This window comes from Micromonospora sp. WMMA1949 (assembly GCF_027460145.1).
Lineage (GTDB): Bacteria > Actinomycetota > Actinomycetes > Mycobacteriales > Micromonosporaceae > Micromonospora.
Map to the genome: position 1 here is coordinate 4223664 of NZ_JAPZBG010000001.1, position 112034 is coordinate 4335697.

Below are 112034 nucleotides of genomic sequence, written 5' to 3' on the forward strand. Positions count from 1 at the left end.
TCGGCTCCGCCGAGGACCTCACCATCATCACGTTCGGTAACGGCGTGCGTATGTCGCTGCGCGCGGCGGCCACGCTGGCCGAGGAGGGCGTGGGCAGCCGGGTGGTGGACCTGCGCTGGCTGGCCCCGCTGCCGGTGGCCGACATCATCAGGGAGGCGTCGGCGACCGGCCGGGTGCTGGTGGTGGACGAGACGCGGCGGTCCGGCGGGGTGGGCGAGGGCGTGCTGTCCGCGCTCGTCGACACCGGGTACGTGGGGGCCGCACGCCGCGTTGCCGGACTTGACTCGTTTGTACCATTAGGTCCGGCTGCCCGTCAGGTTCTGGTCTCCGCGGAAGCCATCACCCAGGGTGCCCGTACGCTGCTGGCACGGTAAATTCCGTTCCACCCGGTGCGCCACTTGCGCGGCGAGCCGCAACTGTGTGGACTGGGCCCGACGGTGTCACCCGACGCCACGAGCAGGGATAGATGAGGAGGCACGCGACAGTGAGCGCGACCGCTGGCCAGGCCGACGGGGTACGCAGCCTGGCGGACCGGTTCGGTATCGAGCCGGGCATGGTCGTCATGGAGATGGGCTACGACGACGACGTCGACACCGATCTCCGGGACGCCCTGACCGACCGCTGTGGGGAACTCGTCGACGAGGACACCGACGAGGTTGTCGACGCGGTTCTGGTCTGGCACCGCGACGGCGACGGTGACCTGTTCGAGCTCCTCGTCGACGCCCTCGGGCCGCTCGCGGACAACGGCGTGGTGTGGCTCCTGACCCCCAAGGCCGGCCGGGACGGCCACGTCGAGCCGAGCGAGGTCGCGGAGAGCGCACAGACCGCAGGGCTGCAGCAGACCTCGACCGTCAACGCCGGCCGCGACTGGAGCGGCGCCCGCCTCGTCATGCGGCGCGGGTCGAAGAGCAAGAAGTAGGGCGGCGCCGCACACCCGGCGACCGCGGTCGCCGGGTGTGGCAGGCTGATCATCTCCAGACCCGATCCCCGAGGGAGCACGCATGCCCATCGAGGTTGGCGCCGAGGCGCCCGACTTCCTGCTCAAGGACCAGAACAACCAGGAGGTCCGGCTCTCCGACTTCCGCGGTCGCAAGACCGTGCTGCTGGTCTTCTACCCGCTCGCCTTCACCGGCATCTGCCAGGGCGAGCTGTGCGAGGTGCGGGACAACCTCAACGAGTACGTCAACGACGACGTCCAGGTGCTGACCGTCAGCGTCGACTCCGTGTACGCCCACAAGATCTGGGCCGACCGGGAGGGCTACCAGTTCCCGCTGCTGGCCGACTTCTGGCCGCACGGCGCGGTGGCGCAGGCGTACGGCGTCTTCAACGACGTCGCGGGCATCGCCAACCGGGGCACCTTCGTCATCGACAAGGCCGGCGTGGTCCGGTTCGCCGAGATGAACATGCCCGGTGAGGCGCGCGACCAGCAGGGCTGGCGCAAGGCGCTGGCCGAGGCCGTCGCCGCCTGAGTCCCACACCCCAGGCACGTCGTTGCGCGGGGCCGGAGGCGGACAGGTAAGCTGGCCGCTCCGGCCCGCCGTACGGGCGTTCCGGGCGCGTAGCTCAGTGGGAGAGCACTCGCCTTACAAGCGAGGGGTCGCAGGTTCGAAACCTGCCGCGCCCACCACCTTTCAGAAATCCGTAGCATGCGCCTGTGTCGGATGATCCCGTCTTCACGGCAGTGCTCGACAGCCTGCTCGACTGCCTGGCGTTCTTCGAGCTGTGCGATGACGAAACGCTTCACCCCGACACCGCCGTACGGCAGTTGGAGGACGCGGCGTCCCGCCTCAGCGGCCTGGCGCCCGCCGATCGGGCTCGCCTGGCCGCGGCCATCACCGCCAGAGCGCAGAGCTTCGAGCCGCCGTACCGTCGGTTCGTCGAGGAGGCGCCGGGAGCGTTCGGGCTTCTGGACGAAGACGACTGAGCCGAGCCGTCACGCCTGGGCGTTGCCCGGCCGGCGTTCGGCGTGCTGGTCGGCGTCGGCGTACGCGGTGGCTTCGAGCTGCCGGCGTTCTTCCGGGTCGAGTTGGCTGTAGTAGGTCCAGAAGGTGCCGAACGCGTCGCTGATCGCAGGTCCGTACGTGCTGGTGGTGGCCGCGTTCCTGAGCGTCATGTGGCCGTCGAGGACGGCGCGGGCCATCTCGCGGAGTTCGGGTTGTGGGCTGTCGGCGAGCCGGTCGAGGCTGTCGCGCAGCGCCTTCACGCGTCGGGGGTCGCCGCCGGCGATGTCGGCGATCTCGCTCATCGGGTGGCTCCGGAGGTGACGAGCGGGTGGTCGTACCCGTTGCTGCCGGGTAGCGCGGGGAGCTTGACGGATTCCAGGTCGCCGAGCCGATGGGTCAACGCGGACCGGAACGCGAGGACGGCGGCGTTGGCGTGCTGGTAGAGCTGTGTGGCCTGGCCCCACAGCCGGAGCATGTTGGCGACCTCGACGGCGGCCACGCCGTAGCCGATGACGGCGCCGACACCGGTCGCCGCGGTGACGGTGCCGGCGGCGGCGGAGATGCCGGCGATGATGGCCGCGTCGACGAGGCCCTTGATGATGCCGCCGATCGATTCGCCGATGGACCAGACCGAGTCGGCCATGATCTTGTATTCGTTGCCGATGTCGTTGAGCGGCCCGCGCAGGGCGGCGGTGGCGCCGGAGAGCTGCGTGAAGTAGCTGTGGGCGGCGTCTCCCGCCTGCCCGTTCCACATCTGGTGCAGCGTCGCGGCGCCGGTCTGGACGTTGAGGGCCAGGTCGTGCAGCGCGTTGCCGGCGTTGCTCAGCACGGGCTGCATGACGGCAAGGGCCTCCCAGTTGCCGAACAGGCGTTCCTGCATCCAGGAGATCGGGTCGAAGCCGAAGACCGCGTCGAAGCCCTTCATGGCCCACGACGTGGGGCTCACGTAGTCCATCCAGCCGAGAGCGTTCGGTGGTGAGTCCGGCTCCGGCGGCGGGGTGAGGCTGCCGGACACGTCGCGCAGGTCGACGAAGGGCGGCGGGGGACAGACGAGGGTCTTGAGTTCTTCCTCCAGCGCTGTCGGAGGCTGGCAGGGGACGGCACCCGGGAGCGTGCGGTCCATGTCGGCTGCTGACCGCAGATCCGTCTTGCGGTAGTAGGCGGCGGCAGCGGTCAACTCCGGCCCGGACGCGTCGAGCAGCGTGGTCAGCCGCTTCATCGTGTCCGCGATGACTGTGGAGGCGTGTCGATGACCGTCGGCGGCGATGGCGATGAGCTCGCCGCCGCTGGCCTCCTTGGTGTGGTTGCCGATGTAGCCCGCGATCGCGCTCGCGTCGCCGCTGGCGCGGTCCACCTGCCGGGCGTAGTTGACCAGCGCCGCGGGTTCGACGTCGAAGCTCACGGTTCGAGCACCGTGGCGAAGAGGACCAGCCCGGCCAGGCCGACCACCACGAGCGCACTCGACACGATCAGCAGCCTGACCGCCAGCCGGTGCTGGTGACGAACCGGGTAGTAGGCGGCCCCGACCAGCCCGGCGAGCACGAGGACGAGCATCGGGATCAGCCGCCGTCCGTCCGCCGCGCCGACGACCGTGGCGAACACCCCGACGAAGCCGAAGAAGATCGCCACGTTGGCGATCGCGTTCCGCAGATTGGCGTACGCGGTGACCTGCAGGTCGGCGACCGCGCCGCGGACGTCCCGCTCGGCCTGCGCCCGCTCCTCCGGAGACATCGGTTTACGCGGCTTGCGCCGGCTCTTGTTACCCCCCGCAACCATGCGGGCGACGATAGCAATCATCGCCCTGCTCAGGCTGTCCCTCCCGTCCCACCCACCGTGCCCGGACGGTCGAGAGCGGACGGTCAGCGATCTGCCGGAGAGGTCAGGAACTCCAGCCGCCCACGCCGCCGCTTCCGGTGTTGCTGCCGTCCGTGCGATTCCGGTGGTCGTCGAGCCTGCGGCGGGCCTCGGCGGATGCCCGGAGGTCACGTACCTGGCGGCCGTCCACTCGTGTCTGCCGACGACGACGTAACAGGCCGGCGGCAAGCACGGCTGCCGCGACGACGAGTACGAGAATGATCCAGCGCATGTCGACCTCCCGGGTCATGCCTGCCCCCAGTGTGCGCCGCCGGTCAAGGGTTCCAGGGTCGGCATCCGGCCACGACAGCGGTGCTGCGGGCGGAGCCGCTCAGGCGGGATGCTCGCGCAGGAACGACCGTGCCGCCGCCTTCGCGGCCGCTGTCGCCTCCTCCGTCTGGTCGAAGGACGGGCCCCAACCGGTGTAGACCTCGAGGAAGCGGTCGGCGACTGCTCGCAGCTCCGGAGCCTGGGATTCGGCCGCCTGGCAGTAGATCTCGTACGCCAGGTCCTCGGCGTCGCCCTCTCCCGCGACGATGGCCGCCGCTGCCTGGCGCATCAGGTGCAGCCGAGCGCCGCCCTCGTCCGGGACCGGCTAGCCGAGCTCGTCCATCGCCTGCCGGAACAGGTCGACGGCCTCCCGGGACTGGCCCCTGGACAGGCCGGCGAGTTCACGCAGGCTGGGCGAGTCGATGCCACGGGCCAGCGCGTGAGCGGCCGCCATCGGCAGGTCGTCGCCGAACGGTTCGTCCATGGCCAGCCGGACGGCGACGTCGCGCAGTTGCTGCATCCCGCAGACATTAGGCGGTGCCGGGAAGCGGCACCGGCCGTCGCACCGCCGTGCGGCGACCGAGGAGGAACTCGATATGACTGAGAGGCATATTTATGCCTCTCAGTCATATCGGTTCGAGGCCTCAGTCCTCCGGCAGGCGTGACTCCGTGTGACCGGACGGTCAGGCGTCGCGGGAAGGGCGCTCGCCGTCGTCTTCCGGGTCGGCGGTGAGGGGCAGCGTGGGCCAGGACGCGAGGTCGTGGAGCATCTGCCGGTCGTGGGTGGCGACGACCACCGTGGCCCTGGTCGTCAGCAGGGCTGCAGTGAGGTCGTCGACCAGCGGCGCCGACAGGTGGTTCGTGGGTTCGTCGAGGATCAGCAGGTCGGGACGTTCGGCCAGCCGCAGCGCCAGGTTCAGCCGCCGTTGCTGTCCGTGCGACATCCGGTCGACCGGGGTACGCCGGGCCTCGGCGTCGAGCAGGCTCGTCGCGCTCAGCGGCAGCGCCGTGCCGCCCCGGAGGCGCCCGGTGGAGCGCAGCCGCCCCACGTGCTGCTCGTACAGGTCGTGCGCGAGCATCCCGGGCGGCCAGTCGGGCACCTCCTGACCGAGGTACGCGACGCGTGCCCCGGACAGGTGGCGGACCTCCCCGGTCGACGGCGTGAGGTCGCCGGCCAGCACGGAGAGCAGCGTCGACTTGCCCGCGCCGTTGGGCCCGGTCACCAGCAGGCGGTCCCCGCCGTCGAGCGTGAGCGTGACCGGGGTACGCAGACGCCCGGCCACCGTGACGTCGTGGCACCGCAGGATCGGCAGTCCGGCCCGGGTGTCCAGCGGCGGCCAGCGCAGCGGCTGCGGCGGCTCCGGCACGGTGACCCGGTGCGCGTCGAGTGCCTCCTGCCGGCGTCGTAGTGCCTGGACCAGGCCGGGCGCGCGGGACTGGCGCTGGTGCTTGCCGTGGCCCTTGGCCGGACGCCAGCCGGTGCTGAGCCGATCCTGCGCCTCCCGTACCCCGTCGGCCAGCCGCTGGTGCTCGGCCTGCTGTGCCTCGTGGTCGCGTACCCAGTTCGCGAAGTCGCGACTGCGTCCGTCCTGCCAGGCGGCGTAGTCCCCGGCGTAGCGGCGCGGGCGCCCGTCCGCGCTGGGGTCGAGGTCGAGGAACTCCGTGGCCACGTCCCGCAGCAGGGCGCGGTCGTGGGTCACCAGCACCACGCCTCCGGGGTGCTCGCGCAGCCGGGCGGTGAGGAAGGCGAGGCCGGTCGTGTCGAGGTGGTTCGTCGGCTCGTCCAGCATCAGCAGGTCGACCCGGGCCCCCAGCAGGCACGCCAGCCGTACCCGGTAGCGCTGGCCGACGGACAGCGTGGCCAGCGGGCGGTCCCGGTCCGGGCAGGCGTCGAGACCGGCCAGCGCCACGTCGACGCGACGCTGCGCGTCCCAGGCGTCCAGCCGGGTGGCGGCGTCGAGCGCGGCGGCGTACGCGTCGTCCGCGCCGGCCCGGCCCTCGGCCAGCGCGTCGGCGGCGTCGTCCAGTGCCCGCAGCGCGCGTGCGGACTCCCGGATCGACCCGTGGACGAGCGTGCCCACTGTCTCGCCGTGGCGCGCCTCCAGGTTCTGCCGGGCGACGCCGATCGTGCCCAGCCGTTCCACGGTGCCCTGGTCGGGCACGAGAATGCCGGCCAGCACGTGCAGCAGGGTGGTCTTGCCGCGGCCGTTCTCGCCGACGACCGCCAGGCGGGAGCCGGCGGAGACGGTCACGTCGACGTCGGACAGGACGACCCGGCCGCCGCGTACGACACGGACGCCGTCGGCCCGGACGTGCGCCCGGTGCCCGGCGGGCAGCAGGCCGTCCGCGGCGAACGGGGATGAAGGAATGTTGTCGAGGTTGTTCACAGTCCGCTCTCGGCTCGTCGTGGAGCCGGGCAGCGCGAGGACACCGCCCGGCGGGAACGCCAGGACGGCGGAGCAGAGCTGGTACGTCAGAAGAAGCCGGTCACCCTGCCGCCGTCAGCGGAGGGACCAGGGCTTCATGACGGCGGCGTGGAACCTCATGCGGCCAACACTACCGGAGCGGAACCGGGGATCATCGGGATTATCGGCGCAGGCGGGCGTGGGCCTCGGCGTCGAGCAGGTCGTTCACCGCGAGCGCCGAGTTGATCAGGGCGAGGTGGCTGAACGCCTGCGGGTAGTTGCCGATCTGCTCACCGGTGGAGGCGATCTCCTCGGCGTAGAGGCCGAGGTGGTTGCTGAAGGTGAGCATCTTCTCCAGGGTGAGCCGGGCGTCGTCCAGCCGGCCGGAGCGGGCCAGTGCCTCCACGTACCAGAACGTGCACATGTTGAACGTGCCCTCGTGGCCGGGCAGCCCGTCGGGGGAGTGCAGCGGGTCGTACCGGTGGACCAGGCTGTCCGAAACCAGATCGCGCTCGATCGACTCCAGCGTGGACAGCCAGAGCGGGTCGGTGGGCGTGACGAACCCGACCGCCGGCATGTAGAGCAGGGCGGCGTCGAGCACGTTCTCGTCGTACGCCTGCACGAAGCTGCCGCGTTCCCGATGGAAACCGCGGGCCATGACCTGGTTGTAGATCCGGTTGCGCTGTTCGGTCCAGCAGCTCATGTCCCCGGGACGGCCGGTCCGGGTGGCCAGGCGGATGGCCCGGTCCAGCGCCACCCAGGACATCACCCGGCCGAACGTGTAGTTGCGGGGGTGGTGGCGGCTCTCCCAGATCCCGGCGTCGCGCTGGTCCCAGTTGTGGCAGAGCCAGTCGATCAGGCGCACGGTGCTCTTCCACACCTGGTGCGACACCCGGATGCCCTGCTCGTCGGCGAGGTGCATGGCGTAGAGCGCCTCGCCGTGGATGTCGAGCTGGATCTGGTCGGCCGCGCCGTTGCCGATCCGCACCGGCCGGGAGCCCCGGTACCCCTCCAGGTGGTCGAGCACCTCCTCGTGCAGGTCCGAGGAGCCGTCCACGCGGTACATGATCTTCAGCGGGTCCTGGTGGTCGCCGGCTTCGCGGATGCGCTCGTCGAGCCAGTCCATGTACCGGCTGACCTCCTCGGTGAACCCGAGGCCGAGCAGCGCGTGCACCGAGAACGAGGTGTCGCGTACCCAGGTGTAGCGGTAGTCCCAGTTGCGGGAGCCGCCGACCAGCTCGGGCAGCGCGGCGGTCGGCGCGGCGATCATCGCGCCGGTCGGCGCGTACGTCATGAGTTTGAGCGTGATGGCGGAGCGCTCGACCATCTCCCGCCAGCGGCCGGTGTAGCGGGAGCGTTCGACCCAGCGCCGCCAGTAGTCCCGGGTCCACTCGAACATGCCCTGGACCTCTTCCGGCGGGATGATCCGGGGTTCCTCACTGCCGGTCTCCAGGATCACCCCGCCGGTGTCGCCCTCGTTGAGGGTGCCGTACGCGATGAGGTCGCCGTCCTCCATGCGGATCTCGCCGGTCTGGGCCCACAGTTGCCGCACCGGGTCGATCGGGTTGAAGGTGAGCGTCTCCGACGGGCCGCGGAACAGGTAGCCGTTGCGGTGCCGCTCCAGCTTGTGGCTCTGGCGTGCGTAGTCGAACCGGGGCCGGCACTCCACCCGGAACCGCATGCTGCCGCGCACCATGTTGACCATGCGCACGATGCGGTGCGAGTCGGTGACGCGTTCGCCGGTGACCGGCATGAAGTCGATCACCTCGGCGACGCCGTCCGCGCTGATGAACCGGGTGATCAGGATCGGCGTGCCGGGCAGGTAGAGCTGCTTGGTGACGTACCGGACCTCGTGCGGGGCGATCTGGAAGAAGCCGCCCTTGTCCTTGTCCAGCAGCGCGGCGAAGATGCTCGGCGAGTCGAAGCGCGGCGCGCAGAACCAGTCGATCGTCCCGTCACAGGTCACCAGCGCCGCGGTCTGGAGGTCGCCGATCAGCCCGTGATCCTCGATCGCCGGATAGCCCCTCACGTCGCCCCCCAGGTTCCGACTGCCCTCTCCGACTCAACCTAGGGGAAGAATTGTCAGGTTAGGGACGATTCGTGGTCACCCACCCTCCCGCGCGCCCCGCCGCGCCTCGACCGCTCGGCGGGTCTCCTCCTGCACCAGATCCGCGTTGATCATCGCTGCGGTCCGGGCGCCCGCCGCCGCGGCGGACCCGACCTGCGCCGACAGGTCGGTCACGTTGCCCGCGACCCACACCCCCGGCACATCGGTACGCCCCGACTCGTCGGCCGCCAGATACTCGCCCATCCCGCTCGGGTGCGGTTGCGGGCGCAGGCCCAGCCCGGCCAGGAACCCGGCGCGCGCCACCATCCGGGGCGCGACGGTCAGCACCTCGCGGTCGACAGTGCGGCCGTCGCGCAGGCGTACCCCGGTCAGCCGGTCCCCGTCCGTCTCGACGGCCGCGACCTCGCCCTCGACCACCGGCACGCCGCGCGCGGCGAGCTGCTCGGCCTGCTCGTCGGTGAGCGGCGGCGCGGTGTGCCGCAGGTAGACCACGTCGTCGCTCCACTGCCGGAACAGCAGCGTCTGGTGCACCGACATCGGGCCGGTGCCGATGACGCCGATCGGCCGCTCGCGCACCTCCCAGCCGTGGCAGTACGGGCAGTGCACCACGTCCCGCCCCCAGCGCTCGCGCAGGCCGGGCACCTCGGGCAGCTCGTCGACCAGACCGGTGGCGACCAGCACGTGCCCGGCGCGGATCCGGCGGCCGTCGGCGAGCGCCACCTCGAACCCGGCGTCGTCGCGGGCCACCGTCTCGACCTGGCCCTCGGTCAGGTGCCCGCCGTAGCGGCGGACCTCGTCCCGGCCGCGCGCCAGCAGCTCGGCCGGCGGCACGCCGTCGTGGCCCAGCAGCGCGTGCACGCCGTCGGCGGGCGCGTTGCGGGGTTCGCCCCCGTCCACCACCAGCACCGACCGGCGGGCCCGGGCCAGCATGAGCGCGCCGTTGAGCCCGGCCGCGCCGCCGCCGATCACCAGTACCTCGTAGTTCTCGGTCATCGTGACCACCTCCGCGACCAGACTGCGTCCGGGGCCGGCAGAACCGCAAACTCTATTGCTGATGTGGCAAACTGGCAGGCATGGACGACGACCTCGACCAGGCCCTCGACGCGGTCGGCCCTCGCCTGCGCGCGCTGCGCCGCGAACGGGAGACCACCCTCACCGACCTCTCCGCCGCCACCGGCATCTCGGTGAGCACGCTGTCCCGGCTGGAGTCCGGCGGTCGTAAGCCGACGCTGGAACTGCTGCTCCCGCTGGCCCGCGCGCACGGCGTCACGCTCGACGAACTGGTCGGCGCCCCGCCCACCGGCGACCCGCGCGTCCACCTGCGGCCGGTCGCCGCGCACGGGATGACCATGCTGCCGCTCACCCGCCGGGCCGGCGGCATCCAGGCGTACAAGCTGATCATCCCGGCCGGCGGGCGGTCCGAGCCCGAGCCGAAGACCCACGAGGGGTACGAGTGGGTCTACGTGCTCAACGGGCGGCTGCGGCTCGTGCTCGGCGAGCACGACCTGGTGCTCGAACCCGGTGAGGCGGCCGAGTTCGACACCCGCGTACCGCACTGGTTCGGCCGCGCCGACAGCGAGGGGGTGGAGTTCCTCAGCCTCTTCGGCAGCCAGGGCGAACGTGCCCACCTGCGCGCCCGCCCTCGCACGTCCCGCTGAGGGGCGTCCGCGAACGCGCCCGCGGCGGCGCCGGCGGCGCGACGATCGGCAGGTGACCTATGCGGACGTCGGCGGGCTGTGGATCTGGTACGAGGAGCACGGCGCCGGCCGGCCGCTGGTCCTGCTGCACGGCGGCTACGGGTCGACGGAGACGTTCGCGCCGGTCCGGCCGGCGCTGGCCGCCCGCCGCCGGCTGATCGCCGTCGACCTGCGCGGCCACGGCCGCACCGGCGGTCTGGACCGGCCACTGCGGTACGAGTCGATGGCCGACGACGTGGCCGGGCTGCTGCGCCACCTCGGTCTGCCGCACGCCGACGTGCTCGGCTACTCGCTCGGCGGCGCGGTGGCCCTGCGTACCGCGATCCAGCACCCCGCCCTGGTCCGCCGCCTGGTGCTCGTCTCCACGCCTGTGCGGCGGCGCGGCTGGTACCCGGAGACGCTGGCCGCGATGTCCGCACACGACGAGCGCGCCGCCGAGCGCATGCGCGGCACCCCGCCGTACGAGCGGTACGCGCGGGTCGCGCCCCGCCCGCAGGACTGGCCCCTGCTCTGGGCCCGCAGCGGGGAACTGCTGCGCCGGGAGTACGACTGGTCCGCCGAGGTTGCCGCGCTGCCGATGCCGGTGCTGCTGGTCTTCGCCGACGCGGACGAGATCCCGGTGAGCCACGCGGCGGAGTTCTTCGGCCTGCTCGGCGGCGGCCACCGGGACGCGGGCGGCGACGGCGCCGGCCGTCCCGCGTCCCGGCTCGCCGTGCTGCCCGGGCTCACCCACTACGACGTGGTGGCCTCGCCCGCGCTGCCGGCGGCGGTGCTGCCGTTCCTCACCCACCCGGCGCGCGCACCCGGCTGACTCACCCCACGAGCGCCGGGGCGTCGGCGCGCGCCGTCGCCTGCGGGCGCAGCAGCGCGTACGCGAGCACGACGGCGACCACCACGAGCCCCGCGCCGACCGCGAATGCCGCGTGGAAGCCACTGGTCAGCGCGGCGGCCCGGTCGTCGCCGAGCGCGACCCGGTCCGCCGTCCGGGCGGCGGCCAACGTGGACAGCACCGCGACGCCGAACGCCATGCCGAGCTGCTGGGTGGTGTTGAACAGCCCGGAGGCGAGACCGGCGTCCTCGACGCGGGCGGCGGACATGCCGAGCGCGGTGAGCGCCGGCAGCACCAGCCCGAACCCGCCGGCGAGCAGCATCACCGGGAGCACGTCGCGCAGGTAGCGGCCGTCCACCGGCACCCGGGCCAGCAGCGCGAACATGGCGGCGAGCAGCACGAGCCCGGCGATCAGCACGACCCGCTCGCCGAAGCGGGCGTTGAGCCGGGCCGAGACGCCGAGCGACACCGCGCCGATGACGGCTGCCGCCGGGAGCAGCGCCAGCCCGGTGCGCGTGGCGTCGTAGCCGAGCACCTGCTGGAGGTAGAGCGTGACGAGGACCTGGAACGCGAACGTCGCGGCCACGGTGAGGATCTGGACCACGTTCGCCACGGCGACGCCGCGCGAGCGCAGCAGCCGCAGCGGCATGAGCGGGCGGCGCGCGGTGGCCTGCCGGACCACGAACCCGGCGACCAGCGCGGCGGCGAGCGCGCCGAGACCGAGCGTGTGCGCCGACGTCGCGCCGTACCGCTCGATCGTGACCACCGTGTAGATGCCGAGCACGAGCCCGGCGGTGACCAGCAGCGCGCCCGCCACGTCGGCCCCGGCGGCCAGGCCCAGGCCCCGGTCGGCGGGCAGCGTGCGGACCGCGAGCGCGATCGTGGCCAGGCCGATCGGCAGGTTGATCAGGAAGATCCAGTGCCAGCCCAGCGCGTCGGTGAGCAGGCCGCCGGCGACCTGGCCGATGGCCGCCCCGGCGGCGCCGGTGAACGCGAACACGGCGAACGCCCGCGCCCGCTCGGCCGCGTCGGGAAAGAGCGTGACCAGGATGCCGAGGCTCACCGCGGTGGCCGCCGCGCTGCCGACGCCCTGGAGGAAGCGGGCCGCGACGAGCGTGGCGCTGTTCCCGGCGAGCCCGGCCAGCACCGACGCGGCGGTGAACAGCGCGGTGCCGCCGAGGAACATCGCCCGGCGCCCGATCAGGTCGCCGAGCCGTCCGGCGAGCAGGAGCAGGCTGCCGAACGCGATCAGGTACGCGTTGACCACCCAGCTCAGGCCGGTCGGGGAGAAGCGCAGGTCGCGCTGGATGGCCGGCATCGCCACGGTGACGATGCTGCCGTCGAGGATGGTCATCAGGGCGCCGGTGGCGAGCACGCCGAGGGCGAGCCGTCGCGAGCGGGGAGCGGACATGGAGTCCTCCTGTCGAGAGGTGCGACAGGAGAGACCGTAACGGATAGTTCCGTTACAGACAATCTATTCTGAGACTATTGGCGGGCTCGGCGTGCCGGCTTCGGACTCTGCACCGGCGTGGCCAGGTGTCCGCCGGCCAGGCGCCGCAGCGCGCGCAGGAAGACTTCCCGCTCGTCGTCCGGCAGGCTCGCGAGCGTCTCGGCGTGCACCCGGTCGACGATCTCCTGGCTGCGCGCGGCGACCCGGGCACCCTCCTCGGTCACCGCGATGATCCGCGCCCGCCGGTCCGTACGGGCCGGACGCCGCTCGGCCAGCCCGGCCCGCTCCAGCGCGTCCACCGTGACGACCATCGTCGTCTTGTCCATGTCGCCCATCTCGGCGAGCTGGATCTGCGTACGCTCCTCGGGCAGCGCGTGCGCGAGCACGCAGTGCATCCGTGCGGTCAGCCCGATCTCGGCGAGCGCCGCCGCCACCCGGGTACGCAACACGTGGCTGGTGTGGTCGAGGAGGTACGACAGGTCCGGGGTGCTCATTCGCCCAGCGTACCGATGATTCCGTGGCGGATGATCCGGCTCGGACCCGGACTGGACCCGGATACGATCTTGTGAGATGTCGTCGGTGAGAGAGGTTGGGTGCGGTGAGCGACGAGCACAGCAGGCAAGTGGTGGTGGGTTACGACGGATCTCCGGCCGCTAGCGCCGCCATCGAGGTGGGCGCGCTGCTGTTCCCCGGCGCGCACGCGTGGATCGGGCATCTGTGGACGCCTCCCTTCGCCAGCGAGGAACTCCGCAAGCGGCTCTGGACCGGCACCCGCAACATCAACGTGTTCGTCGAGGCGATCGAGCGCGAGGGCAGCCGGGAGGCCGACCGGATGACGGCCGTCGGCGTGATGCTGGGCCGCGCCGCCGGCTGGGACGCCGAGCCGCTCGTGTGCCGCAGCTACGGCGGCGAAGGACTCCGGCTCGCCGAGCTGGCCGACGAGAAGCAGGCCGACGTGCTGCTGCTCGGGTCGCGGGGCCTCGGCGGCGCCCGCGCCGTGCTCGGCTCCGTCTCCGACATGGCCGTGCACTACAGCCCGCGTCCCGTACTGGTCGTGCCGCACCCGCTGCTGACCGACGAGTACGACGCGCTCGCCGCCGGGCCGGTCGTGGTCGGCTGGGACGCCTCCGCCGGATCCGAGGCCGCGCTCGCCGCCGCCCGTCGCCTCTTCCCGGAGCGCGAGATCGTCCTGGCCGCCGTCGACGGCGACGAGGGGGACGCGCCGGAGACGGTCGACGGGGTGACGACAGTGCGCGTACGCGCCGGCGGCGGCGCGCCCGGCCGCGCGGTGGCCGACGCGCTCTCCGCCGTCGCCACCGAGCGCAAGGCGAGCCTGGTCGTGGTCGGCTCGCGCGGCCGCACGGCGGTGCGCAAGATCCTGCTCGGCAGCGTCGCCATGGCCACGCTGCACCGCGCCCACCGGCCGGTCATGGTGGTGCCGCAGAGCCCGGTCCGCGAAACCGAGTAGCGGTCACCGGACCAGCACGGGTGTCTCCCGGGCCGGGAGACACCCGTGGCGTTCCACTCGTGCGTCGGCAGTCCGGTGGGCGCCTCAGCGCTGGCTGCTGTCGATGTGTGCCAACTATCCTCGGTATCGGAGAGCCAGTCGCCATCCGACGGAGTGGTCGATGCTGAAAGGTCTGGCAGCGGACCGGCACGCGCAGGGGGACAGCCGCCGGCTCAACCTCGGCGCGGTGCTGCGGCGCGTCCACCTGACCGGTCCGGTCACGCGCGTCGAGCTGGCCGAGTGGATGGGCGTCAACCGCAGCACCGTCATGGCGCTCACCGCGGAACTGGCGGCGGCCGGCCTGGTCCGGGAGGTGGCGGCCGGTGGCAGCGGGCGGGCCGGGCGTCCGTCGCGTGTGGTGCGTCCCTCCTCCGACACCGTCTACGTCCTCGCGTTCGACATCGCCGTGGACCGGCTCGTGGCCGCCCGTGTCGGGCTCGGCGGGGTGATCTCGGCGCGGCTGGAGGCGGAACGGCCGCGGGCCGGTGCCGACCTCGACTCGGTGGTCTCGGTGCTCGCCGACTTCGGGCGGGCGCTGCACCACGCCGCGCCACCCGGGTCGGTGTGCGTGGGCGTCGGCGCCTCCTACTGCGGCATGATCCGGCCGGGGGACGGGATGGTCCGGTTCGGACCGGACATGGGGTGGGTGGACCAGGCGTTCGGCGCCGAGCTGGCCGGGCGGCTGGACCTGGGCCTCCCTGTCCTGGTCGGCAACGAGGCGCACCTGGGCGCGCTGGCCGAGCATCAGCGCGGGGCCGGTGTCGGCGTGCAGAACCTCGTCTACCTGCACGGTGACGTGGGTGTCGGCGGCGGGATCATCGTGGGCGGGGAACTGCTCGACGGCGACGGCGGGTACGCCTCCGAGGTCGGGCACATGCTCGTGAACCCGTACCAGGGGCGGGCCTGCGGCTGCGGCTCGCGCGGGTGTCTGGAGGCCGAGGTCGGTGAGCGGGCGCTGCTCGACGTCGCGGGCCGCCCGGCGCAGGAGAAGGGGCGCGAGGCGGTACGCGCGGTGGTCGCCGCCGCCGCTCAGGGGGAACCGGCAGCGCAGGAGGCGCTGCGGCACATCGGTGACTGGCTGGGCATCGGCGTGGCGAACGTGATCAACCTGTTCAACCCGGGCGTGGTGATCTTCGGGGGCACGCTCAGCGAGGTCTTCCCGGTCTGCGCCGGTCACGTCCGCAGCCGGATCGCCGCGAACGTGCTGCCCATCTCCCGCGACAAGGCCCAACTGCGGGTGTCCGCGCTCGGCTACGACGCGACCCTGATCGGCGCCGCCGAACTGGGCTTCTCACCCTTGTTCGCCGACCCCCTCGGAGTCCCCACTGCCGGGTGAGCCCGCGCGCCGCGCACCGCCGCGCGTTCAGCCTCCCTTGAGCGCGTTGATCTTGCGCTTCCGGCCCTGACAAAGCGCGCCAAAGGTGCATCCCAGGGGCCGAAACTGCAAGATCTGTGAAGGTGTTTGTCAAGCGTTGGTTTCGAGGGTGCGCCAGATTTGGCGGGCTATGTAGCGTTTGAGGCTGCGGGTGATTTCGGCTGGGGTGCGGCCTTCGGTGGTGCGGCGTTCGACGTAGTCCTTGGTGGGTTGGTGGCATCGTTGGCGGGTTTTCGCGATGGTGTGTAGGGCGGCGTTGAGGGTGCGGTCGCCGCCTCGGTTGAGGCGGTGGCGGATGGTGCGTCCGGAGTTGGCGGGGACGGGGCTGGCGCCGGCGAGTGAGGCGAAGGCGGCTTCGTTGCGGAACCGGCCGGGGTGTGACCAGGCGGTCAGTGCGATCGCGGCGGTGACGGGGCCGATCCCGGGTTGGTCGAGCAGGGTGGGGCAGAGCTTGTCGACCAGGGTGCGGATCTCGGCGAGGTTGGCTTTCAGGAGCTTCTCGAGGGTCAGGATCTGCTCGGCCAGGGCTGCCAGTTGAGTGCGGCGCAGTCGGTCAAGTCCGCTGCCGCTGCCGGTGCCGGTGGTGAGGGTGGTGGCGTGTTGGACCTGCCGCAGGGTGTTCAGTCCGCGCATCTGTGTGCGTAGATCGTCGTCGGCGGTGAGGATCAGCGATTTGAACAGGTTGATGGTGGCGGTGCGGGTGTCGCTGTAGTGGCGGCGGCAGACGTGCAGCAGGCGCAGGGCTTCCCGGTCGCCGTCGGCGCGGGGCGTGGCGACGTGGTCGGCGGCCAGCACCGCGCGAGCGGCGTGCACGGCGTCCAACGCGTCGGACTTGCCGCCTCGCCGACGGCGTCCGGCAGCGGGTTTGGGTGCTTCCAGGACGTCCTCACCCGCGGCGCGCAGGACACGCAGCAGGCCGACCCCGTGACACCGGGCGCCGTCCAGGGCCCAGGCCCGCCGGCCCGTTCCCAGCCCGGTCGTCTGCCGCCCGGCCCAGGCCAGCAGAACAGCGGCGCCGTCGGCGGTGGCCGGCACGGTGATCTCGGCCAGCACTGTCCCGACCGGGGTGGTCACCGCGGCGGTGTGCGTATCGGTATGGGTATCCACACCGATGACCGCGTCAACACGGCCGGCCAGACGATCTGCCAGGATGGAAGGCACGGACGGTTCTCCCTTGCACGGGACGACGTTCGGACGGCGTCGGCCCGGGAGACGATCACCCGGCGGCACATCTGTGATGAGTCACGCGACACCAATCGCGGACAGGCTTCTGATCAGGCCAGCAAGGTGGGCCGGGCCGACGCCGGCAACCCACGAGGACAGGTCGCGCTTCACGGCACACCCTTCTGCGGTGGCCAGATCTTGCATGAGTCACTCGTCGATCACCGACGTCGAACCCTACCGATACCAACCCCTCCCGGAACCGGCCCACCTATAGAAGCGTCGCCGGGCCGGGCCGGGCCGGGGCGGGGCCGGACCGGGCCAGGGCGGGGCGTTCAGGGCTTCAGGCGGTGGGTCAGCCACGGGAGCAGGGACTCGCCCTGTAGGCGCTGGAAGGCCCGCACCGTGGGGATGCCGGGTGGCGGGGGCTGGCGGGCGCCGTCGAGGAAGAACCCGGTGAGTCCGGCCAGCACCCCGGTCAGGTCGGCCGGGTCGACGTCGGCGGTCAGTCGCCGGGCGGCCAGCAGCGCGTCGGGGTCGTGTCCGCCGTACACCTGCACGTTGACGACGGTGAGCAGGGTGTCCAACCAGGCCGGTCCCCGGCAGGCCCAGGGCCAGTCGACAACGGTGACCGACCCGTCCGGGCCGAGCAGCAGGTTGTCGGCGCGCACGTCGACGTGACAGAGCGTGTCGCCGTCGAGCGCGGCCAGCCCTCGCTCGGCGGCGGCGCACAGCTCGGGCAGGTGGGACCGGGCCCACGGGTCGAGGTCGGTCGGCGGGTCGGCGGCGAGGCGCCGCCAGCCGCCGAAGTCGTGTGCGAGCCGTTCGGCGGCGGTGGGGGTGGGCGCGACGGCGGGCGCCGGGGTGAGCGCGGCGGCCATCGTCTCCAGCGTGGACAGCACGGCGGCCAGTTCGTCGGCCCGCCACGGGGTGACCGGGTGCCGGCCCTCCACGTCGGCGAAGACCAGCGCGATCCACTCGCCGTCGTCGTAGCTGCCGAGCAGCCGGGGTGCGGGCGCGTCCGGCGGCAGGGCGTCGGCGATCCGGGCCTCGGCGCGGTGCAGGGTGGGGCTGCGGTCGTTCTGCGCCGGGCTGACCGCCTTGACGAAGGCCCGGCCACCGCCTGCGGTACGGACGCGGTCGGCGGTGCCGGGGGAGAAGCCGCCCGGCTGGGACTGCGCCGCCACCACCCGGTCGCCGAGGACTGCTTCGACGCCGTCGCGGACGTGCGGGGGCAGCTCGTGCCAGTGCAGCCGGGTCTTCGTCACCGCTCCACGGTGCGTGCCGCCCGCCGCCGGGGCAACCGGGTTAACCGTTGCGCGTGTAGTGCAGGACGACCACGCCGGCGTCGAACGGGCGCGCCGAGGTGAGCGTGAGGCGCCGCGGATCGAAGCCGCTGTCGACGAGCTTGATGCCGCTGCCGACGACCACCGGGTTGAGCTTGACCACCATCTCGTCGATCTCGTCGAGGAGCTGACCGGCGAGCCGGCCGCCGCCGCAGAGCCAGATGTCGCGCCCGGGGCGGGTCTTCAGCTCGCGGACGAGGGCCACCGGGTCGCCGTCGACGACGTGCACGTCCGGGTAGTCGGCAGGGGGCAGCGAGCGGCTGAACACGTACTGCTCGAGGTGGGCGTAGGGGCTGGTGACGCCGAGCTGCAGGCCCGGCTCGTAGCTGCCGCGGCCCATCAGCACGGTGTCGAAGCGGCCGGCGGGCGGGGAGTCGATGCCGAGCTGGGCGTGGACGAACGTGGGCAGCGTCTGGGGCCACTCGGCCGCCAGGTGGGGCGCCAGGTCGGGCGTCAGGGGGAGGAAGTCGAACGACCCGTCGGGCGCGGCGATGAAGCCGTCGAGGGTGCTGGCGACGAAGTAGACGAGCTTGCGCAAACCGGCTCCGATGTCCGAGGTGATCCACGACGGCTGTCGTGGTTCGATGGCGAATCTACAACACCTGTCGTGGTTGTTGCTAGTGTGTTCGCGTGGCCAGGAATCCGGAACGCCGTACCCTGCTCGCCGACGCCGGCCTGCGGATCCTCGCCGACGCGGGCGCGCGCGGGCTGACCCACCGGGCGGTCGACGCCGAGGCGGGTGTGCCCACCGGCACCACCTCGAACTACTTCCCGTCCCGCGCGGCCCTGCTCGCCGGCCTGGCCGAACGCATCTTCGACCGGATCGCCCCCGACCCGGCCGTCCTGGCCGACCTCGGCCGCCGCGAGCCGTCGCTCGCGCTGATGACCGACTACCTGCGCGAAATCGTCGCGCGCACCACCCGCGAGCCGGGCCTCACCCGGGCGCTGTTCGAGCTTCGGCTGGAGGCCGCGCGCCGCCCGGAGCTGCGGGCCGCGCTCGGCGGCGTGCTGCGCCAGGGGTACGCCGACGACGTCGCCCACCACACCGCCGCCGGACTGCCAGGCGGGGCGTACGAGGTGGCGCTGCTGCACTACGCGGTCGACGGGCTCCTGCTCGACCTGCTCACCACCTCGATCGACGCCGGATTCGACACCGATCAGGTGGTCTCGGACCTCGTCTCCCGTCTGGTCGGCGGCACCACCGCTTGAGCCTCCTCGCCGTGCGTTAACCCGGGGCGGCCAGCGGGAACGCTGGCGCGGACGCCCCTGGGAAGGAGCAACGGATGAGGGAACGCACCGGACTGACCATCGGCGTGCTCGGCTCCTACGGCGGTCGCAACCTCGGCGACGAGGCGATCCTCACGGGTCTCCTGGACGACCTGCGCCGCCACGAGCCGAACGCCCGGATCATCGTCTTCTCCCGCAACCCGGCGCACACCGCGCTGGCCCACCCCGAGGTCGAGGCGGTGCCGTGGGAGGGCGTCAGCCGCGTCGACTCGTCCCCGGTGCTCAACCAGCTCGACCTGCTCATCCTCGGCGGCGGCGGGATCCTCTACGACAAGGAGGCCCGGCGCTACCTGCGGGTGGTCCGGGTCGCCCAGGAGCGCGGGCTGCCGCTGATCACGTACGCGGTCGGGGTCGGCCCGCTCACCGACACGCTGGACAGCGGCATGGTGCGTGAAACCCTGGCGCAGGCCGTCGAGGTGACAGTCCGCGACCAGGAGTCCCGGATGGTGCTGGAGGAGGCGGGCCTGGTGAACCCGATCACCGTCACCGCCGACCCGGCGTTCCTGCTCGAACCGGAGGAGTTCCCCCAGCAGTGGCTGCGCGAGGAGGGCGTACCGGCCGGCTCCCGGCTGGTCGGGCTCAGCGTGCGCGAGCCGGGCCGGGCCGCCGAACGGCTCGACGTGGACGGCTACCACCGCCTGCTCGCCCAGATCGGTGATTTCCTGGTGCACCGGATCGACGCGCACGTGCTGTTCGTGCCGATGGAACGCGACGACATCCGGCACTCCCACGGCGTGCTGTCGCACATGACCGCCGCCGACCGGGGCCGCATCCTGCACGGCGACTACCGCCCGGCGCAGATCCTCGGGCTGATGCGCCACTTCGACCTCGCGGTCGGCATGCGCCTGCACTTCCTGATCTTCGCGGCCATGATGGGCACGCCGTTCCTGCCGCTGCCGTACGCCGGAAAGGTCTTCGACCTGGCCCAGCGGCTCGGTGTGCCGGCGCTGCGCGGCGTGGAACGGGAGGTGGAGGGCCCGTTGCTGGCCGAGGTGGACCGGCTGTGGGACGAGCGGGCGGCCCGGGCCGACGCGACCGCACGCCGGGTCGCGGAGGTCTGCGAGCAGGCGCGCGGCACCTCCCAGGTGACCCGCAGCGTGCTGGACAGCATTCGGGCCCGCACGCTGACGCCCGCGGTGTGAGCCGGGCCGTCAGACCGCCGGGCCGCGCCAGGAGTAGACCCACTCCCGGCCCGGCTGGTCGTCCGACTCCAGCTCGTAGATCTGCGCCTCCGCGAGTCCCTGCGACCCGAGGTGGTGGTGGGTCAGCGGCGGGCGGCCGTTGACGTCCAGCTCGACGGTGACGGTCTCGCCGTCGGCCGTACCGCCCACCAGAGGGATCTGCACCGTGGAAGCCATGCGCCCATCCTGCCCCGGCCGGCCCGCCCGCGCAGGGGATCACGCGGGGCAGCGGACCGGGCACACCGCGTACTAGGGTCCGGAAATGGCGCACCCGACGATCGATCCGACACTCGGTCCGGTCCTCGCCCGCACGGGCGGCGAACGGGCAATCCTCGACGCGTTCCTCGACCTGCATCGCGCCAACGTGCTGCGCAAGGTGCGCGGCCTGACCGACGCCGACGCCGGCCGGCGGCTGGTGCCCTCACTGACCACCCTGGCCGGGCTGCTCAAGCACCTGGCCCTGGTCGAGGGCAACTGGTTCCGCCGCCTGTTCGCCCCCGAGCCGGGCGACGTCTACCTCACCTCCCAGGCCGACGCCGACGCCAGCTTCACGCTGCGCGCCGGCGAGACGGTCGAGACGCTCGCCGCCGCGTACGAGGCGGCCTGCGACGAATCCCGCCGGGTCGCCGCCCGGTTCGACCTCGACCACGTGGTGCCGCACCCGCAACTCGGTGAGGTGTCGCTGCGGTGGGTGCTGGTGCACCTGATCGAGGAGACCGCCCGGCACGCCGGGCACGCCGACATCCTGCGTGAGCTGACCGACGGCGAGACCGGCGCGATCTGACGCCTCAGTCACGGGGCAGCAGCCCGTCCGGGTACTCCATCCCGTCGTACGTGCAGGCGGCGGCGGCGACCCGGGCGGCGTACCGGGCCGCGTCGAGGACGTCCGCGCCGCGCAGCCGGGCGACGATCACCCCGGCGGCGAAGGCGTCCCCGGCACCGTTGGTGTCCACCACCGGGCCCGGCGGGGTGGCGGCGGGCACGTGCGTCGGCGGCGCGCCGGGCGTGTGCAGCGTCGCGCCCGCCGCCCCGCCGGTGACCAGCACCGTGCGCGGCGCCAGCTCGGCCGCCTCCTTCGCGGCCCGCTCGCCGAGCCGCGTGTCGCTGACGAAGACCAGGTCGGCGATCCGGGCGAACGGGCGGTGGTAGTCGTTCTCGCCGTCCCAGTCGTGCAGGTCGGTGGAGACCGACGTGGCGGCGCGCAGCACCCCCAGCGAGTCCCGGGCCCAATCCATGATCGACAGGTGGACGTGGGTCGCCTCGGCCACGAGCGCGGCCAGCTCCGCCTCGCCGAAGGGCGCCAGCCCCGACCAGGGACGCGGGTCGTGCAGCGACATCCGCCGCCCCGCCGGGTCGACCATGTTCACCGAGCGGCGGGTACCGGCCGGCGCGTCGGCGAGCGTCGTCCGGATCGAGGTACGCGCCAGCGCCGCCCGCACCACGTCACCGGCCGCGTCGGCACCGAGCACGTCGACGAGCGCCACCCGCAGGCCGAGCGCGTGCGCGGCCAGCGCCACCCCGGCCCCGGTGTTGCCGATCCGCATGTCGATCGGCGGCACCAGCAGCGAGTCGGCGACGGGCGGCGGCAGCGCGGGCACCTGGACCCGGACGTCCACGCCGAGCCCGCCGATCACGAGAAGGTCGACCATGGCGCCGACGATAGCGGCGCCCGGCGGCCTATCCTGGCTCCCCGGGTGCCGTCTTCCGGCCCCGGGCGTCGGCGAGGGGGAGCAGTGCTGGTCATCCACGGGTTGTGGCTGCCCGGCGCCGGGCTCGCCCTGTGGGCCGAGGACAGCACGCTCCCGGCCCGCGCGCCCCGCCGTCCCGGCCGCGTCCCGCGCGAGCGCCCGCACCCGTTCGCCGCCGACCACACCACGCTCGCCGCCGCGCTCGACGGCCTCCCCGGTGAGCCGATCTCCGTGCTGCTGAGCCTGCCGACCCGCGCCGGCTCGCCGCTGGACTCGCCGGCACTGGTCCGGGCCACCGTCGGGGAACCGGTCCGCGGCCCGGTCACCCGCGCCGGGTGGCGGGCGCCCGCCCTGGGGTACGCCCCGGACGACGCGTACGCGCTGCTGCGCGCGCCGATGCCGGGCCCGGTCGGGGCGAGCCTGCGGCACCTGTGCGAGCTGGCCGACTTCGCCGCCGACCTGGTCGTACGCGGCCGGTTGCTGCCCGGCGTGCTCGAGGCGTACCCCGGTGGTGTGCCCGGCGCAGGGTCGGCCGCGACCGGCGGGCGGACCTCGGCGCGGCGCTCACCGGTGGTTTCGGGGGCCGGGCGGCCGTTGCGGGCTGTGCGGGCGGACGACGTGGCGACCGGGTGGGCGCTCTGGCGGCCGCTGCTCACCGGCACCGACGCGGGCTGGGCGCGCGACCTGGCGACGGCGTTGCCCCCGGCGGCCCGCGCCGGCCGGGAATGGCGGCCCGAGGTTTCGGCCGCGGCCATCGGCGGCGCGGCGATCGTCTCGGGGCCGGCTGATGCCCGGACGGGCGGCGGCGCCGGGCGCTCGCCGGGAGGGAGTGCACCGCGAAGCGGGCCGAGCGGTCCGGCGGACGACGCGTGGGCCGGGCGGGCCGACGACATCGGGGCCGGTGAGCTGGTCGCGGAGGCGCTCGACGGGCTCGTCGACGCCGCCGCCCGGGTGGCGCTGGGCGACACCCGGCTGCACCGGGGGATGCGCCCCGTCGGCGCGGTGCCGCGCTGGCTGGCCGCGCTCACCGGACCGGAGCGCGCCTTCCCGGCCGAGCCGGACGCGCTGGCGACGCTGCGCGACGAACTGGACGCCTGGCAGCGCGACGCGGCGGGCGGCGCGGTACGGGCCACGTTCCGCCTGGTCGAGCCGGCCGTCGACCCGGTCGCCGAACTGGTCGAGGACGCCGTCTGGCGGGTCGAGTTCGGCCTGCACCCGGCCGACGAGCCGGGACTCGTGGTCGACGCCGCGCACATCTGGCAGCGGCCCGCACCGGCGCTCGCCGCCCGGGGCGTGGAGCCGCAGGAGACGCTCCTGGCCGAGCTGGGCCGGGCCAGCCGGCTGTGGCCCGAGGTGGACGCCGCGCTGCGCACCGCCGCGCCCGAGGGCATGGAGCTGGACGCCGAGGGCGCACACCGGTTCCTGCGCGAGGGCGCGCCCGTGCTGCACGCGGCCGGGTTCGGGGTGCTGCTGCCGTCCTGGTGGCGGCGCTCCTCGTCCCGGCTCGGCGCGCGGCTGCGGGCGCGCAGCCGTACCGCGCCCGGTGCGGTGGCCACCACCGCCGGGAAGCTGGGTCTGGACGCGCTCGTCGACTACCGCTGGGAGCTGGCGCTCGGCGACCAGCCGCTGACCGCGGAGGAACTGGCGTCGCTGGCCGACCTGAAGTCGCCCCTGGTCCGGCTGCGCGGCCGGTGGGTCGAGCTGGACCCGCAGCGGCTGGAGGCCGGGCTGAAGCTGCTGCGCTCCTCCGGCGAGCTGACCGTGGCCGACCTGCTCCGGATGGGACTGTCCGGTGACGACGGCGCCGGTGAACTGCCGGTCCTGGACGTGGTCGCCGACGGGGCACTGGGCGAACTGCTCGCCGGTGAGGCGGAGCGGCGGCTCACCCCGGCCGACCCGCCGCCGGGCTTCACCGGGACGCTGCGGCCGTACCAGCGTCGCGGGCTGGCCTGGCTGGCGTTCCTCCAGTCGCTCGGGCTCGGCGGGATCCTCGCCGACGACATGGGCCTGGGCAAGACCGTGCAACTGCTCGCGCTGCTCGCCGGCGACCCGCCGGAAGCCGGGCCCACGCTGCTGGTCTGCCCGATGTCCCTCGTCGGCAACTGGCAGCGCGAGGCGGCGAAGTTCGCGCCCGGGCTGCGGGTGCACGTGCACCACGGCGCCGAGCGCGCCCGGGGCGAGGGCTTCGCCACCGCGGTGGGGGAGGCGGACCTGGTGCTCACCACGTACTCGGTGGCGGCCCGGGACGCGTTCGAGCTGGCCGGCGTCGACTGGCACCGGGTGGTGGTGGACGAGGCGCAGGCGATCAAGAACGCCGCCACCCGGCAGGCCGAGGCGGTCCGGTCGCTGCCCGCGCGGCACCGGGTCGCGGTCACCGGTACGCCGGTGGAGAACCGGCTCGCCGACCTCTGGTCGATCATGCAGTTCGCGAATCCGGGGCTGCTCGGACCGGCCGCGACGTTCCGCAAGCGCTTCGCCGAACCGATCGAGCGGCACGGCGACGCCGAGGTCGCCGAGCGGCTGCGCCGGATCACCGGCCCGTTCGTGCTGCGCCGCCTCAAGACCGACCCGACGATCATCACCGACCTGCCGGAGAAGCTGGAGATGGAGGTGGTCTGCAACCTCACCGCCGAGCAGGCCGCGCTCTACCAGGCCGTGGTGGACGACATGATGGCGAAGATCGAGTCCAGCGACGGGATCGAACGGCGCGGGCTGGTGCTGGCCACCATGACCCGGCTCAAGCAGGTCTGCAACCACCCCGCCCAGCTCCTGCACGACGGCTCCGCGCTGGACGGCCGCTCCGGCAAGCTGGAACGCCTCGACGAGATCGTCGACGAGGTGCTCGCGGCGGAGGAGAAGGCGCTGCTGTTCACCCAGTACGCCGAGTTCGGCGGCATGCTGCGCGGGCACCTGTCGGCGCGTACCGGCCGGGAGGTGCTGCTGTTGCACGGCGGCGTCGGCAAAGCCGAACGGGACGCCATGGTGACCCGGTTCCAGACCCCGCAGGGGCCGCCGCTGTTCGTCCTGTCGCTCAAGGCCGGCGGCACCGGGCTCACCCTGACCGCCGCCAACCACGTGGTGCACGTGGACCGGTGGTGGAACCCGGCCGTCGAGGACCAGGCCACCGACCGGGCGTTCCGCATCGGACAGCGCCGCCGCGTGCAGGTACGCAAGTTCGTCTGCGCCGGCACCGTCGAGGAGAAGGTGGCCGCGATGATCGCCGACAAGCGCAGCCTCGCCCGGTCGGTGGTGGGCAGCGGCGAGCAGTGGGTCACCGAACTGTCCACCGAGACGCTGCGCGACCTGTTCACCCTGGAGTCCGGGGCGGTGGTCGAGTGAGCCCCGGTTTTGACGAGTACGGTCCGCCGCTGCGGGTCGAGGGCGGGCTACGGGCACGCAGCACCCGGGGCGCGATCGGGCAGTCCTGGTGGTCCCGGCGGTTCGTGGAGGTGCTGGAGTCGTTCGCGCTCGGCTCCCGGCTCACCCGTGGCCGGGCGTACGCGCGCCGGGGCCAGGTGCTCCGGCTGGACGTGTCGCCGGGTGAGGTCACCGCCGAGGTGCAGGGCTCCCGGCCACGGCCCTACCCGGTGCGGATCGGGCTGGCCGCGTACCCGGAGAAGACGTGGCGGCGGATCGAGGCCGAGCTGGCCGGGCAGGCCTTCTTCAGCGCCCGGCTGCTCGCCGGTGACCTGCCGGCCGAACTGGAGGAGCTGTTCACCGACGCGGGCGCGCCGCTGTTCCCGGCCGAGATCGACGAACTCGACCAGCGGTGCGGCTGCCCCGACTTCGCGGTGCCGTGCAAACACCTGGCGGCCACGTTCTACCTGCTCGCCGAGGCGTTCGACGCCGACCCGTTCCACCTGCTGCACTGGCGTGGCCGGTCCCGCGCCGAACTGCTGGACCGGCTGCGTACGCTCCGCGGCGCCGACGCCCGGGGCGCGGGCGGAGCCGGCGGTGCGGGCGCCCGGGGTGCGGGCGGAGGCGGCGGTGCGGGCAGAACCGGCGGTGCGGGCGGCACGAGCGGCACCGGCGGCGCGTGCGCAACCGGTGGTGCGGGCGCAACCGGCGGCATGGGCCGAACCGGCGACGTGGGCCGAACCGGCGACGTGGGCCGAACCGGCGGTGTGGGCCGAACCGGCGGCGCGGGAGCGGGACCGGTTCCGGGTGCCCGGCCGGAGCCGGCCGCGTCGAGCGCGGTGCCGGTGGTCGGCGCGGCGCGTGCCCTGGCCGGGTTGCCGGCGGTGGAGCCGGACGACGAGCTGGACCGGTTCTGGCTGGCGCCGGTGGCGTTGCCGGACCGGCCGCCCACGCTCGCCACCGGCCCGGAGCTGCTGCTGCGCCAGCTCGGGCCACCCGGGGCCGCAGTCGGCGGGCCGGGCCTGGCCGAGCGGCTGCGCCGGGCGTACCGGGAGTTCGCTGGCGGCGAAGCCGCCTCCCCCAGGGAGTTCAGCGGCGGCGAAGCCGCGGGCGAGCGTTAAGAGGGGGCCCTTCCTCTACCGAATGCGTTAAGAAGGGGCCCTTCCTTACACCTAAAGGAGGCGGCGGCGAAAACGCCACATCACTGCGGCGTTGGCGACGAGCACCACCGCGCAGATCGCCCCGGCCAGCCGTCCGACGAGCACTGTCATCGCCGGCAGCGAGGCCCACAGCACGATCGTCAACAGCATCATGTACCGGCCCCGGCGGCCCTTGATCCGGCTGTCCAGCCGGGCGAAGAACCGTGGATCACTCTCCCGCAGTTGACGGGTGATGAGTTCGAACCTGCGCTGATCCTCTTGGCTGAGCATGGCGGTGCCTTCCCCTCACGGCTTCAGCGGTTCGGCGGCATACCCGGATCGGAGGGCGGTCACGCGCCGCTGCTGCTGCTGTTTCGGCGGACCGGACGGGCGGGACGACGTTCTCAGCGCAGGCTTATCCGTACCTTAAGTTTTGGTGAGGCGGTGAACGCCCCCGGCGGCGTCGCCGGGGGGCGAAACCTCGCATCCGGGCGGTGTGCGCCCGGGTCGGCCCTGCTCCGGAGGCCGCCGCGTCCCCGCCGCCGCGACGGGCCCTCCCCGGCGGGCTTGAGCACCGTCTTAAGTGCGCTCACGAGCGCGTCCGACGCGTCTTGAGCGGCCGGGGCGGCATGGCTACTTTCCCGTAGGCAACTTCTCCGGCAACCGTCGCCGCCCCTGCGCTCACCCGACCCCCCGGGTGGCAGGCGTGCCGGCGCTCGAAGAAAACGGGATAGGTACATGGCCGACCTGAACGTGCCACCGCGTCGTCCCCGGGACGACCGCGGCTGGGACGGATACCAGCACCCCCATCCGGACGGGTACCGCGACCCGCACGCCGCGCCGCACCCCGGCGCCCACCCCGCTCAGGGCCCGCAGTGGGTCGGGCCGAACGGCTTCGCCCCCGCCACGCCGGCCCCCGCCGGCTACCCCCAGCCCGGTGGCTACGCCCAGCCCGCCGGCGGGTACGGCCCGCCGCCCGGCGGCGGACTGCCCGACCTGGACGACGACGGCGAGGAGGCCCCGAAGCGGGGCCGGCGCCGGGCGCTCGCCACCCTCGGCGGCGCCGTGGTGGTCGCCGGTGGCGCCGCCCTGGCCATGTCCCCGCAGGTGCGCGGTCTGTTCAGTGACGCCCCGGCCGGTGACGCCACCGGCACGGTGACCACCGACGGCAACGCGGCCCGGCCCAGCGGCCAGCAGCCCAGCACGGTACGCACCTACACCGAGCAGAACGAGAGCTACATGGGCTCCCGGGCCGGCGAGGCGCTCAAGCGCAACGCGCCGTCCGGTGGCCGGCTCTACGGCAGCCCGGCGGAAGCCGCCGCGGCGACCAAGGTGACGGTCAAGACCGTGCTCGCCAAGGACCCGATCCGGCACCTGCTGACCCGGACCACCTTCGGTCCGACGCAGAAGATGATGGCGGAGGTCAAGCGCGTCGGCATCGACGACTGGCTGCGTGAGCAGCTCCAGCCGGAGAAGATCGCCCCGACCAAGGCCGAGCTGAAGCTGAGCGAGCTGCAGTCGCTCAAGCTCAGCCCGACGCAGCTTCGCGACCAGCGCGAGCAGCTCAACGAGAAGGGCGTCGACCCGGCCCGGGAGACGGTGGATGCCACCATCGCCCGGCAGATCTGGTCCGACCGCCAGCTGTTCGAGGTGATGGTCGACTTCTGGAACGACTTCCTGCACGTCGCCGCCGACTTCGACGGCGGGGAGAACTACCGCAACGCGTTCGACCGGGACGTCATCCGCAAGCACGCGCTCGGCAGCTACCCGGAGATGCTCGTCGCCGCGAACAAGCACCCGGCGCTGCTGCTCTACCTGAACCAGGTCGACTCGCGTAAGGACGCGGTCAACGAGAACCTGGCCCGGGAGAACCTGGAGCTGTACTCGGTCGGCGTCGACGGCGGCTACACCGAGAAGGACGTCCGCCAGGCCGCGCTGCTCCAGACCGGACGCGGTGTCGCCGACGGCAAGTACAAGTTCTTCGCCGAGCGGCACTACCTCGGCAAGGTGAAGATCCTCGGGTTCAGCCACGCCAACAACTCCGACGACCCGGTGGCTGCCGACAAGGTCATCGACTCGTACATCCGCTACATCGCGATGCACCCGTCGACCGCGCGGTACGTGGCACAGAACCTCGCCACCCGCTTCGTCTCCGACACCCCGCCGAAGTCCGTGGTGGACCGGCTCGCCAAGGCTTACACCACGAACAAGGGCCAGATCCGGCCGGTGCTGGCGACGCTGTTCAGCTCCTCGGAGTTCTGGGCCGCGGTCGGGCAGAAGGTTCGCCGCCCGATGGAGTACCTGGTCGCCACGTACCGGGCACTCGGCGTCTCGCCGGACGCGGCGCCGGACTACTCCGGCGACAACCGGCGTACCCCGTTCGCGCAGGGCCTGCGGCAGATCCAGGACAAGATGCGCGAACTCGGCCAGTACCCGATGGGCAAGCCCACCCCGGACGGCTACGCCGACGTCTTCCTGGCCTGGACCTCCGCCGGCACCATGATCGACGGCTGGAACGAGGCCGGCGACCTGCTCGCCGGCTACCGCAAGCAGTTCACCTTCGTCAAGCCGGAGAAGCTGGTGGCGAAGCCGCCGGCCACCGCCGGGGCGTACGTGGACGCGCTCGCCCAGCGGCTGGTGCAGCAGAAGCTCAGCGCCAAGGAGAAGAAGCTCGTGCTCGCCGTGGCCGGTGTGTCCGAGACCGCCAAGGTCGACGCCACCTTCAACGGGGCCATCGCCGCTGTCGCGCGGACGATCCTCGCGTCCCCCCAGCACCACCTCCGGTGAGGCATTCGATGGAGATGACCGTGAACCCGTACCCCCTGCACCCCGAGTGCCCCGACCTGCGGCGGCTGGCCGACAACCCGGCCGAGGCGCTGCTGCGCGCGGAGGCGGACATCGTCGCGGCCGAGAACGCGGCCGAGGCCGACCGGTACCGCCGGCTGGAGGAGATCGAGGAGGCGCAGCAGGACGGCCGGGGCGTCACCCGGCGTACCTTCGTCGCCGGCGCCGCCGCGACCGCGACCGCGCTCGCGACGGCGCAGTTCGTCACCACCTCGGCGTCGTTCGCCGCGACCAAGACCGGCACGCTGATCCACGTCTTCCTCTACGGCGGGCTGGACGGGCTGAGCCTGGTCGCCCCCGCCGACGACCCGGTGCTCGCCAAGGCGCGCCCGGACCTGCTGCTCGGTAACGACTCGCTGGCGCTGGCCCGCGGCTTCAAGCTCACCAGCGCGTTCGCGCCGCTGGACAAGTGGCTCAAGGCCGGGCAGCTCGGCTTCGTGCCGGCCGTGTCCGACCCGCGCCTGTCGCGCAGCCACTTCCAGGCCGCCGACGCGTGCAACCTGGGCGGCCTGCCGGGCGAGACCGGCGGCCGGGGCTGGCTGGACAGCCTGGTCGACTCGCTGGGCAAGGGCACCGCGTTCCGCAGCGTCGGCATCGGCAGCACGCTGCCCCGCTCGCTGGTCGGCGTGAACGGCGCGATCTCCCTCAACAGCGTCGGCGACCTGCGGCTCAACGGCGCCGACAAGTACCGCGCGGCCACCGAGAAGGCCATCCGTGGCCTGTTCACCGGCATCAACCACCCGGTCGAGGAGGCGGTGCAGGAGGGCATGGGCGCGCTCGCCACCGCGCAGAAGCTCGCCGCCAAGCCGTACGCCGCCGCCGAGGGCGTCCAGTACCAGGGCGTCGGGAACGCGTTCAAGCAGCTCGCACAGCTCATCAAGGGCGGCGCGAACGTGCGGGTGGCCACCGTCGGCATGGGTGGCTACGACACGCACGAGAACCAGGGCACCCGCGAGGGCGGCCAGCTCTGGCGGCGACTCAACGAACTGGCGAACGCGATGGCCGCGTTCTTCACCGACCTGGGCGACCAGGCGGCGGACGTGACCATCATGGTGTCCAGCGAGTTCGGCCGGCGGGTCGGCTCGAACGGTGGCGGCACCGACCACGGGCACGGCGGTGTGGTCACCGTGCTGTCCGGCCGCAAGCTCGCCGGCTCGCTGCTCGGCACCTGGAACGGGCTGGACAAGCTGGACAGCGGCGACGTGCCGGAATACAACAACATGTTCAACGTCTACGGATCCGTCGCGCAGGGCCGCTTCGGCCTGACCACCGCCCAGGTGGACAAGGTCTTCCCCCGGCAGAAGTTCACCCCGGTCAAGATCTACGCGTGACGTACCAGGACACCCGCGCCGCCGGCCGCCGTACCGGGCATCCCGCCCCGTACGGCGGCCGTCCGGCTGCCCCCGTACCCCCGGGTCGTCCGCGCCGCGGACCCGGCGGCCGGCGTGCGCTCGCGGTGGCCTTCTGGCTGGGCCTGGTCGCCGCGGTCCTGCCGTGGTGGCTGGACACCCCGGCCGGGTCGCTCGCCGACACCGCCGACCTGCTCACCGCCGGCGGCCGGATCACCGGCCTGATCGCCGGCTACCTGCTGCTGGTGCAGGTGCTGATGATGAGCCGGCTCGGCGTGCTGGAACGCGCGCTCGGCGGCGAGCGGATCTCCCGCCTGCACCGCGATCTCGGCGCGACGCTGCTGGTGGCGGTGCTCACGCACATGTCGCTGCTGGTGGTCGGCTACAGCCGGCAGGAACGCAAGACGGTGCTCGGCGAGGTCGGCGCGCTGCTGACCGACTACGAGGACATGGTCACCGCGTTCGTCGCGGCGGGCATCCTGGTCACCGTCGCGTTCACCGCGGTACGCGCCGTGCGGCGCCGACTGCCGTACGAGCTGTGGCACCTGCTGCACGCGGCCAGCTACCTCACGCTGCTGCTCGGGTACGCGCACCAGTTCAGCAACGGCGCGCAGCTCTACGAGCCCGGCCCGGTGCGTACCGGCTGGATCGCCGCGTACCTGCTGGTGGTGGCCGCGCTGGTGTGGGGCCGGATGCTCGCCCCGCTGGTGTTCAACCTGCGGCACCGGCTGCGCGTCGCCGACGTGGTCGCGGAGAGCCCGGACACCGTGTCGGTCTACCTGACCGGGCAGCGGCTCAACCAGATCGACCTGCTCGGCGGGCAGTTCTTCCGCTGGCGCTTCCTCAACCCCGGCTGCTGGTGGCAGTCGCACCCGTTCTCCGTCTCCGCCGCCGCGAACGACCGCTGGCTGCGGATCACCGTCAAGGTCGTCGGCGGGTACACCGCCGAGCTGCGCGACCTCACGCCCGGCACCCGGGTCTGGGCGCAGGGACCCTCCGGTACGTTCACCGCCGCGCACCGCACCCGGGAACGGGCGCTGCTCATCGCCGGGGGCAGCGGCATCGCGCCGTTGCGGGCGATGCTGGAGGAACTGCCGCCGGGCGCGGCCCTGATCTACCGGGCGCGTACCCCGGCCGACGTGCTGCTGCACCAGGAGCTGGACTGGCTCGCGCAGGCCCGGCACACCTCCGTCTGGTACGTCGTCGGCCGCCGCGACGACCCCGGCCCCCGCCAGGTGATGAACCCCGAGGGGCTGCGCCGCCTGGTGCCCGATCTGACCCGCCGCGACGTCTACCTGTGCGGCCCCGGCGGCCTGGTCGACGAGGCGGTCGCCGCGCTGCGGGCGGCGGGCGTGCCCCGCCGCCAGATCCACCTGACCGCGTTCGAGCTGTAGGAGAGGCACCGCCCATGCGTCGCGCGCTGTTCGCGATCACCGGCCTGGCCGCCGGCACCACCGCACTGGTGGTGCTCAAGGGTGCGCCGGGCACCGGGCAGGCCACGCCGGACGTACCGGCCGCGCTGGCACCGGTCGCACCCGGTGGGTCGGCCGCGCCCGAGCCGCCGTCGCCCACCGGCTCCGCGCCCGGCGACGTCACCCCGTCGCCGCGCGCCTCGTCGAAGCCTGCTCCGAAGCCGTCCGCCGACCGCAGCGCGGCCAGCCGGGGCGGCACCCGCACCAGCACCAGCACCGCACCCGCCGCGCCCCGGACCACCACCAGCGCGCCGAAGGCCACCACCCGCACGGTGACCGGGTCGTCGGTCACCTACGAGTACGGCTCGCTCCAGGTTCGGATCACGCTCAGCGGCAGCCGGATCGTCGACGCCACCGCGATCGGACTGCCGCTGGGCGGGCAGTCCGGGCAGCGCAGCGACGACGTGCAGGCCCGCTACAGCGGTACCTCCGGCGAGGTGGTGGCCCGGCAGAGCGCGAACCTGAGCACCGTGTCCGGGGCCACCTACACCAGCACCGCGTACAAGCAGTCGTTGCAGGCCGCGCTGGACAAGGCGTGACAGTGCCGGCTCGTGCCGGCGTCGCCGTCGGTCCCGGTCCGTCCGCCCGGCGCGGCCTGCGCCGGGTCGAACACGTCATGGGTACGGCGATCAGCCTCGACCTCGCCGACGACATGCCGGGGGAGGCCCTGCACGAGCTGGCGGAGGACACGTTCGGCTGGCTGCGCGAGGTGGACGCGCGGTTCAGCACGTACCGCGACGACAGCGAGGTGTGCCGGCTGGACCGGGGCGAGCTGCGGGCCGCCGACGCCTCCGCCGACCTGCGGGCCGTGCTGGCGGCCTGCGCCGACCTGTGGACCGCCACCGACGGCTTCTTCGACGCGTACGCGACCGGGCGGCTCGACCCGTCCGGCTACGTGAAGGGCTGGGCGGCACAGGTCGCCTCGGACCGGCTGGTGGCCGCGGGCGCGCCGAACCACTGCGTGAACGCGGGCGGCGACGTGCGGGTACGCGGCCACGACGCGACCGGTGAGCCGTGGCGGATCGGGGTTCGTCATCCGTGGGACGCGGCGGCGACCTGTCTGGTGCTGACCGGCACCGACATGGCGGTCGCCACCTCGGGCGTGTACGAGCGCGGCCACCACGTGGTCGACCCGCGCCGGGGCGTACCGGCGACCGGCTTGCGCTCGGTGACGGTGGTAGGCCCCGATCTGGGGGTGGCCGACGCGTACGCGACAGCCGCGGTGGCGATGGGCGCACCCGGCCTGGCCTGGCTGGACCGCCTACCGTCCCCGTGGCAGCACGCCGTGGTCACGGACGAGGCCCACCAACACCACTCCCGAACCCTCCCCACCCTCCCCGCCTGATCCCGCCCCTCCTGCCCTCTGCCCCCGCCCCGCTTTGCCCCGTCGATCATGAGGTTGGCGGCACCGCTGCCCGGCGTGTCGCACCGCCAACTTCATGATCGACCACGCGTCGGCCCGGCGCGGTGGGCTGTGGGGAGCGAGGCGGGGAGGGACGCAGGCGGGGTCAGCGGAGGGGGCGGTGGAGGATGGCGGGGCGGGAGCCCGTCGGGCGAGGACGGCCGGGGCGGACGCCCAGGGGGCGGGTGAAGGCCCACGGGTGCAGGCGGCGTCGGGGCCGCGCCGGCTCGGTACCGCCGGTGTGGCGGGCAGCGTCGTCCCTGGACATGGTCAAACCCCCGCTCTGGCGCGCACGCGCCCTCGCCAGGAACAACGAGCCCGGTGCCGGGGAGGTCGCTGCCGGCCACCCGTCCGGGTCACCGGACCCGTCGTGACCAGGGAGAACGCTCGGCGTCGGCGTACGCGTTGCGGCAGCACCGGCCGGGTGCCGGGAGGTCAGCGCCCGCGGCGGGGCAGCGGGAGATGACCGGGGAACAGGTCGGCGCCGAGCGTCACCCCGGCCGCGCGTAACGCGGCGATCAGCGCGTTCTGCACCAGGTACGAGTCGGGCAGCTGCCAGCGGGCCTGCTCCGGGGCGACCGCCCAGCGCACCGTCCCCTCGGGCAGCCGGGTCGGCGGGGCCGGGATCCACGAGCCGGGTCCGTGGCGGACCACGTGGAAGCAGTGCTCCAGCTCGGGCCGCAGCGGGTCGCCGGGGCGTACCAGGAACATCCAGCGCCCGGTCGGGGTGACGAGCGCCGGTCCGCGTACGCCGAACCCGGCGGGATGGGTGGCGACCGCGTCCAGGACCTGCCGGCCCAGGTGGGCGGCGACCTCCAGGACGTCGAACGCGCGCCCGGTGGGCAGCAGGATGCCGTGCGGGCGGCTGCGCCACCAGGTGGCCACCCGGGCCGGGTCGTCGCTGGCGGCGTGCTCCCAGTCCTCGAGGGCCGGGTGGCAGCCCACCGTGGGACAGCCGGCCCGGCCGCACACGAAGCGGCTGTTGGCGAGGCAGGCGCCGGGGGTGACCGGCCAGCCGTGCAGCGCGTACCGCACCGCGACCCGGCGCAGCCGGACCCGTTCCAGCGGTGACAGGTGAGCGACGCGCGGTCGGACGTTCCTCCACATGTCAGTCGTCCCCTCTGGTCCCACCGAACCGTCCACAAGCCCGAACCGTCCACAAGCCACACGTCGAAAGCCGTCACTGCCGTAACCCACGCTCGTTGAGGTGACTAACGGTCGGTGCAACTTGCACGAAAACTACGAGAACTGGCTGGTCGGTGGACGCACAACCTGTGCGATCGGCGCGAGTCTGAGGGACGTGGGGGGACCGGCCGGCGCCGTGAGGGGGAGGGAGCAGGGATGGACGAACTACCCATAGGCCGGCGGGTGGCGTACTGGCGGAGTCGCCGCAAGATGTCCCAGCAGGTCTTCGCCGACCGGCTCGGCAAGTCCAAGAGCTGGGTGGACAAGGTGGAGCGCGGCGTCCGCCGGCTGGACAAGTTCTCCGTTCTCTACGAGATCGCCGACATCCTCCAGATCGACGTGCAGCTGCTGCACGGCAAGGACCCGGAACGGCGCACCGACGCGCTCAACTGCATCGACCAGGTCGAGGTGGAGGAGATCCGCACCGCCCTGGAACGGTACGACTCCATGAGCGCCTACTTCGACGCGGCGCCCTACCCCCCGCCGCTGGCCGACATGCGCAAGGCCGTGAACCACGCCTGGCTCACCTACCAGTACGGCCGGTACGGCATGCTGACCCGCGCGCTGCCCAAGCTGCTGCGCGACGCCCAGGCGGCGGACGCCGGCTACGCCGCCGACGAACAGGTACGCGAGGCCGCCCACCTGCTCGGGCAGGTCTACCAGATCGCCTCCTCGGTGCTGCGCAAGCTCGGCGAGTGCGACCTCGCCTGGCTGGCCGCCGACCGGTCGATGGCGGTGGCCCAGCGCGCCGACGACCCGCTGCTGGCCGGCATCGCCACCACGCGCGTCTGCAACGCGCTCGTCGCGATGGGCCGCCCCCGCCCGGCGCTGGAACTCAACGTCCGCATCGCGGGCCGGCTCGCACCGGGCGGCGACAACGACGTCCGCCCGGAACGGCTCTCCGTGTACGGCATGCTGCTGCTCCAGGGCGCGATGGCCGCTGCCCGGATCGGCGACTCGGCGACGGTGGACGACCTGCTCGCCGGCGCCGGTGAGGCGGCCACCATGCTCGGCGGCGACCACAACCACTACTGGACCTCCTTTGGCCCGACCAACCTGGAGCTGCACCGCGCGGCGGCGGCGGTCGAGCTGGGCGACGGCGGCCGGGCGGTGGAGACCCACATGCGGCTGTCCGAGCCCGCGTTCAACGCGTTGCTGCCGGAGCGGCGCGCGCACCACCTGCTCGACCTGGCCCGGGGCTACTCCCAGATCGGTGACGTCGCCAACGCCGGGGACATGCTGCTGCGCGGTGACCGGCTCGCGCCGTCGGAGATCCGGTGCCGGCCGATAGCCCACGAATTGATGTCCGAGATTCTCCGTCGCACACGTGGTGCGCCGCCTCCGCCGATCGCGGAGTTGGCTGAGCACATGGGAGTCGGAGTATGAGCGGTCCGGAGACCGCAAACGGGCACCGGCGGGTGCTCTACGTCATCGCCTGCGGTTCGCCGCTGGCCCGTCACGTCGGCCGGCTGGTCGACCTCGCCCAGCGGGAGGGCTGGACGGTCTGCGTGGTCACCACGCCGGACGGCGCGAAGTTCGTGGACCGGACGGAGCTGGCCCGGCAGACCGGCCATCCGGTCCGTACGCACTACAAGAACCCGGGCGACCCGGACGTGCTGCCCCCGGCGGACGCCATGCTGGTGTGCCCGGCCACCGTCAACACGATCAACAAGTGGGCGGTGGGCATCACCGACACCCTGGCGCTCGGCCTGCTGGTCGAGGCGCAGGGCATGGGGGTGCCGATCGCGGCCGTCCCGTACACGAACGAGGCGATGGCCGCGCACCCGGCGTTCCGGGCCAGTATCGACCGGCTGGCGCAGTGGGGCGTCCGGGTGGTGTTCGGCGACCACGTCGTACGCCTGCACCCGCCCGGCACGGGGGACCGGCGCGCGGACGCCTTCCCCTGGGACGCCGGCCTGGCCGCCCTGCGCGGCGCGGACCGGCCGGTCGCTCCGGTCGGCTAAGAGGCGCGACGGGTACGGCCCTCGGCAGATGCCGGGGGCCGCGCCCGGCGGCGCTCGGCGTGTATCGGCGCGGACGCCGGTAAGCTGGCCGCCCGTGAGTACAACCGTCGCCGACGTGGTGGCCGCGCTGGACCGCCGTTATCCGCCCACCTGGGCCGAGGAGTGGGACCGCGTCGGCTTGGTGCTGGGCGAGCCCGACCACCCGGTACGCCGGGTCGCCTGCGTGGTGGACGTGGTCCCGGAGACCGTGGACGAGGCGCTCGACGCCGGCGCGGACATGATCGTCGCGCACCACCCGCTGCTGCTGCGCGGCGTCTCCTCGGTGGCCGCCACCACGTACAAGGGCCGGATCGTGCACCGGCTGATCAAGGCGGACGTCGCGCTGCACGTGGCGCACACCAACGCCGACGTGGCCGATCCCGGCGTGTCCGACGCGCTCGCCGCCCGGTTCGGGTTGACCGGGTTGCGCCCGCTGCACCCGCCCCGCCCCGGCTCGCCCGCCGCCGGGCCCGGCCGGGGCATCGGCCGCATCGGCGAGCTGCCCACCCCGATGACGCTCGCCGAGCTGACCCGGCTGGCCGCCGCCGTGCTCCCGGTCACCGCCTGGGGAGTTCGCGCCGCCGGGGATCCCGGGCGTATGGTTCGTACCCTCGCCGTCAGCGGCGGCTCGGGGGACGGCTTCCTCGCCGAGGCGACCGCGGCCGGGGTGGACGCGTTCCTCACCGCGGACCTGCGCCACCACCCGGCCGGGGAACACCTCGCCGCCGGCGGCCCGGCGCTGCTGGACGCCGCCCACTGGGCGACGGAGCGACCCTGGCTGGACGACCTGGCCGCCTACCTGGCCGCCGAGCTGGACGTCGAGACCGTGGTGTCCGACCTGGACACCGACCCGTGGACCGTGCACGCCGCCGCGCCCCGGCCGGACGACAAGGAGCCCCGACGTGAAGGCTGACCCGAAGGTGCAGCGCCGCCTGCTCGACCTCCAGGCGATCGACACCGCCCTGGCCCAGCTCGCGCACCGCCGTCGCACCCTGCCGGAGCGCGCGGAGCTGGAGGCCCTGGCGCGTGAGCTGTCCGCGCTGGAGGACGAGCGGGTCCGCGCCCAGGTGGCAGTCGACGACCTGGACCGGGACATCGCCCGGATCGAGAAGGACGTCGACCAGGTGCGGGCGCGCAAGAGCAAGGACGAGGCCCGCCTGGCCTCGGGCAGCGGCCCGGCCCGGGAGCTGGAGGCGATCCAGCACGAGCTGGTCTCGCTCAACCGCCGGCAGAGCGACCTGGAGGACGCCGAGCTGGAGCTGATGGAGCAGCGGGAGACCGCGCAGGGCGTGCTCGACGGCGTCGAGAGCCGGCTCGCCGAGGCCCGCGAGCGCCGTGCCGCGACCGAGCAGCGCCGCGACGAGACCCTCGCCGAGATCGCCAAGGAGGAGGAGTTCAAGCGCACCGCCCGCCAGCCGCTCGCCGGTGACCTCCCGGCGGACCTGATCAGCCTCTACGACAAGATCCGCGAGGACACCGGCATGGGCGCCGCGCTGCTCACCGGAGGGCGCTGCGGCGGCTGCCGGCTGGAGATGTCCGGCGCCGACCTGGCCCGCATCCGCAAGGCCGACCCGGACGACGTGGTCCGCTGCGAGGAGTGCCGGCGGATCATGGTCCGGACCAACGAGTCGGGGCTGTAGCCGTCGTGGCGGTGCGCGCGGTGGTGATCGAGGCCGACGGCGGCTCCCGGGGCAACCCCGGGCCGGCCGGCTACGGCGCTGTGGTCCGGGACCCGGAGACCGGTGAGGTGCTGGCCGAGCGGTCGGAGTCGATCGGCACGGCCACGAACAACGTGGCCGAGTACCGGGGTCTGATCGCCGGGCTGGAGGCCGCCGCCGAGCTGGGCGCGGCCGAGGTCGAGGCGCGGATGGACTCCAAGCTGGTGGTCGAGCAGATGTGCGGCCGCTGGCAGATCAAGCACCCCGGGCTGCGTCCGCTCGCCGCCCAGGCGGCCGGGCTGGTCAGCCGCTTCACCGCCGTACGGTTCACCTGGGTGCCCCGGGAGCGCAACCGGCACGCCGACGCCCTCGCCAACGCGGCCATGGACGCCGCCGCCTCGGGCGCGGCGCCGGCGGCCACCCCCGTGAAGGCCGAGGCGCGGGAGGCGGCGGTCGTGCGCGCCACCGGCACCGACCCGGCCACCACGCCCGCCTCCTGGGAGCCGCGCCCCACCGAGGAGGCCACCCGGCTGATCCTGGTACGGCACGGCGAGACCGAGCGCACCGTGCAGAAGCGCTACTCCGGCCGGGGCGACGTGCCGCTCACCGAGCGCGGCCGGGCCCAGGCCCGGGCCACCGCCGCCCGGGTGGCCGTGCTGGCACCGTCCGTCGCCGCGGTGGTCAGTTCCCCGCTGTCGAGGTGTACGGCCACCGCCGAGGCGGTCGCCGCGCAGGTCGGAAACCCGCCGGTACGTACCGACGACGACCTGATCGAGTGCGACTTCGGGGTCTGGGAGGGGCACACGTTCGCCGAGGTACGCGAGGGCTGGGCGGCCGAACTGGACGCCTGGCTCGCCTCCACGAGGGTCGCGCCGCCGAAGGGCGAGTCGTTCGTGACAGTCGCCGAGCGGACCGGGCGGGCGGTCGACCGGCTGCGGTCGGCGTACCCGGGGGAGACGGTCGTGGTGGTCTCCCACGTCTCGCCGATCAAGCTGGTGCTGCGCGACGCGCTCGCTGCCGGCGACGCGTTCCTGCACCGGCTCTACCTGGACACGGCGGGTATCTCGGTGCTGGACCTGTACCCGGACGGCGGCGTCGCGGTCCGCTCGGTCAACGACACCTCCCACCTCACGGACGTCTGACGGCCGCTCGGCGCATGCCGGCGGCCGTTCGGCGCATCGACATCACCCGATCGGACGTGACCCCCGTCACAGGGTCGTAGCCTCCGGCCGTCACATGGCCCGCTACGAATGCCCGGAGGGGTGTCACATGTCCGAACCGGAACCGGAGGCGCTCGACACGGCGCGATCCAGGGCGAAGGACAAGAGTCCCTGGAACTGGTTGCTCTTCATCCCGATCGTGGTGCCGCTGATCCCGGCACTGTTCAACGCCGACTCGCCCCGGCTGTTCGGCTTCCCGCGCTTCTACTGGCTGCAACTGGTCTGGATCCTGCTGGGCGTCGGCACCACCACGCTGGTCTACCAGATGACCAAGAAGCGGGGTGACCACTGATGTGGCGGGACCACCTCACCGAGATCATCGTCTTCACGCTGCTGTTCCTGCTGGTCAGCGCCATGGGTTTCGTGGCGGCCCGATGGCGCAGACCGACCGACATGGCCCACCTGGACGAGTGGGGACTGGGCGGGCGCAGCTTCGGCGGCTGGATCACCTGGTTCCTGGTCGGCGGTGACCTCTACACCGCGTACACGTTCGTGGCGGTCCCGGCGCTGATCTTCGGGGCCGGTGCGGCGGGCTTCTTCGCCGTGCCGTACACGATCGTCATCTACCCGCTGGTGTTCCTGGTGCTGTGCCGGCTCTGGTCGGTCTCGCACCGGCACGGGTTCGTCACCCCGGCCGACTTCGTCCGCAACCGGTTCGGCTCGCCGATCCTGGCGCTGCTGGTCGCGATCACCGGCATCGTCGCCACCATGCCGTACATCGCCCTGCAACTGGTCGGCATCGAGGCGGTGCTCAAGACCATGGGCGTGACCGGGGACAGCGCGCTGGCCCGGCACCTGCCGATCATCATCGCGTTCGCGATCCTGGCCGCGTACACCTATCAGTCAGGGCTGCGCGCCCCGGCGCTGATCGCGTTCGTCAAGGACTCGCTGATCTACATCGTGATCCTGGTCGCGGTGATCTGGCTGCCGTACAAACTCGGCGGCTGGGGCGCCATCTTCGACGCGGCCGACGCGAAGTTCCAGGCGTCACCCGCGCCCGGCGACGGCATCCTGCTCAACCAGAACAACCAGATCCAGTACGTGACGCTGGCGTTCGGCTCGGCGCTGGCGCTGTTCCTCTACCCGCACAGCATCACCGGCGTGCTGGCCAGCCGGAACCGCGACGTGATCAAGCGGAACATGTCCGCGCTGCCCGCGTACAGCCTGCTGCTGGGGTTGATCGCGCTGCTCGGCTACATGGCCATCGCGGCGAACGTGAAGCCGCTACCAGGCGCGAAGGAGGGCACGACCGACGGCAACACGGTGGTGCCGCTGCTGTTCGACCAGCAGTTCCCGGACTGGTTCGCCGGGGTGGCGTACGCCGCCATCGGCATCGGCGCGCTGGTGCCCGCGGCGATCATGTCGATCGCGGCGGCGAACCTGTTCACGCGCAACATCTACAAGGAGTACCTGAAGCGGGACGCCACCCCGGCGCAGGAGGCGAACGTCTCGAAGATCACCTCGCTGGTGGTGAAGGTCGGCGCGGTGGCCTGCATCGTCTTCCTCGACCCGCAGTTCTCCATCGACCTGCAGCTCATCGGCGGCGTGATCATCCTCCAGACGCTGCCGGCGGTGGCGCTGGGCCTCTACACCCGCTGGTTCCACAGGGGTGCGCTGATCGCCGGCTGGGCGGCCGGCATGGGCCTCGGCATGTGGATGCTGTACCAGATCGGCAACCCGGCGACCGGGAAGAAGCACTTCGCCGGTTCGGCGTTCCCGCTGGATAAGTTCGGCTTCGACACGCCGAAGACCATCTACGTCGGCATCGTGGCGGTGCTGGTGAACCTGGTCGTGGCCGCGCTGCTCACGTTGGTGCTGCGTGCCGCGAAGGTGGCCGACGGACCCGACCACACCACGCCGGACGACTACTTCGCCGACGAGGGCGACCCGCGCGTCACGCCCTCCGCCGACGCCGCCCGCGAGCCCGTGGCATGAAAGGAAGGGCCCCTTATTAACGCCTCGTGCATTGAAAGGGGCCCTTCCTAACACCTCAGCGGCGGCGGTTGCGCGCGTCGAGCGCCTCGTTGAGGCGGTGCAACATCTCCGCGAGCGTCTCCCGGTCCGCCTCGGGCCAGGCGGCGAGGATGTCGCCGTACAGCCGGGTGCGGGCCGCCCGGACGGCGGCCATCCGCTGGAGCCCGGCCGCCGTCGCGGAGATCACCGTGCCGCGCCCGTCGGCCGGGTCGGGGGTACGTGAGATCAGCCCGTCGCGCTGGAGCGCGGAGACCTGCCGGGTGACTGTCGAGCCGTCCAGGCTCAGCCGTGCGGCGAGCGCCGAGACGTTCTGCGGGCCGGCGGCGTCCAGGTGGCGCAGGATCACGTACGCGGCGCGGTCGAGCAACCGGTGCTCCGTCGTGCCGGTGCCCCGGCGGGTGGCCTCACCCAGGCGCATCAGCAGCGCGACCTCGGTTTCGATCCGGCCCAGCGTGGCCTCGGCGGCGTGGACGTCCTCGCTCATGACTGTATGATACAGGGAAAATGCCTGTACGATACAGCTATCTGGGAGGTTGCGGAGTGGATCGCCGATCCGAGCCCAACCGCAGTGCCATCTACGCCACCACGCTCGTGGCGTTCCTCGCCATCGCCGGCATCGCCGTCGTCGACCCGATCCTGCCCGCCATCGGCGAGGCGATCGGCGTCACCGCCTGGCAGGTCGAGCTGCTTTTCACCGCGTACATCGCGGTCATGGCCGTCGGGATGATCCCGGCGACGCTCGCCAGCGGACGGTTCGGTTTCAAGCCGGTGCTCGTCACCGGCGTCTCCGTCGTCGGCCTGGCCGCGATCGGAGCCTCGTTCAGCAACGACATCGTGCAGCTCTCCGTGCTGCGCGGCGTCTGGGGTCTGGGCAACGCGATGTTCTTCGCCACCGCCATGGTGGTGCTGGTCAACCTGGCGAACGACAGAGAATGGGTGGTCGGCCTGTTCGAGACCGCCCTCGGGCTCGGCTTCGCCGTCGGCCCGCTGATCGGCGGCCTGCTCGGCGAGGTGAGCTGGCGGCTGCCGTTCTTCGTCTGCGGCATGTTCATGGTGCTGGCGCTCGGCGTCGCCGCCCGCAAGCTGCGCGAACCTGCGAACAAGCAACAGCCGGTACGCCTCGGCCAGATCTTCGCCACGTACCGCAAGCCCGCGTTCGTGACGCTGTGCGTGGTCACCGCCGCGTACAACTTCGTCTTCTTCGTCGTCCTCGGCTACACGCCGCTGTTCCTGCGCCTCGACGTCATCCCGCTGGGCCTGGCGTTCACCGGCTGGGGCCTCGGCCTGGCCGCCGGCATCCTGCTGCTCGGGCACCGGCTCGCCCACCGCATCGGCGCCGTGCAGACCGTCGGCGTCGCCCTGCTCGGCCTGCTGGCCTGCATGGTCGCGTTCGCCACCTCCACCGGCACCGCCGTGTCGCTCGTCGTACTCGTCGTCGCCGGCCTGTTCATGGGCCTCGCCAACGCCAACCTGACCGACCTGGCGCTCGGGCTCGGCTCCGCCGACCGGCGCGTCGCCACCGGCGCGTTCAACCTGGTCCGCTGGGGCGCCGCCGCGCCCGCGCCGATCATCTCCGGCAAGCTGGCCGAGCACAGCCTGGCGCTGCCGTTCTGGGTCGGCTTCGGGGTGCTCGCCGCGGGCCTGCTCGCGTACCTCGCGTTCGGCCACCTGATGGCGGCCGGCTACGGCGAACGCGTCATCTGGAACCGGGCCGCCCGCCGCGCCGAACACGCACCGGAGGAGCCGGTGGGGGAGGCCTACTGACCGGTCCCGGTCCAGCCGGGCCTGGTCCGGCCCGCCCCGGTGGCGTCAGGTCAGCGCCCGCCACAGCAGGTAGAACCCGATGGCCGTGCCGAACACCACGATCACCGTCTTCAGCACCACCTGCGGAAGCCGGCGGGCCAGCCGCGCGCCCGCGTACCCGCCGAACAGGGTGGCCGGCGCGACCACCGCGACGGCCGCCCAGTTCAACGGGCCGAACAGGGCGAACACCACGAGCGTGGTCAGCCCCACCACGGCCGAGAGCAGGTTCTTCACCGCCGACACCCGGGCCAGCGTCGCGTCGAGCACCAGCGCCAACCCGGCCACCAGCATCACCCCGAGGGCCGCGCCGAAGTAGCCGCCGTACACGGTGCCGACCGCGACCATGGTCTGCACCGTGACGGTACGGCGGCGCGCGCCCAACCGTTCCGGATGGCCGACCAGCCGGCGCAGCGGACCCTGGAACGCGAGTACGGCGGTCGCGCCCAGCACGAGGAACGGCACCACCAGCTCGAACGCGCGCGCCGGAGTCGCCAGCAGCAGCGCGCACCCGGCGATCGTGCCGAGGACGGCGGTGGGCAGCAGCGACCACAACTCCCGCCCGCGCGGCAGGTCCACCCGGCTGCCCGCCACGCTCGCCACGTACCCGGGGAAGACCGACACGGAGTTCGAGACGTTCGCCGCCACCGGCGGCAGGCCAGTGGCGATCATCGCCGGGAACGTGATCAGCGAGCCACCACCGGCCACCGCGTTCACAGTGCCCGCGGCGAGACCGGCGGCGATCAGGAGCGCGGCGTCGGAGAGATCCATGGTCCCCCGAGGCTAGTACGCCCTCGTTGTGTCACGGCGTCGACCCGTGCTGGGCCCGCCGGGGCGGAAATGGGCGCGGCGGATGCGTCGTTAGGATGAGGGCGCGACGGACGAGTCGACCGGGCGGTCGCGTCGACGGGCTCCGGCCCGTCGCCGAGGAACGTCCGGACTCCACAGGGCAGGGTGGTTGCTAACGGCAACCCGGGGTGACCCGCGGGACAGTGCCACAGAAAACAGACCGCCGGCCCGTAACGGGACGGTAAGGGTGAAACGGTGGGGTAAGAGCCCACCAGCACCCCGGGTGACCGGGGTGGCTCGGTAAACCCCACCCGGAGCAAGGCCAAGAAAGGGCCGTCACCGCAAGATGACGACCCGCGCAGACGCTTGAGGGCTGCCCGCCCGATGTCTGCGGGTAGGCCGCTGGAGCCTGCCGGCAACGGCAGGCCGAGATGGATGGCCGCCGCCGGTGCGCCTGCGGGCGTGCCGGTCACAGAATCCGGCGTACAGGTCGACTCGTCCGTCGCCCACCGGCTCAGAGACCTGATCAAGGCTCTGAGCTGGTTCTATGTCCGGGCGTCGATGGTCGTCGTTGGTCAACTTGGCCGGCGTTTGACGCCCTGTGGACGCCCTGACGCCCTGGAGACGCCCTGAGCGCTGGCTCAGTTGACCCCTCCTCGGGTCGGGCTTGCTATGCCGCCGAGGGCCGTCTGAGGGGCCGCCGCTCGATGGTTTCGGAGCGGGGCCGGCGGCTGTGGGGGAGGGTCGGACACGTCCTGGCGGTGGAGCTGGTGCCGCGACCCGGTGATCCGGTGGCAAGCCAGTCCCGGGGTTGGACTGGCGCGGCAGGCGGAAGCCCTGACCTCGATGGCGGTCGAGGTGTCGGCTTCCGCACCGCTCGCTGGCAACCCGGCTACGCGAATCCGCCGGTGCCACCCAACCGAATGTCCAGCTCTCGCAAGAGCGCGCCGAGCCGTCGGCTGGTCTCGGCGTCCATGTGCGGGATCGGCCTGCCTGCGGCCTGGTGCTCGCCCAGGCCGTACAACGCGATGCGAAGGTCTTCTGCGGTGGCGAGGTCGAGTCGCAGCTCGATCGGGTCGTCCATGCTGCGACCGTAGGGCTCTGCCGTCATCTGGCGTGAGGGCGGTGTCCCGGCGGCTGTCGGTGGCTCACCGCCCCGGCGCCGTAAGCGGCCGGGGCGGCTTGCCGCCGGCCGGGCTTGCCGCCCTGCATCGCGCGGAGCGCGGTGCCTTGATGTAGAACAGAGGAAATCGGCAACGGTGGTCCTGGATAGCAAATACCAGTGAGGATCGTGCTCGGGCCGGCTCACGTGCTGCTGTCGCACCCCCCATTCGCTGTGAACTAGACTCGGCCGCTCTTGGTCGGTACGGTTATCTATCTGGCCCTGATGCCTGATGCATGGGAGTACGATGCGCGCTGATAGTGACGTCATTCGGAGATTCGAGCTTGCGCAAGATGCGTTGGTTCTTCAGGCGTCCGACCTGTCTCTTGAAACGGTGGCCTCGATGGTTGAGAACGAGGCTATCGATGTGCGTCCCCAGTTTCAACGTCGTGAAAGGTGGGATGCGGCTAAGCAGTCGGCTCTAATTGAGTCTTTCTTGCTGAATATTCCTGTGCCTCCGGTATACCTGGCCGAAGATGATTTTGGAAGCTATTCTGTAATTGATGGAAAGCAACGGCTGACGGCGATTCATGAATTCATGAGAAACCGCCTCACCCTCTCGCTTCTTGGCAGGTTCGAGGAGCTGAACGGTTACCGATTCAGGGATCTTCCCCCTTCGTTAAAGAACGCGCTGCTTGTTCGTCCGTATATTCGCGCCGTTACACTGCTGCGCCAGAGTGACCCTGCAACTAAGTACGAAGTATTTCATCGCCTCAACTCAGGTGGCCAGCCGCTCAACGCGCAAGAGATCCGTAACGTAATATACCGAGGTGCCCTCAACGATCTGCTCGTGAAGCTGTCGGAAAACTCCTTCCTTCGCCATCAACTGAAGATTCGTGATACCAGGTCTCCCGCATACAGGGCAATGCTGGATGTCGAGTATGTCTTAAGATTCTTCACCCTCGTGGATTCTTGGCAGCAATTCTCGGGTGACTTTCGCTTGTCTATGGACATTTACATGCAGAGGAATCAGAACCCCGACTCGAAGTCCCTAAAGGATTTATCCTCCGCCTTCCTCAGCGCGGTAAATAGCTGTGAGCGACTCTGGGGTGTTAACGCTTTCAAGCGGCCTGACAGGGCTGCATGGCGAGATCAAGCGTTGGCTGGGATGTATGACAGTCAGATGATTGCCGTTAGTCTGGTTTCCCCTGCCGTAATCGAAAAATTGGGGCGTAGAAAGGGGCGCGCAGAGCAGGTCACTCGGAAGCTTTTTGAAGACGAGAACTTTGAGGATGCGGTCCGTGTCGCGACCAATACGCCCTCGAAAGTAAAGTATAGAGTGAGCGAAATGGCCAATGCGCTACGCGAGGCGGCTGAATAGCGTATGTCGGTCACGCGTCGCAACTTCCTAGACAGAGTTGTTGCCGTACAGGATGCACTCGCACAGCCACTTCTTATCGATCAGGCACTTACTGAAACCTCTCACAATAACCGTGCTCGGATCCTGCGAAATGGCCTGATGGTTGTGACGTTCAGTGCACTCGAAGACTTCATACGCGAGAGATCGGCAGAGGTCCTAGGCTATATCAGTAGAACTGCGCTCGTATTCTCCGATCTACCCCGCGACTTAGTCCTTGCTGCCACTGTGGAGGTGATGAGAGCGGCTCATGCCCATGCGAAGATGGCGAGCCGCCATGGGGACGATCCTGTGCCGCTTCTGCAGCAGGCGGCGTCTGAGGTCGCTAGCACTCTCAACGGTCCGTTGCACATATCGAAGTTTTCACTGGGCTACAACGGGTCCAATGTAGGCGCGGATGAAGTGGGCAATATTCTCAAGACGCTCCATGCTGGGGATCCATGGAATGAAATGACAAGGCTTGGCTCTCGCGTCGGTTTGGGTGCAGTGCCACTCCGTGATGCATACGCCCAAGGGCTGAGGCTGCGCAATCGGGCGGCGCATAAGGCGGACTCCAATATTCAGCCAAGTGAGTTGCTTACCTTCTGTCAGCAGGCTAAAGCAATTGCCCTTGGGTTCGACCTGCTTGCCAGCAGGGCGGCACGTCTAATTCATGATAGCGCCACCAGTTTTGCGCAGGTTTCGCGGCCGAAGTTGACGGATGCTATTTCTATTGTTTTCGTCGACTTTGATGGTAGGCGCTACGCCTGCAAAAAAGAGAACGCGCGCCGAGCACTAAAGATCGGCCTTGACCGTAACGCCATCTGGTTGCACGCAATTTCGAAAGCCCGCGTGAGTTACGATGCTGTGGTAGAAAGAGACAAGAGTGGAACGGCGATTCGTTGGGAGAGCACAGACTGCGCTTGAGCATGCTGCTCTGATCAGAATTAGAACGAGCTGCACTTCTACTGGTCTGTCGGTCTTATCCGATAGACTCGGATGACCGCCTCCGTGCGTCCTTCCCCCCCCCCCCCCCCCCCCCCGTTCGACGCTCTCGTATTCGGTCAACAGTGCCCCGGCCTCAATGCCGAACAGCCTGCTAACTCTGCATCCGCAGCAACTTCACGTCGTCTAGTTTCCGTAGCGCCGCAGCGATCTAGGTCGCGGTGGTAAGGGCGGCCCCGTGCGTAAGTTCCCCTGCCATGTTCCGTGTTCGCTAAGCCCTCCTGTCGAAGGGCGGCTATGGCTTTTCGGACTGTACCGCGGCTTGCTCCGAACTCACTGGAGAGCGCGCTCTCGGCTGGCAAGAGAGAACCCGGTGGAATCGTGCCACGCTCGATGCGTTCCAGCTGTGCAAGTTCTGGCGCTGTGCCGCCGGCTGTCATGGACGCCGGACACGTCTTGGCGGTGGAGCTGGTGCCGCGACCCTGCGAATCGGTGGCAAGCCAGTTCTGGGGTCGGACTGGCGCGGCAGGCGGAAGCCCGAACCGCCCGACCAGAGCAGCCCCGCCGGCTACCGCTACCCGACTCGGTGGTCCAGTCGCTCAAGGAGCACGCGGAGAAGTACGACCCGCTGTCGATCACCCTGCCCTGGGAGGATCCGTTCAGGGGCGAGCGGCTGACGATGCCGCTGCTGTTCACCACCACTCATCGGGTGCGATCAAGCGGGCCACCTTCGACGGGAAGAGTTGGCGTCCAGCGGTGGAAGCGGCCGGCATCGTCCCGACCCGGGCGACCGGAATGCACGCGCTGCGCCACTTCTACGCCTCGGCGCTGCTCGACGCGGGGAAGAGCTTCAAGGCCCTCGCGTCGTACCTCGGGCACTCTGACCCGGGCTTCACGCTCCGCGTCTACACCCACCTCATCCCGTCTAGCGAGGAGCGTACCCGCCATGCCATCGATGACCTGCTAGACCGCTAGTGCTGCCAGGAGGGAGGAACTGGATGGTTCAGCACGTTGATCCGAACGAAAGACGCGCCGACGGTCGGCCTGGAGTGTCATAGGTGGGCGTTACTGTGCTGGCCGCGGTTCGGTCTTGGTAAGGGAAGGGTGAAGCTGGTGGGCGGTAGCCGTCGTGGCATGCCAACTCTCTACGGCATCGTGCAGTACTGGAGGGTCAGGTACGGCGAGGTCTTCCCGAACCTCAAAGCGTCCTACATCGGCTGGGGCGAGCCGTTCTGTTTCAGATGTGGGTGGTTGGCGCCGGTAGATGATACCCAGCCAACCCTTGCCGCCGTCTGGAATTCCGCCCGAGGCTGGCTTGACCGAGCACACTTGCAGGACTTGGCTCTCGGTGGCTCCAACGGGCCGGAAAATCTAGTTCCGCTGTGTCGACAGTGCCACGACATCATGGACCCCTGCGAAAGCAGGGCAGAAGCGATCGCATACGTCAATGACGGGATCCCAGCCGATAGCTGGTGGCAGATGCACACCGATGCCGTCTTCGGCTCTGAGGCGGATCTCGACGTTCCCCGCAAGACGAAGATCATGCGGGACACGTACACCCGGTGGGTCGAGCAGATGCGCGTGATGGAAGCTGCCAAGCGTGGCGATCCCCAAGCGGTGAAGCGGCTAGAAAGCATCCTGGCGTCGGCTAGACGAAGCGCGCAACGTGAGGGGCGCAGCTTTGCGGTCACCATCGATGACCTAAGGGCAGCCAACCTCGTTGGAGATCGGATCTCGACCGGGTGACGGCCTGCACGGCACTTCGGCACACTCCACCCCTTTAGCGGGTGCTCAGCGAGGGCATTCGTGGGGTGCGGGATCTCTTCTGAGCAGCGCGAGCGAGATCATGATCACGCCGAGGCCCAGGCCTGCCAGCACTGTCGGCGCCTGCAGGAGAAGATCCTCCGTCGCGTACCCGTCGGGCGTGGCAGCCCGGGTCGGATCCGTCCGGTCGACGCGTACATCGAGTACGTCCCCGACGTGGAACTCGCTCTCGTCGAGTTCGCTGGAGAACCGCTCCCGGTGCCGCACGCCGTCGAACGTGTAGTCCACGGTCAACCTCGTGGCGGCGAACGATCGGCTGATCTTGAACCGTTCGACGTGCACCACCCGACCGGTCGTCTCGGCGCCGGCGAGTACCCGCTCGTCGATCGTCGCGGTCAGCCGAGCGTCGAGCAGCATCCCGCCGCCGACCACAAGGGTGCCCAGGACAACCGCAAGGACCAGCTTGAGTTCTCGCCGGCCGAACGGGCTCGCCATTCCCGGCCCTCCCAGCGTCCTCGGGAAAGAGTTCGTTGTAGCACCTCCTCGCCCGTAGCCCACCGCCGTGGCCGCCGGCGCTACAACTCGCGCCACTCTCCTGCCCGGCCGGCATCACCCGTGTGAACGAACCCCTCGATGACCTGCCAGGCGCGTTCGAGGTCGAGAACGACGTCCGCGGTGAACTCCACCGGGTCGTCCAGCACCGGTACCTCGGCATGCGTGCACGCAGGCTCATCGGCGGCCAGCAGGGACACGGCATCCTCGTCCGCCATCAGGTGGACGACCGCCGCCGACCCCGTGAACCCGAGCGTCAGCACCGGGAATGCGGCGTCGCCCCGCACTTCGAGGTAGCCGCGCCCCAGGGCGCGCAGTTCCTCGAACCGCTCGAACAGACCGGCGACGCCCGACCGCTCCATCGGCACGAACCTCCCCGACGAGGGAGACGTGGCACTCCACGCAATGTTCACCCGGCAACACTACGGATTCGGTGCGGCCGAAACTCGCAGGAGCGTGGTCCCGTGGCGGCGCTAGGATCGGCTGCCCGTCAACCGTGTGCGGCGGGCTCCGGGAAGGGAACCGCGATGGCGGACGTGTCGGTCGAAGTGCCGTGGCCCCTGCGCGAGTGCATCGACTATTGCGAGGTCCACTGCGTTCGCGGGTGCTGCGGGATCGACGCCGTGTCCACCGACCCCGCCCTCATCGAAAAGTGGTGCCGCCGGGTGGGTCCGGCCAAGGTGGTAGAGGCTCGGCTTCAACTCATGAAGTTGATCGAGGTGGTCGAGGACCGCTCCCGTTGCGTCACGTCGGACTTCCTGAACCACCGCACACATGACGAGGCCGCACGGCGTGAGTTGCTGGACTTCCTGACCGCGCTCGATGCCGGACTGGCGGCCGGCTCACTTGTCCCGTAGCGGCGGGGGAAGCGGCGCCTCTCCCTTCAGGGCCATCTCGGCCAGCTCGATGCGTTCCGGATGGAGGACGGCGTCGCGGAGCGGGTGGCTCGGCACGTTGATGCACCGCTGACCCGCCACCGCCTCGCAGACCGGGCACTGGAGGAACAGTCCGCACTGCGGCACCAACTCGCTGCCCTGGGCCAGCGCATACCGGCCGATCTTGACGATCGCCCGGTAGAGGTCGTCGTCCTGATGCCGGGCGGCGGCGGCTGCCACCTCCCGCATGCCCTCCCAGAAGAGTTCCGCGGCCCTCGGTTCGTCGATGTCGATGTTGATGCGCACGGTCGGGAGTACCCGCCCTCGGCGCGGTGGGACATCGCCCGCCAGACCTTGCGATGATCCGGTGATGACCTCCTACGTGTCCCACACCACCGTGGACTGTGCCGACGCCTATGCCCTGTCCCGCTGGTGGGCAGGCGTTCTCGACTACCGCGAGGATCCCGACGACCCGAACGAGCCGGGCCACGAGGAGTGCATGATCTTCTCGCGGGACGGGCGGCACCGCCTGCTGTTCATCGAGGTGCCGGACGCCAAGCAGGTCAAGAACCGCATCCACCTCGACCTGCGCCCGGTCGAGGGGACGCGCGACGAGGAACTGGCCCGGCTGACCGGGCTGGGCGCGGCAGTGGTGGCCGACCGGCGCAACTCCGACGGCACCGGCTGGGTGGTGCTCGCCGACCCGGAGGGCAACGAGTTCTGCATCCTCCGCAGCGACGCCGAGGTGGCCGCCACCCGAGCGTGACCGAACGGCCGCCTCCCGCCGGCTCCAGCCACCGATCTTGGAGTTGTGGCACCTCTCGAACTTCGCGAACAGGGGTGTTCTGGGCGCCACAACTCCAAGATCGACGAGGGTGGGCCGCGGCGGGGACGAGGGCGGGCGGGGACGAGCGCGGGTGCCAGGGGCCGGTGTGGGACGCTGCGGTGGTGATCGAGCTTGCGGACATCGAGGCGGCCGCCGACCGGATCGCCGACGTCGTGGTGCACACCCCGACCCTGCCCAGCCCGGGACTGACCGAGCTGCTCGGCGTACCGGTCACCGCCAAGCTGGAGCTGCTGCAACGTACCGGATCGTTCAAGGCCCGGGGCGCGGCGGCGAAGCTGCTCGCGCTCGACGACGCGGAGCGGGCGGCCGGGGTCGTCGCGGTCAGCGGCGGCAACCACGGCATCGCGGTCGCGGTGATGGCCGGCGCGCTCGGGGTGGCGGCGACTGTGGTGATGCCGCGCAGCGCGCCCGCCCGCGCGGTGGAGGTGGCGCGCGCGGCCGGGGCCGACGTGCGGCTGACCGAGGACATGGCGGGCGCGTTCGCGCTGATGAACCGGCTGCGGGACGAGGGCGTGACGCTGCTGCACCCGTTCGACGACCCGATCGTGCTCGCCGGGCAGGGCACCGTCGGGCTGGAACTGGCCGACGACGCCGGTGAGCTGACCGACGTGCTGGTCAGCATCGGCGGGGGCGCGCTGATCTCGGGTGTGGCGGCCGCGCTGCGGGCGCGCCGGCCGGGGGTACGCGTCTGGGGCGTGGAGACCGAGGGCGCGCAGGCGATGTCGCAGGCGATCGCGAAGGGCGGGCCGGTCGAGGTGCCGTTGTCGTCGATCGTCACCACGCTCAGCGCGCCGACCGTCTCGCAGCTCACCTACGACCATGTGACCGCGCTGGTCAGTGACGTCCTCGTGGTCTCCGACGCCGAGGCGGTGCGGGGCACGCTCGAGCTGGCCGAGCACGCCAAGGTGTGGGCCGAGCCGGCCGCCGGGTGTCTGCTGCCCGCCGCCCGCCGGGTGATCGAGCGGGTGGGCGGCGACGCCCGGATCGGCCTGGTGGTCTGCGGCGGCAACGCCACCGTGACCGACGTGACCGCGTGGGCCGGCCGCTTCGGCATCTGACGCGCCGCGCCGCACGAGCCGGACAACCCCGGGGTACGCCGGCCGCCTCCGGTCCGGACGGGTGGGACCGGGTGGACGACCGGCGTACGTCAGGACGTGGCCGGGCTGACGCCGTCGAGCAGTTCGGCGAGCTTGGCCGCGGTGGCCGGGGCGTGCAGGTGCAGCCGCGCCACGTTGATGCTGTCCGTGCCGATCACGGCGAGCAGCGCCTGCCCGTTGATCGCGTACACGCTGAGGTAGCCGCCCGCGTTGCGCACCGTGGACTGCTGGAAGTCGCCCTGTCCGAGCCGGATCCCGACCTGACGGCCGAGCCCGTACGTGGTGGCGGCGAGCGCGGCCAGGTCGTCCGGGTCGGCGCCGTTCTGCAGGTTGTGCGTGACGAGCAGGCCGTCGACGCCGCCGAGGACGCAGCCGTGCACGCCGGGGATCTGCAGCCGCAGCGCGGACAGTTCCTGTGCGATGGCCGGGTACGGCAGCGCCGGGTTGCCGGCGAGTGAGGGGGGAAGCGCGCGTGGTGGCGGCAGGGTGCCGGTCTGGGCGCGCGCACGGCGGGGGAGGTCGTCCACCCGGCTCACAGTTCCAGGCTCTCCTCGATCATGCGCAGTTGGTGCCGCGCCATCGCGAGGTTGGCCCGGCTCTTGCTCACCATCAGGTAGAGGAACAGGCCCTTGCCGGTGCGGTTGCTCAGCGGGCGGATCAGGTGGTACTGGCTGCCGAGCGTGATCAGGATGTCCTCGATCTCGTCGTCGAGCTTGAGCATCTCGATGGTGCGCAGCTTGGCGCGTACGACATCGGTGTTGCCGGCGGCGGCGACCGTCAGGTCGATCTCGCCGGTGCCCCCGGCGACGCCGAGTGTCATGCCACTTGTGTAGTCGACGAGCGCGGCTCCGATCGCACCGTCGATGTCCATCGCGTTCTTCAGCGCGATGTCAAGGTTGCCCACGATTTTCTCTCCCCAGCTCGGGCCGCTGTCCGCTGGAAGCGCGACAGCGGATTCGTCCGTCGAGGCTCGCATATGGAGGCGTGAGGTGCACACGGACCGCCGGTGATCCACCTGAGCGGGCCCTCCGGACGGGCCACCGGTCCCGCAGGAGGGACCACGCCGTCCATCGCCGATCGCCGTCCGTCCCGGAAAGACGGTGCATCTATGCTATGTAGAGATCCGATAGAGTGAGCCAGTGCGACTGACCATTCCGGTGGCGAAGGTGCTCTCGGCGCTGCTCGCCGAGCCCGGGGCGCCGCGCTACGGCCTCGACCTGATGCGGCTCACCGGCCTTCCCAGCGGGACGCTCTACCCGGTGCTGCACCGCCTCCAGGATGCCGGCTGGCTGGCCGCCGACTGGGAGGACGTCGACCCGGTCACCGCCGGCCGCCCGGCCCGCCGCTACTACCGCCTCACCGGCGAGGGCACCCGGTCGGCCCGGCTGGCGCTGGCCGAGCTGCGTGCCCTCGTACCCTCCGAACCGGCCGGCGGCGCGGACCCGGCCGGGGCGCCCGCGTGGTGATCCGGCGGGTAGCGGCGCTGCTGCTGCGGGTCGCGGTGCGCCGGTGGCCGGCGGAGCTGCGCGCCGACCTGGCCCGCGAGTGGGCCGCCGAGCTGCACGAGCTGGCCCGCACCGGGCAGCGGTGGGGGATGGTCCGGTTCGCCGCGAGCCTGGCGGCGCGCCGGGCGGCCACGCCACTGACCGGGCGGGCCGGGGCGCGGCGGCTGGGGCGTACCGCAGGGGTGTTGCTGCTCGCGCCGCCGGCCTGCGTCGCGGTCCTCGTGGTGGCGGCCGTGGTGATGGGCCTGGCCCGCGGGTGGCTGGAGATGCGCGTGCCGTGGGCCGTCGCCGCGCAGCTGCCGGCCTGGTCGGCGCTCACCGCGCTGCTCGGCGTCGCGCTCGCGCTCGTCGTCGCCCGGGCCGCGCGCCGGACCGTACGCGTGGGGGCGCTGCCCACCGCGCTCGGCGTGGTGCTGCCGATCGCCGCGACGGTGACCGCGTCGCTCGCGCTGTTCGCCGCCCGGGGCGAGAGCCGCGTCTGGGAGAGCGTGCCCGGGCTGCTGCTCTGGCTGGCGCTGATGACGGCGGCGCTCTGGACTGCCGGGGTCCTGGCGCGCCGGAGCCGGGTCCGGGCCGCCTGGTTCACGGGGCTGCTCGGCGCGCTGGTGGCGGCCGACGCGGCGGTGGTGCTCGCGGTGGTCACCTCGATCCCGGCCACCGCGCCGGTGGCGGACGGCCTGCCGCCGGACGCGGTGGACCGGATCTCCGCGCCGCTCTGGCTGTTCACCTGCTGGACCGACTCGTCGTTCGGGCTGCCCCGGCCGACCGAGTGGGAACGGTTCCTCATCACCGACCGGGTGCTCGTCGAGCCGATGTTCCACCTGGCCTGCACGCCCTACGCCCTGGCGTACGCGATCGGGGCGGCCCGCCCGGCGCCGGCCGCCGCGCCCGGTCCGGAGCCCGTCCCGGCGCCCGCCTGAGGGTCGGGCGTCCCCGCTCAGCACCCGGCCGGCCCGCTCGTGGTGCCGGGCCGGCCCGGCGTCGGCCCGCGCCTCGGATGGCTCCGGGGACGGGCCGTTCGGACGAGCGGAGGCATCTGTCGGGTGTTCCGCCGTTCCCCGCCGCAACCGCCGCGACCAGGTCTAATGTGGAGAAGGCCGTGACTATTTGTGCCGTTCCGGTGGCGGCCGGGCGGTTCCGGGTGCACAGTGATCGCATGAGCGACGACGGAAGTGGTGGGCACTACTACTGGTGCACGCGACACCACCGGGTCGAGACCGATGCCGACGTGTGTCCCGCGCGGCACGTTCTCGGACCGTACGCCTCAGCCGCCGACGCGGACAACGCCCTGCAGACGGTGCGGGAGCGGAACGACGCGTGGGACGCCGAGGACGCCCGTTGGGCCGGGGAGGGCCGCTAGACGGCGCGGGAGGGCCCGCGTCGAGGTGATCCGTGCTCCGCGAGGGCGAGAGCACGTCCCCAGGAAAGGGAACCGAGATGGCCGAAGCACAGCAGGCCACCCGCCCGGCCGCGAAACGGACGACCGCGAAGAGGACCGCCGCGGGCAGGACGACGACGGTCACCAAGGCGTCGCCGAACGCCTCGGGCGCCGGCGCCGGACGGACACCGGCGAAGAAGGCGGCGGCCAAGAAGGCGGCCGCCAGAAAGGTCGTGTCGGCGGCGCGCAAGGCGCCGGCCAAGGCCACCACCACCAGGACGACCGCGAAGAAGACAGCGGCTCGTACGGCACCGGCCGGCCGGGCCACCGCCAAGAGCGCGCCGGCCAAGAAGACCACCGCGAAGAAGACCACCGCGAAGAAGACGGCGGCGAAGAAGACCACAGCGGCGAAGAAGACAGCGGCGGCGACGAAGACCACGGCGGCCCGCAAGACCACGACGGCCCGGACCACCGCCACCGCGAAGAAGGCGCCGGCCCGCAAGACGACCACCGCGAAGAAGACGACGGCGGCCAAGAAGACCACCGGCGCGCGCAAGGTCACCGCGGCGGCGAAGAAGACCACCGCCGCGGCGAAGAAGGCGCCCGCGAAGAAGACCACCGCCTCGACGCGTCCCACGGCGCGCAAGACGGCGGCGAAGAAGGCGCCCGCGCGCAAGACCACCACCGCGCGCAAGACCACCACCACGGCGAAGAAGACCACCGCCGCGAAGAAGGCGCCGGCCCGTAAGAGCACCGCCGCCAAGAGCACCACCGCACGCAAGGCGCCGGCCCGCCGCGCCTGACGCCGTGGACACCGCTCTCTCCCGGGGAGCGGAACGTGCGGGTCGCTGTCAGGATTGAGCGCGTGGTGATCCGACGCGTACTGGCGCCCCGTATCGACTTCGGCGCGCTGCGCCGCGAGCTGGGACTGCCCGAGGGCTTCCCGGCCGCGGCGCAGCGCGAAGCCGACCTGGCCGCCGCCGCGCCGCCGCCGGCCGTCGCCGACCGGACCGACATCCCGTTCGTCACCGTCGACCCGGTGACCTCGCGCGACCTCGACCAGGCCATGCACCTCACCCGCCGTCCCGGCGGCGGCTACCGCGTCCGGTACGCGATCGCTGACGTCCTGACCCACGTACGCCTCGGTGGTGACCTGGAGGCCGAGACGTGGCGCCGGGGACAGACGGTCTACCTGCCCGACGGCAACGTGCCGTTGCACCCGCACACGCTCAGCGAGGGGGCGGCCAGCCTGCTGCCCGACGCCGACCGGGCCGCCGTGCTCTGGACCGTCGACCTGGACGCCGACGGCGGCACGGTGGCGGTCACGCTGGAGCGGGCGCTGGTGCGCAGCCGGGCCAAGCTCGACTACGGCGGCGTGCAGCGCGACGCCGACGCGGGGCGGCTGCCCGAGCCGATCGCCCTGCTGCCCGAGATCGGGGCGCTGCTCACCACCCGGGGCCTGACCCGGGGCGCGATCAACCTGCCGCTGCCGGAGCAGGACGTCGAGCCCGACGGGGACGGGTGGCGGCTGGTGCTGCGCGGCCCCGGCCCGATGGAGGAGCACAACGCGCAGATCTCGCTGCTGACCGGCATGGCCGCCGCCGACATCATGCTGGCCGGCCGGATCGGGCTGCTGCGCACCATGCCCCGTCCCCGCGCGGAGGCGGTCGAACGGCTGCGGCTCGCCGCCGGCCCGCTCGGCGTGCCCTGGCCGGACGGCACACCCGTGGGTCAGGTGCTCGACGGGCTGGACACCTCCCGGCCCCGGGTGGCCGCCTTCGTCGACCAGGCCGCCGAACTGATGCGCGGCGCGGCGTACACCGCCTTCGACGGCGAGGTGCCCGAGCAGCCCGAGCACGGCGGCGTGGCCGCCGCGTACGCGCATGTCACGGCGCCGCTGCGCCGCCTGGCCGACCGCTACGCCACCGAGGTCTGCCTGGCCCTGCACGAGGGCCGGGAGGTGCCCGAACAGGTCCGGGCCGCGCTGCCGAAGCTACCCGAGGTGATGGCCGCGACCGACCGGACCGCCGGTGGGGCCACCCGGGGCGCCGTGGAACTGGCCGAGGCGGTGCTGCTCGCGCACCGGGTGGGGGAGACGTTCGAGGCGGCCGTGCTCGACGTGGACGAACCGCGCCCGGCGGGCAACGGCCGCCCCGGCCGCCCGCCCGGCGGCACGATCGCGCTCGACGAGCCGCCGGTACGCGCCCGCTGCACCGGCGAGCTGCCGCTGGGCGAACGCGTCCGGGTACGGCTCACCGTCGCCGACCCGGTCCAGCGCCGGGTCGCCTTCGAACGGGCCTGACCAGCGCGGCCATTGTCACAGCATCGGGATGCACCGCACGCCGCCGTGCTTTGCGAGGATGTGCCCATGGCTTATGACGCGACCACGCTGCCCGACGTCTCCGGGCTGACCGTCGGCATCATCGGTGGCACCGGCGACCAGGGACGGGGTCTCGCCTACCGGTTCGCCCGGGCCGGGCAGACCGTGCTGATCGGCTCCCGCACGGCGGAACGGGCCAACCAGGCCGCCGCCGAGATCGCCGCCCTGCCCGGGGTGGCCGACGGCGCTCTGGTCTCCGGCGGCGACAACGAGGACGTCGCGCGGCGCAGCGACGTGGTGATCGTGGCGGTGCCGTGGGACGGGCACGCGGCCACCGTCGCCGCGCTCGCCGAGCCGCTGGCCGGCAAGATCGTGGTGGACTGCGTCAACCCGCTCGGCTTCGACAAGCAGGGCCCGTACGCGCTCACCGTCGACGAGGGCAGCGCCGTGCAGCAGGCCGCCGCGCTGCTGCCCGAGTCCCGGGTGTGCGCCGCGTTCAACCACGTCAGCGCGCCGCTGCTGGCCGACCCGGAGATCGACCGGATCGAGCTGGACGTGCTGATCTGCACCGAGGAGCGGGAACTCGTGGGTGTGGTCGGCGCGCTGGCCGCGCGGATCCCCGGCATGCGGGGCATCTACGCCGGGCGGCTGCGCAACGCCCACCAGATCGAGGCGTTCACCGCGAACCTGATCGCGATCAACAAGCGTTACAAGGCGCACGCCGGCATCCGCGTCACCGACGTCTGACGTGCGCGCCGCCGTCGCCCCGTCGCGGCGGCGTCTGTTAAGAAGGGGCCCCTCCTCTACGCCAGGCGTTAAGAAGGGGCCCTTCCTTACATCCCTCAGAAGGTGTGCTCGGGGGCGGGGAACTCGCCGCCGCGTACCTCGTCGGCGAACCGGCGGGTCGCGTCCGTCAGCGCGCCCGCCAGGTCGGCGTAGCGCTTGACGAAGCGAGGCGCCCGCCCGGTACGCAGTCCGGCCATGTCCTGCCAGACCAGCACCTGCCCGTCGGTGTCCGGGCCGGCCCCGATCCCGACGGTGGGGATGGACAGCTCGGCGGTGACCCGCTTGGCCACCTCGCCCGGCACCATCTCCAGCACCACGGCGAACGCGCCCGCCTCGGCCACCGCCCGCGCGTCGGCGAGCACCTCCTCGGCCGCCTCGCCCCGGCCCTGCACCCGGTAGCCGCCGAGCGTGTGCTCGCTCTGCGGGGTGAAGCCGATGTGCGCCATCACCGGGATGCCGGCGCCGGTGATCGCCTCGATCTGGGCGGCGCAGCGCCGCCCGCCCTCCAGCTTCACCGCGTGGCAGCCGCCCTCCTTCATGAACCGCACCGCGGTGCGCAGCGCCTGCGCCGGGCCCTCCTCGTACGAGCCGAACGGCAGGTCGCCGACGATCAGCGAGTGCTTCGTGGCCCGCACCACGGCACGTACCAGCGGCAGCAGTTCCTCGGCGGTCACCGGCAGCGTGGTCTCGTAGCCGAAGACGTTGTTCGCCGCGGAGTCGCCGACCAGCAGCACCGGGATCCCCGCCTGGTCGAAGATCGAGGCCGTGTACTGGTCGTACGAGGTGAGCATCGCCCACCGCTCGCCGCGCTCCTTGGCGGCGATCAGGTCTCGGGTGCGTACCCGCCGGGTGGCCGGCCCGCCGTAGAGCGCGGTCACCTCGGCCGGGGTGGACTCCACCATGACAATCTCCTTCCTCGAGGCCGCGCACGCGGTCCCCGGGTTCCCCGCGATCGTCGCACCGGGCGGCGGGCCGCGGGCAGGTCGCAGTGGAGGATGTCACTCCCCGGCCGGGGGAACGGTCAGCCGTCCTCGCGCCAGCGGTTGGTGATCGGCAGCCGCCGGTCCCGCCCGAACGCCTTCATGGAGATCTTGGTGCCGGGCGCCGACTGCCGTCGCTTGTACTCGGCGGTATCCACCATCCGCAGCACCTTGTCCACCACGGCCGGGTCGTGGCCGGACTCGACCAGGCCGTCGCGGCCCAGGTCGCCGTCGACGTAGCCGATCAGGATCGGGTCGAGCACGTCGTAGTCGGGCAGCGTGTCGCTGTCGAGCTGGCCGGGGCTCAGCTCGGCCGACGGCGGCTTGCCGATCGAGTTCTCCGGGATCGGCGGCGTCTGCCCGCGCCGTACCGCGTCCGCGTTGCGCCACTTCGCCAGCCGCCACACCAGCGTCTTCCAGACGTCCTTGACCGGGTTGTAGCCGCCCACCGAGTCGCCGTAGAGCGTCGAGTAGCCCACCGCCAGCTCGCTCTTGTTGCCGGTGGTGAGCACCAGGTGGCCCTCCTGGTTCGACAGCGCCATCAGGATCACGCCGCGGACCCGGGCCTGGAGGTTCTCCACCGCCACCCCGGACAGCGACATGTTCGCCAGGAACGAGTCCACCATCGGCTGGATCGGCTCGATCCGGTAGTCCAGGCCGGTGCGCTTCGCCAGGTCCTCGGCGTCGGTGCGGGAGTGCTCGGAGGAGTGCTGGCTGGGCATCGAGACGCCGACGACCCGGTCCGGGCCGACCGCGTCCACCGCGATGGCCGCGGCCACCGCCGAGTCGATGCCGCCGGACAGGCCGAGCACCACCGACGGGAAGCGGTTTTTGTCGACGTAGTCACGCAGGCCCAGCACCAGCGCGTGCCACACCTCGGCCTCGTCGGCGACCGGTTCGATGATGCCGCCGTCCGCCGCCGGTCCGGTCGGCGCGGCCGGGATCGCCGGGATCTCGTGGCGGACCACGCGCATCCCGTCGGTCAGCGCGCCGGTCCCGCCGGGCGTACCGGCCGCCGGCAGCTCCAGGTCGTGCACCACCAGGTGCTCGACGAACTGCGGTGCCCGGGTCAGCAGCGTGCCGTCCGCGGTGACGATCATCGAGTCGCCGTCGTAGACGAGTTCGTCCTGGCCGCCGACCATGTTCACGTACGCGATGGGGGCGCCGGCCTCGGCGGCGCGCCGACGCACCAGCGGCAGCCGCACGTCGTCCTTGTTCAGCTCGTACGGCGAGGCGTTGATGCTCAGCACCAGCCCGACGCCGGCCTCCCGGGCCACCGCGAACGGGCCGCCGGCCTGCCACAGGTCCTCGCAGATGGTCAGCGCCACGTCGACCCCGCCGACGCGCACCACGGTGAGTGTGTCGCCGGGGACGAAGTAGCGGTCCTCGTCGAAGACGCCGTAGTTGGGCAGGTGATGCTTGAAGTAGGTGGCCACCACCTCGCCCCGGTGCAGCACCGCCGCCGCGTTGCGGGCGCCCCGGCCCGGCTGGGCGTCGGCGCTGACCTGCGGAGGGCCGTCCGCGTCCAGGTAGCCGACCATCACCGGCAGGTCACCGAGGCCGTCGGCGGCCAGGTCGGCGGCGAGCCGGTGCAGCGCGGCACGGGACGCGGCCACGAACGAGCGGCGGAACACCAGGTCCTCGACCGGGTAACCGGTGAGCATCAGCTCGGGGAACAGGACGAGCTGGGCGCCGGCGTCGGCGGCCTGACGACTCCACGAGCGGACCAGGCCGGCGTTGCCGGCGAGGTCGCCTACCGTCGGGTTGACCTGGCACAGGGCGAGACGCAGGGTGGGCATGCCTCCATCTTCCCCCAGCCGTCCGGGCCGAATCCGACAGGTCGCGGGATACCGGGGCGGCCGGCCGCGCGTCCCGGCGGGGCCGGACACGGCGGGACGGCCGGCCGGGGGTAGGCGTAACGTCGGCGTAACGAGCCCGGTGGAGACTGGGCGGTCAGGCCGGGCCGGCCCGACCGGTGCGGACGTACGTGTCACGAGGGGTGGAAGTGGACCGTCAGCAGGAGTTCGTCCTCCGCACGCTGGAAGAGCGGGACATCCGTTTCGTCCGGCTGTGGTTCACCGATGTGCTCGGCACGCTCAAGAGCGTCTCGGTGGCCCCGGCGGAGCTGGAGGCGGCCTTCGACGAGGGAATCGGGTTCGACGGCTCCGCGATCGAGGGCTTCGCCCGGGTCTTCGAGTCGGACATGGTGGCCATGCCGGACCCGACCACGTTCCAGGTCTTTCCGTTCGAGGGCGGGGTGAGCGGCGAGAGCGCCCGGATGTTCTGCGACATCTCGCTGCCCGACGGCAGCCCGTCGTGGGCCGACCCGCGGCACGTGCTGCGCCGGATGCTCTCCCGGGCCGCCGACAAGGGCTTCACCTTCTACACCCACCCGGAGATCGAGTTCTTCCTGCTGGAGAACGGTCCGCAGGACGGCTCGGTGCCGATCCCGGTGGACACCGGCGGCTACTTCGAGCACACCACGCACGCCGTCGCGCGGGACTTCCGCCGCCAGGCCGTGCTGGCGCTGGAGCGGATCGGCATCTCGGTGGAGTACAGCCACCACGAGGTCGCCCCCGGCCAGCAGGAGATCGACCTGCGCTACGCCGACGCGCTCACCACCGCCGACAACATCATGACGTTCCGGCACGTGGTGAAGGAGGTGGCGCTCTCCACCGGTGTGCAGGCCAGCTTCATGCCGAAGCCGTTCACCGACCAGCCGGGCAGCGGCATGCACACGCACCTGTCGCTGTTCGAGGGGGAGCGCAACGCGTTCCACGACGCCGGTGACCCGATGAAGCTGTCGAAGGTCGCCAAGTCGTTCATCGCCGGTCTGCTCACCCACGCCCGGGAGTACACCGCGGTCACGAACCAGTGGGTGAACTCGTACAAGCGGCTGTTCCCGCAGGCGCTGCCGGACCGGATCACCGAGAGCCCCGCGTACGTCTGCTGGGGTCACCTGAACCGGTCGGCGCTGGTGCGGGTGCCCGCGTACGGCAAGCCGAACTCGGCCCGGGTCGAGGTGCGTTCGCTGGACTCCGCGACCAACCCCTACCTGGCGTTCGCGGTGATGCTCGGCGCCGGCCTCAAGGGCATCGAGGAGGGCTACGAGCTGCCTCCCGGCGCTGAGGACGACGTCTGGTCGTTGAGCAGCGCCGAGCGCCGCGCCATGGGCTACGAGGCGCTGCCGGAGAACCTGGCCGAGGCGATCGACGTGATGGCCGGCTCGGAGCTGGTGGCCGAGGTGCTCGGCGAGCACGTCTTCGACTTCTTCCTGCGCAACAAGCGCTCCGAGTGGGAGCAGTACCGCCGCGAGGTCACCCCGTACGAGCGGCAGCGCTACCTCTCGCTCTAGATCGTTGTGGCGCGGTGCCGCTATCGTCTGCGGCACCGCACCGGCACCTCCGCCGGGCGGCGTGAGCCGGGGAGGCGTTGGTGCTGGGAGATCTGCTCGACGGGGCGTGGCAGAGCATCGTGTTCGGGCTGGTCGGGGTGGCGCTGATGGCCGCCGGGTTCCTGCTCGTCGACCTGCTCACCCCGGGCAAGCTGCGGGAGCTGATCTGGGTGCGCCGCAACGGCAACGCCGCGCTGCTGCTCGCCGCCAACCAGCTCGGCATCGCCGGCATCGTCTTCACCGCCGTGCTGACCAGCTACAGCTCGTTCACGAAGGGCCTGGCGTCCACAGTGGTGTTCGGGCTGGTCGGCCTGCTGGTGATGGCGGTGGCCTTCCTGGTGCTGGACCTGCTCACCCCGGGCAAGCTGGGCGACGTCATCGCCGCCGACGAGCCGCACCCGGCCGCCAGGGTCAGCGCCGCCACCCACTTCGGCGCCGCGCTGATCGTCTGCGCCTGCATCGCCTGAGCGGTGTCGTACCCCCGGGTTAGCGTCCGGGGGTGAACCGCACCGACCGCCTCTACGCCCTGGTCGAGGAGCTGCGGGCGGTGTCGCCGCGCCCGCGCAGCGCGAGCTGGCTGGCCCGCCGCTTCGAGGTGAGCACCCGCACCGTCGAGCGTGACATCTCCGCGTTGCAGGGCGCCGGGGTGCCGATCTGGGCCGAGCCGGGCCGCACCGGCGGCTACGCGGTCGACCGGGCCCGCACGTTGCCGCCGGTCAACCTGACACCGGCCGAGGCGGTGGCGATGGCCGTCGCGCTGCACCGGCTCGGCGGTTCCCCGTTCGCCCCGGCGGCGGGCGCCGCGCTGCGCAAGCTGGTCGCGGTGATGCCGCCGGCCGCTGTCGCCGAGGCGCACCGGCTCGCCGGCCGGGTGCACCTGGTCGGCGACGGACCGGGCACGCCGGTCCCGGCCGCCGTCGCCGACGCGGTCGCCGCCGGGCGGGTGCTGCGCCTGCGGTACGCCGACCGTGGCGGCGCCGATTCGGTACGCGACGTGGAGCCGCTCGCCTATCTGGGCAACTCGGTGCACTGGTACCTGGTCGCCTGGTGCCGGCTGCGCGACGGTGTGCGTTGCTTCCGCACCGACCGGATCCGCTCGGTGCGCCCGCTGGCCGAGCCGGTGACCCGGGAGTGGCGTCCGGACGACCTCGACGTGCCGGTCGACCGGGTGCGCCCGCTCACCCTGGTCTGATTCGGGTGGAAACACCGACAGGACGCTGTCGTGTCCCGGCACCACGCTGAATCCTGACGACGCCGGCGGTCGCCGGCGCGAACCTCAGGAGGCAGCATGTCCAGCACGCCCGTGACCTGGTTCGAGATCGGCTCCGACCGGCCGGACGAGGCGCAGCGGTTCTACGCCGACCTGTTCGGCTGGAGTTTCGAGGAGCAGGGCGGCCCAGCCGGGTCGTACCGGCAGACGGCGGCCGGCGGTGAGCGGGGGATCGGCGGCGCGATCCGGGGCACCGACACCGGCAACTATGCGATCTTCTACGCCGAGGTGGCGGACGTCGCGGAGACCTGCCGCCGGGCCGAGGCGACCGGCGGTGTCGTGGTGACGGCGCCGGTGACCACGCCCGCCGGCCTGGTGCGGGCCCTGCTGCGCGACCCGTCGGGCAATCTGCTCGGCGTCTTCACCCCGCCCGCCGAGGGCTGACAGCACGTCGGGTGTGGTCGTCGTCGGGACTGCCGTACCGGAACGGCTTGGTGGCGGTGCCCGTTCGGGCACCGCCACCGGGGGTGGCCCCGCTCAGCTCCGGCCAGGAGGAGGGAACGGCCGGTGCGGGGCGGCGGGGCCACCGCGTCACTTGCCGCCCTGGCCCTCCTGCTCGGCCTCGGCGCCCCGGTCGGCCTTGTCGCCGCCCTTGCCGTGGTGGCCGGGCCGGACGTCGTGGCCGCCCTTGCCGGGGCCCGGGAACACGCCCGCCTCGGCGGCCTTGAGCACCGCGTCGGCCTGCTCCTGGGTCAGCTTGCCGTCGGTGACGGCCTGGTCCAGCCGCTCCTTCAGCGCGGCCTGCCGGTCCTCGGTCGACGGCCGCTCCGGCCGCTCCGGGCGGTCGCCCTGGCGCTGCTCGTGCAGCTTCTCCAGCGCCGCGGTGACCTTGTCGGTCGAGACGCCCAGCTCCTTGGCGAGCGCCTCGGCGAACTCGGCCTGCCGGTCGGCGTGCTTCTGGCGGCGGTCGTCAGCCTGGTCGGTGCTGCCGGCGCTCGAAGACGGGTTCGGGCTCTTGTCGTCGGCGAGCGCCACCGTCGGGGCGGCGATCCCGACGCCGAGCACGCCGGCGGCGGCCAGGCCGGCCAGCAGCTGCTTCTTCGACATCGTGCGGATCATGCGATTCTCCTGTTCGGTGGTGGTGCGATGACGTCACCGACAGTGGCCGCCGGAACTGAGGGCCACCCGTGGCGAACCTGTCAGCGAGCTGGCAACCCGCCCGGAAGGCCCGAATTATTCGTGTTGCCGCAACCCCGGAGCACCCGCGAGGCTGGGGCGAACCCGACGAAAGGCCACTCGATGACACAGCCCGCCATCCGCGAGATCCCGCTCACCGGGCCGGGCTCCGGGCCGTACTCGATCACGGTCGGGCCCGACGGCGCGCTCTGGCTGGCGCTGGCCGGCTCCGGCGGCGTCGCCCGGCTCGGCCTCGACGGTGAGGTACGGACCTACCGCGACGACCCGCCCGGCAGCCGCCCGCTGATCATCGTCGCCGGCCCCGACGACGCGCTCTGGTACACCCGCTCGGGTGACGACCGGCTCGGCCGGATCACCGTCGACGGCGAGACCGGATCGGTGCCGCTGCCGCCCGGCTGCGGCCCCTGCGGGCTGGCGGCCGGTGCGGACGGCGCGCTCTGGTACGCCGGGATGACCGACGACACGGTCGGCCGGGTGAGCGTCGACGGAGAGGTCACGTCCTTCCCGCTGCCGGTGGCCAAGGGCTTCCCGTCGATGCTGGCCGCCGGCCCGGACGACGCGCTCTGGCTCACACTCAACCAGGCGAACGCGATCGCCCGGGTCGACCTGGACGGCAAGGTGACAGTGCATCCGCTGCCCACCGAGGCGGCCGGGCCGGTCGGCATCACCCGCGGTGGTGACGGCGCCCTCTGGTTCGTCGAGATCCTCGCCGGGCAGCTCGGCCGGATCACGCCGGACGGGCGGATCGACGAGATCCCGTTGCCGGACCGGACGGCGCGCCCGCACGCGATCGTCGCCGACCCGGCCGGTGGCTGCTGGTTCACCGAGTGGGGCGCCAACCGCATCGGCCACGTCGACCCCGACGGTCACATCACCGCCCACACCCTGCCCACGCCGGCCTCGGAACCCCACGGCCTGACGGTCACCCCCGACGGCACGGTCTGGGCTGCCCTGGAGATCGGCGCCGTGGCCCACCTCGCGCCCTCCCAGCGTCGATCATGAGGTTGGCGGCAGTTCAGAGATCCACAACTGCCGCCAACCTCATGATCAACCCGGTGGGCGGACGGCGGCGGTGACCGTCAGGGTGCCGGTGGTGGCGTCGAGCCGGGCACTGGTGTTCACCGGGACGGTGAGCTGGCCGGGGCCGTGACCGATCGGCAGGCCGCCGAGCACCGGCACGCCGAGGTCGCCCAGGCGGTCGGTGAGCACGTCCACGACAGTGGTGTCCCAGCCGTCCGCGCACTCGGTGAACTGGCCGACCGCCACCCCGGCGATCCCGTCCAGCGCGCCGCAGCGGCGCAGGTGGGTGAGCATCCGGTCGATCTTGTACGGCGGCTCCTGCACCTCCTCGACCAGCAGGATCGCCCCGGTCAGGTCGGGCATGTCCGGCGTACCGATGGACGCGGTGATCAGGCACAGGTTGCCGCCGATCAGCCGGCCCTCGGCCCGTCCGGGCACCCGCACCGGGTACGTCTCCTCCGCCTCGACCGCCGCCACCGTCACCGGTGCGGTGCTGGTCAGCGCCGCGTGCAGCGACTCCGCCGAGCGGACCGGCGTGCGTTCGTCCCGCCACGCCGCACCCGGACCGTGCACCCCGGCCAGGCGGGCGCCCCGCCACAGCGCGAACTGCAACGCGGTGATGTCGGAGAACCCGGCCACCACCTTCGGGTCCCGGCGCACCGCCGCCATGTCGATCAGGTCGACCACCCGCTGTGCGCCGTAGCCGCCCCGGGTGCAGATCACCCCGCGGATCTCCGGGTCGGCGAACGCGGCGTTGAGGTCCGCGGCCCGCAGCGCGTCGTCGCCGGCCAGGTAACCCCGCCGGGCGTACGCGTTCGGCGCGGGCACCGGCCGCAACCCCCAGCCGGTCAGCAGCTCGATGCCGCGGGCCACCCGCTCGGGACGGGTCGGCCCGGACGGGGACACCAGCATCACCGCGTCGCCGGGACGCAGGGCCGGCGGGCGCAGGCAGTCGTCAGGCACGATCGGAGCCTAGGGCCTGCCGGACCGTGCCCTGTCGGGCGCACCGGTTAGCCTCGACGTCGTGGCGACCGCGCTGGTGATCGAGAACGACCCGACCGACGACCTCCGCCGCCTGGGGGAGTGGCTCACCGAAGGGGGCCTTGAGCTACGTGTGCTGCGTCCGCACGCCGGCGACGCGCTCCCCGCCGACCTGGAGGGATACGCCGCGCTCGTGGTGCTCGGCGGCGACCAGCAGGCCTACCCGGGGGCCGACGACGCCCCCGGTGCGCCCTGGTTTCCCGCGCTCGAGGGGCTGCTGCGCAAGGCGGTCCGCGGGCGGGTGCCCACGCTCGCCGTCTGCCTCGGCGCGCAACTGCTCGCCACCGCGCACGCCGGCCGCGTCGAGCGCAGCCCGTCCGGCCCGGAGGTCGGGCCGGCGCTCGTGGGCCGGCGCGACGCCGCCGAGGACGACCCACTGTTCCGGTACGTGCCGTTGATGCCCGACGTGTTCCAGTGGCACGCCGACGAGATCACCGAGCTGCCGCACGGTGCGACGCTGCTCGCCGCGTCCACCCGCTACCCGCACCAGGCGTTCCGTCTCGGCGACCGGGCCTGGGGCCTGCAGTTCCACATCGAGTGCGACACCGCGATGATCGCCGAGTGGTCCCGCGACTCGGCAGTGCTGGCCGAGCTGGGCTACGACCCCGAACTGGTGGTGGCCGCCTGCGACCGGGTGATGGCCGACGTCGAGGAGGCCTGGCAGCCGTTCGCGATCCGGTTCGCCGCGCTCGCGCTCGGCGAACTCGGCGACGACAACCCGCGCCGCAGCCTGCCGCTGCTCGGGGCCTGACGGTGACCCGGCCGGCCCGCGGGCGCCTGGCCCGCTACGGATTCGCCGAGGGCGACGGCGCCACCCGCGCCGTTGACCTGCTCGGCCCGGACGGGCTCGCCCTGTGGCGGCCCGACACCCAGGAACCCGCCGACGACCGCGCCGCCGAGCTGCTCGGCGCGCTGTCCCGCGCCGCCGACCCGGATCTGGCACTGCGTCAGCTGCACCGGCTGGTCGAGTCCGAGCGGCGCTCCGGCGACGAGGTGGCCGTCCGCGACGCCCTGGCCGCCGACCCCGGGCTGCGCCGTCGGCTGATCGCGGTGCTCGGCGCCTCCTCCGCGCTCGGCGACCACCTGGTCGCCAACCCCGGGCAGTGGGCGGTGCTGGCGACCGAGCCGGACGGGCTCGCCCCCACCGCGGACGGCCGGCTCGACCTCGGCGTCGCGGCCCGGCTCACCACCATGACCGGCGCGGTCCCGCTGCTGCGGCAGGCGTACCGGCTCGCGCTGCTGCGGATCGCGGCGGCCGACCTGACCGGCGGGCGCGGCCTGGAGCAGACCATGGCAGCGCTGTCCGGGCTGGCCGACGCCACGCTGGCCGCCGCCTACGACATCGCCGCCGACGAGCTGCCTGACGGCACGCCGCGCCCCCGCCTCGCGGTGGTGGCGATGGGCAAGTGCGGCGGCGACGAGCTGAACTACGTCTCCGACGTCGACGTCATCTTCGTCGCCGCGACCGACGACGACCTGCCCGCCGCGACCCAGGTCGCCACCCGGCTGATCCAGATCTGCGGGCTGGTGGCCTGGCCGGTCGACGCGGCGCTGCGGCCCGAGGGCAACCGGGGGCCGCTGGTCCGCACGCTCGCCAGCCACCTCGCCTACTACAAGCGCTGGGCCCGCACATGGGAGTTCCAGGCGCTGCTCAAGGCCCGCCCGGCCGCGGGCGACCTGGAGCTGGCCCGGGAGTGGATCGAGGCGCTGGCCCCGCTCGTGTGGACCGCCGCCGAACGCCCCGAGGCGGTCGAGGACGTCCGCTCGATGCGTCGCAAGATCCTCGACAACGTGCCGCCGAAGGAGCTGGAACGCGAGATCAAGCGCGGTCCGGGTGGGCTGCGCGACATCGAGTTCGCCGTGCAGCTGCTCCAGCTCGTGCACGGCCGGGGCGACGAGTCGCTGCGCGTGCCGGGCACCGTACCGGCGCTGCGCGCGCTGGTCGCCGGCGGCTACGTGGGCCGCGCCGACGGGGAGGCGCTGCTGCGCGGATACCGCTTCCTGCGCGCCGTCGAGCACCGGCTCCAGCTCCAGGCCCTGCGCCGCACCCACACCGTGCCGACCGAACCGGCCGCGCTGCGCTGGCTCGCCGCCGCGCTCGGCTACGCGGCCACCCCGGGCCGCAGCGCCGTCGAGGAGTTCCGCGCCGAGTGGGTCACCCACGCCACCGAGGTACGCCGGCTGCACGCCAAACTGCTCTACCGGCCGCTGCTGGAATCCGTGGCACGCGTACCGGCCGAAGGGCTGCGCCTCACGCCCGAGGCGGCCCGGCACCGGCTGGAGGTGCTCGGCTTCGCCGACCCGGCCGGCGCGCTGCGGCACCTCCAGGCGCTCACCGGCGGCGTCAGCCGTACCGCAGCCATCCAGCGCACGCTGCTGCCGGTGCTGCTCGACGAGTTCGCCGACGCCCCCGAGCCGGACCGCGGTCTGCTCAACTACCGGCAGGTCTCCGACAAGCTCGGCAGCACCCCCTGGTACCTGCGTCTTCTGCGCGACTCCGGCCCGGTGGCGCGCCGGCTGGCCCGGGTGCTGTCCTCGTCCCGGTACGCGGCCGACATGCTGGCCCGCGAACCGGAGGCGCTGCGGCTGCTCGCCGAGGACAGCGAACTGACCCCGCGTCCACGGGAGACGCTCGTCGAGGGCTTCGCCGCGGCTGCCGCCCGCCACGACGACCCGGTCGAGGCGATCCGGGCGGTCCGCGCGCTGCGCCGCCGGGAGCTGGTCCGGATCGCCGCCGCCGACGTGCTCAGCCACGCCGGTTCGCTGGCACCGCTCACCCCGCGCCCGGTCGGCGGCGGGGAACGCCGGCCCACTGTGGTGGACGTGACCGCCGTCGGCACCGCGTTGTCGCACGTCGCCGACGCCACGCTGGCCGCCGCGCTGCGCGCCGCCCGTACCGTCCACCCCGGGCCGCCCGGCCTGCGCTTCGCGGTGATCGGGATGGGCCGGCTCGGCGGGTACGAGTCGAACTACCTCTCCGACGCCGACGTGCTGTTCGTCTACGACCCGCCGCCCGGGGTGGAGGAGAGCGTGGCGAGCGCCGCCGCGCAGGCCATCGCCGAGGAGCTGCGCCGGCTGCTGTCCGCGCCCGCCCCCGACCCGCCGCTCGGCGTCGACGCCGACCTGCGCCCCGAGGGCCGGCAGGGCCCGCTGGTGCGCAGCCTGGCCGCGTACGCCCAGTACTACGCGCGCTGGTCCCGGGTGTGGGAGGCGCAGGCGCTGCTGCGGGCCCGGTACGTCTGCGGCGACGCCGACCTGGGCGCCGAGTTCGAGGCCATGATCGAGCCGGTGCGCTACCCGGCCGAAGGGCTGAGCCGCGAGCAGGTGATCGAGATCCGCCGGATCAAGGCACGGGTGGAGACCGAGCGGCTGCCCCGCGGCGCCGACCCGGCCACGCACACCAAGCTGGGCCGGGGCGGGCTGGCCGACGTCGAGTGGGCGGTGCAGTTGCTCCAGCTCCGCTACGCCGGTCAGGTGCCCGCGCTGCGCGGCACCCGTACGCTCGACGCCCTCGCCGCCGCCCGTGACGCCGGGCTGCTCGACGCCTCCGACGCCGCCGAGCTGGCCGCCGGATGGACGCTCGCCGCCGAGGTGCGCGACGCGCTGATGCTGGTACGCGGCCGGGCCGGCGACCAGCTGCCCCGGCACGGGGTGGAGCTGGCCGGTGTGGTGCGGCTGCTCGGGCGCGAGGACCAGGGCGAGTTCCTCGACGAGTACCTGCGCACCGGCCGCCACTCCCGCACAGTCGTCCAGCGAATCCTCGAGTCCCCCCTCTAGCCCACGCCGCCCCCTACCGCCCCGCCTCCCCTCGGCGTTGATCTTGCACTTGTGGCCCCGGCGAAAGGGGTATATCCGACTCTCGAGGGGCCGCAACCGCAAGATCGACGGGGGGCAGGGGCAGGAGGGGCGGGGTCAGCTTGTGAGGGTGTAGGTGCCCTCTCGGGGGACCGTCACGGTGGTCCAGGTGCCGTCTCGGGTGACTTCGGCGCCGCCTGAGGCGGTCAGCCAGCGGTCGTGGCGGACGCGGATCGGGATCGGGCCGGCTGTGGAGGCGCGGAACGTGATCGAGGCGCCGTCCTGGCTGATCAGCTCAGCGGGTGCGCCGACCAGCGGGGTGGGGTCGGCGACCGCGTACAGCTTCCAGTGCCGGTCCGACCAGACCTCGGTCAGGTACGGCTGGCCCGCCTCCACCAGCTTCGCCTCCGACGAACCCACCCAGGAGAACTCGGCGTCGGGCACGGCCACGTACTGCACCGCGTTGTCGGCCAGCCAGTCCCGGTAGGTGATCGGGGTCAGCGGAACGCCGGTGCCGTCCGCGCCGGGCACCGTGGTGAAGAACAGCGGATTGCGGTCGATGTCGGCCTGCCGCAGCCAGCCCCGGGCCAGCGGCACGTCGCCCATGTGGGCCGCCTCCCAGTAGTTGCGGGTCGGCGGCACCTCCACCCGCCCGGTCAGGCCGCGCCGGGCCAGCTCCGCGCGCAGCGGCGCGAAGTACGCCGGGTCGGCGGTCGGGTCGTCGGCGCTGCGCAGGTCGGCGGTGACCACCGGCGGCTGCCACCAGCACACCGCCGCCAGGAGCGCGGCCAGCCCGACCGCCCCGGCGAGCCGGGAGCGCCGACCGGCGGCGCGAAGCCGACCGGACAGCGGGGCGGGAAGCGTCGCGGTGGCGGCCAGCACCGGCAGCGCGAACATCACCACCAGGCGGGTGGCGTTCAGCCCCACCGGGGTGTGCAGCAGCGCCGACGCCAGCACCCCGGCCGCGGACAGCAGCGCGCCGACCCGCACCGGCCGGTACGCGACGAGAGCCGCCACGACCAGGCTCGTCACCACGGCGTGCACGGTGTCGGCCGTGCTGATGTTCATCCAGCCGCCCTCGCCGAACAGCAGCCCGGTCACCGCCAGCGGCGCGGCGGCCGGTACGGCGAGCAGCAGGCCGTCGGCGTACCTGCGGGTCAGCAGCAGCGCGACGCCGGCGAGCCCGACGAACAGCCCGGCCACCGGGCTGGCCGCGGAGGCGAGCAGTGCGGCGGCAGCGGCGACGGCCGCCCAGTCCCGGTCCCGGCCGGGACCGGGACCGGGAGGGCCGGACCCGACCGGCTCGGCGGCGGCACCGGCGACGAGGCTGGTGCGGCGGGCCGGGACGGTGAGCGCGAGCAGCGCGGCCAGGCCGAACGCGACGCCGAGGGCGTACGTGACCCGGCCGGACACCAGGTTGCCGGCGATCGTGACCACGCCGACCAGGCTGCCCAGCAGCGGCCGGGGCACCCGGGTCCGCACCAGCAGGGTGGCGAACGCGGTGGCGGAGGCGAGCAGGGCGAGCGCGCCGGTGACGCGTACGCCGAGCAGCGCCATCAGCGGCGGCGAGACGAGGCTGTAGCCCCACGGGTGCACGCCGCCGTACCAGCGCAGGTCCACCAGGGCGGCCCCGTGCTCGGCGAAGAAGCCGGCGCGGGCTACCTGCGCGGACAGGTCCGAGCCGGTGGCCGGCAGCGTGAGGTAGAGCACGGCGAGGACGAGCGCCGACACGGCGGAGACCGCCACCACCCGACCGCCCCGCATGCCCACCTCCTGATCGCGAACCACCGTACTGGCAGCATGTCGGACGTGCCTCACCACCTCTCGCGCTGGATCGGCCTGGCGGGTTCGGTGCTGCTCGCCGTGGCCGCGTACCTCGGTGGCGCCCTGCCCGACGGCGAGTTGCGTCCCACCCCGGTCAGCATCTGGCAGGGCCCGAACGGGCCGCTGATCATCGGGTTGTGGCTGGTCGGCACCGGGCTGCTGGCGTGGGCCTGGTGGTCGCTGCGGGACAGCGTGCCGTCGGCCCGCTGGGTGCTGGTCACCGTGGCCCTGTGGCTGCTGCCGATGCTCGTCGCGCCGCCGCTGGGCAGCCGGGACGTGTACGCGTACGCGTGTCAGGGCGCCAGCTTCTCGGCCGGGATCAACCCCTACGAGCAGGGCGTGTCGGCGCTGCCGTGCCCCTGGCTGGACACCATCTCCTACATCTGGCGGGACACCCCGGCGCCGTACGGGCCGCTGTTCGTGCTGCTCGCCGGCGCGGTGGTGGAGGCCACCGGCTCGCTGCTCGGCGCCGTGGTGCTGTTCCGGGCGCTCGCCGTGGCCGGGGTGGCGCTCACCGCGTGGGCGCTGCCGGTGCTGGCCCGCCGCTGCGGGGTGCCGCCGCAGCGGGCGCTCTGGCTGGCGCTGGCCAGCCCGCTGGTGCCCGTGCACCTGGTCTCCGGCGCGCACAACGACGCGCTGATGATCGGCCTGCTCGTGGCCGGGCTGGCGGTGGTCGCGGCCCGCCCGGGCCGGCCCGGACCGCTGCTCGCCGGTGGGGCGCTGCTCGGACTCGCCGCCGCCGTCAAGGTCACCGCGCTGGTGGTGATGCCGTTCGCCGCGCTGGCCGCGATCGTCGGGGCGTACCGGATCAGGACGCTCGTGCGCGACGGCGGATGGGTGGTCGGCGGCTCGCTCGCGTCGCTCGCCGCGGTGACCGTCGCCTCCGGCCTGGGGCTGGGTTTCATCAGCGGGCTCGAGCAGGGCGGGCTGGTGGTGGCGTGGACGTCGCCGCCCACGGCGGTCGGGCAGACGGTGGGCTACCTGCTGGCGCCGTTCGGGGTGCACGTCGACGCGTTGCCGGTGACCCGTGCGATCGGCATGGTCGTGCTGATCGCCGTGCTGATCTGGCTCTGGTTCCGGTCGTTCCGTCGCGGTGAACCGTTCTGGCACGCCGGGCTGGCGCTCACCGCCACCGTCGCGCTGTCCCCGCTGTTCCACCCCTGGTACTGGCTGTGGCCGCTGGCAGTGCTCGCCGCCACCGCGCGCCGCACGCTCTGGTTCTCGATCGTCACAGTGGTGTCGTCGTTCCTGGTGCTCGCCGACGGCACCGGGCTGGCCCGGTACAGCAAGATGCCCGGTGCGCCGCTGATGACCCTGTTCGTGATCGGTGTGGTCGTCTGGTTGGTACGGTCGGCTCGCCAGGGTCGGCAGCCGGTTCCCGTGGACTGAGGGGAGGGCCGGTGAGCGAGCCCGACGGACCCGTCCGGCCGGTCGCCGCCGGTCTCGCCCGCTACGCCGGTCTCGCCGGGGCCGTCCTGCTCACCGTCGCCGGGTGGCTCGGCGGTGCCCTTCCCGGTACGCCCTCGCGCGCCACGCTCGCCGCGATCTGGTCGGCGCCGCACGGGCCGCTGACGCTCGGCTGCTGGCTGGCCGGGACGGTGCTGCTGGTGGGCGCATGGTGGTCGCTGCGGTGGGGCGCCCCGTCCGGCCGGTGGGCGTACCTGACGGCGGGGCTCTGGTCGCTGCCGCTGCTCGCCGCGCCGCCGATCGGCAGCCGCGACGTCTACTCGTACGCCTGCCAGGGCTGGACGTGGACGCAGGGGCTCAGCCCGTACCGGGTGGGGGTCGCGGCGGCCGGCTGCCCGTGGACCGACTCGGTGTCGCCGATCTGGCGGGGCACCCCGGCGCCGTACGGGCCGTTCTTCGTCCTGCTGGCCGGGCTCGCGGTCCTCGCCGGTGGCGGCCTGCTCGGGACGATCGTGGCGCTGCGGCTGGTCGCGGTGGCCGGGGTGCTGCTGGCGGCGCTCTGCCTGCCCGGTCTGGCCCGCGCCGCCGGGGTGCCCACCCGCCGGGCCGCCTGGCTGGTGCTCGCGTGCCCGCTGGTCGGCGTACACCTGGTGGCGGGCGCGCACAACGACGCGCTCGCGCTCGGGCTGCTCCTGCTCGGCCTGCTGGTGCTGGTCCGCCTGCCGGGCAGGCCGCGCGCGCTGCTGGTGGCCGGAGTGCTGCTGGGCCTGGCGGTGGCGGTGAAGGCGGTCGCGGTCGTGGCGCTGCCGTTCGCGGCGCTCGCCGCCGTGCTCGGCCGCTACACCTGGCGGGCGCTGCTGCGCGACGGCGGGCAGCTGGCTGCGTCGGTGCTCGGCACCCTGCTGGTCGTGTCGCTCGCCACCGGCCTCGGACTGGGCTGGGTGGGAGGGCTCGGCCACAGCGGCGACTCGCAGCAGTGGACCTCCCCGCCCACCGCTGTCGGCTTCGTCGTCGACTACGCCGGCGAGTTGGCCGGGCTGCGGCCACGGGCGGTGCCGGTGGTCCGGGCGGTCGCGCTGGTGCTGCTGGCCGGGACGCTCGTCGCGCTCTGGTGGTGGGCGTGGACGACGCTGCGCCGGCTCAACGACGCCCGGCAGCGGGTCGCCCGGCTGACGCTGGCCCGGCCCCGGGTGGCGCTGCTCGGCGCGGGACTGGCGCTCGCCGCCACAGTGCTGCTCGCCCCGGTCTTCCACCCCTGGTACGCGATCTGGCCGCTGACGCTGCTCGCGGTCGCGGCGGTGCCGCTGGCCCGGCAGGTCTGGTTCGTGGCGCCCTGCGCGCTGGCCTCCGTGCTCACCCTGCCCGACGGATCCAACCTGGCCCGGTTCAGCAAGGCGCCGGGCGCGGTGCTGATGACGGTGCTGGTGGTGGTCGTCGCGGTCGCCGGCGCCCGGGCCACGTTGCGCCGCCGCACGACGTAAAGGCCGGACCGCGCTGCTTGAACGGCCGGGCCGGCTCCGCCATCGCGGAGCCGGCCCGGCCGGTGCTGACGTACGTGCTCAGCAGTCGAAGTACATCGCGAACTCATGCGGGGTCGGGCGCAGACGCACCGGGTCGACCTCGTTGGCCCGCTTCCACTCGACCCAGGTCGAGATCAGGTCCGGCGTGAACACGCCGCCGTCGAGCAGGTAGTCGTGGTCGGCCTCGAGCGCGTTGAGCACCTCCGGCAGCGAACCCGGGACCTGCTTGACGTCGCCCCACTCCTCCGGCGGCAGGTCGTACAGGTCCTTGTCGATCGGCGCCGGCGGCTCGATCTTGTTCTTGATGCCGTCCAGGCCGGCCATCATCATGGCCGAGAACGCCAGGTACGGGTTGCTGGACGGGTCCGGCACCCGGAACTCGACGCGCTTGGCCTTGGGGTTGCTGCCGGTCACCGGGATGCGGGTGCAGGCGGAGCGGTTGCGCTGCGAGTAGACCAGGTTGACCGGCGCCTCGAAGCCCGGCACCAGACGACGGTAGGAGTTCACCGTCGGGTTGGTGAAGGCGAGCAGCGAGGGTGCGTGGTGCAGCAGGCCGCCGATGTACCAGCGGGCGGTGTCGGACAGGCCGGCGTAGCCGGTCTCGTCGTAGAACAGCGGTTCGCCGCCGCGCCAGAGGCTCTGGTGGGTGTGCATGCCGGAGCCGTTGTCACCGAACAGCGGCTTGGGCATGAACGTCGCGGTCTTGCCGGCGGCCCAGGTCTCGTTCTTGACGATGTACTTGAACAGCTGGAGCTGGTCGGCGGCGTGCAGCAGGGTGGAGAACTTGTAGTTGATCTCCGACTGGCCGGCGGTGCCCACCTCGTGGTGCGAGCGCTCGACGGTGAATCCGCCGTCGACGAGGCGCCGCACGATCCGGTCGCGCAGGTCGGCGTAGTGGTCCACCGGCGGCACCGGGAAGTAGCCGCCCTTGTACGCGGTCTTGTAACCGCGGTTGCCGCCCTCCTCGATCCGGCCGCTGTTCCAGGCGCCCTCGATCGAGTCGATGTAGTAGAACGACTGGTGCGCGGAGGTCTCGTGGCGGATGGAGTCGAAGATGTAGAACTCCGCCTCCGCCCCGAAGTACGCGGTGTCGGCGATCCCGCTGGCGGCGAGGTAGGCCTCGGCCTTCTTCGCCACGTTGCGGGGGTCGCGGGAGTACGCCTCGCGGGTGAACGGGTCGTGGATGAAGAAGTTGAGCGCGAGCGTCTTCTGGGCCCGGAACGGGTCGATGAAGGCGGTCGCGACGTCCGGCAGCAGGAGCATGTCGGACTCGTGGATGGCCTGGAAGCCGCGGATCGAGGATCCGTCGAAGGCGAGGCCGTCGGTGAAGACGCTGTCGTCGAACGACTCGACCGGCAGGTTGAAGTGCTGCATCACGCCGGGCAGGTCACAGAAACGTACGTCGACGAACTTCACGTCCTCGTTGGCGAGGTATCGCAGGAGTTCCTCGGAATTGGCGAACACACGTCCTCCTGGCAGGTCCACTCCGGTAGCTGGCTACTGGCGACGCTATGGCCGGGGGGTTGCCCTGCCGTGTCTCGTCTGTTTCCGCCGTGTTACGTCGCTTGCGGAGCGTCATCCCGGCACACTCTGATGCCGAATGTCGTATTTTTCGTCAGGGGTCGCGGCGGCGCTACCCTGGCCGCTGTGACCGATACCGCCGCCACACCGGTGCCGCCCGCCACCGACCCCGCGTTCACCCCGCCCAGCCTCGGCCGCCGCTTCGGCGCCCTGATCATCGACTGGGTGCTGTGCCTGATGGTCGCCCGGGCGTTCTCCGACCCGGTCCGCGACGGCTGGCCGCCGGTCCTGGTGCTGATCCTGGAGTACGGCTTTTTCATCGGCCTGTTCGCCCAGACCCCCGGCATGTTCCTCACCCGGCTGCGCTGCGTGTCCTGGGCCGACGGCGGCCGGATCGGGCTGCTCCGCGGGCTGTGGCGCGGACTCCTGCTGGCCCTCGTGGTGCCGGCCCTGCTGATGGACGAGCACCGGCGCGGCCTGCACGACCGGCTCGCCGGGTCGGTCGTCACCGACGCCCCGCGCCGCTGACCCGCATGAGGAAAGGAGCCGGCCCCGCACGGGACCGGCTCCTTCTCGCGTACGCCGGACGTCAGCGACCCCGGGTCTGCCGGAACGCGCCACGCGCCGGCCGCATGTTCTTCGGGATTGCGCCCTTGGGCATCTGCGGCCGCGCGGTGAGCGCCTTGAGCCGCTTGTCGAGGGCGTTGACGTCCTTGGGGGACAGGGCGCGCGGCAGCCGCATCAGCGTCATCCGCAGCTTGCGGACCGGCAGCTCACCCTCGCCCTGCCCGATCACGTAGTCGTGCAGCGGGGCCGTGCCGATCACCTTCGCGAGGCGGCGCTTCTCCTGGCCGAGCAGGCCGCGGACGCGCTGCGGGTTGCCCTCGGCCAGCAGGATCACGCCCTGCCGGCCCACCACCAGGTGCACCATGTCCATCTGGGTGGTGGAGCTGACGGCCGGGGTGACCCGCCAGTCGCCGCGCATGCTCTCCATGATCTGCGCCGCCGCGCCCGGCTGCCCCTCGGCGGCGTTCATCATCGCCTTGTTGGAGCGCAGGTTGAGCACGATCAGCACGGCGAGCAGGGCGAGCAGGATGCCGATCGGCAGCCAGATCCAGCCCCAGGCGATCACCGCGACCACGGTGAGCGCGAGCGGGATCAGCACCGCCGCCGCGGTCAGCGGCGCGAACCACTTGTCCTGCTTGGCGGTGAACCGGAACACCATCCCGATCTGCTTCAGCCGCTGGCCGAACGAGACCTTCTCCTGGGGCTTTGCCATACCGCAGAGTCTAGTGGTCGGCGCACGTCACGTTGATCCGTGGCCGCCTGTTCCGCCGAGGGCTGAGTACCTTACCGCCGCGCCGGCCCGAACCGGCCCGCAGGTAAGGAGGCGGAGGGGGCGAAGATCAGGCGGCGTACCCATGCCCCGGGGGCACCTTCGCGCGGAGAGTCGATCTCGACAGGGAACGACACCGCACGGCAAGGGAGACCGAGATGTTCGGCAACGACGCGGACTTCATCCTCAGCATCCACCGCAGCCACGCCTCCGAGTTGCAGGCCGACGCCGCCCAGGACCGGCTCGCCCGGTCGCTGCCCCGCCGGCACCCGCGCGGCTGGCTCGGCCGACGCCGGCACAGCGCCCGCACCACCGACGCCCGCCGGTGACCGCACCGGCGGCCGTCGCCGGTCCGGCCGGGTTCGTGGGCGCGGCCGGTGCCGTGGGGGAGATTGCCGGTCCGGCCGTCACGGGGGCGGCCGGGCCGGCGGGCCCCCTCGGCCCGGCCGCGCAGTCGGGGGGTCGTGGCATGCTCGACGGCGTGACCGTACGCGCTGCCAGCACCGTCCTCGTCGGCCGCCGGCCCGAGCTGACGGCGCTCGGCGACGCGCTGACCCGGTCCCGGTCCGGCGAGCCGACGACGGTGCTCGTCGGCGGCGAGGCGGGTGTCGGCAAGACCCGGCTGCTGGAGGAGTTCGGCACCCAGGTGGAGGCGGCCGGCGCGCGGCTGCTCGTCGGCCAGTGCCTGGAACTGGGCGAGGCCGGTCTGCCGTTCGCCCCGTTCGCCGCCGCGCTGCGCGACGTGCTGCGCCACGACGGGCCGGCCGCCTTCGCCGGCTACGAGGCGGAGTTCGCCCGGCTGCTGCCGGAACTGGCCCGGATGCCGGCGGCCGTCGCCGTGCCCGCCGGGCCGGCCCTCGCCGACACCCCGCGCGGCTACCTGTTCGACCTGGTCGCCGACCTGTTCCGGCGGATCGCCGAGGAACGCCCGCTGGTGCTGGTGATCGAGGACCTGCACTGGGCCGACCGGTCCACCCGGGATCTGATCGGCTTCCTCGTGCGGGCCGCCCGCGCGACCCGCCTGCTGGTCGTCTGCACCTACCGCACCGACGAGCTGCACCGCGGGCACCCGCTGCGGCCGTTCCTCGCCGAACTGGACCGGGTTCGCGGCGTGGACCGGATCGAGCTGGGCCGCCTCGACCGGGACGGCACCGCCGCCGTACTGGCCGACCTGCTCGGCGTCGAGCAGTACGCCCGGACCGTCGACGACGTGCACGAACGCACCCAGGGCAATCCGTTCTTCATCGAGGAGCTGGCCGCCGCCGGTGGCCCGGTCGGCTGCGCGGCCATCCCGGAGACGCTGCGTGACCTGCTGCTGGCCCGCGTCGACCGGCTGCCCGAGCCGGCCCAGCGGGTGCTGCGGATCGCCGCCGCCGGAGGCACCCGCTTCGCCCACCAGATCCTCGCCGAGGTGGCCGGCCTGCCCGAGGCCGCACTGGAGGACGCGCTGCGCGCCGCCGTGGCCGGGCAGCTCGTGGTGGCCGACCCGGACGGCGACTACGAGTTCCGGCACGCGCTGGTCCGCGAGGCCGTGCACGACGACCTGCTGCCCGGCGAGCACGCGCGGCTGCACGCCCGCTACGCCGCCGCGATCGAGGCCCAACCGCACCTGGTCGCCGCCGGTCGCGCGCCGGCCGAGATCGCCCACCACTGGTACGCGGCGCACGACCACCCCCGCGCGCTCACCGCCGCCCGGGTCGCCGCCGAGGCGGCAGCCGAACGGTACGCGTACGCCGAGCAGAGCCGGCTGCTGGAGCGCGTCCTCGAACTGTGGGAGCAGGTGCCCGACGCCGCCGACCGGCTCGGCATGGACCACCTGCGGGTGCTGGAGGACACGCTCACCGCCGCGGTCACCGCCGGTGACCTCAGCCGCGCGCTCACGCTCACCCGGGCCGCGCTGGCCGAGGTCGACTCCGACGCCGAACCGCTGCGCGCCGCCCGCCTGCTCGACCACCGGGGCCGGCTGTTCGCGCTGCTCGGCAAGAGCGACGGCGCGACCGAGCTGCGCGAGGCGTACCGGCTGGCGGCCGCCGCCCCCGACGGCCCGGAACGGTTCGCCGTGCTCGCCGACATCGCGTCGCACCTGATGAAGGTCGACCCGCGCGAGGCCGCCTCGGTCGCCGCCGAGGCCGCGGCCGGCGCGTCCGAGGTCGGCACCGACCTGGTGCTGCTGCCCACCCGGATCGCCCTGCTGCACCGCCTCGACGGCACCCCGGAGCGCGGGCTGGCCGAGCTGCGCCGGGTCGAGGCGCGGGCCCGCGCCGCCGGTGACTCGTGGGCCCTGGTCAGCGCGCTGGTCTTCCTCTCCGACGTGCTATACGAGCTGGGCCGCTACGACGAGTCGGAGCAGGCGGCCGCGGCCGGGGTGACCGAGGCGCGCCGGGTCGGCATCAGCCGCTCGATCGGGGCGTACCTGCTGTCGAACCGGGCCGAGGCGCTGATCGCGCTGGGCCGCTGGGACGAGGCGGACGCCACCTGCGCCGAGGCGGCCCGGATCGACCCGCCCGGCGTCTCCGGGCTGCACTGGCTGCAACTGCGCGCCGGGCTCCACCTGGCCCGCGCCCATCCCGCCGCCGACGAGGTCGTCGGGCGGGCGCTCGCGTTCCTCCGGCGCCCCTACCTGTGGCCCAACCACCGGCTGCCGCTGCACGAGCTGCGCGTGGAGGCCGCGCTCGCCGCCGACGACAAGCTGGAAGCGGTACGCGCGGCGCGCGCCGCCCTGGCCGACCCGCACCTGACCGACCTGCCGCGCGAGGGGTGGCCGGTGCTCGGTGCGGTGGCGCGTACCGCCGCGCTGACCGGGGACGCCACGCTCGCCGCCGAGGTGTCGGCGGTAGCTGCCGCGCTGCCGGCCCGGTACCCCGCCGAGCATGCCCACGCCGCCCACCTCACCGCGATCCTCGGCGGCACGACGTCCACCGGTCCCGCCGACGCGCTCGTCGCGTGGCGGGCGGCGGTGGCGGCGTGGCGGACGGCCGGGCAGCCGTACCCGCTGGGCCGGGCGCTGCTCGGGCTGGCCGAGGCGGCCGCGGCGGCGGGCGAGCGGGACGAGGTGGCCGCCGCGGTACGGGAGACAGTGGAGTTGGCCGCCAAGCTGGGCGCCACCCCGCTGGGCGAGCAGGCGGCGACTCTGGCCCGCCGGGTCGGACTGCGCGGCACCGGGCGACCCGGGCCGGACCTGCTGACCAGCCGGGAACAGGAGGTGCTGCGGCTGGTCGCCGAGGGGCACAGCAACAGCCGGATCGCCGAGCGCCTGTTCATCTCGCCGAAGACGGCGAGCGTGCACGTGTCCCGGATCATCGCCAAGCTCGACGTGACCAACCGGGTGGAGGCCGCCGCGCTGGCCCACCGTCTCGGCCTGCTCGACGCTGCGCCCCCCGCCCCGGCACAGCGCCGCGCCCGGTAGCACCGCGCCGGCCGCTTCGGGCCTGCGTCAGCGGCGTGGCAGGTAGATCCGCCAGCCGGCGACGGTGACGACGTCGAGCGCGCCCGATTCGGTGCCGACGCGTTCGTCCAGCCGGGCGGCCAGCGGCGAGCCGGCGAGCGCCACCCAGGCCGCGTCCGGGTCGGCCGCCACCTCCCGCCGGTACGCGGGCAGCCTGTCGAAACCGGGGCGCAGGTCGTCCTCGACCACGGCGCAGAGCACGTTCTCGCCGGTGGCGTAGGCGAGCCGGTTGCACGTCCAGTAGCCGCCGCGCACATTCCGCACGTCGAGCGCGCCGAGCGTGTCCACGAGCGACCGGTGCCGGTCGGCCTCGGCGTGCACGGCCGGCGCCGCCCGGACCACGTCCACCGTGGCCGCCACGCCGGTGCCGAGCACACCCGCTAGTACCGCCACCGCCGCGACTCGCGCCACCCGGACCGCCGGCCGGCGGGCGGCCCGCCACAGTGGCCAGAGCAGGGCCGGCACGGCGACCGCCAGGCACGACAGGTAACGGCTGCTCTCGATCGGCGTCTGCCCGGCCGCGTTGCTCACCGCGTACGCCGCGAGCACGCCCGCCGCCCCGCCGAGCAGCGCCAGCCGCACCCCGGCCGACACCCGCTCCGCCGAGCGCGGACCGTCGGGGGCACGGCGAAGCGTGTGCCACGCGGTGAGCGCGGCGAGCACCAGCAGCACCGGAAACACGACGGCCCACCAGAGCTGCCAGGTGGCGCACCGGCCGGGGGAGCAGAAGCCCATCGCCAGCGGCGGCCCGAGCACCAGCCCGCCGTGCAGCCGGTCCGCCCAGTCCGCGGGCGTACCCGTGCCACCGGCCGCCAGCACCGCGGCCACCGGGTTGCGGCCGTGCAGCAGGCTGTCGGCGAGCATCGGCGCCGCGCCCACCAGCAGCGCGCCCGCCAGCACCACCCCGGCCCGCCCGGCCAGTTCCCGCCACCGCCACGCCACCAGCAGCACGCCGAGCGTCAGCACGTACGGCAGGATCAGCGGGTCCACCCAGAGCAGCACCCCGGAGACCAGCCCCCAGGCCGCCCAGCGGGGCAGCCGCGCGCCCGCCCCGGTTACGCAGAGCCCGACGGTGAGCAGCGCCAGCGCGGCACCGGCCGGGTTCAGCTCCGGATAGCCGCCACCGGCGATGAGCTGGTTCTTCACCACCCGGTCCGAGCCGAGCGCCAGCACGGCCACGACGAGCAGGGCGTACCAGCGGTCACCGCCGAGCCGCCGGGTCAGCCGCCAGGACAGCAGCAGGAACAACGCGTACAGCGCCAGCGTGGGCAGCCGCAGCACGAGCACCGACGGCCCGGCCAGCGCGACCAGCGGCGCGGCCAGGTACGCCTCCAGCGTGCCCATGTAGGCCTGGCCGTAGAACCAGACCGGGAAGCCGTCGCCGCGGGCGATGTGCAGGGCGGCCAGCCCCATCGTCGCCTCGTCGCTGTTCGTGGGCGGCACGTCGGCGAACAGCAGCGCCAGCCGGTACCCCACAGCGGCGAGCCCGACGAGCAGGGCGAGCAGAGTCGGCAACGGCAGCCGCCGGGGCGTACGAGGGCGCACGGATTCGCGTGGCTCCTCGCGTACCCCGGCGGTCATGCCTGTGATCATGGCATCCGGCGGGCGGCGGCGGCGGGTGACGCGGTCGACGGCCGGCCTCAGCCGGCGACCGGAACCTCCCGGCGGGCGGCGAGCGCCTGCTGGTAGAGGCGGCCCGCGCGGTACGACGAACGGACCAGCGGGCCGCTCATCACGCCCGCGAAGCCGATCTCCTCGGCCTCCTCGCGCAGCTCGACGAACTCCTCCGGCTTGACCCAGCGGGTCACCGGGTGGTGCCGGGGGGAGGGGCGCAGGTACTGCGTGATGGTGATCAGCTCGCAGCCCGCCTCGTGCAGGTCGCGCAGCGCCTGGGACACCTCGGCGCGCTCCTCGCCCATGCCGAGGATCAGGTTGCTCTTGGTGACCAGGCCGTCGGCCCGCGCCTGGCGGATCACGTCCAGCGAACGCTCGTAGCGGAACGCCGGGCGGATCCGCTTGAAGATGCGCGGCACCGTCTCCACGTTGTGCGCCAGCACCTCGGGCCGCGAGCCGAAGACCTCGGCGAGCTGCTCCGGTACGGCGTTGAAGTCGGGGATCAGCAGCTCGACACCGCAGCCGGACTGCAGCGCGTGGATCTGCCGGACCGTCTCGGCGTAGAGCCAGGCACCGCCGTCGGGCAGGTCGTCGCGGGCGACACCGGTGATGGTCGCGTAGCGCAGGCCCATCGCGGCGACCGACTCGGCGACACGCCGCGGCTCGTCGGCGTCGAACTCGGCCGGCTTGCCGGTGTCGATCTGGCAGAAGTCGCAGCGCCGGGTGCACTGGTCACCACCGATGAGGAAGGTGGCCTCCCGGTCCTCCCAGCACTCGTAGATGTTGGGGCAGCCGGCCTCCTGGCACACGGTGTGCAGCCCTTCGCGCGAGACGAGCCCGCGCAACTGGGTGTACTCCGGGCCCATCTTGGCCTTCACCTTGATCCATGGCGGCTTGCGCTCGATCGGCGTCTCGGCGTTGCGCGCCTCGATCCGCAGCATCCGCCGCCCCTCCGGGGCGACGGTCGCGGTGCGCGCTGGCTGCTCAGTCGTCGGCGCGGATTGCTCGATCGTCACAAAACCGAGCGTACGCCGGTCGGCGCCGGTCGATGAACGTGGGCGACGGCCGTCACGCCGGAATCGCTGTGACACCGGACACCAGGGGTGAAAAAACCCGGTCACAGCGCGGCCCGCGCGGTGCTAGCGTGCCGGGCAGAGCTGTGACGGAGCCGAGTAACGGACCGATCCGCCAGTCGAGAGAGCCGCCGGTTGCTGCGAGGCGGTCTGGCGCCGGTCCGTGAAGACCCTCCCGAGCTGCGGGAAGAACGGCGCGTCGCGCCCAGTAGAGCCCGCCCGGCCGGCCCCGGTGAAAAGGCGACGAACGAGGTTCCCGCTTCGGCGGGGACGAAGGTGTGGTGGCACCGCGAGGTTCCCGCTCGCCCACACCTCCCTGGGGATCGCGTTGCGATTGGTCAAGGAGGTAGTCGTCGTGCAACGCATCCTGTCCACCCAACTCCCCGCCCATATGGGCGCCACCGTGCGGCTCGCCGGCTGGGTCCACCGCCGCCGGCTGCTCAAGTCGGTGGCCTTCCTGATCGTCCGCGACGCCGCCGGGCTCGCGCAGGTGGTGGTCGCCGCGCCCGCCGTGCGCGAGCAGATCGAGGCGCTCACCGAGGAGACGGTCGTCGAGGTCGTCGGCACCGTGGTCGCGAACGCCACCGCGCCCGCCGGGGTCGAGGTCGTCGAGCCGACGGTACGTCCGCTCGGGCCGGCCGCCGTCCCGCCCCCGTTCGACCTGTACCGGCCGGTGCTCACCGCCGGCCTGCACACTCAGCTCGACCACGCGCCGGTCGCGCTGCGGCACCCGGTCCGCTCCGCCGCGCTGCGGGTATCGGCGGCCGCCGTGTCCGGCTTCCGGGCCACGCTCGACGGGCAGGGCTTCGTCGAGGTGCACACGCCGAAGGTGGTCGCCTCGTCCACCGAGAGCGGGGCGAACGTGTTCGCGCTGGACTGGTTCGGGCGGCCCGCCTACCTGGCCCAGTCGCCGCAGTTCTACAAGCAGCTCATGGTGGGCGTCTTCGAGCGGGTCTACGAGGTGGGGCCGGTGTTCCGTGCCGAGCCGCACGACACGGTGCGCCACCTGGCCCAGTACACGTCGCTCGACGTCGAGCTGGGGTTCGTGGCCGACCACCGGGACGTGATGACGGTGCTGCGGGAGACCCTGGCCGGGATGGTGGCGACCGTCGCCGACCGGGCCGGTGGGGCGCTGACGACGCTCGGCGTGACGGTGCCGCAGGTGCCGGCCGAGATCCCGGCGGTGCACTTCACCGACGCGCTGAAGATCGCCGGGGCGCCGCCTTCCGAACCCGACCTGGCGCCGGCGCACGAGCGGGCGCTGGGGGAGTGGGCGCTCCGCGAGCACGGGAGCGACTTCCTCTTCGTCACCGGGTACCCGATGGCGAAGCGCCCCTTCTACACCCACCCGGACCCGGCCCGGCCCGCGTACTCGAACGGTTTCGACCTGCTGTTCCGGGGCGTGGAGCTGGTCACCGGCGGGCAGCGCCTGCACCGGCACGCCGACTACCTGGCCGCGCTCGCGGCGCGGGGCGAGCCGGTGGAGCCGTACGCCGGGTACGTGGACGCGTTCCGGCACGGCATGCCGCCGCACGGCGGGTTCGCGATCGGGCTGGAGCGATTCGTCGCGCGGCTCGTCGGTGCGGCGAACGTCCGGGAGGTGACCGCCTTCCCGCGCGACCTGCACCGCCTCACGCCCTGACCGGCGGCTCTCGGCCGCGCCGGGGCTGGGAAACCAGCCCCGGCGCGGACACTGAGAGTGAGGGGAGGTCGTCTCCGGCTGCGGTCACGGTCCGTAAGGGTGCGCTAGATGTCGCGCGGGTGCCCTTGTTGCCTCCGGAGCGGGCTGAGCAGGGGTTATGGCGGCGCCCGCCGAGGGGGAGGGACGGGTGCGTGCGCCCTTTGCTCTGCAGCCACCGACGCATCGATCGACCAGGAGTGACCGTCGCGTATCCGGCTGCAGAGCAAAGTCGGCGAGAGGGGACAACCCTCGGGCACGGCTTCTGTCACTCACGGTGACCGCAGGGCGCTGGCCTGCGGCGGCGATCGGACCGGTCGGCCACCGTGTGTCCGAGGCGGTCAGGCCGGGCCGAGCAGATCCCAGGGGTTGCCGGCGATGTCGCGGAAGACCGCGACCCGGCCGTACGGCTCGGTGCGGGGTGGCCGGACGAACTCGACGCCCGCGTCGACCATCCGGCGGTACACCGCCTCGAAGTCGTCGACCTGCAGGAAGAAGCCCACCCGGCCGTGGGTCTGGTCGCCCACCGCGCCGGCCTGGTGTTCGCCGTCGGCGCGGGCCAGCAGCAGGCCGGTCCCGCCGCCCGGCGGGCGTACCACCACCCAGCGCTTGGGCCGGCCGTCGTTCGTCAGGGACGGGCTGTCCTCGGCCAGCTCGAAGCCGAGCACCTCGGTGAAGAACGCGATGGCCGGGTCGTACTCGGCCACGACGAGCGTGACCAGGTCGAGCCGCACCGGGCTCAGACCTGCGTGAGCGTCGGCAGGTGCCGTTCGACCACCGGCAGCACGTCGGCCACGGTGATCGGCCGGCCCAACTCGGCGGTCAGCGAGGTGACCCCGGCGTCCCGGATGCCGCAGGGCACGATCCGGTCGAAGAAGCCCAGGTCGCAGTCGCAGTTGACGGAGAAGCCGTGCAGCGTGACGCCACGGGCGACCCGGATGCCGATGGCGGCCACCTTGCGGGCCGGCCCCCTGTCGTCCTCCGGCACCCACACGCCGCTGCGTCCCTCGACCCGGCCGGCGGCCAGCCCGAACTCGGCACACACGTCGATCAGCAGTTGCTCGGTGCGGCGGACGTACGCGACCACGTCGACCGGGTCGGGCAGCCGGACGATGGGGTAGCCGACCAGTTGCCCCGGACCGTGCCAGGTGATCTTCCCGCCGCGGTCCACGTCCACCACCGGGGTGCCGTCCATCGGCCGGTCCCACGGCTCGGTGCGCTTGCCGGCGGTGTAGACGCTGGGGTGCTCCAGCAGCAGCACGGTGTCGCCCTGCTCGCCGGCCACCACCGCCTCGTGCAGCCGGCGCTGCTCGTCCCAGGCGGCCTGGTAGTCGAGCAGGCCGGCGCGGACGGCGGTCAGCCCGGAAGTCGTCACGCTCACCCGTCCAGCCTAGTCCCGCCCTCCGGGAACCGGACCCGTGAGCCTCGTCGCCATCGGGCCGAGGCGGCGGTCAGGCCGGCACCCGCCACAGCCAGACGTCCTCGACCCGCTCGGGCGGGCCGAGCAGCGCGGTGGCGGTGCGCCGCAGCGCCTCCTCGTCGACGTCGAACTTGGCGCCGTGCACCCGGTCGGGCAGCACCACCGCCTGGACCCCCCAGTAGCGCAGGTCCGCCCGGGACGCCCGGATGCTGCCGTCGGTGATGATCGGCACCAGGCCGGTCCGCCCGGCCTGATCCATCAGCGAGTCGAAGGTGCGCGGCACCGGGCCGATCCGGCCCCGGCCCTCCGGCCCGCCCGGCCCGAGGAAGAACCCGGACGGGATCCGGAACTCACCCTGCCGGTTCGCCAGCGCGTACGCCTGCCAGCGCTGCCCGTCCGGGTAGACGTCCACGGTCAGCGGCAGCGGGGTCAGCACCCCGTCCGGCGGGACGTAGCGCTGCCAGGCGCCACTGGTGATGAACTGCGGAATCGGCTCGCGGACGCTGGTGAGCAGCGGCGTCGGCACCAGCGGCAGCAGCGCGGCGACGAAGCCGAGCGCCCAGGCCAGCCCGCTCACCCGGCGCCGTGGCGGCCGGGCGCGCAACGTGTCGATCGCGTACGCCAGCAGCAGGCCGATCACCGGCGCGACCACGAGCGCCAGCCGGGACGGCAACGCCGCGTTGATCACCGGCAGGTTGTCCAGCACCCCGAACGGCAGCGTCTGGTCGAAGCGGCGGCCGTTCCACTTCACCGTCGGCCCCCACGACAGCACCGCGAAGACCACGGCGGTCACGCCGAGCGCCGCGAGCGTGGCTCGGAACGCCCGGTCCGCGCGCCACCACAGCAGCGCGAAACAGGCGACGGCGAGCAGGAGCAGCGGTACGCCGAAGAACGAGTTCTCCTCCGTCGGGTTGGGCGCCAGCGAGGTGCCCCACCCGGCCCAGCCGGCCAGCGACCGGCGCGGATACGACCCGTACGCGGCGATGTCCTCGGAGTGGATCAGCGGGTCGAACCCGGTGCCGTGGAACCGTTGCGGTCCGAGGAAGTGCAGCCAGAGCGGGTACGCCAGCAGCGCCCCGGCGACGAGCGCCGTCACGCCCAGCCCGGCCGCCATCCGGGGCAGCGCGGCGCGTACCTCGGACCGGCGGGCCGGGTGCAACGCCCACACGGCGAGGAACACGCCGAGCGCCAGCGCGGTGAAGAACAGCCCCTCGGCGGCGATTGAGAACGCGACAGCCACCAGCAGCCCGAGCACGATCCCGCCGGTGACCGCCCGGCCCGGGCGACGCAGCCGGAACACGCCCCAGATCAGCAGCGGCACCAGCCAGCCCGCCGTCCAGTTCAGGTGTGCGTTGGCGTGCGACACCATCGCCGGGCAGAAGGCGATGAACAGCGCGGCCACACCGGCGGCCAGCTGGCTGCGCACCAGGTGCCGGCTGAGCAGCCAGTACCAGGCCACCGCCGTCGCGGCCAGGTTGAGCGTGAGGATCACCAGGAACGTCGCGGGCGGCCCGATCAGGTACGTCAGGGGCGCGAAGACCGCCGCGTACACGGTGATCGAGGTGTTCACCGCGAGGTTCACCCCGTCCGGCACGTTGATCAGCGTGGTGAACAGCGGGTTCTGCCCGTGGGTCAGCGCGTGCCCGCCGAACGCCAGCAGCCACTCGAACAGCGCCTGGTCGCTGGAGTTGACGGTGATGGCCCGGCTGTTCGGATCCCGCCACATGCCACTGGTCACCCAGAGGGCCAGGGTCAGCGCGGCGAGCGTCACCAGCAGGTCGGAGCGCCGGTCGCGGACAGCTGTCGGCGACCGGCCGGTGGCCGGGGACGGGGAGGAGGGCACGCAGCGGACGTTACCAACCGGACCTGGGCAGACCGCCCGGACACGAAACTCGGCCGCACACTTCGGTGGCCGTGAATGTGTGAGCGGCGGCCATTCCGGTGTGACGAAACGCGGCCGTAACGTCGCGGCAACCCGGAGGTGACTCAGTTCACATTCCACGATCGGGAGGTCCCCGTGCCCCGCTCCTCATCCCTCATCGCCCGCGTCGCCGGGGCGGCGGCCGGGGTCGTGCTGGCCGCGGCCACCGCGCTGGTCGCCGCCCTTCCCGCCCAGGCGGCCTCGCTGACCCAGGTCACCGGCTTCGGCTCCAACCCCGGCAACCTGGCCATGTACGCGTACCGCCCGGACGGCCTGCCCGCCGGCGCGCCCGCCGTGGTGCTGCTGCACGGCTGCGTGCAGAACGCCTCGACGTACGTCGCCAACTCCGGCTGGCAGAAGTACGCCGACCAGTGGAAGTTCGCACTCATCGCGCCGCAGCAGCCCAGCGGCAACAACGCCAACTCCTGCTTCAACTGGTTCGAGACCGGCGACACCGCGCGCGGCCAGGGTGAGGCGCTGTCGATCAAGCAGATGGTCGACTACGCCAGGACCACCTACGGCACCGACGGCGCCCGGGTCTACGTCAGCGGCCTCTCCGCCGGTGGTGCGATGAGCGCGGCCATGCTCGCCGCCTACCCGGACGTCTTCGCCGGCGGCTCGATCATCGCCGGCATCCCGTACCGCTGCGCCACCAGCACCGTCACCGCGTTCAGCTGCATGAACCCGGGCGTGGACAAGACCCCGGCGCAGTGGGGCGACCTGGTCCGCGGCGCGTACGCCGGCTACTCCGGCAAGCGGCCCCGGGTGGCGATCTGGCACGGCACCAGCGACACCACGGTGGCGACCGCGAACGCCGCCGAGTCACGGGACCAGTGGACGAACGTGCTGGGCGTCTCGGCCACCCCGACCAGCACCTCCACGCTGCCGTCCGGGACGAGCCTGGAGGTCTACGGCGCCGACCAGATCCGCCTCTACCGGGTCTCCGGGATGGGCCACGGCACCCCCGTCGACCCGGGTACGGGCGCGGACCAGTGCGGCACCGCCGGGGCGTACTTCCTGGACACCATCTGTTCGACGTACCGCGACGCGGTCTTCTTCGGGCTCGGCGGTGGCGGCGCCTCGCCCAGCCCGACCCCGACGGCGACCGCGTCACCCACCCCGACCGCGTCACCGACCCCGACCGCCTCGCCCTCGCCGACCAGTGCGCCGGTCTGCATCACCGCCAGCAACTACGCGCACGTCGTGGCCGGGCGGGCCTACCAGTCCGGCGGGTACGCCTACGCGCTCGGCAGCGGGCAGCGGATGGGCCTCTACAACACCTTCTACACGAGCACGCTCAAGCAGACCGGACCCGCGTACTGGGTGATCGGCTGCTGAACCGCGACGCCGCGCCGCCCTCGCGGGCTCACTCCGTGAGGGCGGCGTGCAGCGCGCCCGGCAGCTCCGGATGCGTCCAGGGGAAGCCGGACTTGTCGAGCACGCCCGGCAGCACCCGGCTGCTGGTGAGCGCCTCCTGTGAGAAGCCGCCGAGCGCCACCTTCAGCGCCACCGCCGGGATCGGCATGATCGCGGGGCGGTGCAGCTGCCGGGCCAGCTCCCGGCTGAAATCGGCGTTGGTGACCGGCGCCGGGCCGACCACGTTGACCGGGCCCGCCACGTCGTCGCGGTCCAGCAGGAACTTCGCCGCGTTCAGCCAGTCCCGCATCGAGATCCACGGCACCCACTGCCGCCCGCTGCCCAGCTTGCCGCCGACGCCCAGCCGGAACGGCAGCAGCTGCGGCTTGAGCAGGCCGCCGTCGCGGTGCAGCGGCAGTCCGGTACGCAGGCGCACCACCCGTACCCCGGCGTCCTCGGCCGGGCGGGTCGCGGCCTCCCAGACCCGGCAGACGTCGGCCAGGAACCCCTCACCCGCAGGCGCCTCCTCGGTGACCGCCCGGTCGCCGGTGTTGCCGTACCAGCCGACGGCGGAGGAGTTCAGCAGCACCGCGGGCCGGTCGGCGGCGGGCAGGCCGGCGATCGTGATGGCGAGCGTGGTGGTGCTGTCCACCCGGCTGGTCCGGATCAGCTTGCGGTACTCGTCGTTCCAGCGCTTGTCGCCCACCCCGGCGCCGGCCAGGTTCACCACCGCGTCGGCGTCGGCGACGCACTGCGGGTCCAGCTGCGCGGCGGACGGGTTCCACTGCCGTTCGGCGGGTGTGCGTGGTGGGCGGCGGACCAGGCGGGTGACCTGGTGGCCGTCCGCGGTGAGGCAGTCGACCAGTCGGGTGCCGAGGAAGCCGGACACGCCGGCCATGAGGATCCGCATGCTCACATCTTCCGATACGAACCCCGATTCGGATGCGTTGAGCGAAATCACTCACTCGTCACGCCCGCCGGGTTGCGCGCCGCCCGTGGCCCCTCAGCCGGTCGGCCGGTTGACCGGATGCACGGTGATCAGACCGTCGAGTCCGAGGAAGTCGGCGGGGTTCGTGGTGTAGAGAGGAAGCGCGTTGGCGTGTGCGACGGAGGCGATCATCAGGTCCGCCACCCGGCGGCGTGTGCCTCGTCCGGCGGCGAGCACAGCCGCTGAGACCAGGCCGAATGCCCGCGCCGCCTCGGCGTCGAACGGAAGTGGTTCGAACGTGGCTTCGACGTGTTGCAGGACGCTCATCCGGCGGGCACGCTCGCGCGGATCGTCGGTGTGATGTGGACCGGCCGAGAGTTCGGCAAGCGTGACCGCACTGATGACCATCTCGTCGGGCAGTTCCGCGCCGTCGAGGCCAGCCAGATGGATGACGATGTTGGTGTCGATCAGACCGCGAACGGGGAGGTCACCATTCACGGCCGGGCAGATCCTGGTCGATTGCGGCGTCGAGGTCGGCCCGGAAGCGTGCCTCGTCCAGCCGTGGTGCGCTGGCGAAGGCGGCGAGCACCTCGGCTCGCGGCACGAACGTGCGCCGCCGGATCGGGATCAACCGCCCGATCGGCGTGCCGTTGCGGGTAATGGTGAAGGACTCTCCGCGCTCGACTCCGCGCATGATGGCGCCGGAGTCGTTGCGCAGCTCGCGTTGGGTGATCTCGCGATGAGCGTGCTCGGCCACACCGGCAGCCTACCGCCTGTGTGCTACGAAGTGCTACAGGTTGTCGGCGTCGGTGCGGCCGAGCCGGTCAGGCGGGGGCCGGGGTAGTGCGCAGGTCGGCGAGCAGGCGTTCCACCTCGGCGAAAGCCGCCTCCGGCAGCGGCCCGTACGCCAGCGCGCCGAGGTTCTCCTCGGCCTGCGCCACCGTCCGGCAGCCGGGGATCGGCAGCGTCTGCGGGCTGCGGGCGAGCAGCCAGCCCAGCGCGCCTTGGGCGAGGGTCCGGCCGTCTGCGGTCAGCGCCGCACGGACCCGGGCCACCCGCTCGGACCACTCGGCGCGCGGTACGCCGCCGGTGAACCAGTCCAGCCACTCCGGCGCCACGCCGCGTACGTCGTCGTCGCCCCGGGCGGTCGGCGCGTCCTGGTACTTCGCGGTGAGCAGGCCCATCGCCAGCGGCCCCCGGTTCAGGGCGGCCAGGTCGAACTCCGCGCAGACCGCGAGCATGGCGGCGTTGTCCCGCAGCACCGACTGGTCGTGCTGGATCGCCGCGCAGTGCGGTCCCGCCTCGGCGAAGGCGCGCGCCGAGGCGGGGTCGTCGGTGCTCCAGCCGTACGCGCGGATCTTTCCCTCCGCGACCAGGTCCTCCAGCGTGCCGACGAGGTCCAGTGCCCGCGGCACCGGCAGGCCGCCCAGGTGGAGCTGGTAGAGGTCGACGTGGTCGGTGCCGAGCCGGCGCAGCGAACCCTCCAGGCTGCGCCGCGCGTAGTCCGCGGTGGCGTCCTCGCCGAGCGCCTGGCGGGTCTCCTCGTCGGTGGGGTAGCCGAACTTGGTCGCGATGACCGCCCGGTCCCGGCGGTCGGCGAGCGCGCGCCCCAGCACCCGTTCGCTGTGCCCCGCGCCGTAGTTGCTGGAGGTGTCGAACAGCGTCGCGCCCAGCTCCAGGGCCCGGTGGACGGTACGCACCGACTCGTCGTCGTCCACCTCGCCCCAGCCCAGCGGCTGGGTGCCGTCCCAGAGCGGGCCGCCGATCGCCCAGCAGCCCATGCCGATCGCGCTGACCTCGATGCCGCTGCGGCCCAGCCGTCGTGTCGTCGTCATGCCGCCAGTGTTCACTTTCGAGTGTGCTCGAAGTCCAGCTCTTTTCCCGCCAGCCGGGGCAGGAGCGGGGCGAGCGCGTCGACCGCTCCGGCGCGTACCACGAAGCGGGTGACGCCCCAGCGGCGCTCGTGCCCGGCCACGGCCGCGACGATCTCGTCGGGCGTGCCGGCCAGCACGAACGGGGTGGCCAGCACCTCCGCCGGGGGGAGTCCGGTCTCGGCGGCCGTCCCGGCGGCGGCCGCCTCCGCGTCGTCGGTGACGGCGACGTGCTGGACCAGCGCCTCCAGGACCGGCGGGGTGTCCCGGTCGGCGGCGCCGGCCGCGACGCAGGCGAGCTGCGCCTCGATCTGGTCGGCCCGCCACCGGACGGTGTGCTGGTGGCCGTCGGGCAGGGTACGGCCGAAGCCGGCCAGGCCGACCACGTCGGCGTGCCTCCCGGCCCAGCGCAGCAGCGCCGAGTTGGACGTGCCCACGGTCAGCGGGATCCGGTCCTGGACCGGCCGGGGCGCCGTGAGACGGGCGGTGTGCGCGGTCAGCTCCTCGGTGTCCACAGTGACCTCGTCGCCGGCCAGCAGCGCCCGTACCGCCTCGGTCACCGCGACGCAGCGGCGGACCCGGCCGGCGACGTCCGGGCGCTCGCGCCCGACGGCCCGCCACTCGGCCGGCGTGTGGCCCGCCCCGACGCCGAACCGGGCCCGCCCGCCGGAGACCACGTCCAGGGTGGCCACGTCGGCGGCGAGCAGGATCGGCTCGCGGACGCCGGCGTTGGAGACGTACGAGCCGAGGCCCAGCGTGCTGGTCACGGCCGCCGCGGCGGCCAGCGCGACGAACGGCGACGCGCAGCCGCCGGGGTGGTCGGCCGCGAACAGCGCGTCGAAGCCGGCCGCCTCGACGGTACGGGCCAGCTCGGTCCAGCTCGCCGCGTCGGTGGGTTGGGCCTGTACGGAGAAGGTCGCCATCGCCTCAGCATCGGCGCGCACGCAGCGGTGGGCCACCCCGTACGCGCCGATTCTGCCGACGGCCGAACGTCACACCGCGTCGAGGCGGGCCAGGTCGGCGGGGGAGAGACGCAGCGCGGCGGCGGCGACGTTCTGCTCCAGGTGCGCGGGGTCGCCGGTGCCGGGGATGGCCAGCACGTTCGGGCCCCGGGCCAGCGTCCAGGCCAGCCGGACCTGGGTCGCCGTCACGCCGTGCTCCCGGGCCACCGCGAGCACCTCCGGGTGCTCCTCGCCGGTCGCGCCGGCCTCCCGGCCGCTGGTGACGATGGAGAAGAACGGCACGAACGCGGTGCCGTGCGCCGCGCAGTCCCGGATCAGCTCGTCGTGGCTGCGGCGGTAGCCCAGGCCGTACGAGTTCTGCACGCACACCACCGGGGCGATGGCGCGCGCCTCGGCGACCTGGTGCGGGCGTACGGCGGAGACGCCGAGGTGCCGGATCAGCCCGGCGTCGCGCAGCTCGGCCAGCGCGCCGAAGTGCTCGGACAGCGGCTCCGGGCCGTGCACCCGCAGGTTGATCACGTCCAGGTGGTCGCGGCCGAGCTGGCGCAGGTTCTCCTCCACCTGCCCGCGCAGCTGGTCCGGGCGGGCCGCCGGCAGCCACTGCCCGGACGGGTCCTTGCCCGGCCCGACCTTGGTGACGATGACCAGACCCTCCGGGTACGGCCACAGCGCCCGGTTGATCAGCTCGTTGGCCGAGCGCAGCGGCGAGAAGTAGAACGCGGCCGTATCGATGTGGTTGACGCCCAGCTCGACGGCGCGGCGCAGTACGGCGACGGCCCGGTCCCGGTCGCTGGGGCTGCCGTCGGCGTTCGCGGTCAGCCGCATCGCGCCCAGGCCCATCCGGTTGACGGTCAGGTCGCCGAGCTGCCAGGTGCCGGCCGCGCCGGCGTGGACGGTGTCGATGGTCATGTGGCCCCCGTATCCCTCAGGTGTGGCCCCGCGGCGGGGCCGACAGGTTTCACGGAGGCGGCGGGCCGCTGGTTCACTCGCCTTCGTCGCGGTCGTCGGGCCGTTCGTGCCAGCGGGCCCGCCAGGCCGCCTCGTGTGCCTCGTGGCTGGCGCGTTCCTCGAAGATCAGCTTTCGCAGGGCCCGCCGGCCCTCGTCGAAGACGATCACTTCGACGGCCACCATACCCACGGTGATGGCGGTGAGCATGCCCAGCGCGGCCAGCCCCGGCACCCGTTCCGCGACCGGGATGGTCAGGCCGAGCAGCAACGCCGTCGCGACCCGCGTCCAGCTCAGCGTGCGCAGGGTACGCAGCTGGAACAGCATGTTGCCGCAGAGGTAGCAGATCACGCCGCCGAACAGCAGCGGTACGCCGGGACCGTGCGCCGGTTCGCTCGGTGGCACGTTCGGATCGGCGATCCCGTGCACGATCGTCTCGGCGCCGAGCGCGAACAGGATGATGCCCGCGATCATCGGCAGGAACAGGTACGCGTACGCGTCCCGGGCCATCGCCACCCGGGGGCCGTCCTGCGCGACGTGCAACGCGATCCGGGCGGCCGGCCCGATCATGTCGTAGTGCGCCCACCAGAGCGCGGCGGTGAAGAAGATGCCGAGTACCGCCGCCGCGACGGCGGGCCAGGTGGGCGGCTGGCCGAGCAGGTTGCTGCCCACGCCGACCGAGATGACCGACTCGCCCAGCGCGATGATCAGGATCAGGTCGTACCGCTCGGTCCAGTGCTCGGCCGACGCGACGCCCCAGCCCCAGGTGCCGGCGATCATGCCGCTGCCGTACTGGAGCAGGATGACCACCGCCCACAGCACGTCCCGGAGCGCCGCCGCGGAGAACAGGTCGTCGATCCTCGGCGGCAGCAGCGCGGCGACCAGCAGCAGCGCGGTGCTGCCGATCAGTTCCGGGGCGAACCGGAGGAGTTGCCGGCGCTCGTTCGGGCTGTCCCGTACCGCGTGCCGGTACAGCAGCAGGTGGATCAACCGCAGGACGGTGTAGCTGAGCGCCGCGACCATCGGCCCGGCCGCGTTGCCGCGCGGGTCGCGGAACGCGTGCGGCAGCGAGAGCGCGAACGTGAACAGCGCGGCCATGCCGACGGTCATGAGCACCGGGACGAAACCCTCGCCGAGGCGTACCCGGGTGGCGACCACGCTGTGCACCACCCACGACCACCAGAGCACGGCGAGGACCAGCAGCGCGTGCAGCAGCGCGCCGCCGGTCACCTGGAGGGCGGTGGCCCGGGTGATGATGAAGAACGAGAAGACGAAGACCAGGTCGAAGAAGATCTCGAACCGGTCGACCCGGGCGCCGGGGGCCACCGGCACCGCCGGTCCCAGGCGTCCCCGCCACCCGTACGAGCCCACCGGCCGAGTCTGTCAGCGCAGGTCGGGCCGGGTGACCGATTCGGTCAGCCCGGCCGGTGCCGCAGGCCGTCCATCAGCAGGTCGAGCAGGCGTCCGGCCTGGGCGCGCTGGTCCGGCTCGCCGGCCACCAGGGAGACCCCGCTGAGGCTGGCGAGCACGTCGGCGGCGGCCACGTCGGCGCGCAGGGCACCGGCCGCCGCGCCGGCCGCGAGCAGGTCGCCGAGCGCGGCCAGCAGCCGGTCGCGGCTCTGCGCGTACGGGTTGGCGCCGGAGGCGATGACCAGCCGCAGCGCGTCGGCCATGCCCCGCTTGGTGGTGAGGTAGTCGACGAACCGGTCCATCCACGCGCGCAGCGCCGCGTCGGCGGGCTGGGCGGCGAGCAGCGCCGGGGCGGCGTCGCAGAGCTTCTCCAGCTCGTTGCGGTAAGCCGCCTCGATCAGCGCCTCCCGGCTGGGGAAGTGGCGGTAGAGCGTGCCGATGCCGACGCCGGCCTCCTTGGCGACCCGGTCCAGCGTTACCTCCGGGCCGTCCTGGGAAAACGCCTGGACCGCGGCGTCCAGCAGCCGCTGCCGGTTGCGCAGCGCGTCCGCGCGCGGCGGTCGGTCGGGCACGGTTCCTCCTCGGCTCGACCGGGTCGCGGCCCGGGTCGGTGGTAACCGGAGTCTCCTCCGGTTATGCTGAGCAAGTAACGGAGGATCCTCCGCTTCTGATCGTAGCGGGCGGACATCGGTCCGCGTCGCCGTCGACAAGGATGGACCATGACAACCCCGACACCAGTCACCACCCCGTTCTCCGCCGAGACCACCGCCCTGGAGGTGGTCAGTGACCTGGACCTGACCGGCCGGCGAGCCGTCGTCACCGGCGGCGCCTCCGGGATCGGCGTCGAGACCGCCCGCGCGCTCGCCGCCGCCGGGGCCGACGTCACCCTCGCCGTCCGCAACACCGAGGCCGGTCAGCGTGCCGCCGCCGAGATCACCGGTGCCACCGGCAACGACCGGATCCTGGTCGCCCCGCTCGACCTGGACGATCTCGCGTCGGTGGCCGCGTTCGTCCGGAACTGGGACGGGCCGCTGCACATGCTCGTCAACAACGCCGGGATCATGGCCTCCCCGGAGATGCGTACCCAGCAGGGCTGGGAGATGCAGTTCGCCACGAACCACCTCGGCCACTTCGCGCTGGCCACCGGACTGCGCCCGGCGCTCGCCGCGGCCGGTGGCGCGCGGATCGTCTCGGTCAGCTCGGGCGCCCACCTGCGCTCGCCTGTGGTGTTCTCCGACATCCACTTCCGGCAGCGGCCGTACGACCCGTGGCTGGCGTACGGGCAGTCCAAGACCGCGAACGTGCTGTTCGCGGTGGAGGCGACCCGTCGCTGGGCCGACGACGGCATCTACACCAACGCGCTGATGCCCGGCGCGATCCGGACCAACCTGCAGCGCTACATCACCGAGGAGGAACTGGTCCGGATGCGCGCGCAGAGCGGTGGCGGCGCGGCCTCGTTCAAGACCCCCGAGCAGGGCGCGGCGACCTCGGTGCTGGTCGCCGCCTCACCGCTGCTCGACGGCGTCGGCGGCCGGTACTTCGAGGACTGCCAGGAGGCCGGGCCGAACCAGCCGGGCACGCGGACCGGCTGGGCGCCGTACGCCCGGGACCCGGAGGCCGCCGAGCAGCTCTGGACCGTATCCGAGGAGCACCTGAAGGGCTGAGGCCGCACACGACGAAGGGGGCGCGCGGCATGTCGCCGCGCGCCCCCTCGCCGTACGGGATCTACAGACCCAGCTCGGCCTCGAAGTTGCCGCCCTCCAGCCGCTGCTTCACGGCGGTGAGGAAGCGGGCCGCGTCGGCGCCGTCGATCAGCCGGTGGTCGTACGACATGGCCAGGTAGACCATCGACCGGATCGCGACGACCTCACCCAGCTCCGGGTCGTTGACCACGACCGGGCGCTTCACCACGGCACCCGTGCCGAGCATCGCCGACTGCGGCGACGGCACGATCGGGGTGTCGAACAGCGCGCCCCGGCTGCCGGTGTTGGTGATCGTGAAGGTCGCCCCGGCCATCTCGTCCGGGGTGATCTTGTTGGCCCGGGTGCGCTCGGCCAGGTCGGCGATCCGCTTGGCGATGCCGCCCATGTTGAGGTCACCGGCGTTGTGGATGACCGGCACGAGCAGGCCGCGCTCGGTGTCCACGGCGATGCCCAGGTGCTCGGCGGCCGGGTAGGTGATCGTGCCGCCGTCCAGGTCCATGCTGGCCTGGACGATCGGGTACGTCTGGAGCGCCTCGATCGCGGCCAGCGCGAAGAACGGCAGGAAGGACAGCTTCACGCCGTGCTTGGCCTGGAACGAGTCCTTGGCCCGCGCCCGCAGCTTGGCGACCTTGGTGACGTCGACCTCGACGACGGTGGTCAGCTGCGCCGTCTCGTGCAGCGACTGCTGCATCCGCTTGGCGATGGTGGCCCGGATGCGCGGCAGCTTCTCCGTGGTGCCCCGCTTGGCGCTCGGCTCCGGCTTGGCGGCCGGCTTTGCCGGGGCCTCGGCCTTGGCGGCCGGCGCGGCGGCGGCCGGCTCCGGCTTGGCGGCCTTCGCCTTCTCGGCCGCCTCCAGCACGTCCTGCTTGCGGATGCGGCCACCCACGCCGGTGCCCTTGAGCGAGCCCAGGTCCACGCCGTGCTCGGCGGCGAGCTTGCGCACCAGCGGCGTCACGTACCCGGCGGAGTCCTCGCCGAACTCGGCCGGAACGCTCGGACGCTGCGCGGCGGCCGGCGCGGACGGCTGGGCTGCCGCCTCGGCCTTGGCCGGCTGCGCTGCCTTCTCCGCCTCGGCGGCCGGCTCGTTGTAGGACGCGCCCGGCGTCGGCTCCTCGACCTTCGGCTCCGGCTTCGGCTCGGGCTTCGCCTCGACCTTCGGCTCCGGCTTGGGCTCGGGCTTCGGCTCCGCCTTCGCGGGGGCGGCACCGGCCACCCCGACGATCGCCAGCACGGCGCCGACGTCGGCGGTCTCGTCCTCGGCGACCTTGATCTCCTGCAGCGTGCCGGCGACCGGCGACGGGATCTCGGTGTCGACCTTGTCGGTGGAGACCTCCAGCAGCGGCTCGTCCACCTCGACGGTCTCGCCGACCTGCTTGAGCCAGCGGGTGACCGTACCCTCGGTGACGCTCTCGCCCAGCGCCGGCATGGTCACCGGCGTGCCCTCGCCCGACGACGCGGCGGGCTGGGCCGGCTCCTCGACGGCCGGCTGCTCGGCCTCGGCGCCCGGCTCGGCGGCGGCCTCCTCGGCCTGCTGCTCCGGCTCGGGGCCGGTGCCCTCGGCGGCGGCCGTCGGCTCGGTGGCCGGCTCGGCCTCCTCGGTGGGAGCCGCGCCCGCGTCCTCGCCCTCGCCGGCGATGACCGCCAGCTCGCTGCCGACCTCGGCGGTCTCGTCCTCGCCGACCACGATCCGGCTCAGCACGCCCGCCGCGGGGGACGGGATCTCGGTGTCGACCTTGTCGGTCGACACCTCGAGCAGGGGCTCGTCGACCTCGACGGTGTCACCCTCCTGCTTGAGCCAGCGCGTGACGGTGCCCTCGGTGACGCTCTCGCCGAGCCGGGGCATGGTGACCGATACCGGCATGTTCTCCAGACTCCTTCATTCCCCTGGTGGGATCATCGCCCGTCGCCGGACGCCGCGGTTGTCGTGTCAGGCGTGCGAGTGCAGCGGCTTGCCGGCCAGGGCCAGGTGCGCCTCGCCCAGAGCCTCGTTCTGCGTCGGGTGGGCGTGCACGAGCTGCGCCACCTCGGCCGGGTACGCCTCCCAGTTGTAGATGAGCTGCGCCTCGCCGATCAGCTCACCGACCCGGGCGCCGACCATGTGCACGCCGACCACCGGGCCGTCGTCCACCCGGACCAGCTTCACGTGGCCGGCGGTCTTGAGGATCTGGCTCTTGCCGTTGCCGCCCAGGTTGTAGTTGTAGGTCTTGATCTTGTCGGCGCCGTACTGCTCCTTGGCCTTCGCCTCGGTCAGGCCGACCGACGCCAGCTCCGGGTCGCAGTAGGTGACGCGCGGGATGCCGGCCTCGTCGATGACGGCCGGGCTCTTCCCGGCGATCTCCTCGGCGACGAAGATGCCCTGCTGGAAGCCGCGGTGCGCGAGCTGCAGGCCGGGCACGATGTCGCCGACCGCGTAGACGTTCGGCACGCTGGTGCGCAGCCGCTCGTCGGTCAGCACGTAGCCGCGGTCCATCTTGACGCCCTGCTCCTCGTAGCCGAGGCCGGCGGTGTTCGGGCCACGGCCCACGGCGACCAGCAGCAGCTCGGCCTCGACCGTGTCGCCGCCCTGAATGGTCAGCTTCACGCCCTTGTCGGTCTTCTCGACCTTCTCGAACGGCTTGCCGACCTTGAAGTTGATCTTCCGCTTGCGGAACGCCCGCTCCAGCGCCTTCGACGACTCCTCGTCCTCGGCCGCGACCAGGCGGGGCAGCGCCTCGACGATGGTCACGTCCACGCCGAAGGACTTCCAGACGCTGGCGAACTCGACGCCGATCACGCCGCCGCCGAGCACGATCGCCGACGACGGGACGCGGTCCAGGGTCAGGGCGTGGTCGCTGGTGATGATCCGCTCACCGTCGACGTCCAGGCCCGGCAGGCTCTTGGCGTACGAGCCGGAGGCCAGCACGACGTTGCGGCCGGTGTAGCGCTTGCCGTCCACCTCGACGACGTTCTTGCCGACCAGCTTGCCCGCGCCGGCCACGAACGTGATCTTCTTGCTGCCGCCCACCAGGCCCTGCAGGCCCTTGTACAGACGGGAGATCACGCCGTCCTTGTACGAGTTGACCGCCTTCATGTCGATGCCGACCAGCTCGGCCTTCACGCCGAACTGCTCGGACTCGCGGGTCTGGTCGGCGATCTCGGCGGCGTGCAGCAGCGCCTTGGTCGGGATGCACCCGTTGTGCAGGCAGGTCCCGCCCAGCTTGCTCTTCTCGATGAGGGCGACGGAGAGGTCCAGCTGGGCGGCACGCAGCGCCGCCGCGTAGCCGCCGCTACCACCTCCGAGGATGACGATGTCGAAGGTCGTGTCGTTCGGCTCGCTCACATCCAACTCCCAGGTCGCGTCACTGCATCGGGGGTTACGGCGGAGTAACAGGCACACCCCACCTCGGTCATCTTGTCACCACCACGGACCGGGCGCGTACCGAGGTGCCCAACGACACGTCGGTGACACGTACCCTTGGCACCGTTCTCGATGACGGCGGTGGGGGAGGAGTGGATTCGGTGGGGCTGTTCCGACGACGCAAGCGGGCGGCCCCGGCGAGCCGCGACCGCGCCGCCGACCGTGCCGATCTGGACCATCTGGAGAACTTCGTCCGGACCCGGAAGGGCGTCGAGGCGTACATCGAGCCTCGTACGACAGTCACCGAGACCACGATCATGCTGATCGCCGACGACGGCGAGTGGACCCGGCGGCGCGTCGGCGGGCCGGACGAGGCTCGCCGCTGGGCGCACCGGATCGCCATTCCGATCTACGACGTGCGGCTGATGGGCTACCCGCAGCGCATGCGCGACTACAACGAGCGCCGCAAGCGCCGTCCCGAGCTGTACTGAGGCTCTCGGGCGCAGGTGTTGAAAAGGGCCACTTCTGCAACGCCAGGCGTTGAGAAGGGGCCCTTCCCTACACGTCAGCCGTTGGTGGCGACGTCCTCGACCAGGTGCACGAGCGTACGCACCGGCACGCCGGTGCCGCCCTTGGTCCAGTAGCCGGTCGCCTCACCCGAGTGGTAGCCCGGGCCGGCGATGTCGATGTGCGCCCACGCCACGTCGTCGGTGACGAACTCGCGCAGGAACACCCCGCCCTGGAGCATGTGCCCGGCCCGGTCCATCCCGGCGTTGACCTGGGAGATGTCCGCGACCTCGGACTCCATGCCCTTGCGCACGTCGTCCGGCAGCGGCATCGGCCAGGCCGGCTCGCCGGTCGCGTCACCGGCGACCCGCACCCGCTCGCACAGCTCCGGGGTGCCCATCACACCGGCGATCCGCTTGCCCAGCGCGATCACCTGGCCGCCGGTCAGCGTGGAGGTCTCGAACAGGTAGTCGGCGCCGTCCGCGCAGGCCCGCGCCATCGCGTCGGCCAGCACCATCCGGCCCTCGGCGTCGGTGTTGAGCACCTCCACCTTCTTGCCGTTGAACATGCTGATCACGTCGCCCGGCCGGTAGCTGGTGCCCGACGGCATGTTCTCCGCCATCGGCAGGTAGCCGGTGACGGTGACCGACGGCTTGAGCGCCGCGACCGCCAGCATGGCCGCGCCGACCGCCGCCGCGCCGGCCATGTCCGACTTCATCTCCCACATGCCCTGCGCCGGCTTGATCGAGATACCGCCGGTGTCGAACGTGATGCCCTTGCCGACCAGCGCGACCCGCTTGCCGTTGCCGCCGCCGGAGGGCGTGTAGGTGATCTTCACCAGCCGCGGCGGGGCCTCGGAGCCCTGGCCGACGGCGAGGATGCCGCCGTAGCCACCGGCCTTGAGCGCCGCCTCGTCCAGCACCTCGACCTCCAGCCCCGCCTCGCGGGCCGCGGCGGAGACGACGTCGGCGAACGCCGGGGGACGCAGCTCGTTCGGCGCGGTGTTCACCCAGTCCCGGCTGGTCCGCACCGCGCCGGCCACCGCCTGCGCCCGCGCCACCTCGGCCTGGGCGGTCGCGTCGGCCGCGTCCGGCACCGCCACCAGCACCTCGGCCACCGGCTCGCGCCGGGCCGGCTGCGGCTTGGTCTTGTAGCCGGCGAACCGGTAGCCGCCCAGCAGCGCGCCCTCGGCGACCGCGCGCAGCGCGGCCGGGGCGTCGGCGTCGTCGGGCAGCGGCAGGGCCAGGGCGACGCGCGAGGCGCCGGCCAGCGCCCGTACGGCGGCGCCGGCGGCCCGGCGCAGCGACTCCGGGGCCGGAGCGGCGCCCGAGGGCTCCGGGCCGAGGCCGACGGCCACGACCAGCGGGGCGGTCACGGTGCCCAGCGTGGCCAGCTTGATCACCTCGCCCGGGCCACCGGTCGCGCCGAGCAGGGCCAGCGTCGCGGTCAGCTTTCCGTCGAACGCGGCGGCGATGCTCTCCCCGCCGGTGGCCAGCAGCAGGGCGTGGGCGGGTGCGCCGTTGCCCGGCTCGGTGGTCTGGCTGTGCACGCCGATCACGATCGCGTCGACGGCGAGTTCGGCGGGGTCGGTGTCGACCAGGCTGAGGGTGGTGCGGGGCGATGTCACGAAAGCTACTCCGGGCGGGCCGGGCCGGCCGCGTCGTCGCGTACCGGCGATGAAGGTGTCTCCGGCGGCAACCTACCCGCCGGGAGGCGTGGCTGTCCCGCCGATGCGTGCCGACGGGATCCCGCCGATGCTAACCACAGTGGTCCGGGCCGGTAAGTTGCCACCCATGACCGAGGTGACCTCCGACGCCGCCGAGACCCGGCTGCGCCGCTCCCCGCTGCACGAGCGGCACACCGCGCTCGGCGCGAAGTTCGCCCCCTTCGGGGGCTGGCAGATGCCGCTCGAGTACGCCGGTGGCGGCGTGCTCAAGGAGCACACGGCCGTCCGTGAGGGCGTCGGCGTGTTCGACGTCTCGCACCTGGGCAAGATCCGGGTGACCGGGCCGGGCGCGGCGGACTTCGTCAACGCCTGCCTCACCAACGACCTCGGCCGGATCACCCCCGGCCAGGCGCAGTACACGCTCTGCTGCGACGACGCCACCGGCGGCGTGGTGGACGACATCATCGCCTACCTGCACGCCGACGACCACGTCTTCCTGGTGCCCAACGCGGCCAACACCGCCGAGGTGGCCCGCCGGCTGCGCGCCGCCGCGCCCGCGGGCGTCACCGTCACCGACGAGCACGAGGCGTACGCGGTGCTCGCCGTCCAGGGACCGCGCTCGGCGGACCTGCTGGGCGCGCTCGGGCTGCCCACCGGGCACGACTACATGAGCTTCTCCACCGCCACGCTCGACGGGGTGGAGCTGACGGTGTGCCGCACCGGCTACACCGGCGAGCTGGGCTACGAGCTGGTCGTGGCGTCCGAGCACGCGGTCGCCGTCTGGGACGCGCTGTTCGCGGCGGCCGACGACGTCCGCGCCTGCGGCCTGGCCGCCCGGGACACGCTGCGCACCGAGATGGGCTACCCGCTGCACGGGCAGGACCTGTCCCCGGAGATCACCCCGGTGCAGGGCCGCTCCGGCTGGGCCGTGGGCTGGGACAAGGCGGCTTTCTGGGGCCGCGACGCGCTGCGCGCCGAGAAGGCCGCCGGCCCGGCCCGTACGCTGCGCGGCCTCACCGCCGTCGACCGGGCCATCCCGCGCCCCGGCATGGCCGTCTACGCGGGCGACCGGCAGGTCGGCACCGTCACCAGCGGCACGTTCAGCCCGACGCTCAAGCAGGGCATCGCGCTGGCGCTTGTCGACACCGACCCGAAGCTGCCCGACGGGGACGAGCTGGAGGTGGACATTCGTGGCCGCCGCGCCCGGATGCGCCTGACCCGGCCGCCGTTCGTCAAGCCCTCGGTGCGCTGAGGCCGGAGGCGGGCCCGCCCTCGGTGCGCTGAGCCGCGCGGGTCAGTCCTCGCCGCGCTCCCCGGCGTCGAGGACGGCCTGCGTCCAGCCGCCCTCCAGCACGCCGGTGCCGTCCAGCACGGCCCAGTCGACGACGTCGGTCGCCTCCACCACCACCGGGGAGCCGATCCGCACGCTCGGGTCGGTGTTGGCGTCGCTGGCGCTGGCACCGACGATCCGTTCCGGGGTGTCCCACGAGGTCACCCCGGCCCAGACGTACTCGGGGCCGTCGTCGCCGGGCAGGCCGTACTTGACCACGAGCTGGCTCTCCTCGGGCAGTCGCCCGGCCAGGAAGCGGGCCCGGATGTCGCCGAGCGCCTCCCGGGCGGTCTCCACCGCCCGGCTCATCGCGTCACCGGTGCGGGTGTAGCGCACGTCCGGCTGGATGCCGTTGAACAGCGTCGCGCAGGCGGCGGCGAAGTAGCGGCCGGGCGGACCCGGGTGCCCCGGCGGCGGGTTGAGGCTCAGGAACGAGTCGGCGTCCGGGTCGGTGGCCGGGTCCAGCTCCAGCCGCAGCAGCACCGGCGCGGTGGCGCCGTGCTGCTCCGGATTGCCGTACGCCACGGCGATGTCGTGCCCGGTCACCGTGGCCAGCACGGGAAGCTGCACGAACGCCGGCACCTCCTCGCCGGACAGCCCGTCGGTCCAGTCCCGCAGCAGCCGCCGGGCCGCGCCGGTCATCACCGCGCCCCACGCCCGGGTCAGGTGGTCCGGCACGCCCTGCGCCTGCAACTCCAGCAGCCCGAACCGGCGCAGCCCCTTCGTGGTGAACCACAGCCCGTCGGAGTCCGAGGAGTAGGGCACCAGCACCCAGTCGACGAGCCGGATCCGGCCCTGCTCGTCCGGCAGCGAGCGCAGCGCCGCCGCCGGGTCGAGGAACTGGAGCCCGAAGACGTCCACCACGTCCCCGTCCACCGTCTCGGCGACCGCCGCGGCCACCGCGCGGGCGGCCCACTCGTGCGCCGGCGGCCAGCCCGGCCGGTACTCGGCCTGCACCACCACCAGGTGGGTGGCGGCGGCCAGCCGGGCCAGCTGCTCCTCGGTCGCGCCGAACGCGGTGAGAAGGTCCGGCGGCAGCTCGGGGAACTCGTCGACGGTACGGGTGTCGACTGTCATCAGCGGGCTGTCGAGCATCTGCCGGGCCAGCCCGTGCACCGGTTCGGCGAGCCGGCCGGCCAGCCCTTCCACGGCCGTCTTCGGGCTCACCTTGGGCAGCCCGGTGATCGGTACCAGGTACGTCGCGTCGAGCGACTCGGGCACCGGTACCGGCAGGAAGTCGTCCGTGATGAGCATGCCGTCCCCCTCGACCGCGCCGGTGCACTCGCCCCGAACGCTACCCGCCCGGACCGGTGGCGCTCAGCCGGTCAGCACCAGTCCCAGGTAGGACAGCGTGGTGACGATCTCCACGAGCGCTCCGAGCACGTCGCCGGTGATGCCGCCGAAGCGGCGTACCAGGTGCCGCAGCAGCCCGGCCGCGACGGCGAGCGCGGCGAGGACGGCGAGCGGCCCCTGCCACGGACGGTCCGGCACCGCGGGCACCGCCGCCAGCGCGACGGCGACCGCGCCGAGCGCCGGCGCGCCCCACCCGACCGTGCCGGCGACGAGCGCGCCCAGGCCCTCCGGCCGGGCCGCCGGCACGCCGCGCCGGCAGGCCAGGCCGACGGCGAGCCGCCCGGCCGCGGTGGCCGCGACCACCGCGGCGAACGCGGGGAGGGCGTCCCGGCCGGCCAGCTCCGCGAGCACCGCGCTCTGGAGCAGGAGTACGACCACCAGCGCGACCACCCCGAACGGGCCGACGTCCGGCTGCTTCATGATCTCCAGCGCGGCCGGACCGCGCCGGTACGAGCCCAGCGCGTCGACGGTGTCGGCCAGCCCGTCCAGGTGCAGGCCCCGGGTGAGCAGCGCGCCCAGTCCCACGGTGACCACGGCGGCGACGAACGGTGGCGCGAGCGCGCCGGTGAGCAGCAGCACCCCGCCGAGTACGGCGCCGAGCAGCGCGCCGACCAGCGGGGCGAGCGCCATCGCGGTGCCGGCGGCGGCCCGGTCGACGCGTCCGGCGCGTACCGGGGCGGTGGTGAACGTGGTGAGCGCCAGCCGGATGCCGTCGGCGAGCCGCGCCTCAGTCGGCACGTCGGCCGGGGGAGACCGGCTCGTCGGACCCGATCGTCGTCGGTCCCGGCCCGGCCGGCTCCGGCTCGGCGAAGTCCGGCTCGTCGTCGGTCCGGCCGGCGTCGCTGCCCTCGTCGCCGGTGTCGCGGTCGTCGTCGGGGCCGCCCAGCGACGGGTGCACCGGGAGCGTCGCGGCGAGCGTCAGCGCGGAGCGCAGCAGCGGCAGCGCGGCCAGCGCGGTCGCCCCCTCGCCCAGGTCGAGCCGCAGGTCCACCAGCGGGGTCAGGCCGAGCACGTCGGCGGCGAGCCGTACGCCCGGACGGCCGCCGTGGTCGGGCAGCAGGCACCAGTGCCGGGCCTGCCCGGCCAGGTCGCGGCTGACCATGGCGGCGGCGGTGCCGACCGGCCCGTCCAGCAGCACCGGCAGCTTGCGGGCGGTCGCGCCCAGCAGCACGCCGGTGGCCAGCGCGATGTCGCCGCCGCCCAGCTCGGCCAGCACGTCCTTGGCCTCCCGGGCGGAGCGCCGGGTGCGGTGCAGCGCGTCCCGCACCGCCGCGCAGCGGACCATCCAGGCCGCGTCGTCGATCTCGCCCTGCTCGGTGACCACCCGGCCGAGCACCGTCGGCGGTTCCGCGCCGGCAGTGGCCGCGAGCACGGCTGCGGCGGCGGCCTCGGCGCCGGCCCCGCACGCGGCGAGCACCAGCAGCTGTACGCCCGCGTCGGCGGCCTGCTCGGCGAGCCGCCAGCCGTAGCGCAGCGCCGCCTCGACCTCGTCGGCGGGCAGGGCCGGGCGCTCCTCCATCGGCGCCGAGACGGGCGCCTCGACGATCTGCAGGCCGGCGCGGTTCTCGGCGGCGAGCCGGGCCAGCGCGCCCCGGCCGGCGCGAGCCTGCCGGGCGCGGCGGGCCGACTCACCGGCCGGTGCGCCCGCCGACGCGCCGCCCTCGTGGTCGCCCTGGATCAGCAGGACGCGCACCGAGTCCCACGGACGCGGCGTCGAGGTGCCCTGGGTGGCGGCGGCGAAGCCGACCACCTGTTCCAGCACGCCGAGACCGGCGCCGGGGATGTCGAGGGTGGCGAGCCGGTCGACCGCCTGCGGTCCGGTGTAGTCGTCGGGCATCGGCAGTTCCATGCCCGGCTGGATCACCAGCCCGGTGGCGATCATCGGCAGCGCCATGGTGGGCGCGGCCCAGTCGCCCGTACCGGGCTCGTCGGACGTGGCCGGGGCGGGCACCGGGGCGGCGGCCGGGGTGAGCACCTCGGGCAGCGTCACGTCCCCGGCGCCGAGGTCGGCCGGCGCGGTCCGGGGTGCCGCGGCGCGGCCGGGCTCGGCCTCGGGCGACGTGGCGGCGGGCGGCACGGCGTGCGCGGGGGCCGGAGCGGCCGGCTTGAGCCACGCGGCCTGGCCGGCGACCACCAGCGCGACCGCGTCGCAGGCGTCGGCGACCGCGCGGTTGGCGGCGCCGAGCGCGTCGGTGAACGCCCGGCCGAGCGGCGTGGTGGGCACCAGCGACAGGCCCACCTCGGGGCTGACCAGCACCAGGCGGGCGGTGCTGGAGCGCACCGCCGCGGCCAGCTCGGCGATCGTGGCGGTGTCGTCGGCCGGCTGGTGGGCCGGGTCGAGCAGCACCGTCACCCAGCCGCCCAGGTCGTCCACGAGCAGCGTCTCGTTCGGCCCGGCGGCGGCGATCACCTCGACCAGCCGGCCCGGGTTCGCCGCCGTCTCCTCGGTGGTCCAGCTCCCCGGCCGGCGGGCGCGGTGCGTCGCGAGGCGGGTCGCCCACTCGGTGTCCTCGGGATCCCCGGCCGGGGCGGTCGCCACGTACCGGACCGTGGGCGCGTCGGCGACCAGTGACTCGGCGAACTCGGACTTGCCGGAGCGGATACCGCCGAGCACCAGAAGGGTGTGCCACCCGTCAACGGACATGCCCCGTACCTTAGATGCCGCCGCCCGGGCGGGGCAGTCAGAGGTGGCTCATCGCGGTCGGCGCTCGGGGGCCTCGAAGCGATAGTCGTTGGGATTCACGTCAACCGGCTTCGGATCCTCCTGCCAGGCTCCCTCGCCGGGGCGGGCGAGGAGCGCGTCGAGCAGCTCCTCCCGGTCCATCTCGTGGGCCGCCTCGATGCCGCCGCGTACCGCCATCGCCCGCACCTCCTCGGTGTCCATCTCCCGCAACGGCCGCATGGTGTCCTCCCTCGCTGACGACGTCCGGCGTGGATACCCCGTTGGTGACGGCCGAACCTTGCGGGCACCCGCGCGTCGGCCCGCGCCGGTCGAGGGGTGAAGCGTCGTGGGCGGGCGACTAGGCTTGCGGAGGTTTGGCGTCCTGCGGGACGACGGCGGCGAGGGGAGACGCAGCATGGCGTGGAGCTGGCGGTACGAGGGCACGAACGGCGACGTGGTGGACGGACCCGTCGAATCGTTCACGAGCCAGGCGGACGCCGAGTCGTGGATCGGCCAGACCTGGCGGGAGCTCGCGGCATCCGGCGTCACCACGGTCGTGCTGGTCGAGGACGACCGGGTGGACTACCGGATGAGCCTGCAACCCCCGGCCGAATGACCGGCTACGACCGCCCGGGCGAGCCGCTGATCCTCGGCGTGCCCCGGGCGGCGTTCCGGCCGAGCCCGATCTTCCTGGCCCTGGTCGCGCTGTTCGTCGCGTCCGGGGTGATGACCTGGAACCGGTACGGCAACGTCGGCTTCGACGTGTTCCTCTTCGTCGTGTCCGGCTGGCTGGTCTCGCTGTGCCTGCACGAGTACGCGCACGCCGTGGTCGCGTACCGCTCCGGTGACCGGGACATCGCGCACCGGGGCTACCTCACGCTCAACCCCCTGAAATACACCAGCCCGCTGCTGTCGATCGTGCTGCCGGTGGTCGTGGTGCTGCTCGGCGGCATCGGCCTGCCCGGCGGGGCGGTCTGGGTGGACCGGCACGCCATCCCCGGCCGGCTGCGGCACACGCTCGTCAGCCTGGCCGGGCCGGCCACCAACGTGCTGTTCACGCTGGTGCTGGTGGCGGCGGTGGCGTGGGGGCCGGAACTGGGCGGGCCGCTGGAGTTCTGGGCCGGCGTCGGGCTGCTCGCGTTCCTCCAGCTCACCGCCAGCGTGCTCAACCTGCTGCCGGTGCCGGGCCTGGACGGCGGCAACATGCTCCAGCCCTGGCTCAGCCCCGCCTACCGGCGGATGTACGACCTGTTCGCCCCGTACGGATTCATCCTGCTCTTCGCGCTGCTGTGGAGCCCGCAGATCAACCGGGCGTTCTTCGGCGCGGTCTTCGCCGTCGGCGACGCGCTCGGCCTGCCGCGCGAGCTGTACCAGATCGGCTACGCCCTGATCCGCTTCTGGGAGTAGCCGGCCGGTCGTCCCCGGGCCGGTGCGACCCGGCCCGGGAACGACGCGACGTCACGGGCGCTGAGCCGGGCTCTCGGTCTTCGCCGGGTCCCGCTCGGTGACCGGCTCGACGATCTCGTCGATCGCCTTGAGCAGGTCGGCGTCGAGCTTCACGCCCGCCGCCTTCACGTTGTCGTGCACCTGCTCCGGCCGGGACGCGCCGATGATCGCCGAGGAGACGTTCGGGTTCTGCAGCACCCAGGCGACGGCGAGCTGCGGCATGGTCAGCCCGGCCTGCTCGGCCAGCGGCTTGAGCCGCTGCACCCGGGTCAGCACGTCGTCGGTCATGAACCGGGCGATGAACCCGGCGCCGGACTTCTCGTCCGTGGCGCGGGAGCCCG

113 protein-coding genes, 1 tRNA gene and 1 other RNA gene (2 of these 115 cut by a window edge) are annotated in these 112034 nt (G+C 73.0%); 60 read left to right on the top strand and 55 right to left on the bottom strand.

From position 1 onward, the window contains the following. The 5 genes from O7607_RS20010 to O7607_RS20030 all read left to right on the top strand — a co-directional run. Positions 1–374, top strand: the final stretch of a protein-coding gene (locus tag O7607_RS20010; protein ID WP_442929533.1) for a transketolase C-terminal domain-containing protein. Its footprint begins 1951 nt before the window's first position; 374 of the gene's 2325 nt are visible here — the last part of the coding sequence; its start codon lies beyond the left edge, outside the window; its stop codon occupies positions 372–374. A gap of 110 nt (positions 375–484) precedes the next feature. Continuing rightward, on the top strand, positions 485–919 hold the full coding sequence (locus O7607_RS20015; protein WP_269704715.1) for a DUF3052 domain-containing protein: 435 nt from the start codon (positions 485–487) through the stop codon (positions 917–919). A gap of 82 nt (positions 920–1001) precedes the next feature. Beyond that, the gene (locus O7607_RS20020; RefSeq protein ID WP_128138072.1) at positions 1002–1469 is read left to right on the top strand and encodes a peroxiredoxin; all 468 of its coding nucleotides are present in this window, start codon (positions 1002–1004) and stop codon (positions 1467–1469) included. A gap of 83 nt (positions 1470–1552) precedes the next feature. Next, a tRNA-Val gene (locus O7607_RS20025) sits at positions 1553–1627 on the top strand. A 27-nt stretch (positions 1628–1654) separates the two neighbouring features. Continuing rightward, the gene (locus O7607_RS20030) at positions 1655–1924 is read left to right on the top strand and encodes a hypothetical protein (RefSeq protein WP_269704716.1); all 270 of its coding nucleotides are present in this window, start codon (positions 1655–1657) and stop codon (positions 1922–1924) included. A gap of 9 nt (positions 1925–1933) precedes the next feature. Here the strand turns inward: O7607_RS20030 and O7607_RS20035 are convergent, their stop codons facing one another. The 9 genes from O7607_RS20035 to O7607_RS20075 form a co-directional block, all read right to left on the bottom strand. Beyond that, positions 1934–2245: a hypothetical protein gene (locus tag O7607_RS20035; protein WP_269704717.1), complete on the bottom strand. Its 312-nt coding sequence runs from the start codon at positions 2243–2245 to the stop codon at positions 1934–1936. Further along, entirely contained in the window at positions 2242–3345 is a 1104-nt protein-coding gene (locus O7607_RS20040; RefSeq protein WP_269704718.1) for a hypothetical protein, read from the bottom strand. Before O7607_RS20040 ends, O7607_RS20035 begins: the two co-directional genes overlap by 4 nt. Next, positions 3342–3719 (bottom strand): hypothetical protein, encoded by a 378-nt coding sequence (locus tag O7607_RS20045; protein WP_269704719.1) that lies wholly within the window; start codon positions 3717–3719, stop codon positions 3342–3344. The genes O7607_RS20040 and O7607_RS20045 overlap by 4 nt, the downstream gene beginning before the upstream one ends. Before the next feature lie 103 nt (positions 3720–3822). Beyond that, positions 3823–4047, bottom strand: coding sequence for a hypothetical protein (locus O7607_RS20050; RefSeq protein ID WP_269704720.1), 225 nt, complete (start codon positions 4045–4047; stop codon positions 3823–3825). An 81-nt stretch (positions 4048–4128) separates the two neighbouring features. After that, positions 4129–4356 (bottom strand): hypothetical protein, encoded by a 228-nt coding sequence (locus O7607_RS20055; protein WP_269704721.1) that lies wholly within the window; start codon positions 4354–4356, stop codon positions 4129–4131. 36 nt (positions 4357–4392) lie between these two features. Next, entirely contained in the window at positions 4393–4587 is a 195-nt protein-coding gene (locus O7607_RS20060) for a hypothetical protein (protein WP_269704722.1), read from the bottom strand. Between the two features lie 163 nt (positions 4588–4750). Continuing rightward, complete coding sequence (locus O7607_RS20065; RefSeq protein WP_269704723.1) at positions 4751–6454, bottom strand: ATP-binding cassette domain-containing protein; 1704 nt, start codon at positions 6452–6454, stop codon at positions 4751–4753. A gap of 199 nt (positions 6455–6653) precedes the next feature. Continuing rightward, the gene (locus O7607_RS20070; RefSeq protein WP_269704724.1) at positions 6654–8501 is read right to left on the bottom strand and encodes a glycoside hydrolase family 15 protein; all 1848 of its coding nucleotides are present in this window, start codon (positions 8499–8501) and stop codon (positions 6654–6656) included. A gap of 75 nt (positions 8502–8576) precedes the next feature. Next, a complete protein-coding gene (locus O7607_RS20075; protein ID WP_269704725.1) occupies positions 8577–9533 on the bottom strand; it encodes an NAD(P)/FAD-dependent oxidoreductase in 957 nt (318 codons plus the stop codon). Positions 9534–9613: 80 nt separating this feature from the next. On the opposite strand from O7607_RS20075, the gene O7607_RS20080 reads away from it, so the two are divergent. Both O7607_RS20080 and O7607_RS20085 read left to right on the top strand, forming a co-directional pair. Then, positions 9614–10198, top strand: a complete 585-nt coding sequence (locus O7607_RS20080) for a helix-turn-helix domain-containing protein (protein ID WP_269704726.1) — start codon at positions 9614–9616, stop codon at positions 10196–10198. A gap of 52 nt (positions 10199–10250) precedes the next feature. Beyond that, positions 10251–11048: an alpha/beta fold hydrolase gene (locus O7607_RS20085; RefSeq protein ID WP_269704727.1), complete on the top strand. Its 798-nt coding sequence runs from the start codon at positions 10251–10253 to the stop codon at positions 11046–11048. Between the two features lies 1 nt (position 11049). Here the strand turns inward: O7607_RS20085 and O7607_RS20090 are convergent, their stop codons facing one another. Both O7607_RS20090 and O7607_RS20095 read right to left on the bottom strand, forming a co-directional pair. Then, a complete protein-coding gene (locus tag O7607_RS20090; protein ID WP_269704728.1) occupies positions 11050–12477 on the bottom strand; it encodes an MFS transporter in 1428 nt (475 codons plus the stop codon). A 74-nt stretch (positions 12478–12551) separates the two neighbouring features. Beyond that, on the bottom strand, positions 12552–13010 hold the full coding sequence (locus O7607_RS20095) for a MarR family winged helix-turn-helix transcriptional regulator (RefSeq protein ID WP_269704729.1): 459 nt from the start codon (positions 13008–13010) through the stop codon (positions 12552–12554). A gap of 104 nt (positions 13011–13114) precedes the next feature. On the opposite strand from O7607_RS20095, the gene O7607_RS20100 reads away from it, so the two are divergent. Then, complete coding sequence (locus O7607_RS20100) at positions 13115–13984, top strand: universal stress protein (protein WP_269704730.1); 870 nt, start codon at positions 13115–13117, stop codon at positions 13982–13984. 160 nt (positions 13985–14144) lie between these two features. Next, a complete protein-coding gene (locus O7607_RS20105; RefSeq protein WP_269704731.1) occupies positions 14145–15359 on the top strand; it encodes an ROK family transcriptional regulator in 1215 nt (404 codons plus the stop codon). A 129-nt stretch (positions 15360–15488) separates the two neighbouring features. Here the strand turns inward: O7607_RS20105 and O7607_RS20110 are convergent, their stop codons facing one another. The 3 genes from O7607_RS20110 to O7607_RS20120 form a co-directional block, all read right to left on the bottom strand. Then, positions 15489–16472: a transposase gene (locus O7607_RS20110; RefSeq protein ID WP_269701746.1), complete on the bottom strand. Its 984-nt coding sequence runs from the start codon at positions 16470–16472 to the stop codon at positions 15489–15491. A 422-nt stretch (positions 16473–16894) separates the two neighbouring features. Further along, entirely contained in the window at positions 16895–17827 is a 933-nt protein-coding gene (locus O7607_RS20115; protein WP_269704732.1) for a phosphotransferase family protein, read from the bottom strand. Positions 17828–17867: 40 nt separating this feature from the next. Next, a complete protein-coding gene (locus O7607_RS20120; protein WP_269704733.1) occupies positions 17868–18443 on the bottom strand; it encodes a dihydrofolate reductase family protein in 576 nt (191 codons plus the stop codon). A 92-nt stretch (positions 18444–18535) separates the two neighbouring features. Here O7607_RS20120 and O7607_RS20125 point away from each other — a divergent pair, with 92 nt between their 5' ends. After that, positions 18536–19114, top strand: a complete 579-nt coding sequence (locus O7607_RS20125; protein WP_269704734.1) for a TetR/AcrR family transcriptional regulator — start codon at positions 18536–18538, stop codon at positions 19112–19114. Positions 19115–19188: 74 nt separating this feature from the next. Beyond that, positions 19189–20334 carry a polysaccharide pyruvyl transferase family protein gene (locus O7607_RS20130; protein WP_269704735.1) on the top strand — a complete coding sequence of 382 codons (1146 nt, stop codon included), beginning with the start codon at positions 19189–19191 and terminating at the stop codon, positions 20332–20334. Between the two features lie 9 nt (positions 20335–20343). Here O7607_RS20130 and O7607_RS20135 read toward each other — a convergent pair whose 3' ends face one another. Further along, positions 20344–20550, bottom strand: coding sequence for a hypothetical protein (locus O7607_RS20135; RefSeq protein ID WP_269704736.1), 207 nt, complete (start codon positions 20548–20550; stop codon positions 20344–20346). A gap of 85 nt (positions 20551–20635) precedes the next feature. Here O7607_RS20135 and O7607_RS20140 point away from each other — a divergent pair, with 85 nt between their 5' ends. Further along, complete coding sequence (locus tag O7607_RS20140; RefSeq protein WP_269704737.1) at positions 20636–21157, top strand: DinB family protein; 522 nt, start codon at positions 20636–20638, stop codon at positions 21155–21157. 4 nt (positions 21158–21161) lie between these two features. Here O7607_RS20140 and O7607_RS20145 read toward each other — a convergent pair whose 3' ends face one another. Then, on the bottom strand, positions 21162–22022 hold the full coding sequence (locus O7607_RS20145) for a carbohydrate kinase family protein (RefSeq protein ID WP_269704738.1): 861 nt from the start codon (positions 22020–22022) through the stop codon (positions 21162–21164). Positions 22023–22106: 84 nt separating this feature from the next. Here O7607_RS20145 and O7607_RS20150 point away from each other — a divergent pair, with 84 nt between their 5' ends. After that, complete coding sequence (locus O7607_RS20150; protein ID WP_269704739.1) at positions 22107–25400, top strand: DEAD/DEAH box helicase; 3294 nt, start codon at positions 22107–22109, stop codon at positions 25398–25400. Then, positions 25397–26539 (top strand): SWIM zinc finger family protein, encoded by a 1143-nt coding sequence (locus O7607_RS20155; protein ID WP_269704740.1) that lies wholly within the window; start codon positions 25397–25399, stop codon positions 26537–26539. The genes O7607_RS20150 and O7607_RS20155 overlap by 4 nt, the downstream gene beginning before the upstream one ends. 51 nt (positions 26540–26590) lie before the next feature. Here O7607_RS20155 and O7607_RS20160 read toward each other — a convergent pair whose 3' ends face one another. Then, positions 26591–26848: a DUF3040 domain-containing protein gene (locus O7607_RS20160; RefSeq protein ID WP_269704741.1), complete on the bottom strand. Its 258-nt coding sequence runs from the start codon at positions 26846–26848 to the stop codon at positions 26591–26593. 447 nt (positions 26849–27295) lie between these two features. On the opposite strand from O7607_RS20160, the gene O7607_RS20165 reads away from it, so the two are divergent. The 5 genes from O7607_RS20165 (at position 27296) to O7607_RS20185 (ending at position 33567) form a co-directional block, all read left to right on the top strand. Next, positions 27296–29344, top strand: a complete 2049-nt coding sequence (locus O7607_RS20165; protein WP_269704742.1) for a DUF1800 domain-containing protein — start codon at positions 27296–27298, stop codon at positions 29342–29344. 14 nt (positions 29345–29358) lie between these two features. Next, positions 29359–30732, top strand: coding sequence for a DUF1501 domain-containing protein (locus tag O7607_RS20170; RefSeq protein WP_269707035.1), 1374 nt, complete (start codon positions 29359–29361; stop codon positions 30730–30732). Beyond that, positions 30729–32144, top strand: a complete 1416-nt coding sequence (locus tag O7607_RS20175) for a ferredoxin reductase family protein (RefSeq protein WP_269704743.1) — start codon at positions 30729–30731, stop codon at positions 32142–32144. The genes O7607_RS20170 and O7607_RS20175 overlap by 4 nt, the downstream gene beginning before the upstream one ends. 14 nt (positions 32145–32158) lie before the next feature. Beyond that, positions 32159–32761 (top strand): FMN-binding protein, encoded by a 603-nt coding sequence (locus tag O7607_RS20180; RefSeq protein WP_269704744.1) that lies wholly within the window; start codon positions 32159–32161, stop codon positions 32759–32761. Positions 32762–32838: 77 nt separating this feature from the next. Further along, complete coding sequence (locus O7607_RS20185) at positions 32839–33567, top strand: FAD:protein FMN transferase (protein ID WP_269707036.1); 729 nt, start codon at positions 32839–32841, stop codon at positions 33565–33567. 492 nt (positions 33568–34059) lie between these two features. Here O7607_RS20185 and O7607_RS20190 read toward each other — a convergent pair whose 3' ends face one another. Next, positions 34060–34731 (bottom strand): bifunctional DNA primase/polymerase, encoded by a 672-nt coding sequence (locus O7607_RS20190; RefSeq protein WP_269704745.1) that lies wholly within the window; start codon positions 34729–34731, stop codon positions 34060–34062. Between the two features lie 234 nt (positions 34732–34965). Between O7607_RS20190 and O7607_RS20195 the strand changes: the two genes are divergently transcribed. The 7 genes from O7607_RS20195 (at position 34966) to mctP (ending at position 41625) form a co-directional block, all read left to right on the top strand. Continuing rightward, the gene (locus tag O7607_RS20195; RefSeq protein ID WP_269704746.1) at positions 34966–36195 is read left to right on the top strand and encodes a helix-turn-helix domain-containing protein; all 1230 of its coding nucleotides are present in this window, start codon (positions 34966–34968) and stop codon (positions 36193–36195) included. Continuing rightward, positions 36192–36773, top strand: coding sequence for a flavoprotein (locus O7607_RS20200; protein WP_269704747.1), 582 nt, complete (start codon positions 36192–36194; stop codon positions 36771–36773). Before O7607_RS20195 ends, O7607_RS20200 begins: the two co-directional genes overlap by 4 nt. 115 nt (positions 36774–36888) lie before the next feature. Further along, complete coding sequence (locus O7607_RS20205; RefSeq protein ID WP_269707037.1) at positions 36889–37725, top strand: Nif3-like dinuclear metal center hexameric protein; 837 nt, start codon at positions 36889–36891, stop codon at positions 37723–37725. Further along, positions 37715–38452: a zinc ribbon domain-containing protein gene (locus O7607_RS20210; RefSeq protein ID WP_269704748.1), complete on the top strand. Its 738-nt coding sequence runs from the start codon at positions 37715–37717 to the stop codon at positions 38450–38452. Before O7607_RS20205 ends, O7607_RS20210 begins: the two co-directional genes overlap by 11 nt. A 5-nt stretch (positions 38453–38457) precedes the next feature. After that, the gene (locus tag O7607_RS20215) at positions 38458–39612 is read left to right on the top strand and encodes a bifunctional RNase H/acid phosphatase (protein ID WP_269704749.1); all 1155 of its coding nucleotides are present in this window, start codon (positions 38458–38460) and stop codon (positions 39610–39612) included. A gap of 127 nt (positions 39613–39739) precedes the next feature. Next, positions 39740–39982 carry a DUF3311 domain-containing protein gene (locus O7607_RS20220; protein ID WP_216928447.1) on the top strand — a complete coding sequence of 81 codons (243 nt, stop codon included), beginning with the start codon at positions 39740–39742 and terminating at the stop codon, positions 39980–39982. Beyond that, complete coding sequence (mctP, locus tag O7607_RS20225) at positions 39982–41625, top strand: monocarboxylate uptake permease MctP (protein WP_269704750.1); 1644 nt, start codon at positions 39982–39984, stop codon at positions 41623–41625. Before O7607_RS20220 ends, mctP begins: the two co-directional genes overlap by 1 nt. 55 nt (positions 41626–41680) lie before the next feature. On the opposite strand, the gene O7607_RS20230 is transcribed toward mctP, so the two are convergent. Beyond that, entirely contained in the window at positions 41681–42148 is a 468-nt protein-coding gene (locus O7607_RS20230) for a MarR family winged helix-turn-helix transcriptional regulator (RefSeq protein ID WP_269704751.1), read from the bottom strand. A gap of 56 nt (positions 42149–42204) precedes the next feature. Between O7607_RS20230 and O7607_RS20235 the strand changes: the two genes are divergently transcribed. After that, on the top strand, positions 42205–43428 hold the full coding sequence (locus O7607_RS20235) for an MFS transporter (protein ID WP_269704752.1): 1224 nt from the start codon (positions 42205–42207) through the stop codon (positions 43426–43428). A gap of 45 nt (positions 43429–43473) precedes the next feature. Here the strand turns inward: O7607_RS20235 and O7607_RS20240 are convergent, their stop codons facing one another. Further along, complete coding sequence (locus O7607_RS20240) at positions 43474–44235, bottom strand: sulfite exporter TauE/SafE family protein (RefSeq protein WP_269704753.1); 762 nt, start codon at positions 44233–44235, stop codon at positions 43474–43476. A 111-nt stretch (positions 44236–44346) separates the two neighbouring features. On the opposite strand from O7607_RS20240, the gene rnpB reads away from it, so the two are divergent. Beyond that, positions 44347–44755: RNase P RNA component class A (gene rnpB / locus O7607_RS20245), an RNA gene on the top strand. 390 nt (positions 44756–45145) lie between these two features. Here rnpB and O7607_RS20250 read toward each other — a convergent pair. Next, positions 45146–45337, bottom strand: a complete 192-nt coding sequence (locus tag O7607_RS20250; protein ID WP_269704754.1) for a hypothetical protein — start codon at positions 45335–45337, stop codon at positions 45146–45148. Between the two features lie 325 nt (positions 45338–45662). On the opposite strand from O7607_RS20250, the gene O7607_RS20255 reads away from it, so the two are divergent. Both O7607_RS20255 and O7607_RS20260 read left to right on the top strand, forming a co-directional pair. Continuing rightward, on the top strand, positions 45663–46736 hold the full coding sequence (locus O7607_RS20255) for a DUF262 domain-containing protein (protein WP_269704755.1): 1074 nt from the start codon (positions 45663–45665) through the stop codon (positions 46734–46736). 3 nt (positions 46737–46739) lie between these two features. After that, positions 46740–47678 carry a HEPN domain-containing protein gene (locus O7607_RS20260; RefSeq protein WP_269704756.1) on the top strand — a complete coding sequence of 313 codons (939 nt, stop codon included), beginning with the start codon at positions 46740–46742 and terminating at the stop codon, positions 47676–47678. A gap of 137 nt (positions 47679–47815) precedes the next feature. Here O7607_RS20260 and O7607_RS30590 read toward each other — a convergent pair whose 3' ends face one another. Then, positions 47816–48136 (bottom strand): GntR family transcriptional regulator, encoded by a 321-nt coding sequence (locus tag O7607_RS30590; RefSeq protein ID WP_442929495.1) that lies wholly within the window; start codon positions 48134–48136, stop codon positions 47816–47818. Between the two features lie 316 nt (positions 48137–48452). Here O7607_RS30590 and O7607_RS20265 point away from each other — a divergent pair, with 316 nt between their 5' ends. Next, entirely contained in the window at positions 48453–48671 is a 219-nt protein-coding gene (locus O7607_RS20265; protein WP_269704757.1) for a tyrosine-type recombinase/integrase, read from the top strand. A gap of 159 nt (positions 48672–48830) precedes the next feature. Then, positions 48831–49442: an HNH endonuclease gene (locus tag O7607_RS20270; RefSeq protein ID WP_269704758.1), complete on the top strand. Its 612-nt coding sequence runs from the start codon at positions 48831–48833 to the stop codon at positions 49440–49442. Positions 49443–49487: 45 nt separating this feature from the next. Here O7607_RS20270 and O7607_RS20275 read toward each other — a convergent pair whose 3' ends face one another. After that, on the bottom strand, positions 49488–49955 hold the full coding sequence (locus O7607_RS20275; protein WP_269704759.1) for a DUF3592 domain-containing protein: 468 nt from the start codon (positions 49953–49955) through the stop codon (positions 49488–49490). Between the two features lie 80 nt (positions 49956–50035). Continuing rightward, a complete protein-coding gene (locus tag O7607_RS20280; RefSeq protein ID WP_269707038.1) occupies positions 50036–50374 on the bottom strand; it encodes a hypothetical protein in 339 nt (112 codons plus the stop codon). A 165-nt stretch (positions 50375–50539) separates the two neighbouring features. On the opposite strand from O7607_RS20280, the gene O7607_RS20285 reads away from it, so the two are divergent. After that, entirely contained in the window at positions 50540–50869 is a 330-nt protein-coding gene (locus O7607_RS20285) for a DUF6331 family protein (RefSeq protein ID WP_269704760.1), read from the top strand. Here O7607_RS20285 and O7607_RS20290 read toward each other — a convergent pair. Further along, complete coding sequence (locus O7607_RS20290) at positions 50855–51193, bottom strand: zinc finger domain-containing protein (RefSeq protein ID WP_269704761.1); 339 nt, start codon at positions 51191–51193, stop codon at positions 50855–50857. The two genes, O7607_RS20285 and O7607_RS20290, sit on opposite strands and share 15 nt — an antisense overlap. A 64-nt stretch (positions 51194–51257) precedes the next feature. Between O7607_RS20290 and O7607_RS20295 the strand changes: the two genes are divergently transcribed. Together O7607_RS20295 and O7607_RS20300 are read left to right on the top strand one after the other, a co-directional pair. Next, the gene (locus O7607_RS20295; protein WP_269704762.1) at positions 51258–51653 is read left to right on the top strand and encodes a VOC family protein; all 396 of its coding nucleotides are present in this window, start codon (positions 51258–51260) and stop codon (positions 51651–51653) included. Positions 51654–51835: 182 nt separating this feature from the next. Beyond that, entirely contained in the window at positions 51836–52792 is a 957-nt protein-coding gene (locus tag O7607_RS20300) for a threonine/serine dehydratase (protein ID WP_269704763.1), read from the top strand. 89 nt (positions 52793–52881) lie between these two features. Here O7607_RS20300 and O7607_RS20305 read toward each other — a convergent pair whose 3' ends face one another. Both O7607_RS20305 and O7607_RS20310 read right to left on the bottom strand, forming a co-directional pair. Further along, entirely contained in the window at positions 52882–53367 is a 486-nt protein-coding gene (locus O7607_RS20305) for a roadblock/LC7 domain-containing protein (protein ID WP_269704764.1), read from the bottom strand. Next, a complete protein-coding gene (locus tag O7607_RS20310) occupies positions 53364–53735 on the bottom strand; it encodes a hypothetical protein (RefSeq protein WP_269704765.1) in 372 nt (123 codons plus the stop codon). Before O7607_RS20310 ends, O7607_RS20305 begins: the two co-directional genes overlap by 4 nt. Before the next feature lie 235 nt (positions 53736–53970). On the opposite strand from O7607_RS20310, the gene O7607_RS20315 reads away from it, so the two are divergent. From O7607_RS20315 to npdG, 6 genes are all read left to right on the top strand, one after another. Further along, positions 53971–54297, top strand: a complete 327-nt coding sequence (locus O7607_RS20315; RefSeq protein ID WP_269704766.1) for a PadR family transcriptional regulator — start codon at positions 53971–53973, stop codon at positions 54295–54297. After that, a complete protein-coding gene (locus tag O7607_RS20320) occupies positions 54294–55256 on the top strand; it encodes a hypothetical protein (RefSeq protein WP_269704767.1) in 963 nt (320 codons plus the stop codon). Before O7607_RS20315 ends, O7607_RS20320 begins: the two co-directional genes overlap by 4 nt. A 236-nt stretch (positions 55257–55492) precedes the next feature. Further along, positions 55493–55696: a hypothetical protein gene (locus O7607_RS20325; RefSeq protein WP_018787041.1), complete on the top strand. Its 204-nt coding sequence runs from the start codon at positions 55493–55495 to the stop codon at positions 55694–55696. Between the two features lie 77 nt (positions 55697–55773). Beyond that, positions 55774–56517, top strand: coding sequence for a histone (locus O7607_RS20330; protein ID WP_269704768.1), 744 nt, complete (start codon positions 55774–55776; stop codon positions 56515–56517). Positions 56518–56579: 62 nt separating this feature from the next. After that, positions 56580–58016 (top strand): RNB domain-containing ribonuclease, encoded by a 1437-nt coding sequence (locus O7607_RS20335; protein WP_269704769.1) that lies wholly within the window; start codon positions 56580–56582, stop codon positions 58014–58016. A 66-nt stretch (positions 58017–58082) separates the two neighbouring features. Beyond that, positions 58083–58781 (top strand): NADPH-dependent F420 reductase, encoded by a 699-nt coding sequence (npdG, locus tag O7607_RS20340; RefSeq protein ID WP_269704770.1) that lies wholly within the window; start codon positions 58083–58085, stop codon positions 58779–58781. Between the two features lie 95 nt (positions 58782–58876). On the opposite strand, the gene panB is transcribed toward npdG, so the two are convergent. Together panB and O7607_RS20350 are read right to left on the bottom strand one after the other, a co-directional pair. Beyond that, positions 58877–59722, bottom strand: coding sequence for a 3-methyl-2-oxobutanoate hydroxymethyltransferase (panB, locus tag O7607_RS20345; protein WP_269704771.1), 846 nt, complete (start codon positions 59720–59722; stop codon positions 58877–58879). 119 nt (positions 59723–59841) lie between these two features. Next, positions 59842–61599: an NAD+ synthase gene (locus O7607_RS20350; protein WP_269704772.1), complete on the bottom strand. Its 1758-nt coding sequence runs from the start codon at positions 61597–61599 to the stop codon at positions 59842–59844. Between the two features lie 206 nt (positions 61600–61805). On the opposite strand from O7607_RS20350, the gene glnA (O7607_RS20355) reads away from it, so the two are divergent. The 4 genes from glnA (O7607_RS20355) (at position 61806) to O7607_RS20370 (ending at position 64848) form a co-directional block, all read left to right on the top strand. Then, positions 61806–63155, top strand: coding sequence for a type I glutamate--ammonia ligase (glnA, locus tag O7607_RS20355; protein ID WP_120568707.1), 1350 nt, complete (start codon positions 61806–61808; stop codon positions 63153–63155). 80 nt (positions 63156–63235) lie between these two features. Further along, complete coding sequence (locus O7607_RS20360) at positions 63236–63661, top strand: DUF350 domain-containing protein (RefSeq protein ID WP_269704773.1); 426 nt, start codon at positions 63236–63238, stop codon at positions 63659–63661. 32 nt (positions 63662–63693) lie between these two features. Then, positions 63694–64386 (top strand): helix-turn-helix transcriptional regulator, encoded by a 693-nt coding sequence (locus O7607_RS20365; RefSeq protein WP_269704774.1) that lies wholly within the window; start codon positions 63694–63696, stop codon positions 64384–64386. A 96-nt stretch (positions 64387–64482) separates the two neighbouring features. Next, complete coding sequence (locus tag O7607_RS20370) at positions 64483–64848, top strand: VOC family protein (RefSeq protein WP_269704775.1); 366 nt, start codon at positions 64483–64485, stop codon at positions 64846–64848. Positions 64849–64995: 147 nt separating this feature from the next. Here O7607_RS20370 and O7607_RS20375 read toward each other — a convergent pair whose 3' ends face one another. Continuing rightward, positions 64996–65523, bottom strand: coding sequence for a hypothetical protein (locus O7607_RS20375; RefSeq protein WP_269704776.1), 528 nt, complete (start codon positions 65521–65523; stop codon positions 64996–64998). A 180-nt stretch (positions 65524–65703) separates the two neighbouring features. Between O7607_RS20375 and O7607_RS20380 the strand changes: the two genes are divergently transcribed. Continuing rightward, complete coding sequence (locus O7607_RS20380; RefSeq protein ID WP_269704777.1) at positions 65704–66603, top strand: Vgb family protein; 900 nt, start codon at positions 65704–65706, stop codon at positions 66601–66603. Positions 66604–66648: 45 nt separating this feature from the next. Here the strand turns inward: O7607_RS20380 and O7607_RS20385 are convergent, their stop codons facing one another. Further along, positions 66649–67533, bottom strand: a complete 885-nt coding sequence (locus O7607_RS20385; RefSeq protein ID WP_442929534.1) for a S66 peptidase family protein — start codon at positions 67531–67533, stop codon at positions 66649–66651. A 112-nt stretch (positions 67534–67645) separates the two neighbouring features. Between O7607_RS20385 and O7607_RS20390 the strand changes: the two genes are divergently transcribed. Beyond that, positions 67646–68413 (top strand): type 1 glutamine amidotransferase, encoded by a 768-nt coding sequence (locus O7607_RS20390; RefSeq protein ID WP_269704778.1) that lies wholly within the window; start codon positions 67646–67648, stop codon positions 68411–68413. Between the two features lie 2 nt (positions 68414–68415). Beyond that, on the top strand, positions 68416–71439 hold the full coding sequence (locus O7607_RS20395; protein WP_269704779.1) for a bifunctional [glutamine synthetase] adenylyltransferase/[glutamine synthetase]-adenylyl-L-tyrosine phosphorylase: 3024 nt from the start codon (positions 68416–68418) through the stop codon (positions 71437–71439). Between the two features lie 135 nt (positions 71440–71574). On the opposite strand, the gene O7607_RS20400 is transcribed toward O7607_RS20395, so the two are convergent. Then, complete coding sequence (locus O7607_RS20400) at positions 71575–73221, bottom strand: hypothetical protein (protein WP_269704780.1); 1647 nt, start codon at positions 73219–73221, stop codon at positions 71575–71577. A 36-nt stretch (positions 73222–73257) separates the two neighbouring features. On the opposite strand from O7607_RS20400, the gene mptB (O7607_RS20405) reads away from it, so the two are divergent. Continuing rightward, positions 73258–74670, top strand: a complete 1413-nt coding sequence (gene mptB / locus O7607_RS20405) for a polyprenol phosphomannose-dependent alpha 1,6 mannosyltransferase MptB (protein WP_442929496.1) — start codon at positions 73258–73260, stop codon at positions 74668–74670. Positions 74671–74681: 11 nt separating this feature from the next. Further along, positions 74682–76169 carry a polyprenol phosphomannose-dependent alpha 1,6 mannosyltransferase MptB gene (gene mptB, locus O7607_RS20410; RefSeq protein ID WP_269704781.1) on the top strand — a complete coding sequence of 496 codons (1488 nt, stop codon included), beginning with the start codon at positions 74682–74684 and terminating at the stop codon, positions 76167–76169. Positions 76170–76247: 78 nt separating this feature from the next. On the opposite strand, the gene glnA (O7607_RS20415) is transcribed toward mptB (O7607_RS20410), so the two are convergent. Next, entirely contained in the window at positions 76248–77672 is a 1425-nt protein-coding gene (glnA, locus tag O7607_RS20415) for a type I glutamate--ammonia ligase (RefSeq protein ID WP_269704782.1), read from the bottom strand. Between the two features lie 129 nt (positions 77673–77801). Between glnA (O7607_RS20415) and O7607_RS20420 the strand changes: the two genes are divergently transcribed. Next, positions 77802–78257 (top strand): RDD family protein, encoded by a 456-nt coding sequence (locus O7607_RS20420; protein WP_269704783.1) that lies wholly within the window; start codon positions 77802–77804, stop codon positions 78255–78257. Positions 78258–78318: 61 nt separating this feature from the next. Here the strand turns inward: O7607_RS20420 and O7607_RS20425 are convergent, their stop codons facing one another. After that, a complete protein-coding gene (locus O7607_RS20425) occupies positions 78319–79008 on the bottom strand; it encodes a DUF4191 domain-containing protein (protein WP_013287747.1) in 690 nt (229 codons plus the stop codon). A 215-nt stretch (positions 79009–79223) separates the two neighbouring features. On the opposite strand from O7607_RS20425, the gene O7607_RS20430 reads away from it, so the two are divergent. Further along, a complete protein-coding gene (locus O7607_RS20430; RefSeq protein WP_269704784.1) occupies positions 79224–79394 on the top strand; it encodes a hypothetical protein in 171 nt (56 codons plus the stop codon). A gap of 152 nt (positions 79395–79546) precedes the next feature. Further along, positions 79547–82471: an ATP-binding protein gene (locus tag O7607_RS20435; RefSeq protein WP_269704785.1), complete on the top strand. Its 2925-nt coding sequence runs from the start codon at positions 79547–79549 to the stop codon at positions 82469–82471. A 27-nt stretch (positions 82472–82498) separates the two neighbouring features. Here O7607_RS20435 and O7607_RS20440 read toward each other — a convergent pair whose 3' ends face one another. Together O7607_RS20440 and lipA are read right to left on the bottom strand one after the other, a co-directional pair. Then, positions 82499–84091, bottom strand: a complete 1593-nt coding sequence (locus O7607_RS20440; RefSeq protein ID WP_269704786.1) for a DUF423 domain-containing protein — start codon at positions 84089–84091, stop codon at positions 82499–82501. 59 nt (positions 84092–84150) lie between these two features. Continuing rightward, positions 84151–85140 (bottom strand): lipoyl synthase, encoded by a 990-nt coding sequence (lipA, locus tag O7607_RS20445; protein WP_269704787.1) that lies wholly within the window; start codon positions 85138–85140, stop codon positions 84151–84153. Positions 85141–85552: 412 nt separating this feature from the next. Between lipA and aspS the strand changes: the two genes are divergently transcribed. After that, positions 85553–86839 (top strand): aspartate--tRNA(Asn) ligase, encoded by a 1287-nt coding sequence (aspS, locus tag O7607_RS20450; protein ID WP_269704788.1) that lies wholly within the window; start codon positions 85553–85555, stop codon positions 86837–86839. 377 nt (positions 86840–87216) lie between these two features. Here the strand turns inward: aspS and O7607_RS20455 are convergent, their stop codons facing one another. The 3 genes from O7607_RS20455 to O7607_RS20465 all read right to left on the bottom strand — a co-directional run bounded on the left by O7607_RS20455 (position 87217) and on the right by O7607_RS20465 (position 90138). Then, on the bottom strand, positions 87217–87609 hold the full coding sequence (locus O7607_RS20455; protein ID WP_269704789.1) for a VOC family protein: 393 nt from the start codon (positions 87607–87609) through the stop codon (positions 87217–87219). A 5-nt stretch (positions 87610–87614) separates the two neighbouring features. Continuing rightward, positions 87615–88256, bottom strand: coding sequence for a lipoyl(octanoyl) transferase LipB (lipB, locus tag O7607_RS20460; RefSeq protein ID WP_043329324.1), 642 nt, complete (start codon positions 88254–88256; stop codon positions 87615–87617). A gap of 70 nt (positions 88257–88326) precedes the next feature. Further along, entirely contained in the window at positions 88327–90138 is a 1812-nt protein-coding gene (locus O7607_RS20465) for a DUF2079 domain-containing protein (protein ID WP_269704790.1), read from the bottom strand. 174 nt (positions 90139–90312) lie between these two features. Between O7607_RS20465 and O7607_RS20470 the strand changes: the two genes are divergently transcribed. Then, complete coding sequence (locus O7607_RS20470; RefSeq protein WP_269704791.1) at positions 90313–91554, top strand: extracellular catalytic domain type 1 short-chain-length polyhydroxyalkanoate depolymerase; 1242 nt, start codon at positions 90313–90315, stop codon at positions 91552–91554. 28 nt (positions 91555–91582) lie between these two features. Here O7607_RS20470 and O7607_RS20475 read toward each other — a convergent pair whose 3' ends face one another. The 8 genes from O7607_RS20475 to O7607_RS20510 all read right to left on the bottom strand — a co-directional run bounded on the left by O7607_RS20475 (position 91583) and on the right by O7607_RS20510 (position 98261). Then, positions 91583–92482 carry a TIGR01777 family oxidoreductase gene (locus tag O7607_RS20475; RefSeq protein ID WP_269704792.1) on the bottom strand — a complete coding sequence of 300 codons (900 nt, stop codon included), beginning with the start codon at positions 92480–92482 and terminating at the stop codon, positions 91583–91585. Between the two features lie 93 nt (positions 92483–92575). Further along, positions 92576–92998: a type II toxin-antitoxin system VapC family toxin gene (locus O7607_RS20480; protein WP_269704793.1), complete on the bottom strand. Its 423-nt coding sequence runs from the start codon at positions 92996–92998 to the stop codon at positions 92576–92578. Next, entirely contained in the window at positions 92988–93257 is a 270-nt protein-coding gene (locus O7607_RS20485) for a type II toxin-antitoxin system Phd/YefM family antitoxin (protein ID WP_269704794.1), read from the bottom strand. Before O7607_RS20485 ends, O7607_RS20480 begins: the two co-directional genes overlap by 11 nt. A gap of 67 nt (positions 93258–93324) precedes the next feature. Continuing rightward, complete coding sequence (locus tag O7607_RS20490; RefSeq protein WP_269704795.1) at positions 93325–94335, bottom strand: aldo/keto reductase; 1011 nt, start codon at positions 94333–94335, stop codon at positions 93325–93327. An 11-nt stretch (positions 94336–94346) separates the two neighbouring features. Next, positions 94347–95294, bottom strand: a complete 948-nt coding sequence (locus O7607_RS20495; RefSeq protein WP_269704796.1) for an LLM class flavin-dependent oxidoreductase — start codon at positions 95292–95294, stop codon at positions 94347–94349. 69 nt (positions 95295–95363) lie between these two features. Continuing rightward, complete coding sequence (locus O7607_RS20500) at positions 95364–96242, bottom strand: oxidoreductase (protein WP_269704797.1); 879 nt, start codon at positions 96240–96242, stop codon at positions 95364–95366. A 73-nt stretch (positions 96243–96315) separates the two neighbouring features. After that, complete coding sequence (locus O7607_RS20505; protein WP_269704798.1) at positions 96316–97650, bottom strand: low temperature requirement protein A; 1335 nt, start codon at positions 97648–97650, stop codon at positions 96316–96318. 44 nt (positions 97651–97694) lie between these two features. Continuing rightward, positions 97695–98261, bottom strand: a complete 567-nt coding sequence (locus O7607_RS20510) for a TetR/AcrR family transcriptional regulator (protein ID WP_269704799.1) — start codon at positions 98259–98261, stop codon at positions 97695–97697. A gap of 147 nt (positions 98262–98408) precedes the next feature. On the opposite strand from O7607_RS20510, the gene O7607_RS20515 reads away from it, so the two are divergent. After that, positions 98409–99353 carry an SDR family NAD(P)-dependent oxidoreductase gene (locus O7607_RS20515; RefSeq protein ID WP_269704800.1) on the top strand — a complete coding sequence of 315 codons (945 nt, stop codon included), beginning with the start codon at positions 98409–98411 and terminating at the stop codon, positions 99351–99353. A 61-nt stretch (positions 99354–99414) separates the two neighbouring features. Here O7607_RS20515 and sucB read toward each other — a convergent pair whose 3' ends face one another. Continuing rightward, positions 99415–101253: a 2-oxoglutarate dehydrogenase, E2 component, dihydrolipoamide succinyltransferase gene (gene sucB, locus O7607_RS20520; RefSeq protein WP_269704801.1), complete on the bottom strand. Its 1839-nt coding sequence runs from the start codon at positions 101251–101253 to the stop codon at positions 99415–99417. A 66-nt stretch (positions 101254–101319) separates the two neighbouring features. Then, positions 101320–102711, bottom strand: a complete 1392-nt coding sequence (lpdA, locus tag O7607_RS20525; RefSeq protein WP_269704802.1) for a dihydrolipoyl dehydrogenase — start codon at positions 102709–102711, stop codon at positions 101320–101322. A gap of 179 nt (positions 102712–102890) precedes the next feature. Between lpdA and O7607_RS20530 the strand changes: the two genes are divergently transcribed. Then, positions 102891–103220: a hypothetical protein gene (locus tag O7607_RS20530; protein WP_064448299.1), complete on the top strand. Its 330-nt coding sequence runs from the start codon at positions 102891–102893 to the stop codon at positions 103218–103220. A gap of 74 nt (positions 103221–103294) precedes the next feature. Here O7607_RS20530 and O7607_RS20535 read toward each other — a convergent pair whose 3' ends face one another. Then, positions 103295–104863 (bottom strand): leucyl aminopeptidase, encoded by a 1569-nt coding sequence (locus O7607_RS20535; RefSeq protein WP_269704803.1) that lies wholly within the window; start codon positions 104861–104863, stop codon positions 103295–103297. 166 nt (positions 104864–105029) lie between these two features. On the opposite strand from O7607_RS20535, the gene gcvT reads away from it, so the two are divergent. Then, positions 105030–106154 carry a glycine cleavage system aminomethyltransferase GcvT gene (gcvT, locus tag O7607_RS20540; RefSeq protein WP_269704804.1) on the top strand — a complete coding sequence of 375 codons (1125 nt, stop codon included), beginning with the start codon at positions 105030–105032 and terminating at the stop codon, positions 106152–106154. A 42-nt stretch (positions 106155–106196) separates the two neighbouring features. On the opposite strand, the gene O7607_RS20545 is transcribed toward gcvT, so the two are convergent. The 4 genes from O7607_RS20545 to O7607_RS20560 form a co-directional block, all read right to left on the bottom strand. Then, positions 106197–107486: a DUF2314 domain-containing protein gene (locus O7607_RS20545; protein WP_269704805.1), complete on the bottom strand. Its 1290-nt coding sequence runs from the start codon at positions 107484–107486 to the stop codon at positions 106197–106199. Between the two features lie 63 nt (positions 107487–107549). Then, the gene (cobS, locus tag O7607_RS20550) at positions 107550–108323 is read right to left on the bottom strand and encodes an adenosylcobinamide-GDP ribazoletransferase (RefSeq protein ID WP_269704806.1); all 774 of its coding nucleotides are present in this window, start codon (positions 108321–108323) and stop codon (positions 107550–107552) included. Beyond that, complete coding sequence (locus O7607_RS20555) at positions 108313–110229, bottom strand: bifunctional adenosylcobinamide kinase/adenosylcobinamide-phosphate guanylyltransferase (RefSeq protein WP_269704807.1); 1917 nt, start codon at positions 110227–110229, stop codon at positions 108313–108315. Before O7607_RS20555 ends, cobS begins: the two co-directional genes overlap by 11 nt. 48 nt (positions 110230–110277) lie before the next feature. Continuing rightward, positions 110278–110487, bottom strand: a complete 210-nt coding sequence (locus O7607_RS20560; RefSeq protein WP_030500114.1) for a hypothetical protein — start codon at positions 110485–110487, stop codon at positions 110278–110280. A gap of 175 nt (positions 110488–110662) precedes the next feature. Here O7607_RS20560 and O7607_RS20565 point away from each other — a divergent pair, with 175 nt between their 5' ends. Continuing rightward, positions 110663–110863 carry a hypothetical protein gene (locus O7607_RS20565; protein ID WP_269704808.1) on the top strand — a complete coding sequence of 67 codons (201 nt, stop codon included), beginning with the start codon at positions 110663–110665 and terminating at the stop codon, positions 110861–110863. Continuing rightward, positions 110860–111654 (top strand): site-2 protease family protein, encoded by a 795-nt coding sequence (locus tag O7607_RS20570; protein WP_071098270.1) that lies wholly within the window; start codon positions 110860–110862, stop codon positions 111652–111654. Before O7607_RS20565 ends, O7607_RS20570 begins: the two co-directional genes overlap by 4 nt. 51 nt (positions 111655–111705) lie before the next feature. On the opposite strand, the gene O7607_RS20575 is transcribed toward O7607_RS20570, so the two are convergent. After that, positions 111706–112034, bottom strand: partial view of an aldo/keto reductase family protein gene (locus O7607_RS20575; protein ID WP_269704809.1) — the 3' portion only. It continues 670 nt past the right edge of the window; 329 of the gene's 999 nt are visible here — the last part of the coding sequence; its start codon lies off the right edge, out of view; the stop codon is at positions 111706–111708.

Coding starts and splice junctions, on each gene's coding strand:
- O7607_RS20425 (WP_013287747.1), bottom strand. CDS start 79,008: ATGGCAAAGCCCCAGGAGAAGGTCTCGTTCGGCCAGCGGCTGAAGCAG.
- O7607_RS20135 (WP_269704736.1), bottom strand. CDS start 20,550: ATGGCTTCCACGGTGCAGATCCCTCTGGTGGGCGGTACGGCCGACGGC.
- O7607_RS20195 (WP_269704746.1), top strand. CDS start 34,966: ATGGACGAACTACCCATAGGCCGGCGGGTGGCGTACTGGCGGAGTCGC.
- O7607_RS20140 (WP_269704737.1), top strand. CDS start 20,636: ATGGCGCACCCGACGATCGATCCGACACTCGGTCCGGTCCTCGCCCGC.
- mptB (WP_442929496.1), top strand. CDS start 73,258: ATGTCGGACGTGCCTCACCACCTCTCGCGCTGGATCGGCCTGGCGGGT.
- O7607_RS20500 (WP_269704797.1), bottom strand. CDS start 96,242: ATGACCATCGACACCGTCCACGCCGGCGCGGCCGGCACCTGGCAGCTC.
- O7607_RS20370 (WP_269704775.1), top strand. CDS start 64,483: ATGTCCAGCACGCCCGTGACCTGGTTCGAGATCGGCTCCGACCGGCCG.
- O7607_RS20045 (WP_269704719.1), bottom strand. CDS start 3,719: ATGGTTGCGGGGGGTAACAAGAGCCGGCGCAAGCCGCGTAAACCGATG.
- O7607_RS20475 (WP_269704792.1), bottom strand. CDS start 92,482: ATGCGGATCCTCATGGCCGGCGTGTCCGGCTTCCTCGGCACCCGACTG.
- O7607_RS20350 (WP_269704772.1), bottom strand. CDS start 61,599: ATGCCCACCCTGCGTCTCGCCCTGTGCCAGGTCAACCCGACGGTAGGC.
- O7607_RS20285 (WP_269704760.1), top strand. CDS start 50,540: ATGGCGGACGTGTCGGTCGAAGTGCCGTGGCCCCTGCGCGAGTGCATC.
- O7607_RS20170 (WP_269707035.1), top strand. CDS start 29,359: ATGACCGTGAACCCGTACCCCCTGCACCCCGAGTGCCCCGACCTGCGG.
- O7607_RS20190 (WP_269704745.1), bottom strand. CDS start 34,731: ATGTGGAGGAACGTCCGACCGCGCGTCGCTCACCTGTCACCGCTGGAA.
- O7607_RS20220 (WP_216928447.1), top strand. CDS start 39,740: ATGTCCGAACCGGAACCGGAGGCGCTCGACACGGCGCGATCCAGGGCG.
- O7607_RS20180 (WP_269704744.1), top strand. CDS start 32,159: ATGCGTCGCGCGCTGTTCGCGATCACCGGCCTGGCCGCCGGCACCACC.
- O7607_RS20130 (WP_269704735.1), top strand. CDS start 19,189: ATGAGGGAACGCACCGGACTGACCATCGGCGTGCTCGGCTCCTACGGC.
- O7607_RS20230 (WP_269704751.1), bottom strand. CDS start 42,148: ATGAGCGAGGACGTCCACGCCGCCGAGGCCACGCTGGGCCGGATCGAA.
- O7607_RS20050 (WP_269704720.1), bottom strand. CDS start 4,047: ATGACCCGGGAGGTCGACATGCGCTGGATCATTCTCGTACTCGTCGTC.
- O7607_RS20570 (WP_071098270.1), top strand. CDS start 110,860: ATGACCGGCTACGACCGCCCGGGCGAGCCGCTGATCCTCGGCGTGCCC.
- O7607_RS20200 (WP_269704747.1), top strand. CDS start 36,192: ATGAGCGGTCCGGAGACCGCAAACGGGCACCGGCGGGTGCTCTACGTC.
- O7607_RS20060 (WP_269704722.1), bottom strand. CDS start 4,587: ATGCAGCAACTGCGCGACGTCGCCGTCCGGCTGGCCATGGACGAACCG.
- O7607_RS20270 (WP_269704758.1), top strand. CDS start 48,831: ATGCCAACTCTCTACGGCATCGTGCAGTACTGGAGGGTCAGGTACGGC.
- O7607_RS20035 (WP_269704717.1), bottom strand. CDS start 2,245: ATGAGCGAGATCGCCGACATCGCCGGCGGCGACCCCCGACGCGTGAAG.
- O7607_RS20250 (WP_269704754.1), bottom strand. CDS start 45,337: ATGGACGACCCGATCGAGCTGCGACTCGACCTCGCCACCGCAGAAGAC.
- O7607_RS20565 (WP_269704808.1), top strand. CDS start 110,663: ATGGCGTGGAGCTGGCGGTACGAGGGCACGAACGGCGACGTGGTGGAC.
- O7607_RS20490 (WP_269704795.1), bottom strand. CDS start 94,335: ATGACGACGACACGACGGCTGGGCCGCAGCGGCATCGAGGTCAGCGCG.
- O7607_RS20105 (WP_269704731.1), top strand. CDS start 14,145: ATGCTGAAAGGTCTGGCAGCGGACCGGCACGCGCAGGGGGACAGCCGC.
- O7607_RS20095 (WP_269704729.1), bottom strand. CDS start 13,010: ATGAGCACCCCGGACCTGTCGTACCTCCTCGACCACACCAGCCACGTG.
- O7607_RS20165 (WP_269704742.1), top strand. CDS start 27,296: ATGGCCGACCTGAACGTGCCACCGCGTCGTCCCCGGGACGACCGCGGC.
- panB (WP_269704771.1), bottom strand. CDS start 59,722: ATGGTGGAGTCCACCCCGGCCGAGGTGACCGCGCTCTACGGCGGGCCG.
- O7607_RS20560 (WP_030500114.1), bottom strand. CDS start 110,487: ATGCGGCCGTTGCGGGAGATGGACACCGAGGAGGTGCGGGCGATGGCG.
- O7607_RS20255 (WP_269704755.1), top strand. CDS start 45,663: ATGCGCGCTGATAGTGACGTCATTCGGAGATTCGAGCTTGCGCAAGAT.
- O7607_RS20440 (WP_269704786.1), bottom strand. CDS start 84,091: ATGACCGCCGGGGTACGCGAGGAGCCACGCGAATCCGTGCGCCCTCGT.
- npdG (WP_269704770.1), top strand. CDS start 58,083: ATGGCTTATGACGCGACCACGCTGCCCGACGTCTCCGGGCTGACCGTC.
- O7607_RS20385 (WP_442929534.1), bottom strand. CDS start 67,533: ATGCTGGTGTCCCCGTCCGGGCCGACCCGTCCCGAGCGGGTGGCCCGC.
- O7607_RS20325 (WP_018787041.1), top strand. CDS start 55,493: ATGAGCGACGACGGAAGTGGTGGGCACTACTACTGGTGCACGCGACAC.
- mctP (WP_269704750.1), top strand. CDS start 39,982: ATGTGGCGGGACCACCTCACCGAGATCATCGTCTTCACGCTGCTGTTC.
- O7607_RS20020 (WP_128138072.1), top strand. CDS start 1,002: ATGCCCATCGAGGTTGGCGCCGAGGCGCCCGACTTCCTGCTCAAGGAC.
- O7607_RS20185 (WP_269707036.1), top strand. CDS start 32,839: ATGGGTACGGCGATCAGCCTCGACCTCGCCGACGACATGCCGGGGGAG.
- sucB (WP_269704801.1), bottom strand. CDS start 101,253: ATGCCGGTATCGGTCACCATGCCCCGGCTCGGCGAGAGCGTCACCGAG.
- O7607_RS20275 (WP_269704759.1), bottom strand. CDS start 49,955: ATGGCGAGCCCGTTCGGCCGGCGAGAACTCAAGCTGGTCCTTGCGGTT.
- O7607_RS20555 (WP_269704807.1), bottom strand. CDS start 110,229: ATGTCCGTTGACGGGTGGCACACCCTTCTGGTGCTCGGCGGTATCCGC.
- O7607_RS20295 (WP_269704762.1), top strand. CDS start 51,258: ATGACCTCCTACGTGTCCCACACCACCGTGGACTGTGCCGACGCCTAT.
- O7607_RS20260 (WP_269704756.1), top strand. CDS start 46,740: ATGTCGGTCACGCGTCGCAACTTCCTAGACAGAGTTGTTGCCGTACAG.
- O7607_RS20090 (WP_269704728.1), bottom strand. CDS start 12,477: ATGTCCGCTCCCCGCTCGCGACGGCTCGCCCTCGGCGTGCTCGCCACC.
- O7607_RS20080 (WP_269704726.1), top strand. CDS start 9,614: ATGGACGACGACCTCGACCAGGCCCTCGACGCGGTCGGCCCTCGCCTG.
- O7607_RS20240 (WP_269704753.1), bottom strand. CDS start 44,235: ATGGATCTCTCCGACGCCGCGCTCCTGATCGCCGCCGGTCTCGCCGCG.
- O7607_RS20055 (WP_269704721.1), bottom strand. CDS start 4,356: ATGCGCCAGGCAGCGGCGGCCATCGTCGCGGGAGAGGGCGACGCCGAG.
- O7607_RS20515 (WP_269704800.1), top strand. CDS start 98,409: ATGACAACCCCGACACCAGTCACCACCCCGTTCTCCGCCGAGACCACC.
- O7607_RS20330 (WP_269704768.1), top strand. CDS start 55,774: ATGGCCGAAGCACAGCAGGCCACCCGCCCGGCCGCGAAACGGACGACC.
- O7607_RS20430 (WP_269704784.1), top strand. CDS start 79,224: ATGTTCGGCAACGACGCGGACTTCATCCTCAGCATCCACCGCAGCCAC.
- O7607_RS20380 (WP_269704777.1), top strand. CDS start 65,704: ATGACACAGCCCGCCATCCGCGAGATCCCGCTCACCGGGCCGGGCTCC.
- O7607_RS20400 (WP_269704780.1), bottom strand. CDS start 73,221: ATGCGGGGCGGTCGGGTGGTGGCGGTCTCCGCCGTGTCGGCGCTCGTC.
- O7607_RS20075 (WP_269704725.1), bottom strand. CDS start 9,533: ATGACCGAGAACTACGAGGTACTGGTGATCGGCGGCGGCGCGGCCGGG.
- O7607_RS20145 (WP_269704738.1), bottom strand. CDS start 22,022: ATGGTCGACCTTCTCGTGATCGGCGGGCTCGGCGTGGACGTCCGGGTC.
- O7607_RS20420 (WP_269704783.1), top strand. CDS start 77,802: ATGCCGAATGTCGTATTTTTCGTCAGGGGTCGCGGCGGCGCTACCCTG.
- gcvT (WP_269704804.1), top strand. CDS start 105,030: ATGACCGAGGTGACCTCCGACGCCGCCGAGACCCGGCTGCGCCGCTCC.
- O7607_RS20375 (WP_269704776.1), bottom strand. CDS start 65,523: ATGATCCGCACGATGTCGAAGAAGCAGCTGCTGGCCGGCCTGGCCGCC.
- O7607_RS20160 (WP_269704741.1), bottom strand. CDS start 26,848: ATGCTCAGCCAAGAGGATCAGCGCAGGTTCGAACTCATCACCCGTCAA.
- O7607_RS30590 (WP_442929495.1), bottom strand. CDS start 48,136: ATGACAGCCGGCGGCACAGCGCCAGAACTTGCACAGCTGGAACGCATC.
- O7607_RS20545 (WP_269704805.1), bottom strand. CDS start 107,486: ATGCTCATCACGGACGACTTCCTGCCGGTACCGGTGCCCGAGTCGCTC.
- O7607_RS20495 (WP_269704796.1), bottom strand. CDS start 95,294: ATGGCGACCTTCTCCGTACAGGCCCAACCCACCGACGCGGCGAGCTGG.
- O7607_RS20280 (WP_269707038.1), bottom strand. CDS start 50,374: ATGGAGCGGTCGGGCGTCGCCGGTCTGTTCGAGCGGTTCGAGGAACTG.